Origin of the sequence: Sphingomonas longa (assembly GCF_016892685.1) — a bacterium.
GTDB classification, from domain to species: Bacteria; Pseudomonadota; Alphaproteobacteria; order Sphingomonadales; family Sphingomonadaceae; genus Sphingomonas; species Sphingomonas longa.
The window spans coordinates 618,742-730,673 of sequence record NZ_JAFEMC010000002.1; the positions used below are offsets into that span (position 1 = coordinate 618,742).

Below are 111,932 nucleotides of genomic sequence, written 5' to 3' on the forward strand. Positions count from 1 at the left end.
AGCGCGCCCGCACCGAAGGCCGCCGCGGACGGTCCGCTGAGGGGACAGCGGGTGGCGATCCTCGGCGCACCCCGCAACGGACCGCTGGCCCAGTGGCTGGCGCAGGCCGGCGCGCGCGTCGTCGCATCGGTCGGCACGACATCGACGATGCTCGTCGTCAGCCGCGACCAGCCGTTCGGTCGCTTCGCGCATGTCAGTGCCCCCTATCGCAAGGCGGAGGAACTGCGCACCGCCGGGATTGCGGTGGACATCGTGGCCGAGGACGAGCTTCGCCACCGCCTGCAAGACGGAACCGTCCCATGACCCGACCCGCAATCCTGATGCCCCGTCCGATGCTGCCCGGCGTGATCGCTGCGCTAGAGGATCGTTTCGAACTGCACCGCCTCTGGGAGCGGCCCGACGAGGACGCGTATCTGGCCGAGATCGGTCGCCGCATTCGCGGCATGGCGGTCAGCACGTTGGCCGGGCGCATCGACGAAAGCTGGTTCGACCGCCTGCCGGCGCTGGAGGTGGTCGCCAATTTCGGTGTCGGATACGACAATGTCGACGTGAAGGCCGCGGCCGCACGCGGTATCGTCGTCACCAACACGCCGGGCGTGCTCGACGAGGAGGTGGCCGACCTGACGCTGGGGCTGCTGCTGGCGACCGTCCGCCGTATCCCGCAAGCCGATCGTTATCTCCGCGCGGGGCGCTGGACGGACGCTCCGTTCCCGTTGTCCCCGACCTTGCGCGGCCGCCGCGTCGGGATCCTCGGCCTCGGCGCGATCGGCAAGGCCGTGGCGCGGCGTCTCGAAGCATTCGGCACGACGGTCGCCTATCATGGCCGCTCCCGGCAGGAGGACGTGGCCTACGACTATCATGGCAGCCCGGTCGCACTGGCGGCGGCCTGCGACGTGCTCATCATCCTCGTGCCGGGCGGCTCGAAGACGCGACATTTGGTCGACGGCGACGTGCTGCGCGCGTTGGGCCCGAACGGGATCCTCATCAACGTCGCGCGCGGCAGCGTCGTCGATCAGCAGGCGCTGATCGCCGCGCTTCGCGACGGCACGATCCTCTCCGCCGGGCTCGACGTGTTTGAAAACGAGCCGCACGTTCCCCCCGAACTGAGCGCGAACCCCGACGTCGTGCTGCTGCCGCATATCGGCTCCGCGTCGCAGGCGACACGGGCGGCGATGGGCGGACTGGTGGTCGATAACCTCGTGGCGTGGTTCGAGACGGGCAGGGCGATCACGCCCGTGGCGGAAACCGCAGGCGACGCCGGGTCGCAGGGCTGATCATACGCCGGTCAGCGTTGCGAAAGCCCGGCTCCGGCATCATTTCCCGATGGTGATCGGACGAACACCTCTGCGGGAACGGATCGGGGCGGCCGCGTTGACCGCGACCGTCGTCGCCGCGCTCGGCTATGCGCTGATCGTCGGCCTGGCATTCGGCGGCAGCACCGGTGCCGTGCAGAACCCCCTGGCGACGTTCGATCTGACGCAGGAGCCACCGCCGCCGGAGCGCATCGTCCCACCGCCGCGCAAGATCGCCCGAGCCAGCGGCAAGGCATCGCCGCCCAATGTGCGCTCGAAGGCGACCGAGGTGACGGCACCCGAACCCCTCATCCAGCTCGCGCCACCCCCGCCGATCGCGGTCGCGCCGCTGCCGAACGTCGGCGTGCAGGCGACGTCGGGCGCCTCCGATCGCGCGGGGCCGGGGACCGGAGCGGGCGGTATCGGCCATGGCAATGGCGCCGGTGGCGACGGGGATGGTGACGGCAGCGGCTGGGAACGCGTACCGCGCCTGATCAATGGCCGGATCAAGGGATCGGACATCCCCGATCCGATCCTCGACACCGGCTTTCGCGGAGTGGTCGGCGTCCGCTACCAGGTCGAAAAGGACGGCCGCGTCACCGGCTGCACGATCGCCCGGTCGAGCGGCAACGCCCTGATGGATCAGGCGACCTGTCGCGCGATCGAGAAGCGCTTCCGCTACGACCCGTGGCGGGATGTCGCCGGTCGCCCCGTCCGTTCGACGGTGGTCCGCGATCAGGAATGGGACATCGACGCGCCGGCGACGGACGACTGACCGCTAGCGGCTAGCGCCGCAGACGCGCCGCCGCCCACGCCACATGGTCCGCCATGAAGGTGGAAATGAAATTGTAGCTATGGTCGTACCCCTTCTGCATCCGCAGCGTCAGCGGGATGCCCGCCGCGTCGCACGCCGCACGCAGCAGGTCCGGGCGCAACTGCTCGGCCAGGAAGCTGTCGGCATCGCCCTGATCGACCAGTAAATCCGGTAATCGCGCGCCGTCCTCGATCAGCGCCACCGCGTCGTGCCCGCGCCACGCCGTCCGGTCGTCGCCCAGATACCCGCCCAGCGCCTTTTCGCCCCACGGCACCTGCGACGGCGCGACGATCGGGGCGAAAGCGCTGACGCTGCGGAAACGATCGGGGTTGCGAAGGGCGATCGTCAGCGCGCCGTGACCGCCCATCGAATGGCCGGTGATCCCCTGCGCCGCCATGTCGACCGGAAACCCGGCGGCGATCAGCGCCGGCAGTTCGTCCTCGATATAGGACCGCATCCGGAAATGCGGCGACCAGGGTGCCTGCGTCGCATCGACGTAGAAGCCAGCACCTTGCCCCATATCCCATGCCGGATCGTCGGCCACACCGTCGCCGCGCGGCGACGTATCGGGGGCGACGAAGACGATGCGGTGCTCGGCGCAGGCGGCGCGATACTCGCCCTTGTCGGTGACGTTGGCGTGCGTGCAGGTCAGGCCGGACAGATACCAGAGCACGGGCAGCGTCTCGCCCGCTTCATGCTCCGGTACGAACACGGAGAAGGTCATGTCGGTGCCCGTCGCGGACGAGGCATGCCGGTACACGCCCTGAGTCCCGCCATGCGCCCTGGCGGTCGACAGCGTCTCCATCAGTAGATCACCACGCTGCGGATGCTCTCCCCGGCGTGCATCAGGTCGAAACCCGTGTTGATCTCGTCCAGCGTCAGGCGATGAGTAATCATCGGGTCGATCTGGATCATGCCGTCCATGTACCAGTCGACGATCTTCGGCGTGTCCGTCCGCCCGCGTGCGCCGCCGAACGCGGTGCCGCGCCAGTTGCGGCCGGTGACGAGCTGGAACGGCCGCGTGCTGATCTCCTTGCCCGCCTCCGCCACGCCGATGATGATGCTGGTGCCCCAGCCGCGGTGGCAGCATTCCAGCGCCTGCCGCATTACGTCGGTGTTGCCGGTGGCGTCGAAGCTGTAATCCGCACCACCATCGGTCAGCGCGACGATATGCTGGACGATATCGCCGACATCGCGCGGGTTGGCGAAGTGCGTCATGCCGAAGCGGCGACCCCAATCCTCGCGGTCGGGGTTGATGTCGACCCCGACGATCATCTTCGCCCCCGCCAGCTTCGCGCCCTGGATGACGTTCAGCCCGATGCCGCCCAGCCCGAACACCACGACGGTGTCGCCGACCTGCACCTTGGCGGTGTTGACCACCGCGCCGACGCCGGTCGTCACGCCGCAGCCGACATAGCAGCTGGTGTCGAACGGCGCGTCCTTGCGGATGTTCGCAACCGCGATCTCCGGCAGCACCGTGAAGTTCGAGAAGGTCGAACAGCCCATATAGTGGAAGATCGGCTGGCCCTTGTAGCTGAAGCGGGTGGTGCCGTCCGGCATCAGCCCCTTGCCCTGCGTCGCGCGGATCGCGGTGCACAGGTTGGTCTTCTGCGACAGGCACGACTTACACTGGCGACATTCGGGCGTGTAGAGCGGGATGACGTGATCGCCGACCGCGACACTGGTCACCCCCGCGCCGATCTCGCGCACGATGCCCGCGCCCTCATGGCCCAGCACGCTGGGGAACAGCCCCTCGCTGTCGAGCCCGTCGAGCGTATAGGCGTCGGTGTGGCAGATACCGGTCGCCATGATCTCGACCAGCACTTCGCCGGCCTGAGGCCCCTCCAGATCGAGCTCGACGATCTCGAGCGGCTTCTTAGCCTCGAATGCGACGGCGGCGCGGGTCTTCATGATCGGTATCCTCGGACTTGATCGTGGCGGAATAGGGCCCTCGGTCGCGGGCGGCTAGATATTTGGCGCGCTTCAGGCGGCTTAGCCCTCCAATCGTCGAGGAACCTAGGTGTCCGACGTGCCGATAACCCAAAGGGTTACGGACCCAATCGCCGGACCTGTCGTTCCCGATCCGATGCCAGCAACGGCACGGGAGAAGAGCGATGGACGACGATCGGGTATGGAGCTTCGAGGAAAGCCTGTGGACCGCCGATGCGGAGCATTACCGCGAGTCGATCGATGACGAATGCCTGATGGTCCTGCCCACGCCGCCCTTCGTCATGAGCGGTGCGCAGGCGATCGAGGCGGTCGCCTCGACGCCGCGCTGGTCTTCGGTCGAACTCACCGAGCGGCGGGTTTCCCGTCCTCAGGAAGGCCTGATCGTCGTCGCCTATCGCGCCCGCGCCGAAAAGGATGGGGAGGGGTATGAGGCGCACTGCACCTCCACCTATCGATGGCTGGCCCATGAGGTCTGGAAGGTCGTCCAGCACCAGCAGACGCCGCCGCTAACCTCGACGGTGGGCTGATCCCGGACTGGCAATGTTGGAGAAAGCGGATCATGCCATGATCCGCTGTTTCTCATCGTTGCCGATCCCCTGCCTCTCTCCCGTCACGGCGAGCGAAGCGAAGCCATCCAGGCACGGACGCGCGGTTCTGGATCGCTCGCCGCTTAACTCCTCACCGTGAGGGGGACGAATGCGCGACACGGGTCACGCGGATCAGGTTTCGGCACAGCGTCGCGAAACGCCGCATTGGACTAACCTTAGCCTAACCTTCCAGCATGGCAGTGAGTGCTGGCGTCAGCCCTTCGCCATCATCAGTCAAAATTCTGGCAGCGATCCCATGCACTTCCGCAACTGCGAGGGTGGCCGGCCCGCCCACCGTCAGCGCCGTCGCCCAGGCATCCGCGATCATCGCCGACGGATGCAGGACGCTGACCGACTTTACGCCGCGATTCGCCGGCCGCCCCGTCCGCGGATCGAGATTGTGATCGCCGCGCCGGTAATTGCCCGATGTCGCCACTGCCAGCCCGTGCAGCGCCACGCGTAGCGGCTCGACCTTCACGCCCGGCGGAATCTCCAGATCGACCCACCACGGCTCGCCGTCAGGGCGGACACCACGGCCGACCAACTCGCCGCCGATCTCGACCAGCATATGCCGCACGCCGTGCTCCGCCAGCATGTTCGCTACCGTATCGACGGCGAACCCCTTGGCGATCCCTGAAAGATCGAGCGCCAGCCCCCCCGGCTGGCACAGCCGCCGGGCGGCCGGGTCAAAGCGCAGCCTCTGCCAGCCTGACACTCGCATCGCCGCATCGATCGCCGCCTCGTTCGGAGCGCCCGGCACCGGCGCAGGACCGAAGCCCCAAATGTCGACCAACCGCCCAATCGCCGGATCGAACGCACCGTCCGTGATCTCGGCGATGCGCAACGCCGCCGCGACGACATGCGCGAAGTCGGGCGGCAGAACGGTCCAGGTTCCCCGCGCCGCCCGGTTGAACCGCGACAGATGCGAACTCGCCTCCCAGTGGCTCATCTCCGCGACGATGCCGTCCAGCCGCGCGACGATCGCCGCCCGGATCGCTATCAGGCCGCATCGCGGCGGCGGGACCAGGCGCACGCTCCACGTCGTGCCCATCGTCTCGCCGTCGAGATCGACGACCAGGGCGGTCGAGTCCAGCCCGACGAACGCTGCCGGATCGATCGCCGCCGGAACGGCGATCAGCATGAAATTGGACGCATCAGGGCGTCAGCACTTCCAGCGTCGTGACATAGCTCATCCGCCGCTGCGTCGCGCGCGGCGTCATGGTCTTGGCGTCGGTCGCCGTCGCGTTCAGCCAGTACATGCCGGCGCTCGGCCACGTCACGCTCAGCACACCATCCGCGCCGGTGGTCAGCTCCATCGCGCCCTCGGCATCCCGATAGCGCTTGCCGCCGGGAATGACGGTGACCTTCAGGTTCGCGGCGGCCTTGCCGTCGATCAGGAACCGGAACTTCGCCGCCTCGCCCGACACCAGCTCGTCCGGATGCGTGATCGGGGCCATCTCCAGCCCCGTGTTCGTCGGAGCGAAGACGGTCGTGGTCGGCTCGCCCGCCGTCACGAAGATCTCGTTGCGGGTTGAGCTTTCGGTCAGCTTCACGTCGGTCGCATCGGCGGGAATGTCGGCGACGGTCAGCGGCGCGGGCATGCCGGGACGCGGCGGCCCGCCACGACCTCCGACGCGCTTCTCCTCGCCATTGACCTTGAAGCTGCCCATCACGCCCGACATCGCCGTGCCGATCTTCCACGTCCCCGGCTTGTTGAGCTGCACGTCGAAGGTCGAGCGATAGCGACCCGTCGATCCGTTCTGAAGCTGGCCGGCGCTGCCGTCCGGCTGCCACACCTTCATCTGCTCCAGCCGCAGCGGCTGGTGGTCGAAGAAGAACAGGTCGTTCGACACCGCGGCGTCGACCGTGACCCAGCTTTCCGTTCCCGACACGACGGTCGCGGAGGGGAGCATCCACATCCGGTGCGCGGAGGCGGCGGCGGGGATCGCCAGCGCGGCGGCGGCGATCATCAGGTGCGATAGCTTCATGGGAGTATCCTCAGCGAGTGACGGCGACGGCGCCGAGTTCGGACTTGCCCGTGGCGCGGCCACCGGCTGCGGTGATGGGCACGGAGACGAGTTCGCGGCCGCCGGTTTCGCGGGCGGCCTCCACGTTCAGCACATACTGGCCGGGCTTGATATCGGCGGGCAGGGGGATGGTGTACTGGCCGGGCGTGCGCGTCGCGCCGCTGACACCGTCCGCCGGCAGTTTCAGCGAGCGGCCACCCTTGCGCCACCACGCGCGCAGGTCGGACAGCCACTTGGTGCCCGGCTCGTTGCCCTTCTTCTTCACGTCGTACCACACCGCCAGCGTCCGCGCCGCGCCGCCACCGACCGGCTCCAGCCAGATCGCCACATAGGGGCGGTGATATTCGGCGACGTTCAGGCGCGGCACGGTGACCGTGACGGTACCCGCGACCGCCGGGGCGGACACCGCGCCGGCGAGCAGGACGAGGGAGGACGGACGCATCGGATGGAGCCCCTTAATGAATAAACACGATGGCGATGACGACCGGCAGCGCCAGCCCGGCCGCGACGATCGGCCAGGTCGACGGCCGGCGATGGGCGTGAAGCTGGAGCAGCAGCAGCCCGGTCAGCGTGAACAGGATGCACGCCCCCGCGAACACGTCGATGAACCAGAACCACGCCGTGCCGGAATTGCGGCCCTTGTGCAGGTCGTTGAGGTACGACACCCAGCCGCGATCCGTGACCTCCGCGGTGATCTTGCCGCTGCCGCGATCGATGCTCACCCACGCGTCGCCGCCGGGGCGCGGCAGCGCCACATACACGTCGGCGTCGGACCACTCGCCCGGCTTGCCGGCGGGATCGAGATCGACCGAGCGTGCAACCGCGGCAGCGACGGCGGGCGGCAGTATCGTGTCGACGCTGGGCTTCGCCAACTGCTTCAGCAGCGGTGCGGGCAGGGTGCCGGACTTCTCCGTTACCACCGGCGTCGCGCCGATCGATGCGGCATGGTTGAGCGTGATGCCGGTGACCGAGAACAACAGCATGGCGACGAGCGACACCGCCGCGCTGACCCAGTGCCAGGTGTGCAGTTGTTTCAGCCACCACGTCTTCCACTTGCGACGCGGCTTCCCCTTCGGTGCGGAGATGCCGGACGCGGCGTGGATGGGCGTGACCTGATTCACCACCGCCGACTACCGGTTCGTCGCGACTTGCTCAATAGCTATTGCGAGTGATTATCAAATTATTTGAGCTTTAATTCCAGCCCGGCCATCATCAGCAGCACAGTGTCGGCCGCCACTGCCACGCGCTGGTTCATGCGCCCCGCGATGTCGCGGAACCGGCGGGCGAGCGCGTTGTCGGGCACGATACCCATGCCGACCTCGTTGCTGACGAGCACGATCGAGCAGGGTGCAGCGGCCAGCGCCGCCAGCAGCCGGTCGGTCGCCGCATCGGCATCCGCGTCCGTCAGCAACAGGTTACTCGCCCATAGTGTCAGGCAGTCGACCAGCAGCACCGATGCCCCATGTGCTTCGCGCCCGATCGCCTCGGGCAGATCGACCGGGCACTCTACCGTCCGCCAACCCATGCCACGGTCGGCGCGGTGGCGGGCAATGCGCTCGCGCATTTCATCGTCGAAGGCCTGCGCCGTCGCCAGATAGGTCCGCATGGGCGACGCGGCTTCGGCAATGGCCTGTGCCCGCGCGCTCTTGCCCGACCGTGCGCCGCCGATCACCAGCGTCACGCGTCCCACTTGCCCGATCCCGCCGCTGCTCATAAGGGGCCTATGCGACAGGTTCCCAGGAATGGGAATAATAGGGAATGCGGAAGCGGGGAACGTCCCCGTCATCCGCAGCTGTCCCCGCAACTGTGACCGGACAGCGGTCGCTCCATTATGCCACTGGCCTCGGCCGGGAAGGCGGAGCGAGCGCGACGACCCGGGAGCCAGGAGACCTGCCTGTCGCGGTCGGTCCTTTGCGCGGACGGGGTGTTCAGCGCGATCGGGGAGAATTCCTCGCGAGACGGCATCGAACGGGGTGGCGCGCGTGGACTTGTCCGCGAGCGGCATCGTGCCTGTCGGTCTTCCGTCGGCGCGCGCGACCCCTTGTTGTTGACAGGGGAATATCGTGACCAAGACTTATCTATCGCTCATCGCCGCGCTTGCCGTGGCGGCACCCGCCGCCGCGCAGGAAATTCGCGACAACGCCAATGCCGTCACCACGCAGGGGAGTGCCGGCGACACGATCGTCGTCACCGCCAACCGTACCGCGACGCCGATCGGCCGGGTCGGCCAGTCGATCACCGTACTGGACGCCGACATCATCCGCGAACGTCAGGCCCAGTCGGTGTCCGACCTGCTGCGCACCGTTCCGGGCGTGACGATCGCGCGCAACGGTGGTGTCGGCACCAGCACGTCGGTGTTCATCCGCGGCGCGGAGAGCGACCAGACCGTCGCGCTGATCGACGGCGTGAAGCTGAACGATCCATCCTCGACCGGCGGCAGCTACAATTTCGGCAACCTGCTGATCGGCAATATCGAGCGGATCGAGGTGCTGCGCGGGCCGTCCTCCGTGATCTGGGGCAGTCAGGCGATCGGCGGCGTCGTCAACCTGATCACGACGCAGCCGACGGAGAAGCTGACCGTCAACGCCCGCGGCGAATACGGCTATCGCGACACCGCGCAGGGGGTGGTTAACATCGCCGGCAAGGCGGGCCCGCTGTCGGCCAGCGCGGGCGGCGGCTATTTCCGCACCGACGGCATCTCCGCCTTCAACGAGGATCGCGGCGGCACGGAGAAGGACGGGTATCGCAATTACGGCGCGAACCTGAACCTGAACCTCGCGATCACCGATGCGATCTCGGTCGACGCGCGCGGTTATTATTCGAACGGCCGCGTCGGCATCGACGGCTTCCCCGCCCCGACCTTCGCGTTCGGCGACACGCGCGAATACGGGAAGACGCGCGACCTGATCGGCTATGGCGGGCTGAACGTCGCGCTGTTCGACGGAGCATTGCGCAACCGCTTCGGCTATGCGCGCACCGACACGCGCCGCCGCAACTATGATCCGGACGGCACGCCCGTCGAGACGTTCGCCGGCGACGGGGACAACACCCGCCTCGAATATCAGGGCGTCGCGGACATCATGGACGCGGTGCAGGCGACGTTCGGTGTGGAGCGCGAGGTGTCGCGCTTCACCAGCAGCAGCTATGGCGGGCCGGAGACGGTCGGCCGGGCGCGCATCTTCAGCGTCTACGGGCAGGTGTCGGTGACGCCGGTCGTCGGTCTGACGCTGACCGGCGGTGCGCGTCAGGACGATCACAATCTGTTCGGCGGCAAGACCAGCCTGGCGGGCAGCGGCGTCTATTCGCCCAACGGCGGCGCGACGACGCTCCGCGCCAGCTACAGCGAGGGCTTCAAGGCGCCGACCCTGTACCAGTTGCAAAGCGAATACGGCAACGCGGCCCTGACGCCGGAGCGCGCCAAGGGTTGGGACGCCGGCGTCACGCAACGCGCGCTGGACGGCGCGGTCGAGGCAAGCGCGACCTACTTCCACCGCAACTCGCGCGACCTGATCAATTTCATATCGTGCCCCGCGCCACTCACCGGAATCTGCACGGGACGCCCGAACGGCACCTACGACAACGTCGCGCGGGCGACCGCGGAAGGTGTCGAGGTCGGCATCACGCTGCGTCCGGTCGAGCCGCTCCGCTTCCAGGCGAACTACAGCTGGATCGATGCCGAGAACCGCTCCGCGGGCACCGCGAACTTCGGCCGCAAGCTGGTGCGCCGCCCCAGCCAGAGCGTGAACGCCTCGATCGACTATCGCTGGCCGTTCGGGCTGGAGACGGGGGCGACCGTCACCAGCGTCGGGTCGAGCTTCGACACCGCCAACAATTCGCGCAAGGTGCAGGGTTACGTGCTCGCCGACATCCGCGCCGCGGTCCCTATCACGCAGCAGGTGCAGGTCTATGGCCGGGTCGAGAACCTGTTCGACGAGCAATCTGAGACGATCTTCCGCTACGGCACCTATGGCCGCGCCGCTTATGTCGGCGTCCGCCTGAGCTACTGACGGTGGGCGCCGCCCGCGTCCCGATCGCGCCGTTCGCCGAACATGGCGGACGGATCGATCGTGCGCGGGCGGCAATGCCGGCGGTGCGCGACTGGATCGACCTGTCGACCGGGCTTGCACCGTGGTCGTACCCCGCACAGGTGGACGCGGCGATGCTGGAGCGGCTGCCCGATCCGGCGGCGCTCGCGGCGCTGGAGCAAAGCGCTGCGGCGGCGTTCGGCAGCCATCCGGCACGGACGGTCGCGGTGCCGGGCAGCGATCTCGCGCTGCGGCTGCTGGGGCAGATGCTGCCCGGTCGCGCTGCCGTGCTGGGGCGCGGCTATTCCGGGCATGTGGCGATGTGGCCGGTGACGCCCGAGCGGATCGCTGCGCCGGAGAATTACGACGCGGGCACCCTGATCCTGGCGCGACCGAACAATCCCGACGGTGCGATGATCGCGGTCGAGCGGTTGCCACGAACCGGCACGGTGATCGTCGACGAGGCGTTCGTCGATGCAACGCCGTCCGACAGTCTGGCTGGTGAGGAGACCTCGGGGCTGATCGTGCTGCGCTCGTTCGGCAAATTTTACGGGCTGGCGGGGCTGCGGCTCGGCTTCGTGATCGCGCCTGAGGGCGTCTGCGCCGGTCTGCGTCGCCTCCTCGGCGACTGGCCGATCGGCAGCATGGCGACCACGATCGGCACTGCGGCATATCGCGACACCGCCTGGCAAAGCGCGCAGTACGAGCGGCTGCATGTCGCGATGTCCCGCCTCGATGCGCTGCTGACCGCTGCCGGTCTGACGATCGCGGGCGGCACGCCATTTTTTCGGCTGGTGGAGACGCCGGCGCGTGACGCGCTGTTCGCGCATCTGCTGGCGGCGGGCATCCTGACGCGCCCGTTCACCGACCGGCCGCACCATCTGCGGCTCGGCTTGCCGCGCGATGACGACTGGCCGACACTCACGAAGGCGCTGGCGCAATGGAGCGGATCATGACCGACGAAACCGAGGATTATTCCCGCCACAATGCCCGCATGGCGCGGGTGCAGGCGGCGCGCGCAAAGATCCAGGCACGGCACACGCTGGAGCGCGGCCTGCTGATCGTCCACACCGGCAACGGCAAGGGGAAATCGTCCAGCGCGTTCGGCATGGCGATCCGTAGCCTGGGCTGGGGCATGAAGGTCGGCATTGTCCAGTATGTGAAGGGATCGTGGGAGACGGGCGAGAAGACCTTCTTTCAGGCGAACCCCGACCTGCTGACGTTCGAGGTAATGGGCGAGGGCTTCACCTGGGACACGCAGGACCGCGCCCGAGACATCGCAGCCGCGCGCGCCGCTTGGGAACGGTCGAAGGCGCTGATCCTCGACCCGGACTATGATTTCGTGATCCTCGATGAACTGAACATCGTGCTGCGCATGGATACGCTGCCGATCGCGGAAATCGTGGAGTTCCTGAAGGAGCGCCCGCTCACCAAACATATCTGCATCACCGGACGCAGCGCGAAACCGGAACTGCTGGAGATCGCCGATCTCGTGACGGAATTTCAGGAGGTGAAGCATCCGTTCAAGGCCGGGTTCAAGGCGCAGAAGGGCGTTGAATACTGATGGGGATCTCCAGCTTCCCGAAGTCCCTCCGCTCCAGCGGAGGGGTGGGGCCTGCGTGGAGATTGGCGGCGGTCCTCCCCCTCCTCGCGATCGGCGCAACGCCAGCCCGCCCGCCGCGGATCGTGTCGATCAACCCCTGCATCGACGCCGTGCTGATGCAGGTCGCCGACCGGTCGCAGATCGCGGCGATCAGTCATTACTCGCAGGACGTCCGCGCGACATCGATCCCGGTCGCGCTCGCCAACCGTTTCAAGGCGACCTCCGGCACCGCTGAGGAAGTCGTCGCGCTCAGACCCGATCTGGTGCTGAGCGGCGCGCATGTCGCGCCGTCGACGATCGCCGCGCTGAAGCGGATGAACATCTCGCTGATCCAGTATCCCGTGCCCGAGACCGTGGCCGAAAGCGTCGCGCAGGTCCGCGACATCGCCGTGAAGACCGGCCACGCCGCACGCGGCGAGGCGCTGGCAACACGGATCGCGGCGGCCGCGACGCATTTGCACGGCGCGGCGGTGCCAGCCTTGATCTGGCAGGGCGGCGGGCTGGTTCCGGGCACCGGGACGCTGGCCGACGACCTGCTGGCGCGTGCCGCATTCCGTAACATGAGTGCGGTATACGGCCTGAAGCAGTGGGACGTGCTGCCGCTGGAATATCTGATCGCCAAACCGCCGCGCGTGCTGTTTTCCGTCGGAGCCGCGGAGGTCGGGGGCGACCGCATGACCAGCCACCGGGCGGTCCGCGATCTGACCAAGCATATCGTCGTCGCACCCTATCCGACGCGGCTGCTGAGTTGCGGCGGGCCGACGATCATCGATGCGATGCGCGTGCTGAAATCGACGCGTGCGGGGATCAGGGCATGAACCGGCTTGGGTTGTTTCTCCTGCTGATCGGCTGTCTTGCCGCCGCCGCATTATCGGTCGCGGCGGGGAAGGTCTGGGTGCCGCTCGATGCGTGGACCGCTGCCGATCCGCGTTCGATCATCATCGTCGAACTTCGCCTGCCGCGCACCGTGCTGGCGCTGACGATCGGGGCGGCGCTGGGGCTGTCGGGCGCGGTGATGCAGGGATATCTGCGGAATCCGCTGGCCGATCCGGGATTGCTCGGCGTGTCGCCGGGTGCGGCGTTCGGCGCGGTGATGTCGCTGTACTTCGGTTACGCAGCGCAGGCGTGGCTGCTGCCGATCTTCGCACTCGCGGGCGCGGCGACGGCGATGGCGCTGTTGGCGCTGATCGCCGGCCGATCCGCCAGTCTGGTGCTGTTCACGCTGGCGGGTCTCGTCATCACCAATATCGCCGGATCACTGACGGCGCTGGCGATCAGCCTCGCGCCGACGCCGTTCGTCGCGTCGGAAATCATCACCTGGCTGAACGGAGCGCTGACCGACCGCAGTTGGGACGATGTGAAGCTCGCGCTGCCACTGGCGCTGGCCGGCGCGGCGATCCTGGCGACGACGGCGCGATCGCTCGATGCGCTGACGCTGGGCGAGGGTGCGGCCCGCAGCATGGGCGTCGACCCGCGCCGCTTGCAGGCGGCGGTGATCGCCGGCACCGCGCTGACGGTCGGCGCGTCGGTGGCCGCGGCCGGAGTGATCGGCTTCATCGGGCTGATGGTGCCGCATCTGGTGCGGCCGTTCGCCGGTAATCGACCGGGGGCGATCCTGTTGCCGTCCGCGCTCGGCGGAGCGTTGCTGCTCACGTTGGCCGATGCGATGGTGCGGATCGCGCCGACCGTCAGCGAGTTGCGGCTGGGCATCGTCATGTCGATGCTCGGCGGGCCGTTCTTCCTCGCGCTGCTGCTGCGCATGCGGAAGGGATTGGCATGAGCCTGTCGGTCGAAACGCTGGCGGTCACGATCGGCGACAAGCGCCTGCTGAACGAGGTGTCGGTTGCCTTCGCGAGTGGCCACGTCACCGCCATCCTCGGGCCGAACGGCGCAGGCAAGTCGACGCTGATGGCGTGCCTTGCGGGTTTGATGCAGCCGACCGGCGGGCGCGTGCTGCTCGACGATCGGCCACGGGGCGATTTCGAGCGGCGCGATCTCGCACGGCGTGTCGGCTATCTCCCGCAGGAGGCGGACGTTCACTGGAACGTCGATGTCGCCACCTTAGTCGGGCTGGGCCGCTTTCCGCATCGCGGTCGCTGGGGTGAGACGCCCGAGGATCGTGATGCGGTGACGCGCGCGATGGCGGCAACCGACGTGGGTGGTTTTGCCAAGCGGGGCGTGTCGACGCTGTCGGGTGGCGAGCGGGCGCGCGTGCTGTTGGCGCGCGTGCTGGCGGGGGAGCCGGACTGGCTGCTCGCGGACGAGCCGCTCGCGAACCTCGACCCGGCGCATCAGCTGGATGGCCTCGATGCGCTGCGACGCGTGGCCGCGGCGGGCGCGGGGGTGATCGTCGTGCTGCACGATCTGAACCACGCCGCGCGCGTGGCCGACGACGTGCTACTGCTACGCGACGGCAGGGTGGTGGCGTTCGGGCCGCCCGATCAGGTGCTGACCCGCGATCTGGTCGCGGCGACATACGGCGTCGATACGCATGTCGGCGTCGCGCCCGGCGGTCGCCGCTTCCTGATCCCGACCGAGCGTTTGGCGTGATCGTGCTGCTGCCCGAGGCGTTGCTGGCCGCGCTGATGATCGAGGCGGCGGTGGGCTATCCGGGCTGGCTGTTCGCGCGAATCGGGCATCCGGTGACGTGGTGCGGCGCGCTGATCGCGGTGTTGGAGACGACGTGGAATGGCGGTCGGGCGCGGCGCGGCAAGGGCGTATTGCTGCTGGTCATGCTGGTCGGCGTGACCGGTGGCAGCGCCTATGTGGTGCAGGCGTTCGCGCCGGTGTGGCTGGTGGTGGGCCTCGCCACGACCGGTTTGGCGCAGCGCAGCCTGTACGATCACGCTCGCCGGGTCGAACGGCCGCTCGCGGCCGGTGACTTGCCCGCTGCGCGAGCCGCGGTCGCGATGATCGTCGGGCGCGACGTGGACACGCTAGACGAGGCGGGCGTCGCCACCGCCGCGATCGAGAGCGTGGCGGAGAGTTTCTGCGACGGCGTCGTCGCGCCCGCTTTCTGGTTTTTGATCGCGGGACTGCCGGGGCTCGCGATCTGCAAGGCGATCAACACGGCGGACTCGATGATCGGGCACAAGGACGATCGTTATCGCGCATTCGGTTGGGCAGCCGCGCGGGCCGACGATATCGTGAACGTCGTCCCGGCGCGGATCGCGGGCGCGCTGATCTGCCTTGTCGGCGCTGGTGGTGTCGGGACGATGCTGCGCGACGCTGCAAAGCACGCATCGCCGAATGGTGGCTGGCCGGAGGCGGCGATGGCGGGCGTGCTGCGGCGACGGCTCGGCGGTACCGTGAGCTATGACGGGGAGCCTGCGGATCGCGCCGTGCTGGGGGTGGGGCCTGCACCCGATGCGGACGACCTGACGCGGGCGTTGCGGCTATATTGTGCGGCCTGCCTGGCCCTGTGGATCGGTGCGGGAGCCATCGCATGGGCGCGGTGATGTTGCAGGGCACTGGGTCGGATGTCGGCAAGTCGGTGCTGGTCGCCGGCCTTTGCCGCCTGTTCGCGAATCGCGGTTTGCGGGTGCGTCCGTTCAAGCCACAGAATATGTCCAACAACGCCGCGGTCACGGCGGACGGTGGCGAGATCGGGCGCGCACAGGCGTTGCAAGCGATCGCGTGCCGTACCCCGCTGACGGTGGACATGAACCCCGTCCTCATCAAGCCATCGTCGGACACGGGCGCGCAGGTCGTCGTCCACGGCCGCGTGCTCGGCAATCTGCGCGCGGGCGAATTTCAGCAGCGCAAGGCGGCTTTGCTGGATGCGGTGCTGCAATCCTACGCCCGGCTGCGAAGCGACGCCGATCTCGTCATCGTCGAGGGAGCCGGCAGCCCCGCGGAGATCAACCTGCGCCGTGGCGATATCGCCAACATGGGCTTCGCGCGCGCCGCCGACGTTCCCGTGCTGCTGGTCGGCGATATCGATCGCGGCGGCGTCATCGCCTCGATCGTCGGTACGCGTGCGGTGCTCGACATGGAGGACGCGGCGATGATTCGGGGCTTCCTCATTAACAAGTTCCGGGGCGATCCGGCGCTGTTCGCGGACGGTTACGCGGAGATCGAACGGCGTAGCGGCTGGCGGGGTCTGGGTGTGGTACCGTGGCTGGCGGCGGCACGGCGCCTGCCGGCGGAGGACGCCGTGGTGCTCGACCGGACGCATCATGCCGATGGCGATACGGTCGTGGCGGTGCCGATGCTGTCGCGGATCGCCAATTTCGACGATTTCGATCCGGTGCTGCACGAACCGGGCGTGCGGCTCGCGATGGTACCGCCGGGCGAACCCTTGCCTGCCAATGCGGACCTGATCGTGATCCCCGGCACCAAGGCGACGATCGCGGATCTGGCGTTCCTTCGCGCGCAGGGGTGGGACATCGACATCGCCGCGCACATCCGCCGCGGCGGACGCGTGCTGGGTATCTGCGGCGGCTACCAGATGCTCGGCGAGACGATCGCCGATCCGGACGGCGTGGAGGGCGCGGCGGAGACGGTGCGCGGGCTTGGCCATTTGCCCGTCGCTACGACGCTGACCGGCGATAAGCGGCTGACGGAGGTGAGCGGCGTCGCCGTCGCGGGCGGCGCGCCGTTCCGCGGATACGAGATCCATGTCGGACGCAGCGTGGCGCGGGCCGGCACCACGCCGCTGCTGCGTCTTGCGGACGGCGGCACGGACGGCGCGATGTCGGCGGACGGCCGCGTTGCCGGCTGCTACGTCCACGGCCTTTTCGACCACCCCGCCCAGCGCGCCGCGTGGCTTGGCCGATCGGACGGCATCGATCAGGCGCAACGCGTCGATGCCGCCCTGGACGAACTCGCCGCCGGCCTTGCCGAGCATATCGACGTAAACGCCCTGATGACGATCGCCGGAGTTGCAGCATGATCGACGTGGAAGCCGTCCGAAAGCACCTCGATGCCTTGGCAAAACCGCCACGCAGCATGGGCCGGCTGGAAGATCTGGCGTGTCAACTTGCGGTCGTGCAGCAACGGCTTGATCCGGTGACCCGCCCGCGCCGCGTGGTGCTGTTCGCGGGCGATCACGGGGTGGTCGCGAGCGGCGTCTCAGCTTGGCCGTCCGCTGTCACCGGCATGATGGTCGCGACGATCGCGGGCGGTCGCGCGACGAGCAGCGCGCTGGCGAAGGCACAGGATTGCGACCTGCGGCTGATCGATGTCGGCGTCATCGATCCACCTTCCCTGGTAGCCGATTTCGCGCGCATCGCCGCCATCGCCCCCGGTACCTCCGATCTGGCGGACGGGCCGGCGATGACGGTGCAGCAGTTCGACGCGGCGTGGGCGATCGGCGCGGAGGAGGCGGAAGCGGCTTTGGCCGGGGGCCACCGCGTGCTGATCGCCGGAGAAATGGGCATCGGTAACACCACGCCCGCCGCGTGTCTGACCGTGCTGCTCGCCGATGCGCCGGTCGATGGGGCGGTGGGTCGCGGCGCGGGAGCGGACGACGCCATGATGACGAGGAAGGTACGGATCGTTACGGCCGCGACCGCTCGCGCGCGGGCCATGCTGGACGCCGATCCGCGCGCCGCAATCGCGGCGGTGGCGGGGTTCGAGATCGCCGCGATGGCGGGCTTCTTCGCGGCCGCTGCAGGGGGCGGCGCGACTCTGCTGCTCGACGGCTATGTCGCGACCGCGGGGGCGTTGATCGCCGAGCGGCTGGCACCCGGCACGGCCCGCACGATGATCGCGGCCCATCGCTCCGCGGAACCCGGCCATGCCGCCGCGCTCGCGCATCTCGGGCTGGAGCCGCTGCTCGAATGGGATATGCGCCTGGGGGAGGGGAGCGGCGCATTGGTTGCCTTGCCCCTGCTCGACAGCGCGGCGGCCCTGCTGTCGGGCGTCGCGACGCTCGCGGAGATCGGGGCCTGAGATGCGGTGGTGGGCGCCGCCGCTGCTCGCGCTGCAATTCCTGACGCGCATTCCCGTGCCGATCACCGCGCGCCTGTCGGCGGCGGAGGCGCGGGAGGGGCTCATCCGCGCGGTCGGCTGGTTCCCGCTGGTCGGGGCGCTGGTCGGCTGCGTCACCGCCGTCGTCGCCGTGGCTGCTGGCTCGATGTGGCCGGCGATCGTCGCGGTGCCGATCGCGCTGATCGTCGAGGCGCGGATGACGGGCGCGTTTCACGAGGACGCGGTCGCCGATTTCTACGACGCGTTCGGCGGCGGATACACGACCGATGACGTGCTGCGGATCATGAAGGACAGCCGCGTCGGCAGCTACGGAGCGCTCGGCCTGCTGCTGGCGGTCGGGCTGCGAATGGGGCTTACCGTCGTCCTGCTGGGCGGCGAGGCTTGGTACGCAACGGCGGCGATCGTGGCGGCGGCGTGCTTCGGACGACTGATCGCGGTCGCGCTGATGGCGATCGTACGGCCGGTCGGCAGCGGGCTGGGCAAGGATGTGACCGGCCGCGTCGGGGGGGCAACGCTAATGCTGGCGATCGCGACCGCGGCGCCGGGGGTGGCCGCATTCCTGCTGCTGGAGCCCCTACGACTGATCGTCGTTGTCGCCGTCGCGCTGATGTTTCTCGGCTGGTTCCGTGCGCTGCTCCTCCGCCGCATTGGCGGCAGCACCGGCGACTGTCTGGGCTTCGCCGCCTATGCGGGGCAGCTGATCCTCCTGCTCGCCGCGACTGCCGGGCGATGATTCTGCTCGTCCGCCACACGGCGGTGGCGCTGGCGTGGCGGGGGCGCTGCTATGGTCGCAGCGATATCGGGCTCAGCCGCGCGGGTGCCGCCGAGGCGCGACGGCTGATGCGAGAACTGGCGGCGTGGCGACCCGATCACATCGTTCACTCCGGCCTGAGGCGCGCCGGCATTCTCGCCGAAGGGATCGGGAAGGCGGCCGGTGTGGCAACGATCGCCGACCCACACTGGGCCGAGCGCGACTTTGGGTCGTGGGAGGGGCGGGGGTGGACGGCAATTTATCGCGACACTGGCGATGCTATGGACGGGATGATCGATGCGCCGGACAGCTTCAGGCCGGGCGGCGGCGAGACGACCAGCGAACTCGCCGACCGTGCTTGCGCTGCGGCGGCCGCTCTGCCCGCAGGTCGAACGATCGTGGTGACGCACGGCGGGCCGATCGCGGCGTTGCGGGGGACCGCTGCCGGCCTACCCCCGCGGGAGTGGCTGGCGTTGGTCCCCCAACCCGGTCAGGTGGTGGCGTTCGACGTCAACACGCTGTGCCGGCGGCCATAGGCGAAATAGGCGATCAGTCCGATGGCGTTCCAGATCAGGAAGCGCACGATCGTCGATCCCGGCAAGCTGAACAACAGGTAGATGCAGCCGAGGATCGCCAGCGTACCGACCACATAGGGCGCGGGGCACCGGAACAGCCGGGCCATGTCGGGTGCCCGCTTGCGCAGGACCATCAGACACGCGCCGACCGCGATGAACGCCAGCAAAGTGCCGGCATTCGCCAGTTCCGCGATCTCGTCCAGCCGGAAGAAACCGGCGACCGCTGCGATGACGACACCGGTCAGCAGCGTGATGAGCGTCGGCGCGCCGGTGCGCGGTGATACCTTCGCCAGACCACGCGGCAACAGGCCGTCGCGCGCCATCGTGAAGAAGATGCGGCTTTGCCCGTACATCATCACCAATATGACGGAGGGCAGGGCGACGACGGCGGCGAGCGCGATCAGGTGACCCGCTCTCGGCGATCCGAGCGACCGCAGCACCAGCGCCAGCGGCTCTGGCGAATTGGCGAGCTGCGTGAAGGGCAGCGCACCGACCGCGGCGACCGCGACCGCCATATAGATCACGGTGCACACCAGCATCGATCCGACGATCCCGATCGTCAGGTCGCGGCCGGGGTTCTTGGCTTCCTCGGCGGATGTCGCGACCGCGTCGAACCCGTAAAAGGCGAAGAAAACGATCGCCGCCGCCGCCATCACCCCGCGCTTCTCGCCGCCGATTTCGGTCGATCCGAAGCCGTACGGCATGAACGGGTGCAGATTGTCGGCGTTGAACGCGGGCAGGGCGAAGGTGATGAAGACCGCCAGGGCGACAAGCTTGATGATCACCAGCACGATGTTGAGCGTCGCGCTTTCCCGCGTGCCGGCGATCAGCATGCCCATCACCGCGAGCGCGACCAGCACCGCGGGCAGGTTGATGATGCCGCCCGCATGAGGCCCGACCAGCAGGTCGTGCGGCAGGACGATGCCCGCGGACTGGATCCAGCCGACCAGATAGCCCGACCAGCCGACCGCGACGGTCGAGCAGGCAAGCGAATATTCGAGGATCAGGCTCCACCCCACGACCCACGCGGCGGTTTCGCCGAGCGCGGTGTAGCTGAAGGTGTAGGCGCTACCCGCCGCGGGGATCATCGTCGCGAGTTCGGCATAGGCGAGTGCGGCACAGGCGCAGACCGCGCCGGCGATCGCGAAGGCGAGGATCACGGCGGGACCTGCACGCTCCGCTCCGACGCCGGTGAGCGTATAGATGCCGGTGCCGACGATCGCGCCCACTCCCAGCGCGATCAGGTGCGGCCAGCTCAACGTCTTCGCAAGCGCCTCCCCGCTATCGTGGCGCATTACCGCATCGAGCGATTTGACCGGTCCCAGCATCGTCGTCCCCCCTGCGCGCCGCTCAGGTGGCGGCGCTGAATTGTTGCCTTAGATCGTCCAGCGTCGCCTGAATATGCGCCGTCAGCAGCGATTCGAAACCGCCGGCATCGCGGGCCAGCCAAGCGTCCAGCAAGGCCTGATGTTCCTGATGCGCACGCGATTCGCGACCGGCCGGTTTCAGGTGTGCGACGACGTAGCGTTCCGCCAGAATCGACAGCCGCTCGATCAGTTGCGTCGTCAGCAGCTTGCCGGCGGGGCGAACCAGCGCGGTGTGGAAATTGCGGTTGCTGACCGCCACCGCAGCCAGATCGGTGCCAGCAGCGTGGTCCAACGTCCTGAACGCCTCGACCGCTGCCGCGCGCTCGTCGTCGTTCGCGATCATCGCCGCATCGGCAGCGGCGCGAGGTTCGACCAGCAGACGTAACGCATAGATTTCATCGGCCTGCTGCGCCGTCATCGGCTGCACGAAATAACCGCGATTGGCTTGGCTGACGATCAGCCCTTCCTGCTCCAGCCGTGCCAGCGCCTCCCGCAGCGGAATCTTGCTGACCCCAAGCTCGACCGCCAGCGCATCCTGACGGATCGGCGTGTTGCCCGCCAGTTTGCCAATGACGATCCGCTCGCGCACGACCTCGAACACGCGCTCGGACAGGGTGCGGACGACGATGCTCATACGTGAAAACTCCCGGACGCGACCGGCGGTAGCGTTACCGCAGTCACGTAACCTGGAAACCTTCCCAGAACGGATCGATACGATCAATCCATATCGTGTTGAATCCGGTGGTAACCGCCGAACCTTCGATCGACGGAACGATCGCAGGACGATCGCCGAGCGTCGTGTCCGCTTCGACCCGGCCGATGAAGCGGCTGCCGATGTAGCTCTCGTGCACGAAGCGGTCGCCGACTTTGAGCCGGCCCTGCGCCACCAGATGCGCCAGACGCGCGGAGGTGCCGGTACCGCACGGACTGCGGTCGATCGCCTTGTCGCCGTAGAAGACCGCATTGCGCCCATCCGCATCGTTTGCGCGGGGGGCGTCGGCCCACAGGACATGGCTGACGCCGCGGATCGTCGGATCGAGCGGATGCACAGGTTCGAACTTGGCGCGCACCGCCGCGCGTACCTTGGCGCTGTAGTCGATAAGGCGGCTCGCCCCGAGATCGTCGAGGCCCGTGTAACCACCCTGTGGCTCGACGATCGCATAATAATTGCCGCCGTACGACACATCGACGACGAGCGGCCCGAGCCCCTCCACGTCGATCGCGATACCGCGTTCGGCGACATAGGCCGGTACGTTGGTAATGCGGACCGACGTGACTTTGTCGCCGTCACGCTCATACGCGATGTCGATGATCCCGGCTGGCACCTCGACCCGGAGACGACCGGGCTCGGCTGGCTGGATCAGCCCGTGTTCCAATCCGAACGTGACCAGGCCGATCGTACCGTGACCGCACATCGGCAGGCAGCCGCTCGTCTCGATGAACAGGATGCCGATATCGGTATCGGCGCGCGTCGGCGGATAGAGGAAACCGCCCGACATCATGTCGTGGCCCCGTGGTTCGAAGCACAGGCCGGTCCGGATCCAGTCGAAACGGGTCAGGAAATCCTGACGCCGCTCCGACATGGATACACCCTTCAGCAGCGGCGCACCGCCCGCCACCAGCCGCACCGGGTTGCCCGCGGTGTGGCCGTCGATGCAGAAGAAGGTATGGCGCATCGGTGGGTTACGCCGCCTTCGCCACGTCCGCCGCGGTGCCCAGATCGGGACGCGTCGCCGCCGCCTGTTCGACCATCGCGATCACTTCGGCGCGGCGGGCGCCTTCGAGAATGTAGCGCGGTGGCAGCACGCGCTCCGACCCGCGACCCATGACCTGCTCGGCCAGCTTGATCGACTGGACAAGGTCGTGCTCCGCATCGAGATGGAGCAGCGGCATGAACCAGCGATAGATTTCCATCGCCTTGGCATGATCGCCGCGCTCGAACGCGCGGACCAGCTCGACCGATTCCTTGGGGAAGGCGTTGGTCAGGCCCGAGACCCAGCCCTGCGCGCCGAGATACAGCCCCTCCAGTGCCACGTCGTCCAGACCCGCGAACAGAACGTAGCGATCGCCGAAGGCATTGCGGAAATCGGTGAAGCGGCGCGTGTCCGGGGCCGATTCCTTGACCGCCACGATGTTGGCGACATCGACGAGCGCGGTCAGGACGTCCTGATCGATGACCGTCCGATAGGCCGGCGGGTTGTTGTAGAGCATGATCGGCAGCGCCGTCTTTTCCGCCACGCCCTTGAAGTGCGCGACCAGTTCGTGCGCCTTGGGAACGTAGACCATCGGCGGCAGCAGCATCAGCCCGTCCGCGCCCGCTTTTTCGGCGGCCTGTGCATAGCGGACAGCGCGGCGCGTGTCGTATTCGGACACGCCGGTGATAACGGGCACGCGACCTGCCACGACCTCCACGATCGCCGACAGTACGGTGACCTTTTCGTCATATTCCAAAGAGTTGTTCTCACCAACCGTCCCGAGCGCGATGACGCCGGTGACACCGTCGCGGATCAGGTCGTCCACGACCCGCTGCGTGTCGGCGAGGTCGATCGAAAGATCTTCGCGCAACTGCGTGGTCACCGCCGGGAACACGCCCCTCCAACCGATCGTCATTCTGAATTCATCCCGAAAGCTGCTGTTGAAAATCGTATACGAAAATGGCAGAGGGTCGGCAAGGGGGTATCTCGTTGCAGCGCATCATCGTTATCGGCGGCGGCGTCGTCGGCCTCAGCAGCGCCGTCGCGCTGGCCCGTGGCGGGCACCGCGTCACCGTGCTCGACGCCGGAACCGGGCGGGAGGCGTCGTCGTGGAACAATGCCGGCCACATCGCCGTGGAGCAGGTCGCACCGCTCGCTTCGATCGCGGCGATCCGCTCCGCGCCCGGCCGGTTGTTCGCGCGCGGCGGGGCGCTCGACCTGCCGTTTGGCATGGCGAGTGCCTGGCTGCCGTTCGCCGCCCGTATGCTGGTGGCCGCCAGACCCGCCGGGTTCCAGTCCGGACGTACCGCTTTGGGTGCGTTGCTGGCGGAGGCGATGCCGGCATGGCGGCGATCTGCCGCCGCCGATCTGGTGCGTGAGGAGGGGCATCTGGTCGGCTGGGAGAGCGCAGCGACTGCGGCAGACGGGCGCGCGGCGTGGCACAGTACGGATACGGGCGTCGCCACGGTCGCGGATTCGGACGTGTCGGCGTTTGCCGGGATCACCAACCGCGTCGTCGGGGCAATTCGATTCGCCGGCAGCGGCCAGATCGCCGATCTGTCCAAGCTGGCCGATCGGCTGGAAGCGGCGCTGTACGATGCCGGCGGCACGATCGTGCGCGGTTGCGCAAACCTGTCGATCAAGGACGGTGCGGCACGCGTCGAAGGACACGACGCGGACCTCGTCCTCGTCGCGGCGGGCGTGCGCAGTCGCGTGTTGATGGAGGCGACGGGCCACCGCGCGCCGATGATCGCGGAGCGCGGCTATCACATTCGTGCCGCTGCCGATCGCTGGCCCCGGGACCTGCCGCCGGTCGTGTTCGAGGACCGGTCGCTGATCGTCACGCGCTACGGCGACGTCGTTCAGGCGTCCAGCTTCGTGGAGCTGGGCAACCCCGACGCGCCCGCCGATCCCCGCAAATGGCAGCGGCTGGAGGAGCATGTCGCGGCGCTCGGCCTGCCGATGGCCGCTCCGTTCACGCGCTGGATGGGATCGCGGCCGACACTGCCGGATTATCTGCCCGCGATCGGTCGCTCGCGACACGCATCCAACTTGCTATACGCTTTCGGTCACCAGCATCTGGGTCTGACGCTGGCACCGATCACCGCCGACATCGTGACCGCTCTGGTCGCCGGGAAGGAACCGTTCATGCCGATCGCCCCATTCGACATCGCCCGTTTCGGAAACCGCCGATGAGCGTGGGTGGATCGACGATCGCCGCCGAACTGGATGCATTGTCGCCGTGGCCGGATCAGGCGCCGCGAATCGGTGTCGGTGAGCGGCGGGAGCGGATCGCGCGGGCGGAGGCGGCGCTGGCGACGATCGGGGCCGACGCGCTGCTGGTGACTGCCGGGCCGAGCCTGCGTTATTTCACGGGCGTGTCGTGGTCGCCGACCGAGCGGCTGGTCGCACTGCTGATCCGGGCGGGGCGGAACCCGGCGATGATCTGCCCGGCGTTCGAAAAGGGCTCGCTCGACGCCGAACTGGTCATCGATGCGGACGTGTTGCTGTGGGAGGAGCATGAGGACCCGGTGGCGCTGGTCGCCGACGCCGCCGGGCCGACCGCGACGATCGCGCTCGATCCCCTCCTGCCGTTCCTGATCACCGAACGCGTCCGCGCCCTGCGGGCGGTGACGAACGGTGCGCCGGTGATCGACGGACTACGGCGGATCAAGTCGTCTGCCGAACTGGCGCTGATGCGGCAGGCGATGGCGATGACGCTGGAGGTGCACCGCCGTGCGTCACGCATCCTGACGCCGGGTATCCGCGCCAGCACCGTCAAGCGCTTCATCGACGATGCGCACCGTGCGGTCGGCGCAGCGGGATCGACGTTCTGCGCGGTGCAGTTCGGCGTCGCCACCGCCTTCCCGCACGGGCTGCCAGGCGATCAGGTGCTGGAGGAGGGGCAGGTCGTGCTGGTCGATACCGGCTGCCTCGTCGACGGCTACCACAGCGACCTGACGCGCACCTACGCGTTCGGTGAGGTCGGTGCGGACGTTCGTGCGACGTGGGAACTGGAGCACCGCGCGCAGGCCGCGGCGTTCGCGGCGGTGCGACCCGGCGCGACATGCGAGAGCATCGACGCGGCCGCGCGGGCGGTGCTGGACGGGGGCGGGCTGGGGCCGGGCTATCGCCTGCCCGGGCTGCCCCACCGGACCGGGCACGGTATCGGCCTCGCGATCCACGAGCCCGCCTATCTCGTGCGCGGCGATACGACCGTGCTGGCGCCGGGCATGTGTTTTTCGAACGAGCCGATGATCGTGGTGCCGGACCGCTACGGCATCCGGCTGGAGGATCATTTCCACGTCACTGCCACGGGGGCCGAGTGGTTCACGCAGCCGCAGCCGTCGATCGACGCGCCGTTCGGCTGAAGCGTGCGCGCTTGCCTGCTCCTGCCCCGACGGGGTGGGAGCAGGGTCCTCTATTTCTCCTCGTCCGGGTATGGTCCCTTGCCGCCCTCCGCGATCAGGCGGTCGATGCGGCGGTCGATTTCCGGGAGCGGCACCGATCCCAGCTCCAGCACCGCGTCGTGGAAGGCGCGGATGTTGAATTTCGGGCCGAGCGCTTTTTCCGCTTTCGCGCGGGCCGCCTGGATGGCGAGTTCGCCGGTGTAGTAGCTCACCGCCTGACCCGGCCACGCGATGTAGCGGTCGACTTCGGTACCGATCTCGTGGTCCGACAGCGCGGTATTGTCGTGGAAGAACGCGCGGGCCTGTTCGCGCGTCCACCCCTTGGCGTGGATGCCGGTGTCGACCACCAGCCGCGCTGCTCGCCACATCTGATAGCTGAGCATGCCGAAGCGGTCGTAGGGGGTTTCGTACATCCCCATCTCCTCGCCCAAGGCCTCGCAATACAACGCCCACCCTTCGCCGTACGCGGAAATGTAGGTATCGCGCCGAAACGCCGGCAGGTCCTTGTTCTCCATCGACAGCGGCATCTGGAAGGCGTGGCCCGGCGCGCTTTCGTGCAGCGTCAGCGCCGGCATCGCGTAGAGCGCGCGGGCGGGCAGATTGTACGTGTTGACCAGATACACGCCCGGCCCGCCGCGCCCGGCGGTGTAGAAGGGGGCGATCGCCTCCGGCACCGGCTTGATCGCGAACCGCATGCGCGGCAGCCGGCCGAAATATTGCGACGCCTTGCCGTCGAAGGTCTTGGCGATCCACGCCGCCCGGTCGAGCAGGTCCTGCGCGGTCTTCGGATAGAAGCGCGGATCGGTGCGCAGGAACGTCAGGAAGGCGGGCAGGTCGCCCTCGAACTTCACCTCCCGCATCACGTCGAGCATCCGCGCGCGGATCTTCGCGACCTCCGCCAACCCGATCGCGTGCACCTGTTCGGGCGTTTGGTTCAGCGTCGTGTATTCGGCGATCTTCGACTGGTAATAGGCACGCCCGTCCGGCAGCCCGTACGCGTCGAGCGCGGTGCGCGAACCGGGGATGTACTCGGTGCGCAGGAACGCGAGCAGCTTCGCATGCGCGGGCACGACCGCCTCGCGGATCGCCGCGATTCCCTGCGCGCGGAGTTGCGCCTGCGTCGCGGCGGGGATGATCGCCGGCATCGTCTTGAATGGTTCGTAGAAGGGCGACGCCTCCGGGCTGCCGGCCTCCGCCACCTTCGCGACATCGGCGTCGCGTCCCTCCAGCGTGATCCGCGCCTGGGTGAACCCGCGCTTCACGCCGGCGCGCATGTTGCCGATCTGCTGGTCGTAGTAGCGCGGGATGTCGCGCAGCATCGCGATGTAGTCGCGGTATGCCTTTTCGGTCTTCAGCGTGTCGCGGGTGGAGGACTGGACCTCTCCCCAGAAGCTGCTGTCGGCGTTCAGCGGCTTTTCGTATTCGTGGAAGCGCTGTTCGGCGAGCAACCCGTCGATCTGCGCCTTGTAGACAGCGTAGTTGACGCGTTCTTTCGGCGACAGCGCCTTGGGATCGATCGCGCGCAGCGCCGCCGCAGTCTTCGCCCAGCGGTCTAGCTTGGCCGCCTGCGCGGTGGGGCCGACATCGGGCAGGCGCATGGCGGGAGCATTCGGGTTCTCCTCGCCCGCCGGCTCCTGCTGCTGACGCCAAGCATATTCGGCGGTGTAGAGTGTCTTGAGTCGGGCGTCTGCGCTGGTCGCGGCGGGCTCCGCGGCATGGCCGGCGGAGGCGAGCAGGAGCGCCAGAAGGATGCCGTGTCTCACGCTGCGTCTCCCAAATTCATGATGTCGTCGTACAGCGCACGTGGAACGATGACGCCGTCCGCCTCGCTGACCGCACGCGCGGCGTAGCGGCGAGCGGACGGGAGGCGGGCGCCCTGGTCCTCGATCGAGGAAAACATCGCTTCGGCGCGGGCCATATGCTCAGCGACGGCATCGCCGAGAAACCCGGCGGGATCGATCGCGAGGATCAGTTCGCCGCCCATCGGCGAGCCGCCGCGGGCGCCGTCGGCGGCGATCGAGTCGGCGCTGGTCATTTCCCCGATCAGCGGCCCGGCGAGCAGTTCGACCATCGCCGCCAGCGCCGATCCCTTGTGTCCGCCGAACGTCCGCATCGCACCGTCTAGAACTGCCGCGGCATCGGTCGTCGGCTGACCGGCGGCGTCATAGCCCCAATCGTCCGGCACCGGCTTGCCAGCGCGGCGGTGAAGCTCGATCTCACCGCGGGCCACTGCGCTGGTCGCGAAGTCGAACGCGAACGGATGCCCCCCCGGCCGCGGCCAGCCGAACGCGATGGGGTTGGTGCCGAACACCGGTTTCGTACCACCAGCGGGCGCGACCCAGGCGTGGCTCGGCGTGAAGGCGAGCGCGGCCAGCCCCTGCGTGGCGATCGCCTCGACCTCCGGCCACAGCGCCGCGAAGTGCACCACGTTCGTCAACGCCAGCGCGGCGATGCCGTGCGTATGCGCCGCCTCGACCAGCGCCGGCAGGCCGCGAGCGAACGCCAGTTGTGCGAAGCCGCCGCCGCCATCGACGCGGACCAGTGCGGAACGCGGGCGATCGACGACCGGCACCGCGTCGGGCACCACGACCCCCGCCTTCAGACTCTTCACCGCAACCAGCAGGCGGTAGATCCCGTGGCTGGCGCATCCGTCACGCTCGCCCGCGACCATCGTCTCCGCGACGGCGTCGGCGTGATCGCCGGCAAGGCCGGCGGCACGCAGCTTCCTTCGGGCGAGTGCGCGCACCTCCGCCAGCGTCATCCGTATGCCGTCGCTCATACGGTCACGCCGGGTTTGACGGTGTAGAGGCGTACGCCGAAGACCGGCCCGGCACTGCTGCGGTCGTGTGGCAGGAACCTGACCTTCACCTGCGCCTTGCCGCGGGTCAGCCCCTCGGGCAGCGGATAATCGACGTCGAAGAATTGTCCCGGCTTGTCCGCATTCAAGGTCTGCGTCGCGACCTTCACGTTATCGACCAGGATGTCGAAGGTCCGCGACCGCTCGTCGCCCCAGTAGGTCGCTTGCAGCACCAGCGGGCCGGGCTTCGTCTTCATCGCGAACTCGAAATAGCCACCCGACCGCGCATCGCGGCCGTTCCGCCCGCGATACGCCACGGGGTAGGAAATTTCGGAAGTCAGTCCGTGGTCGCGCTCCGGCTGCATCTCGCCGAGGAACATCGTGTCGACCGAGCGCGCGGCGATGTCCTTCAGCCGCGCCTGTTCGGCGGTGAACGCCGCCTCCTGTCGCACCCAGGCGGCATCGCTGAACCGCTTGAAGTACACCGCGCTCTGACGCTGATATTGTTTGTAGAAGGGCACGAACTCCAGATCGGCCGGTCGCCCGATCCCCCGCGTCGCATAGCGGCCCGGCGTGGCGGCGGGCGTGAAGGCGGCCAGGAGGTCGCTGCCGACCAGCGCCGGATCGGCCTTGTCCCACTTCACGCTGGCGGGGCCCAGATCGGCGGCCATCACCATCGGTCCCCGGAGGATCGCGATCGTGTCCGCGTCACCGGAGGCTTCCTCGATCCGCAGCTCCAGCGGCAGCGTGATCGCGACGGTGTCGCCCGCGATCCAACGCCGGTCGATGATCGCATAGCCGCGCTGGAACACCGGTGTCACCGCGCTGCCATTGACCGTCACGGCCGCCTTGCCCGCTGCCCAGCCGGGCACCCGCAAAGCGACCGGAAAGCGGCCGGCCTTCACGCGGGTGAACGTCAGCCGCGACTCCGGCTCGAACGGATACCGGGTGTCGAGCGTCAGCTTCGCCTTGCGCCGCGCCCAGTCGGCATCGGCGGGGATGTAGAGGTTGACGATCAGTCCGCCCGCATCGTCCTCCCAGAAGATCGACTCGCCGTGCTTGGCGTGGCTTTCCATGCCGGACCCGACGCAGCACCAGAAGGCGTCGTCCTTGACCGTGGAATATTCGCGCGGCGCGCCGGTCATCAGCGGCGTCATATAGGTGAAGCCGCCGGTCGACGGGTCCTGCGCGGACATCACGTGGTTGAGATGCGCGCGCTCGTAATAGTCGAAAAGGGCCCCGTCCGGCTGCCAGCCATAAAGATGCCGCGTCAGCTTCAGCATGTTGTAGGTGTTGCAATGCTCGCACGTCTGTTCGGTGATGTGCTGCGCGATCGTGTCCGGCGCGGTAAAATACTCGCGGTCGGCATTGCCGCCGATCACGTAGCTGTGATGCCCGGTCACCCGCTCCCAGAAGAACGTCGCGGCGGTGCGATCCTTCTCCGCGCCCGTCAGTTCGTACAGGCGGGCGAGGCCGATCAGTTTGGGCACCTGCGTATTGGCGTGGAAGTTCGCCAGCTTGTCCTCGCGCGCAGCGAGCGGGTCGAGCACGCGACGGTCGTACAGTTTGCGCGCCATCGCCAGCCAGCGTCGGTCACCGGTGCGCGCGTAAAGCTCGGCGTAGCTCTCGTTCAGCCCGCCATATTCGCAGCCCAGCACCTCCTGAGTCTGCGCGTCGTCGAGCGCGGCGAACACCCGCTCGAAATACCCGGCGAGGCCGACCAGCAGCGTCATTGCCTGTGCGTTGCCCCAGCCGGCATGCACGTCGAGCAGACCCGCGAACAGCTTGTGCACGGTATAGAGCGGCGACCACGCGCCGTTCAGGTCGAAGCCGCCCGATTTGATCTGGCCCTTCATGATCTCCGGGAAGATCTCTTCCCCGTCGACGATCGTGCCATCCTTTCGCTTGCGGCCGAGCGCGCCGACATAGCCGGTTCCGCGCTTCGCCTGAGCCTCCGCCAGTTCCGTGACGATGTAGTCGGCGCGTTGGCGCATCTCGCCGTCGCCGGTCTGCTCCCAGGTCTGGACCAGCGCGGTCAGGTAATGGCCCAGCGTATGGCCGGCGATCGTGTCGCTCTCCCAGCCGCCATAGAGCTCCGCTTTCGGCTCGAGCCCGGCGTATTTGCGGAAGTTGTGCAACAGGCGATCTGGGCTGAGCCGGTGCAGGTACAGCCGGTTGACCTCGACCGCCGTGGCATAGTCGGACGGACGCAACCGGATTGCGGCCAGCGGAAAGGGTTTGGCCGAATGGCCGGTCGTTGCGGCCAGCACCGTCTGAGGCATGATCCATGCCGACGCGGCCGCCCCCAGCATCAACTCCCGGCGATCGATCGGCATCTTGTTCTCCTGACACGATCTTATATCGTATAAGATCGTCGGGCGGGTCAACCGTCTCGTTCAGCCGATCCTGCTGACGATCGGTCAGGGCGTGCCACTCTCCGCCAGACGCGCGGCGATGAGCTTCTTCAACTGGATCTTGATCGACTGGCCAGCGGTTTCGGGCTCGACCGAGTCATAGCCCTCGTTCCGAAGCTGCGTCCGGATTTCCGCGACCGATCGGGCGGTGCCGGTGCGCGCAATCGAGAGCGCCCGTTCCACGGTCGAGCGGCCATTGCCGGTATCGCTCATGCTGTGCAGCCTTGTCGTTTACCCGGCGATCGACGGGTGTCGACGGGCCGGAAATGGGATATGCCGACGGTCTAACCGCGTTCCGCCGATCCGACCAGACGGGACGCGCCCTGAACCCGATCGGACCGGCTGCGTTGACGAGCCATGACAAGGGTTACGGATCGGGACGCGGGCGGAGCCTCGACGCGTCAGCGCGCACGACTGACCATCAAGGCCGGACGGCGGGCGCGATTGACACTCGACGTGACGATGACGCGCGGCGGCATAGTGGCCGTAGGTGGTCTCGTCGCCGCGATCCTGTTGTCGACGGCCGTCCTCGTCGGTGTCGCCGGTCGCGCGGGGCACGATCAGCGTCGGATGCCCGGCGTCTAGCGTGACAGCACGGCGAAGCCGATGAACATCGCGCGGAGCCACATATCGGTGACGCCGGCGACGTTGAGCGCCATCTGCGCCTTGTAGTCACCCTTGGAAACGAGGCCGGGATCGCGATAGTCCATCGACCAGGAGCCGAACTGGCGATGTTCGATGGGCTCATCGGCGACGGTGACGACGTCGCAGTGGCGATCGTCCAGTGCGATCCGGGCGTAGCAGGCCCGGACGGCGTCCGCCTCACCTTCGAGCGCTTGCAGAAAACGCGTGCCATCCGCCAGCAGCAGGCCGGTGATGCCGTCGGAGCCGTTGCGGACGCGGGATACGGTCAGGATGCCGTCGAGATCGACGTCCCCCGATAGCGCCGCACGGCTCATGTAGCAGATCCGGTGCATCAATCCCCCGCGGCCAACGGCGCGCGGCATGGACGGATCGGTGCGACATCCGCAAGAACATCGCTCAATCGAGCTCGCGGGCAAGGAAGGCGCTCCGCCCGTCCCGTAGTGACTCAAGCAAGGCGGAGCGCCGAGCGACACCGCAGGATACTGGCGGGCTGCTCTGCGATCCCCTCTAGCGGCAAAACCTTAACGGAGCGGTCATCGTCGTCGCCGACGACATCGTACAGGAATGGCGCGCCCGGCAGGACTCGAACCTGCAACTCCAAGCTTAGAAGGCTCGTGCTCTATCCAGTTGAACTACGGGCGCCCGGCGGCACCGGTAGCGCGGATTGCGCGGGGACGGAACCGGCTTCATACCGGCCGACATGGATCAGGGTGCCGAAGACCGCACCGGAACGCGCGCGTTCCGCTATTTCGATTTCGTGATGGCGGCGTTCGTCGCGATCCTGTTGCTGTCAAACGTCATCGGGGCGGGCAAGGTCGCGGTGGTGACGTTGCCGTTGGTCGGCGAGTGGCCGTTCGGGGCCGGCATCCTGTTCTTTCCGCTCAGCTACGTCATCGGCGACGTGCTGACGGAGGTGTACGGCTATGCCCGGGCGCGGCGGGTGATCTGGGCGGGCACGGTCGCGGTGCTGTTCATGGCGTTCATGAGCTGGGTCGTCGTCGCGCTGCCGCCCGCGCCAAGCTGGGGCAACCAGGCGGCCTATGCGGTGATCTTCGGGCAGGTGCCGCGGATCGTGCTGGCCAGCGTGTGTGCGTTCTGGGCGGGCGAGTTCGTCAACGCCTATGTCATGGCACGCATGAAGGTGCTGACCGAGGGACGCCATCTTTGGATGCGGACGATCGGCTCCACCGTCGTGGGGCAGGGGGTCGACAGCCTGATCTTCTATCCGCTCGCGTTCTGGGGGGCGACGGGATGGACGCCGCAACTGGTCGTGACCGTGCTGTTCACGCAATGGGCGCTGAAAGTCGGTTGGGAGGTGTTGCTGACGCCGGTCACCTACGCCGTCGTCGGCTGGCTGAAGCGGGTGGAGGGCGTGGACGTGTTCGACCGCTCGACGGATTTCACGCCGTTTCGGACGCGGGTGTAATCGGACGATTAGGCTAAGGTTGGTCCCATGCGGCGTCCGATCCCCGTGTCCATCCACGGGGACCGGAATACCGGCTTCAGGCCCCCACCGTCTCCAACAATCCCTCGAACAGGCGGCGGCCGTCGGTGCCGCCGTGCGCGGTTTCGACGCGGCGTTCGGGATGCGGCATCATGCCGAGCACGTTGCCGCGATCGTTGATGATGCCCGCAATGGCGCGCGCGGAACCGTTGAGGTCGTCGGCGTAGCGGAACGCGACGCGGCCTTCGCCCTCCAGCCGGTCGAGCGTCGCGTCGTCGGCGAAATAATTGCCGTCGTGGTGCGCGACGGGGACGGTGATCGTCTCGCCCGCGTCGTACAGGCGGGTGAAGGCGCTGTCCGCATCGCCGACCGTCAACCGCGCGTCGCGACACACGAAGTTCAGACCGGCGTTCCGCATCAACGCCCCCGGCAACAACCCCGCCTCCGTCAGCACCTGAAAGCCGTTGCAGACGCCGAACACCGGTACGCCCCTGTTCGCGGCGTCCACCACCGCGCGCATGATCGGCGACCGCGCGGCGATCGCGCCGCAGCGGAGGTAATCGCCGTACGAGAACCCGCCGGGCACCGCGATCAGGCCGACATTGTCGGGCAGTTCGCTGTCGCCGTGCCAGACCATCGCCGGCGCCGTGCCGGTCACGTCCCGCAGCGCGACGGCAATGTCGCGATCGCAGTTCGAGCCGGGGAAGACGAGGACGGCGGTCTTCATCAGGCGCGCTCCACCCGGTAATTCTCGATCACGGTGTTGGCGAGCAACTGGCGGCACATGCCGTCGATCGCATCGTCCGTGGTGCCGTCCGCGACTTCCATTTCGATGAGCTTGCCGGTGCGGACATCTTCCACGCCCTGAAAGCCGAGGCTGCCGAGCGCGTGATGGATGGCGCGACCCTGAGGATCGAGGACGCCGGGTTTGAGCGTGACGAAGATACGGAGTTTCATGCGAGCTAGCCCTTACTTGCCGCGACGCTTGCGATGGCTGTCGAGGTCGAGGACCGCGCCCTCTTCACCCTCGGGGAGCAGGCCGAGCCGACGTGCGACTTCCTGATACGCTTCCGCCTCGCCGCCAAGGTCCTGTCGGAAGCGGTCCTTGTCCATCTTGTCGTTGGTTTCCATGTCCCAGAGGCGACAGCCATCGGGGCTGATCTCGTCCGCGAGGATGATGCGACCGTAATCGTCATCCCAGACGCGGCCGAACTCCAGCTTGAAGTCGACCAGCCGGATGCCGACGCCGGCGAACAGCCCGCACAGGAAGTCGTTCACGCGGATCGCGAGGTCGGCGATGTCGTGCATCTCCTCCTGGCTGGCCCAGCCGAAGCAGGCGATATGCTCCTCGGACACCATCGGGTCGCCGAGCGCATCGTCCTTGTAGTAATATTCGATGATCGTGCGGGGGAGCTTGGTGCCCTCCTCGATCCCCAGCCGCTTCGACAGCGATCCGGCGGCGACGTTGCGGACGACGACCTCGATTGGAACGATCTCGACCTGACGCACCAGCTGCTCGCGCATGTTGAGGCGGCGGATGAAGTGCGTGGGCACACCGATATGGTCGAGCAGCGTGAAGACGTGCTCCGAAATCCGGTTGTTCAGCACGCCCTTGCCGTTGATCGTGCCCTTTTTCTGGGCATTGAACGCGGTGGCGTCGTCCTTGAAATACTGGATGATCGTGCCGGGTTCGGGACCCTCGTACAGGATCTTGGCCTTGCCCTCGTAGATTTGGCGGCGGCGAGGCATGCGGTTCCCCTGAAATTAGCAGCCCCGGACCCCGCGAGTGCGGTCGCGGGCCGGGGCAGGTAAGGATGGCGCGCCTATACGGGACGGGCGGGCAGGGCGCAATCAAATCGGGCGATCCCGGTTGAGAAGGCGATCGTCGAGCAGGGCCTGCATATCGCGGCGGCCGTCGGCGAGCAGAACGATCGTCACAGTCGCATCGGCTACGCGGTACAGGATGCGATAGGGTGGGAAGACGATCTGGCGGTATTGCCGGCGACCGACGACCTCCAGTTCCCGTGGAACAGATCCCCGAAAGGGGAAGGTCGCCAAAGCTTCTACCCGGGCGATCACTTCGGTGACGAAGGCGCCGGCCGCTTCGGCCGAACGATGATGGGCGAGGTAATCGGCGATCGCGTTCAGGTCCGTGGCTGCATCGAAATCGAACTCGACCTCGAAGTCGATCGGCTCGGTCACTCCGCAACGTATTTCTGGCGCAGTTCCTCCAGCACTTCGCGGGCAGGGCGGGTCCGGCCCTCCTCGATGTTGCGCTCTGCCAACGCAATGATCTTCAGCATGGCCAGTGTCTCTTGGGTCCGCTCGTACTCGCGAACGTCCTGCAGTACCGCTTTTGCCTCACCGTTCTGGGTAATGACGATGGGTGCGCCCCCGTCATTGAGTTCGGCGATAATCTCGGCGGCGTTCGCCTTGACGTAGCTGATAGGCTTGATCTGGGTCGAGAAGCGCATGATCGACTCCACTGACTGAATATGGTCGATATATAGTCTAGCGCGTCACGGGAGCAAGCGCGCTGAGGATCAGTCTGCGCGTTTGCGCCCATGCCGCCGTTTCGGGCGCGATCAGTTCGACGTGACCTGTCTTCGCCACGGTGTGGAGCGCGGCCATATCGCCCTTGGCCTTTGCAGCCGCGATGTAATCGGTGGCCATGCGGAAGGGGATGATGCGGTCCTCGCGGCCGTTGACGAGGTCCTGCGGGATGCCGAGCGGCAGGAGGCGGGGGACGGAGGTGTCGGCGTACGGGTCAGTGCGGGTGCCGACGAGCTTCGCGACGACCTCCGTACCGCAGCCGTTATCGGGGCTGTTAGCGGTGGCTTCGAGATCGGGGAGGCCACCGAGGCTGATGACGTGCGGGATCGGCAGCGGCTTGGCGGTGTAGAGCGGACTGGTCTTCGGCAGGCGGGCGCGGGCGGCGAGCCACAGCGCCAGATGCCCGCCGGCGGAGTGGCCGACAGCGACGAGGCGGCGCGGGTCGAGGTGGAAGCGGCGGGCGTTGGCGGTCATCGCGTCGGCGGCGGCGGCGACGTCCGCGAAGGTGCCGGGATAGCCGCCGCCGGCGCGATCGACGCCGCGATAGTCGATGTTCCAGACGGCGACGCCGTGCCTGCGCAGGTCGTCGGCGATCCAGTTCATCAGGCTGCGATCGGCGATCTCCGTCTGCCAGCAGCCGCCGTGGACCATCAGCACGACGGGATGCGGACCGCGACCGGCGGGCAGCCAGACATCGACCTTCTGCATATGGTCGGGGCCGTAATCGACGGTGGCGTCGGGCCGAGGCTTCGTGCGCTTGGTCAGGTCGGGCCAGGTCAGGAGGCGGTCTGCGGACATGGCCGGAGTCATGCCGAGCGGTGCGACAAGAGCAAGCGCCAGCAGCGTCAGCACGGTTCGAAGTGGAGGAAGTGGAGGCGTTCCAGCGTGTCCTCCACTTCGTCGAAATGCGTGCCGAAGTGGAGGAAGTGGAGGCGCTGATAACCTCGCGGTCGGCGAAGGACCGGACGCGATGTTACCGAAGGGATTCGTGGGAGGGGGAGTTGCCGTCATAGGTTGCATCCTGCCATCTTAACGTGGCGTAGGACAGCCGGGATGACAAAACGGGAACGCGGGTGCTATCCCGTCGGGCGATGGCTGAATTGACCGACAAGGATGCGCCGATCGGCGTGCTGGATGCGCCGTTCGACAGTGCGTTGTCGGAGCGGTATCTGGTCTATGCGATGTCGACGATCACGGCGCGGTCGCTGCCGGATGTGCGCGACGGGCTGAAGCCGGTACATCGTCGGTTGCTGTGGGCGATGCGGCTGCTGAAGCTGGATCCCAGCCAGGGTTACAAGAAGTGCGCACGCGTCGTCGGCGACGTGATCGGCAAATATCATCCGCATGGCGACCAGTCGGTGTACGACGCGATGGTCCGCCTCGCGCAGACATTCTCGCTGCGGTATCCGCTGGTCGACGGGCAGGGGAATTTCGGCAATATCGACGGCGATAACGCTGCGGCGTACCGGTACACCGAGGCGCGGCTGACGCAGGTCGCGATCGACCTGATGGACGGGCTAGACGAGGACGGTGCGAACCTGCGCCCCACCTACAACGGTGAGGAGCAGGAGCCGGAGCTGTTCCCCGGCCTGTTCCCGAACCTGCTGGCGAACGGCGCGGCAGGTATCGCCGTCGGCATGGCGACCAGCATTCCGCCGCACAACGCCGCCGAATTGCTGGACGCGGCGATTGCGCTCGTCGACGATCGCGCCGCCGACGTTCTGCAATTTGTGAAGGGGCCCGATTTTCCGACCGGCGGGCTGGTCGTCGATCCGGCGGCGGTGATCGCCGAGAGCTATCGCACCGGCCGCGGCAGTTTCCGCGTGCGGGCACGCTGGACGGTCGAGCGCGAAAAGGGCGGCGGCTGGCAGGCGGTGGTCAGCGAGATTCCGTTTGGGGTGCAGAAGGGCAAGTTGATCGAGCAGATCGCGAGCCTGATCAACGACAAGAAGCTCCCGATCCTGGCGGATGTCCGCGACGAGTCGGATGCCGAGGTTCGGATCGTGCTGGAGCCGCGCAGTCGTACGGTCGATGCCGGCGTGCTGATGGACGGGCTGTTCCGGCTGACCGACCTGGAAGTGCGGGTGCCGCTGAACCTGAACGTCCTCGACAAGGACCGGACACCGCGGGTGATGAGTCTGGCGGAGGCGCTGGGCGCGTGGGTCGATCACCAGTTCGTGGTGCTGGAGCGGCGGACGCGGCATCGGCTGGACAAGATCGCCGACCGGATCGAGCTGCTCGACGGGTATCTGATCGCGTATCTGAACCTGGACCGCGTGATCGAGATCATCCGCACCGAGGACGAGCCCAAGCAGGTGATGATCGCCGAGTTCGGCCTGACCGACCGTCAGGCGGAGGCGATCCTGAACATGCGGCTGCGCAGTCTGCGGCGGCTGGAGGAGTTCGAGATCCGGAAGGAGCGGGACTCGCTCGACAAGGAACGTGCGGGACTGGCGGCGCTGCTCGAGTCGCCCACGAAGCAGAAGACGCGTATGAAGCGCGACCTGACCAAGGTGCGCGACCGGTACGGGGCGGAGACGCTGCTGGGGGCGCGGCGGACGACGATCGAGGAAGCGGCTCCGGCGCGGGAGATTCCGCTGGAGGCGATGATCGAACGCGAGCCGATCACCGTCATCCTGTCCCGGCGCGGCTGGATACGCGCGCTGCGCGGGCACAACGACCTGTCCGCGCCGGATACGATGAAGTTCAAGGAGGGCGACGGTCCTGCCTTCGCCTTTCATGCGCAGACCACCGACAAGCTGTTGATGGCGGCGGAGAACGGGCGGTTCTACACGCTGGCGGCGGACAAGCTGCCGGGCGGTCGCGGATTCGGCGAGCCGGTACGGGCGATGGTCGATCTGGACGGGAGCGTCGGCGTCATCGCACTCGTCAAAGCGAGCGGGCAGGACCGGCTGCTGCTCGCGGCGAGCGACGGACGCGGCTTCATCGTGCAGGTGGCGGACACGATCGCCGAGACGCGCAAGGGCAAGACGGTGATGACGCCGCGCACGGGTGCGCTGCTGAAGGTGGTGCGGCCGGTCGGCAAGGACGATGATTACGTCGCTGCGATCGGCGACAACCGCAAGATGCTGGTCTTCCCGATCGCCGAGCTGGTGGAGATGAGCCGCGGGCAGGGTCTGCAACTGCAGCGGTTCCGCGACGGTGGCCTGTCCGATGCCAAGACGTTCGTGTTCGCACAGGGGCTGAGCTGGCCGATGGGCGGCGGTACGGGTCGGATGCGGTCGGAGCCGGACCTGTCCGCATGGCGGGCGGCACGCGGTGCGGCGGGACGGATGCCGCCGACCGGTTTCCCCCGCGACAACCGTTTCGGCTGACCTGTCCGATGTTCGTTCGATGTAACGTATGTTACGCGGATGAAAGCGACTTTCGGTAAGGCTTCAGTGGGTCTTAACCAGTCGGGGCTAGAGCCGGGGCATGGCCATAGCCCAGACCGAGCCCCCGCTGCCGCCACCGTTTACGGTGCAGGGTGTCGCGCGTGCGCTCGACCTGATGCCGATCCCGGCAGCGCATGTGATCCGCGAAGGCAGCGGGTTCCAGTTCGTCGCGGTCAATCGCGCCTATCGTGCGGCAGGGCTGGGGATCGTCGCCGAACGGTCGCCGCTGCTGGTGAGCATCGCGTCGCGGATGGAGACGTTTCTCGGTTCCGACGATCTTCACATGGCATTCGACTGGACGATCGGCAGCGCCGTCGACTGCCGCTATTTTCGGGTGACGCTCGCGCGGTCCGATGTGCGGCTGACGGGTCGGTGCACGATCACGCTGATCGACCAGACGTCGCAGCATCATACCGAACGCAGCCTACGGCGGGAGATGACGACCGACAGCCTGACCGGCCTGCCGAATCGCGAAGGCTTTGCCGACCTGATCGAGGCGGCCGAGAGCGATCGCGGCCACCGCGCGGTGATGGTCATCGACGTGGCGCGCTTCGGGCGGGTCAATGCGTGTCTGGGCAGCCTGTCGGGCGACGAATTGCTCATCACCGTGGCGCGGCGGGTCAAGGGTGCGCTGAGGGCGCGCGACACGCTCGCGCGGATCGGCGGTGACGAGTTCGGCGTGCTGATGACGATCGACGAGCGGCACGACGAGGCGCACGAACTGGCGAATCGCATCCGGGGCGCGCTGGCGACGCCGTTCCGGCTGACCGATTTCGAGATCAGCGTCGATTGCTCGATCGGCATCGCGTATGGCTCCGAGCCGGGCAGCATCGACGATCTCGTCCGCCATGCGCAATTCGCGACGAAGCGCGCCAAGGCGACGGGCCGCGTTGAGACGTACCAGACGCAGGCCTTTACGATCGCGCGCGAGCAGTTCGGGATGGAAACGGCGTTGCGCCGGGCGATCGAACAGCGCCGGCTTCGCCTGACCTACCAGCCGATCTGCGACCTGGCGACGGGCGAGACGATCGCGTTCGAGGCGCTGGCGCGGTGGCGCGAGGGTGATGAGGAACTGGCGCCGGCCGAGTTCATCCCGGTGGCGGAAGAGTCAGGGCTGATCGTGCCGCTCGGCCGATGGGCGATCGACGAGGCGGCGCGGACGCTGGCGTCATGGGACGGCGCGATGGGCGGCGATTGTGGCGTGAAGCTGGCGGTGAACCTGTCGGCGATCCAGTTGCAACGCGATGCCATCGCTCCCGTCGTGCGGCGCGCACTCGACCGGTCCGGGCTGAGCGGCGATCGCTTCACGCTGGAGCTGACGGAAAGCGCGATCGTCACCGATCCCGACCGGATCGCGGGCACGATGCATGCGCTGAAGGCGCTGGGCACGACGCTGGCAATGGACGACTTCGGGACGGGGTATTCGAACCTCGCCTACCTCCAGAAGCTGCCGATCGACGTGCTGAAGATCGACCGCAGCTTCGTGACGGGCATGCTGGCCGATCGCGACAAGATCGCGATCGTGCGCGCGATCCTGAGCCTGGCGCAGGCGCTGGGGATGAAGACGACGGCGGAGGGGATCGAGACGAGCGAATTGTCTCAGACGCTGGCGGCGCTGGGCTGCACCTACGGGCAGGGCTATTTCTATGCCCGTCCGCTGGAGGCGGATGTCGCGCTGGCGATGCTGATGGAGCGGCCGCAGGCGCAGGCGGCGGAGTAGGGCTGCCGGTCCGTCATCCCGGCGAATGCTGGGATGACGGGTGGGGTGGATTGGGTTGGCGTGGCCCGTATTTCGGAGCCGGATCAGCCCCTACCTGCCAGCGTTTCCGCCACGACGGCGTCGGCGATCGTCTCTACGCGGGAGGCGTCGGGGAATCCTTCTTCGATCCATTGCGACTCGATCGTGCGCAGCGCGGTCGCGACCTGGGGGCCTTTGGCGAGGCCGCGGGTGACGAGGGCGCCGCCGGTGATCGGCAGGCGCGGGACGGGCCAGCCCTCGATCGCGCGGATGTCGTTGCCGGCCAGCAGCAGGCGATCGATCGCGACCGTCATGCCGCAGCGATAGGCAAGCGCGTTCGGTCCCTCGCTACCCGGCCCCGCCGTTGCGGCGTTGAGGCGTTTGCGGTCGGTGTTGGACAGTTTCAGTCGCGCGCCCACCGCATCCGCATGCTCGGCCGGGATCAGCGCGGCGAGGCGGCGGATCGCGTCGGGGGCGGTGCCGCTCCGGGCTTCCAGCGCGGCCAGCGCGGTCAGGCGCGCGATCCCTGCCGCGTCGATCTCCGGCAGCACCGCGCGCAGGATGCCGTGTTCGACCATCAGCGCCACGACACGCACTGCGTCGCGGGCGACGAGCAGCTTCAGCAACTCGGCCGCGATGCGTTCGCGCGACAGGGCCATCAGGTCGTTGGCGCGGGCGGCGCAGGCGGCAAGGCCGGCATCGTCGATCGCGTCGCCGAACCGCGCGTGGAAGCGGAAGAAGCGGAGGATGCGCAGGTGATCCTCGGCGATGCGGCGCAGCGGGTCGCCGATGAAGCGAACGCGGCCGGCGGCGAGATCGGTCAGCCCGTCATGATAGTCGTACACCGCGCCGGTCGCCGGATCGGCGTAGAGCGCGTTCATCGTGAAATCGCGGCGGTCCGCATCCTCCCGCCAGTCGTCGGTGAAGGCGACCAGCGCGTGGCGGCCGTCGGTGGCGACGTCGCGGCGCAACGTGGTGACTTCGATCGGCTGACCGGCCAGGATGGCGGTGACGGTACCGTGGGCGAGGCCGGTCGGGACTGCCTTGATTCCCGCCTCCTTCAGGCGGCGCAGCACCTCCGCCGGCGGGTGGGCGGTGGCGATGTCGATGTCGGCCGCGTCGATGCCGAGCAGCGTGTCACGGACGACCCCGCCGACGAAGCGCGCCTCCCCAACGCTGCCGCCGAGGATCGCGGCGAGCCGGTCCAGCCCCTCGCGGCGACGCCAAGGCGCATCGGGCAGGATAGTGCTCACAGGCCGGCCAGACGACGCGAGAGGTTGACGATCATGCCCGCGGTGGCGCCCCAGATGCGGCGATCGTTCCACAGGATCTCGACATAATGGCGCTCCGCCCCCTGCCACATCGCCGTGCGCGCGGCGTGGTTGGCGATGTCGAGCAGGAAGCTCAACGGCACCTCGAACACGCTGGCGACCTCCGCCTCGGCGGCCACGAGCGGCAGGTCGGGCGGGACGACGGCGATCACCGGCACGATCTCGAACGCGGTGCCGGTGCGATACGGCTCCAGTGTGGCGATGACGTGGGGCACGGTGCGGGGGAGGGCGACTTCCTCCTCCGCCTCGCGCAGGGCGGCGGTGATGGCGTCCTCGCCGGGGTCGAGGCGGCCGCCGGGAAACGCGACCTGGCCGGGATGCTTGCGCAGCGTCTCCGTGCGCTGGGTCAGGATCACCCCGGGTTCTGGGCGGTCGGTGACCGCGATCAGCACCGCCGCCGCAGTCATGTCGCCGCGGGTCAGCAGCTCGTCATCGTCGCCGGCCAGCATCGTGCCGCCCGCGGACGCATCCAGGGCGGCGCGCAGCCGGTGCGCCAGCGTCATGCCGCGGCGGGCGCGAAGGGGAAGAACGCGCCGTCGCTCCAGATGCCGGGTGCCGCGTCGCCGCTGGCGATCGCCCGCTCCGCGAGATCGTAATAGACGGAGCGGGCGACCAGCGCCTCCAGCCCCGCACCGATCGTGCCGCGAACATGGAGATAAGGGTGAGGGGCGTCGTGACCGTCGGGACCGCCGGCGGGAGCGAATCGCAGCGGATGATCGCGCCCAGCGGTCACGAGGTCGCCGGTATTGAGCCGGAAGGCGAGCCGCGACTCGGGGCCGTCGCCCTCCGCTTTCATCTCCACGGCGACGAACGGCGCATCATCGACCGCGATCGTCAGCTTTTCGACGGGGGTGACGAGGACGTAACCGCCGTCCGGCTCCCGCCGGAGGATCGTGGAGAACAGGCGTACCATAGTGGGACGGCCGATCGGCGACCCCTGATGAAACCACGTCCCGTCGGCGGCGATCCGCATCTCGCTGTCCCCGCAATGCTGCGGGTTCCACTGATCGACGGGGGGCAGGCGCTGCTCCTCGACCAGCCGGGCGATTTCCGGCAGGCTGAGTGTGGCGAGGTCGGGAAGCGGCTCCATCGGCATGGCGGGCGAGGTAGGGCGGGACGGCGGACGCGTAAAGGCTCAGGCGGCGAGACGAAGCGCCGGGCCGAGTACGCCGGCCGCATCGGGCACCGCCGGTCCGCGCGCGAGCAGGCGGCGACGCTCGACCGGACCGGGCAGTCGCCATCCTGCGGTGCGATCGGCGGTGAAATCGAAGAAGCGTCCGTAATATTCGGGGTCGCCGATCAGCATCAGCGCGGCATCCAGCCCGTGCGCGGCGGCGGCATCGAGCGCGGCCGTGGTCAGGCGGCGGCCGATGCCGTCCTGCTGACGTTCCGGGGCGACGGCGATCGGGCCGACCATGACCAGCGGATGCGCGGTGCCGTGATCGTCGACCAGCGCGACCGGCCAGCACTGGATCGAGCCCACCAGTACGCCGCCATCTACGGCCCCCTCGTCCACCGCCATGAAGCTCAGCCCAGCGACCGGCGCGACATCGCCGCGCACCTTATAGGCGGTGCGCGTGCGGCGGTCGGGACCGAATGCGCGGTCGAGCAGATGCTCGACCTCCGCAGTGCGGTCCGGGGTCAGGGGCAGGATGGCAGGCGTGGTGGTGATCGGGTCTCTCCCGGCAGGCGCCGCGCGCTGTAGCCGCACCGTGGGGGAAGGCAAGCCGCGGCGTTGATCAACGACACAGTCGGGGGCATTGCCGCTGTCCGGCCTGACGCCTAAGGCGCGGGCGCATGGAAGACCGGCTGCAACTGCATATTGACGATCTGGAAGTGATGGTCCTGACGGGCATCTATTCGGAGGAGACGCACCTGCCGCAGCCACTGCGCATCTCCATGACCGTCGACCTCGATGTCGGGGGGCGGTTCGCGCCGGACACGCCGCTGAACGCGTCGAAGAACTACATGGACCTGAAGCATGCGGCGACCACCGCGCTGCCGGAGGGGGTGCATTTCACGCTGGTCGAGGCGGTGGCGGAGCATATCTGCGAGACGCTGTTCCTGCAGGATGCGCGTGTCGCGCGCGTTCAGGTCCGGATCGTGAAGCTGGCGATCGCCGAGGCAGGCGAGTCGATCGGCATCACGCTGGTGCGGCACCGGCGCTGAGGTCGTTGGAACCGGGCGTGCTGCGAGTCCGGCCGCAGGGGCCCAGCGCTGCGATCACGACGGCGTAGTCCTCCTTCGCGGCGGTCGCGCCGGTCTGGTCGAGGTCGCCGACGCTGGCATCGGGCAGCACCGGCGGCAGTGCGCAGGCGAGGCGATACCAAAGCAACGTGTCGCGCACGGGCGGGCCGGCGGCGTCATCGACGATCTCTCCCAATGCGACCGACCACCGCGGCTGCTCGCCGGGGCGGCGCAGGATGGATAGCGACACCGGGCGCGCGTCGGCCGTTTTGAGGAACACCTGCGTCTCGCTTTCGCCGGGCAGCGCGCCGGGCACGTGGAAGGCGTTGCCGACGCCGACGATGGCGGGCGGCGCGTCGGCCGCAACGACGGCGGTTGCGATCGACCGGACGCTGGCGTCCAGACCCGGCGTCCAGGCGAGTTGCGCGTCGGGCGCAACGAGCTGGAGCTGGTCCCCGGCGGCCGCCACGGGGCGTGCGAACAGCAGGACACGGGACTTTTTCAGGCGAGGCTGGCGGCCCCGCGCATCGGGCGCGACATCCAGCAGATAGCCGATGCGTTGTGGCACGCCGGCGGCGCCGCGGACCAGGGCGCCGACATCCGCCTCGACATAGTAGCGCGTCATGCCGGGCGCGACGCCCGCCGCCTCCGCACCCTTGATGCGGGTGGTCGAGGCGATGGTCGCATCGACGATCACCGGCGCCGCGAGCACGAGGTCGGTCAGGTCGGCAAAAGCCGGCCCGACGCCGGCGGGTGCGGTGCCCGCCGGAGCGGCGCTCGTGGCCCCCTGGGGCATCTGGACCGCCGCGGCGAGCGGTAGCGGTACCGCAGCGATAAGCGCGGCGGCGAGCGGGAGAGGCGTACGGAATCGGGACATCATGGCGCTTGCCTTAACGCATTCGACATGAACCGCACATATTCCGCGCACTCCCACTCTCCCAAACGACAATATGTTGCGCTTTTATTGCGTGCGACAAAGCGTTTGCGTGCTCCGTTCAGCGACGTTAGGGTTCGTTAACTGCCCGACAGGCGGAAGGAGAGGAGGCACGCCTCCGATTCTTTGTCAGCCGTTCGAGGACCAAGGGAGCGCAGTTGCTGAATGGCCTATACCGACCAGAAGATGAGCGGGGGCAAGGTAGTCGCGATCGTGATCGTCGCGCTGATCCATGCCGCTCTCGGCTACGCCTTCGTAACCGGCCTGGCGTACCAGTACGTCAAGAAGGTTTCGAGCGATTTGAATACGTTCGACGTGGAACCGCCGCCGCCGCCGCCGCCGCCGGACGAGCCGCCGCCGCCGCCGCCAGACCAGCCGAATCTGCCGCCGCCGCCGACCACGGTCGTCGTGCCGCCGCCGATTGTCACCACGCCGGTGCCGGCCCCCGCGATCAACACGTCGATCATCATCCCGCCGTCGCAGCCGACAGCGCCACCCGCGCCGCCGGCCCCGCCGGCACCGCCTGCTCCCCCGGCCGCGCCGGTGATCAGCAAGGCGGCGGGTGCGAAGGGCAATCCTGCGGAGTGGGTGTCTACCGACGACTATCCGGCCAGCTCGCTGCGTTTGCAGGAAGAAGGCACGTCGGCGATCAAGTGGGACATCAACGCCCAGGGTCGCGTCGAGAATTGCGTCGTCACCCAGTCGAGCGGCTCGGCCGCACTCGATCGGGCGGCCTGCTCGGCGATCACCCGTCGCGGTCGCTATTCACCGGCGGTCGATCAGGCGGGCAATCCGATCCGGTCGAGCTCGTCGCGGCGCGTCGTGTGGCGGATGCCGCCGCAGTAATGCGGACCGTTTCTAAACCAAACTCATCATCGAATTAGTCAGAGGATCCAGCCACCATGATCACCACCATTCTTGCGGCCGGGGGAGCCGCAGCGGCCAAGGACGCGAACCCGTACGGTCTCGAAGCAGCTCTCCGCGAAGGCGGCCTGATTTCGCAGTCCGTGTTCTCGATCCTCGTCCTGATGTCGATCGTGTCGTTCTACATCCTGTTCTCGAAGCTGTTCGAGCAGCAGAAGATCATCAACCAGGCGAAGCGCGTCCGTCAGACTTTCTGGCAGTCGAACTCGCTGCGCGAGGGTGCGGCCAAGCTCGAGAAGAACTCGGCTTACAAGCAGCTCGTGGACGACGGTCTGGAGGCGCAAGACCAGCACGCCAAGCTGACCGATCCGGTCGAGGCGCACGACTGGCTGCACGGTTCGCTGGCCCGCTCGGAAGCGGCCGTGAACTCGAAGCTGGCCAGCGGCCTCGCCTTCCTGGCGACCGTGGGTTCGACCGCACCGTTCATCGGCCTGTTCGGTACCGTTATCGGCATCTATCGCGCGCTCATCAAGATCGGCTCGTCGGGTCAGGCATCGATCGACGCGGTCGCCGGTCCGGTCGGTGAGGCGCTCATCATGACCGCGCTCGGCCTGGTCGTCGCGGTTCCCGCGGTGCTCGCGTACAACTGGCTCCAGAGCCGCAACAAGTCGATCGCGAAGGACCTGTCGGCCTTCTCGAACGACGTGCTGGGCTTCTTGGCATCGAACGGTGCCGTGCGCCCGGTCGTCGGCACCGCGCCGAAGACCGCGCCGCTGAAGACCAACACTGCCACGACGACGGCCGGTCAGGCCGGTGGCGTCCAGTCGCGCCCGTAACCAACTGGGTCGGGGCCGCCGCTGTGGCGACCCCGACCATCACGCCGGCCCGCCCCGTGCGGGGTTCGCGGCCGGTGTACTTCAAGGATAGGATTGCCAAGACATGGCGATGAGTACCGGAGGAGGCGAAGACGACGCCCCGCTGTCGGACATCAACACGACGCCCCTCGTGGACGTCATGCTGGTGCTCCTCATCATCTTCCTGATCGCGGTGCCCGTGGTGCTGCAGACGGTGAAGCTGAAGCTGCCCGACGTTCGCTTCGACCCGACCACGACCAAACCGGAGAACGTCAACCTCTCCGTCACGTCGAACGGCGGCGAGTGCGAAGTCTACTGGAACATGTCCAAGGTCGGCCACCAGGAACTGCTGGATCTGGCGGTGGCCAAGCTGAAGACCGAGATCGACCGTCAGGGCGGTGTCAACGCGGCGGGCCTGGAACTGCCGGAAGCGCATATCCGGGGCGACGTGAATACGCCGTACCGGTGCATCGGCGGCACCATCTACACGATGCAGCAGGCCGGCTTTGCCCGCGTCGGCTTCATCTCCGAGCCGCCCCCCGGCGGCGGTTCGTCGATCTGATCCGCGCGAGCGAGGGATAAACCTATGGCAATGAGTGCAGGCCGCGAAGACGGCGAGCCGATGATGGAAATGAACACGACGCCGTTGATCGACGTCATGCTCGTGCTGCTGATCATGTTCATCATCACCATTCCGATCCAGACGCATGCGGTGAAGGTCGATCTGCCGCAGAACTCGAAGAACCAGCCGAACCCGGTCGATGCGCAGAAGAACAAGATCACGATTGACGCCGCCGGCACGGTGGCGTGGAACGGTGCTCCGGTGGACGACGTGACGCTGCGCCAGTATCTGGACCAGACCGCGGGCATGAACCCGGAGCCCGAGCTCCACTTCCAGCCCGCACCGGACGCTCGCTACGAAGCGGTCGACCGGACGCTGGCGACGGTGAAGCGGTCCGCGATCACGAAGCTCGGCTTCATCGGCAACGAACAGTATCGCAACGACTTCTGATCCCTTGCCGCGCCGGTCGCGGTGACATTAGGCTCGAGCGAGCATGAATGGGCGGTCCCTCGGGGCCGCCCTTTTTATGCGCTATGTGTCGGCGGGCGCCGGCGATCACGTGACGGCCGGACTGGACTATCGTGAACTGGGCGTCCTCCGTTGCTGGTTCGGCAAAATTACTTCGTCACCTCGGACTGCCCGACAAAGGGGGGCGCTGAACGCGTTCCACTTTCACGCCATTAGGGTCAGACGTCATCGGGCTGACCCGTGGTCTGCGTCGAGCCGGGAGTTGGAGCACTCGGGGAGAGGGAAAGCGTCGAGCGGGGGTCCGATGCGCCGCTTGATCGCTTAGTGGGAGCGCTCGGCGGCCTTGCGCATACGGTGCTGGAGCTTCGCGGGAACCGTCCCGTTGGGGTGAGGTCGGGCGATCAGGGCGGCAGGAACAGCAGCCTGGCTTCGGGTGCGGCGGATTGCCCGGCGGACAACAGGTCGCCTGCGGCGGCCGGGATTATCCATAATGACGATGTCGCCGGGCGAGAGCGTCGGCACAAGACGCTGCTCGACATAATCGCAGCAGTTTTGGCCGTTGAACGGTTGATCGAGCATGCCCCCCGGGCCGATCAGGTCGCACTGCAGCGCCGCGAGCAAGGTCATCGTTCGCCATTGCCGCGAACATTGGAGTCGATCGTGCGCCGTTTGTTGCCGGGCAATTCCGACACCAGCGTGTACCACCGCAACGGGTCACGATGGATCGATAGCGATGCTCGACGCGGTGCGAACGGGCTGTCCCGTCACTGTGTTAGTGGTCCTCGGTCCGAGGTGTAGCGAGAGCGATCCCCGGACCATGCTGGTATTTAGCCCTTCGGAGAGGACCGGTCTGCTTGGCACCCCATGTGCTCCCGCGAAGGCGGGAGCACATGGGGTGCCCGCCTTCGCGGGGATACATGATTGGTAGATGTCTCGAGGGGATAAGTACTGAACATGCACCGGGCGACCGTCGTCGGGGCGCTCGTTGTACTCTCAGCTTGAACGTTGATTCGCCCCGGGACGGGTCGAGACAGTCGGCCGCGCCATTCCGAGGCTCGTCGCTCGGGACGTTTTCCAAGGTCCCTCGGATCGCCAAGCGCCTTCCGCTCTGCCGTTGCAGGTACGTCTGTCGCTGGGGCGTCACATTCGAGTGACGGTTGTGCCAGAACGACCGCCGTACCTCGCTATGAATGTCTCTCCGATCCGGGGCGGATCGATATACGCAGGCGAGGCGGCTGTATCGCGCTGCCTCATACGCCGCGTCACACCGGACGCGATCCTGGGCTACGGTTCAGCGAGCGCTGCTCCTTGAGCAATCCACCGGTACGCTTGCCTAAGGCGTCCCTCGGCCCATGGGCGCGGTGACGGCTCGTTTGAGCTTGCGCGATCCGCCACGCTGAATGGCGATTCCATCTACCGTCATAGAGGCCATTGGCGCGTTGCTCGGCCTTGGGACAGGACTGCCGTTCAAGAGCGAGGCCGTGTTGGCCCGCGTTCGCGCAATCTGATCGGCTATACTCCGGGCGGCCGCAGCGGGTGGCCAACGCCGGATTGATACGCAGGTCTCATCTGCGCCCCCTGCTCCTCCATTGCCCCGGAGGAGCCTCGAACCTGTGACTGACCATCGGTGGCAGGAACGCTGCGACCCTCGCAAAATCGTTCCGAAGAGGCGTTTCGATCCGGGACCGACAATCGCTTGCGAGCGTTTCACGAAAGTGACATACCAATGTCACAAAACTGAAACCTCAACGATGAGGCGATGAAAGGAGACGGACCATGCGGACCATTCTTGTGGCGTGCCTGATGGCAGGAATCGCGACGCCGGCGCTTGCGGCAGATCGCACCGGCTATCGGGCCATTGCGACGGGCGACCTGAAGGGCGCCGAACAGCGACTGATTGCAGAGCGCCGTATATTTCCCGAGCGGCCCGAACTGATGCTCAACCTGGCGGTCGTCTACGGACAGACCGGCCGGCTCGACGCGGCACGCGGCCTGTACGCGGCGGTGCTCGATCGCCCTGCCGTTGCGATGGCGTTGCCGACCGGCGACTCGGTGTCTTCGCACGAGATCGCGCAGCGTGGGCTCGCGCGGCTCACACCGGCGATGATGGCGACGCGCTGAGGCTATTGCGTTTGCGGGGTGGTGGGCGATCCTCGCGCCCCCGCCAGCGTGGCTTTCTCCAGCCATGCGCCGATTGGCCGAATGCGATGATCGACAACGGCGTGTGGCGGCTCACCCTGACAGTAGACTGAGAGACCGCTCACGACCGCTCACGACCGCACTGGTCTGGGCGGCGAACGCGTCGACGAGATCGTAGCAGACAATTTCTTCCGTGCTTTCGAGCGGGCGATCCGAGCGCCGACCGCAGAGTGACGGTTGCTGCGAAAGTGATCGATCGGGCATCGTCTCGAAGCCTCTGGTGCGATCACGCGTGGGCGCTTGCATGAACGAGCGGACCCGGAATACCCGCGATTGCGTCATGGCGCGAGCCACATGCGCGTGATCTTGTCCGTTATACCCGATAGATGGCGATGCCTTCGCTCGTGCGGCCAGCGGCGCCTGTCCGCTCCCGGTCGATCACGAAGTCGCCGTTTTGCATGCGCGACAGGATCGTGGCCTTCGGGTGATATCGTTCGAGCATGAACAGGTGGCGGGCGATCAGGACCGCTCGCCCCCGACAGAGTGGGCTTTACCTCCGACCCGAGATCGAACCGCTCTACATCGTCGGCTTAGAAGAATGCGAACGCATCGACGTCGCCCGGTTGAAGGCTTTGACTTGCGACTGCGCAACCGCATCGGCCGATAGTTTGGAAACTTCAGCGGTGCGCGACGCGGGTATGGCGATGAAGGATAGCGAAAGAATCGGATGGATCACTGCCCACCACGCCACCCTCTTCTTTTCGGTTGCTACCGTTCCTGCGCGCTGAGATTATGTTGAAAATGTCAGCACTGCAAACATGGGGGGTGCGGTGCTTGGGCGTTTCCTGATCGGTCGAAGGTGCGGCAGGGCTGGCGGTTGCCGTTTGCCCTTACGGTAGATCGACGGACGTAAGGACCGGCTCCCGGCATGAGCCGGGAGCCGGTGGCCTGTCAGCGGCCGAGGAAGGTGATGAGATCCTGGCTGAGACGATCCGAGTGGGTGACGTTCAGCCCGTGCGGAGCGTCCTCATATTCCACGAGCTGGCTGCCGGGGATGCCCACCGCGGCGGCGCGGGCGGAGGTGTCGATCGGCACGGTGGCATCGCCGGTTCCGTGGACGATCAGCGTCGGCACGCGGAACGCGGCAAGATCGGGACGGAAATCGGTGTAGGCGAACGCGTCGAGGCAGGCGAGCGTCGGCTTCAGGCCTGCGAGAAGGGCCATGCCGATCGACCATTCGACGACATCGTCGCTGACGGGATGCGAGAAGGTGCCGACGCCGTAGAAGCCCGGCATGAAGGTGTGTCGCAGGAACTTCGGGCGGTCCTCCGTCAGGCCCTGACGCATCTGGGCGAAGGTGTCGTCCGGGACGCCGTGGGCATTGTCGTCGGTCTTCAGCATGTACGGCACGACCGAAGCGATCAGGCCGGCGGCGATCACGCCCTTGCCGCCATGACGGCTCATGTAGCGGGCGACCTCGCCGCCGCCCATCGAGAAGCCGACGATCGTCGCGTCCGTATCCGCGCCGGCCGCCTCCATCACGTCGGCGAGATCGTCGGCGAGCGTGTCGTAGTCGTAGCCGCTCCACGGTTGGCCCGACCGACCGAAGCCGCGACGGTCATAGGCGATCGCGCGGAAGCCGGCGTTTGCAAGTGCCATCGCCTGCGCGTCCCAGCTGTCGGCGTTGAGCGGCCAGCCGTGCGTGAGGATCACGGGCCGACCGGCGCCCCAATCCTTGACGTAGAGATCGGTGCCATCGCGCGTCTTGATATAAGGCATACTCAACTCCTGATAGGCTGTGCCCCGTAACGTGCGTTAAGGATCGGCGTTCCGCATCGCGTTTGTCCCCCGCGGCGCGCCGTGCCAGCATCGGTCCCGACGCGAATCGAGGGGGTTGCATGACGAAACGATGGACGCTGGCCGGGACGACGGCGGCGATGCTGATCGCGCTGGGTGGCGCCGCTCCTGATCCCGTTCCGCAGATCCGACGGGGCGCGCCGCCTGTGAGGATCGGCGCGGCGCAGAGCCAGTGGGCGACCTTTCGCGATGGTTACATCGAAGGGCTGTTCCGCCTCGACCCGGCGGCGGCGGTATATCAGGGGCGGCACGACTTCGACGGGCAACTGCCCGACTGGAGCGAGGCGGGGTTGCAGCGGCAGGCCGATTTCTTCCGGGCTGCGATCACCAAGGCGCGCGCGGTGCCGACGCCGGGGATGAGCGCGCAGGACCGGTTCGAGCGCGATTACCTGATCCAGACGGCGGAGGGGCGGCTGTTCTGGCTGGCCAATGCGGATTTCCCGCACAGCAACCCGGCCTGGTATGTCGGCAACGGATTGGACCCGAACGTCTATATCGCGCGCAACTATGCCGAGCCAGCGGTGCGGATGAAGGCGGCGACCCGCTTCCTGCGGGCGGTGCCGGCGGCGGCGGCGCAGATCCGGGCGAACCTGAAGACGCCGATGCCGGCCAGCTTCGTCGCTTACGGGCAGGCGGGCTTCGACGGGTTTGCAGACTATTATAGCGGCGACCTGATCGCGGCGTTTGCGGGCGTGAAGGATGCGGGTGCGCAAAGCGACCTGAAGGATGCGGCGCGAGCGGCGAGCGGAGCGATGCGCGATCTGGGTCGTTGGATGAAGGAGCTGAAGGCGCGCGCGCCGGCGGACGGTTATGCGCTGGGAGCGGCGCGGTTCACGCGCATGGTCAACGCGACGGAGGGCGTCGACACCTCGCTCGATGCGCTGGAGGCGGCCGGGCGTGCGGACCTCGCGCGCAACCGGGCGGCGCTGGAAGCGGCGTGCAAGCTGTATGCGGCGGGCGCGACGATCCCGGCCTGTGTCGCGAAGATGAATGCCGTGAAGCCTGTGGACGGGCCGGTCGCGGAGGCGCGACGGCAGATTCCGACGCTGCGCGCGTTCGTGGTCGCCAAGGACCTCGTCAGCATTCCGGGCACGGAGCAGGCGCTGGTCGAGGAGAGTCCGCCGTATAACCGGCAGAACCTCGCCTATATCGATCCGCCGGGGCCGTTCGATACCGGCCTGCCATCGGTCTATTACATCTCGCCGCCCGATCCGGCGTGGGATCAGGCGACGCGTGACGCGTTCGTGCCGGGCAAGGATAGCTTGCTGTTCACGTCGATCCACGAGGTGATGCCGGGGCATTTCGTGCAGTTCCTGCATGCGAACCGGTCGCCCTCGCTCTTCGGGCGGCTGTTCGTCGGCTATGCGTTCGCGGAGGGCTGGGCGCATTATGCGGAGGAGATGATGTGGGAGGCGGGCTATGGCGCGGGTGATCCCGCCGTGCACATCGGCCAGCTTTCCAACGCGTTGCTGCGCGACTGCCGGTATCTGTCGGCGATCGGGCTGCATGCGCGGGGGATGACGCAGGACCAGTCGCGACGGATGTTCGTCGAACAATGCTATCAGGACGAGGGCATGGCGCGGCAGCAATCGGCGCGAGGCACCTATGATCCTGCCTATCTGAACTACACGATGGGCAAGCTGCTGATCCGGCGGCTGCGCACCGACTGGACCGCGAAGCATGGCGGGCGGAAAGCCTGGAAGACGTTCCACGACCGGCTGTTGAGCTATGGTGGGCCGCCGATCCCGCTGCTGCGACGCGAGATGATGGGGGAGGCGACGGCCCGGGCGGTGTTCTGAGGGGGCGGCGGCGCGGCTTAGCTGACCTGCGCGCCGGGTTGGGCGTCGGCGGCTTCATCGCGCGGCGGGTTGCGGATGGCCGGGTTGAGGCGGGCGAGACTGCACACGCCCGCCACCGCGGCGAGGCCGGCGGCGATGAGTGCGGGACCGCCGCCCGAGCCGAGGCCGATCGCGAGCAGCGCCGCGACCAGCGTCGCGCCGGTCGTCTGCCCGACCATGCGCGTGGTGGAGATCAGGCCGCCCGCCGCCGCCGCGCGATCACGCGGGGCGCTGCCGATGATCAGGCGGGCGTTGGGCGAGAGGAACATGCCGAACCCCGCGCCGGTCAGCGACATGCGCCACGCGATCGCCCAGTAGCTCGGGTCGGCGGGAAGGTAGGACAGGGTCAACAGGCCGACGATCGCCAGCGCCATGCCGATGCCACCGAGCAGGCCAGCGGGATAGCGATCCGACAGCCATCCGGCCAGCGGTGCGACGATCATCGTCGTCAGCGGCCACGGTGCGATCACCGCCCCGACCTCCGACGGCGCGAAGCCATAGCCATGTTGCAGGCGGAACGGCAGCGACAGCAGCAGCGTCATCGTCGCGACGAAGGCGGTGAAAGCGCCCATCGTCGAAAGCGCCAGCACCGGCCGGCGGAGCAGGTCGACGGGCAGGATCGGGGCGACCTCACGGCGCTGGCGACGGATGAACAGGATCCCGACGATCACCCCGACGATCACGATCGCGGCCGAGACCACCGGGCTGTCACCGTGAACCGCGGTCTCCAGACCGCCGATGACAAGCCCGAACATCGCCGCGCACATGACGGCGCCGAGGACATCGAACGGTTCGTCGCGCGGAACCGGATCCGGCAGCGCGCGACCGAGGATCAGGCTGATGATCGCGAAGGGTACGGCGCTGGCGAACACCCACGGCCACGGCGCGACCGCGAGGACGAGGCCGCCCAGCGTCGGTGCGAAGGCGGCGGAACTGGAGACGACGACGGAGTTGATGCCGAGCCCGCGGCCGAGTTGCTTCGTGGGGTAGATCGATCGCAGCAGCGCCGACGACACGCTGAGCGCCGCCGCCGCTCCGAGTGCCTGCGCGGCGCGGACGATGAGCAGGAAGGGCAGGCTTTTGGCGAAGAAGCACAGGATGGTGGCGACGGTGAAGACCGCCTGACCGGCCTGATACAGCTTCTTGAGCCCGATCCGGTCGCCGAGGCCGGAAAAGGGCAGCAGCGTCATGACGAGGACGAGCTGGTAGACGGTAACGACAGCTACCGCAGCGGAGGCGTCGACGCCCAGATCGCGGGCGATCGTCGGCAGCGCGACAGTGGCGATCGCGCCGTCGACGACGACGAGCGCGGTGCCTGCCGAGACGGCGGCTATGGCGAGGAAGCGGCGGGGTTTGGGCAGGCCATCGGTCATGGCGGGGGTAACGTTTCGGAGGTGGGTTGTTGCCGCGGAGTTTGAGGTGGATGCGCGCGGTTGCCGGCCCATCTTACACGATCAGGTTGAAGCACGGCTGCATCGCGTGGCCTCCGACTTGCTCAGGCCGAACGGAGGAGAGTGGGAGATGCGAGCATATTGCCCCACCCCGGCCTTCGCGGGGGAGGGGCGTAATGGGGCGGCCTGTACGGCTCTAGACGGGGGCTGTCGCTGCCCTCCTCCGCCACCCATGTCGCGGCGCGTCAGTTCGCCGCCGCCGGCACTCCGTACAGGTCGTGGTCGTCGGCATCCTCGATCATGACGGGCACGATGTCGCCCACGGTCAGATGGCCGGCATCGCGCAGGAAGACTTCGCCGTCGATCTCGGGCGCGTCGGCGGTGGAGCGGCCGGTCGCGCCGCCTTCATCGTCGACCGCATCGACGATCACCGCCAGCGTGCGGCCGACCTTGGCGGCGAGCTTGGCAGCGGAGATCGCGGCGGTCTTTTCCATGATGCGGGCGTAGCGTTCCTCCTTCAGCTCCTCCGGCACATGGTCGGGGAGCGCATTGGCGGTCGCGCCTTCCACGGGTTCGAAGCGGAATGCGCCGACGCGGTCGAGCTGCGCCTCGTCCAGCCAGTCGAGCAGATACTGGAAGTCCGCTTCCGTCTCGCCGGGGAAACCGACGACGAAGGTCGAGCGGATCGCGAGATCGGGGCAGATGTCGCGCCACTGGTGGATGCGTTGCAGCACCTTCGCGTCGTTGCCAGGGCGCTTCATGCGCTTGAGCACCGAGGGTGCGGCGTGTTGAAACGGGATGTCGAGATAGGGAAGGACCAGCCCCTCGGCCATCAGCGGGATGACCTGATCGACGTGCGGATAGGGGTAGACGTAGTGGAGGCGCACCCACGGCGCGATCTTGCCCAGTTCGCGGGCGAGGTCGGTCATGTGGGGGACGACCTCGCGGCCCTTCCACGCGCGCGGTTCCTTGCGGATGTCGATGCCGTAGGCGGAGGTGTCCTGACTGATGACCAGCAGCTCGCGCGTGCCCGCCGCGACCAGCTTCTCCGCCTCGCGCAGGATCGCGTCGGGGCGGCGGCTGACGAGATCGCCGCGCAAACTGGGGATGATGCAGAAGGAGCAGCGGTGGTTACAGCCCTCCGAAATCTTCAGATAGCTGTAATGGCGCGGCGTCAGCTTCAGGCCGGCGTCCGGGATGAGGTCGATGTACGGCGACAGGTTGGCCGGGGCAGCCTCGTGCACCGCCTCGACAACCTGTTCGTACTGGTGAGCGCCGGTGACGGCGAGGACCTGCGGGAAGCGGGCACGGATGACCTCCGCCTCTTTTCCCATGCAGCCGGTGACGATGACGCGACCGTTCTCGGCGATGGCCTCGCCGATCGCCTCCAGGCTTTCCTCCTTGGCGGAGTCGAGAAAGCCGCAGGTGTTGACGAGCACGACATCGGCGCCGGCATAGTCGGCGGACATCTGATAGCCGTCGGCGCGCAGCTGCGTCAGAATGCGTTCGCTGTCGACCAGGTTCTTGGGACAGCCGAGCGAGACCATGCCGACACGCGGCGGGGAGGGGAGTTTGGTTGCCATGAGGTGCGGGCGCACATAGGCGATCGGGCGCGATTTTGCCAGTGTCGGGCGGAGCGGCGTGCTGCTGGTGCTGGACGACGCGGATCGCGAGGATAGAAGGGCGGCCATGTTAGCCATCGGCCTCATGTCCGGAACCTCGCTCGACGGTATCGATGCGGCGTTGATCGAAACCGACGGCGAGGGCGTAGCCCGGCCCATCGCGTTCCGGGGCGAGGCCTATTCGGATGTCGCTCGCGCCGAACTGGCGGAGGCGACGCGGATCGCGCTGACCTATGACAAGCCGCGCCTGAGTCCGCCGATGATCGCGGCGACGGAGTTGGTGACGCGCACGCATACACTGGCGGTGGCGAAGCTGCTGCGCGATGCCGGCGTGGCGGCGGCCGATGTCGACGTGATCGGACTGCACGGGCAGACGGTGGCGCATCGGCCGGATCGCGGCTGGACGTGGCAATTGGGCGACGGCGCGGCGCTGGCGGCGGCAACGGGAATCACGACGGTGGCGGACTTCCGCAGTGCCGATGTCGCGGCGGGCGGGCAGGGGGCGCCGTTGCTGCCGGTCTATCATGCGGCGCTCGTCGCCGGGCTGGAGCGGCCGGTCGCGGTGCTGAATTTGGGCGGGGTGGGGAACATCACGTTCGTCGGCGCGGATGGCACGCTGGTGGCGTTCGACACGGGGCCGGCGAACGGACTGATCGATAGCTGGGTCGAGGAACTGACCGGCGCGCGTTACGACGCCGGCGGTGCGCTGGCGGCTGGCGGGCGCGTCGACGAGAGCGTGTTGACGGCGATGCTCGACAACCCGTTCTTCGATGCGCCTCCGCCCAAGTCGCTGGACCGCAGCGACTTCACGATCCAGCCGGCGCGCGGGCTGGGTGCGGCGGACGGGGCGGCGACGCTGACGGCATTTACGGCGGAGACGGTGGCGCTGGCGCTGCGGCAGTTGCCGGAACGACCGCGGCGCCTGCTGGTGGTCGGCGGCGGTCGGCACAATGCGACGATGCTGGCGATGATCGCGGAACGGTGCGGCATCGCGGCGGAGGCGGGCGACTCGTTGGGATGGAACGGGGATGGCGTCGAGGCGGAGGGATTCGCTTATATGGCTGTCAGAACGTTGAAAAACCTGCCGATCAGCTTCCCCGGCACGACTGGCGTACCCGCCGCGATGGCCGGTGGCGTGATCCACCGCGCATGACCACCGGATGATCGCTTGATGCATGTTGGCGCGGTAGACTCGTAACGGCTCAGGAGTAGGACGAGGACATGAGTGAATCCGGGGAAGGGACAGACCCGATGGAATCCGACCTCCGTTATTATTTGCGTCGCCTGACGATCGAACGTGCCGCTGCCGAACGTGCGCTGACCGCCGAAGCGCGGGAACGCCGCCTGCGGCTGGTGGAGAGTTATACGCGCAAGATCGAGGCGCTGAGCGCCTAGTCCGCGGTGAGCGCGGAGTAGCAGGTTCGACCGAATTGCCGATGCCGCTGCGCGGGGCGATCAGGATGGGGCAGCCGTCAACCTCGCGATAGACAGTCGGCCTACCGTTTCCGCGTCAGTTCGCGCATGGCGTCGTCGAGGCCGGCGAGCGTCAGCGGGTACATGCGGTCGGTCATGATTTCCCGGACGATGCGGATCGACTGGGTATATCCCCAATGCTCCTGCGGGAGCGGGTTGAGCCAGACCGCCGCGGGATAGGTGGTGGTCAGGCGGTGGAGCCAGACCGCGCCCGCCTCCTCGTTCATGTGTTCCACCGAGCCGCCGGGATGGGTGATCTCGTACGGGCTCATCGAGGCATCGCCGACGAACACGCATTTGTAGTCATGGCCGTATTTGTGGAGCACGTCCCACATCGGCGTCCGTTCCGCGAACCGGCGGCGATTGTCCTTCCACACGCCCTCATACGGGCAGTTGTGGAAGTAGAAGAACTCCAGGTTCTTGAACTCGGACGTGGCGGCGGAGAACAGCTCCTCGCACAGCGTTACGAAGGGGTCCATCGAGCCGCCGACATCGAGGAACAGCAGCAACTTGACGGCATTGCGCCGTTCGGGACGCATGCGTACGTCGAGCCAGCCCTGCCGTGCGGTGCCGTCGATCGTGCCGTCGATGTCGAGCTCTTCCGCGGCCCCTTCCCGCGCGAAACGGCGGAGGCGGCGAAGGGCGACCTTGATGTTGCGGGTGCCGAGTTCGCGCGTCGCATCGAGGTTGCGGAATTCGCGCTGGTCCCAGACCTTCAGCGCGCGACCGTGGTGGGACTCGCCGCCGATGCGGACCCCCTCGGGATTGTAGCCGCCGTTGCCGAACGGGCTGGTGCCGCCGGTGCCGACCCATTTGCTGCCGCCCTGATGCCGGCCGTGCTGCTCCTCCAGCCGCTTCTTGAGGGTGTTCATGATCTCGTCCCAGGAGCCGAGCGAGCGGACACGCTCCATCTCCTCCGAGGTCAGGAACTGTTCGGCCACCGCCTTCAGCCAGTCGGCGGGGATGTCGGCGGGTTGCTGGCCGTAGCTGGTCGTCAGTCCGCGGAAGACCTTGGCGAAGACCTGATCGAAGCGGTCCAGCAGCCCCTCGTCCTTCACGTAGGTGGCGCGGGCGAGATAGTAGAAATCCTCTGGCGTGCGGTCGATCACGTCGGCGTCGAGCGCCTCCAGCAGGAGCAGATGCTCCTTCAGGCTGGCCGGGATGCCGGCGCTGCGCAGCTCGTCGAGGAAGTTGAGGAACATCGCCGCGCAGCATGCCCGCGCGCGGTCAGCCGGGCAAGCTAGCGGCCGGCGTCCGGGACATAGGCATCGATCAGCGCGCCGACATAATCGGGGTCGCGGCTGGTGAGTTCGGCGGCGCTGCGGCCCTTGCCGTAGATGAACCCCTCGACCGGATAGATGCTGCCGCCGAGGCCGTCCGAGTCGCGGAACCACACTTTCACGACCGACCAGTCATTGTGCGGCGAGACGTCGTACAGCGTGACATCCTGTTCGGCATGGCCCCGCTCGCCGTTCTGGCGGGACCAATTGGCGTGGGTGAGCATCAGCACGCGTTTCTCGACCACGCGGCTGACGACCGCGACATGGCCGAGACGGAGACGATCGGTCTTGGTGAAGACGATGACCGCGCCGACCTTCGGACGATGCCCGCGGTCGTATTTGCCGTCGGCCTGATCCCACCACGTCCAGGCGTCGCCGTAGATCTGGATGCCCGACGCGGCACGAGCGAAGGGCACGCACTGGCCGACGTAATCGAGCAGCGATCTGGCATGGGCGGGCAACGCTGCGCCGAGCGAGGCGGCGACCAGCAGCGCCGCCGCCGTGAGGCGGAGGAGGCGACGGCTGGAAGGGCGGGCGCGGCGCATGCGCGAAGGGCTAGCCCGAAATGGTAAACGAAACCTTAACAATCGTACGCGACGACAATGATCCTGTTTACTTAACGCGATGGCAACCGATCGCCGTGTCTAACGTCCCGCGATGGCCATGCGCTCGCTCCAATTCGATCCGTCTTCGGACACCGGTGATCATATCGCCAGCGTCGCGACAGCGTGCGGCGACCTTGCGGTCGGATGCATGGAAGCCGTCGACGCCATCGCCGGCACGTCGGCGGGGGTCGCGCGGCAGCTGAGCAGCCTTGGTTCGATCGAGGCAATCATTCGCGGACTGGAAGCGCGACAGGACGAGGCAGCGCGGGCGAGCGGGCTGGCGCGGACGCTGTCGGCCAGCGCGCGCAAGAAGCTTGATGCGGGATCGACGCTGATCGACGGCGCGATCGGTGAATTCGAGGCGCTGACCGATCTCGTATCACGGATGGGGTTGCAGGTGACTGCCTTCGCCGCCGCGATGGAGCAGGTCCGCGCGGTCGCCGCGTCGATCGAGACGATCACGCGGACGACGCGGATGCTGGCGCTGAACGCGGCGATCGAGGCGCAGCGGGCGGGCGAAACCGGCGCGACGTTCGCGGTGGTGGCGGACGAGGTCAACAAGCTGGCGCAGGATACGCGCGTCGCGGTGAACGAGATCGGCCGGACGGTCGCGTCGCTGGATCAGGAGGCGACGTCGTTGGCAGGCGACATCGTCGCGGGCGTGGCGCAGGCCACGGCGGCGCGCACGACGTTCGTGACGGTGCAGGAGACGTGCCGTGAAGTGCTGGAGATCGTGTGCGAAGTGGACACGCATAGCGAGGGCATCGCGGTCGCTGCGCGCAGCATCCATGCGGATGCCGGCGGCGTCCGGTCGCAGCTCGCGACCTTCGCGGACGAGGCGCATGCCGCCGACGAACTGCTGGAGGAAGCGCGCGCGAAGGTCGAGGAGATCGAACTGGTCGCGAACGGCATGTTCGACCGCATCGTGCATTCCGGACTGGCGGCGGACGACCGGCGTTTCGTCGACATGGCACTGGCGGGCGCGGCGGAGGCGAGCGCGATCATCGAACGCGCGCTGGCGCGGCACGACCTGACACCGGAGGCTGCATTCGACACGCAGTACCGGCCGATCGCCGGGTCCGATCCGGTGCGGTACGATACGCGGCTCTCCGACTTCGCCGATGCGGCGCTGCGGCCGCTGCTCGACAGGCTGGCGGGGGAACAGCCGCGGATCATCAGCGCAGTGTGTTCGGACGTGAACGGCTATCTGCCGACGCATATCAGCCGCTTCTCCCAAACGCCACGACAGGGCGATGCCCGCTGGAACGTCGCGAACTGCCGCAACCGCATGATCATTCTGGACGCCGCCACCGCGCGCGCGATCGGGAGCGACGCCCCGTTCATGATGGGCGTCTATCGCTTCAACGGCGGTGGCACCGCCGCCGTGTTGCGCAATGTGTGGGTGCCGATCCGGGTGAACGGGCGCCGCTGGGGCAATTTCGAGATCGCGTATCGCGATGCGGCGTAGCGCGGACGCCTTCTGATCCAACCCTGTCGCGGCAGTCAGGCGGGGCGGAGGGTTCCACGATAGGCGACGATCAGGCCGATCACAGGCATCGCGATTTCAACGTCGAAACAGAACTCGCCGTTGCGCTGCGTCTCGAAACTCGATCCCCTTGGCAGCAAGGTGGTCGGCATCGGAATGCCCAGCAGGCTCCATCGTCGCGGGATCAGCAGCAGGCGATCCCCCTCGACCACAAGCGCGAGCGCGAACGAGGCGATCCCGAAGCGTTCGACAAGGAGATGCGCGTTCCGCCCGCGCCCGACAGACTGGACCGACGAGAAGGCTTTGTCTCCGAACCAACGGATCCAGAGTTCGGCGTCCCCTTCGGGCTTGAAGCTCACCGAAACCGGGATTTGCGTCGCCGCTTCGGGGAAGCCGACGAGCTTCGCGGTCAGCGCAGCCAGGAGTCCGCGGCCGCGGCGGACGTCGGCGAACCCCGTCCACTGCCTTGCCGTGGCGCTATCGTGCAAGTCTTGCAGACGGGGCGGCAGCGACGTGAACGCCGGGCCCAAGACGCGGCGATAGAGCGGACCATCGTCGGTTTCGTCCCAGCGGAAGCCACTCTGGATGTTCCTGCCGCGGAACAACGCGTCGTAGTCGGCGAGTTCGAGCGCCCGAACCGCCGAACGCGCGCCGCTGTGCGGACGGTCTCCGGCAAGCAGCTTGCGAACGATCGCCTCGACCGCCATCGATGGGATGTACGGTCCGTCGTCCCCTTCGGCGAGCAGATGCCAGCTCCGCTCCACAGGCCGGCCATTCGCCGTTCCGCGTGCCCGCACGAACATGCCGCCGCGATGTTCGCCGAAGCGCATGCGGTTGAGGACCGCGTAGAAGAGGCGGGCGAAGGGGGCGAGGGAGGGGAGGCGGAAGCTGGATCGCACCTTTGCCAGCATGTTCAGGATGCGGTGCAGGATTTCCGGGACCGGGCCGGCGCCCATCCAGATATCCGTCATCGTCGGGTGTTCGGGCGGAATCACCTGAAGGTCCGGCACGTCGACGAGCGAGAAGCGGATGTTGTGCAGCGGCAGTCGGCCGGGTGGTGCGATCGTGAAGCGCCGGCTTTCGGCGAGGCCGACACCGTGCGCAGGGCGGCCGTCGCGCCACAGCTTCACCGGCGAGCCGGCGTAGCCGACCACCGCCCGCATGACGTTGAGGCCGATGCCGGCATAGGGCGAGGGTGCGATGCCGCCTTCGACGGAGGCGATGTCCATCCCCTTCGCGAGTTCGCGCAGGACGGCGGCGGTGAGGACCGGAAAGCTGCTGACGCCGGACAACACGAACACACCTGCGGCCTTCGCCTCGGCGTCGAACTGCGCGACGCCAGCGACGAAGTCGGCGGCATCGGCGAAATCCAGATAGTCGACGCGCGCGGCGATGCAGGCGGCGATCACGTGATAGCGATCGGCTCCGTAATCCTGGAACGGACCGGAGGCATCGACGACGAGATCGGGCCGATGGGCGGCAAGACCCGCGACGATGTCGGCGCGGTCGACCACGACCGGGCGGACGCGTGCAGGGCCGGCATAGCGCGTACAGAACGCGTCCGCCCGACCGAGGTCGCGACCGGCGATGAGGAGTTCGACCTCGGTCAAATCGGACAGGAGGTGGGCCAGCCGACCTCCGAATACGCCATAGCCGCCGAGAATCAGGACCCGCATCGGCGCCGTCGCTTCATCACTCACATCAATCGGTCCCTGTACTCGGGTGGCGCGACCCAGCAGGTCGCCCGCTTGCCGAACAGGCGATAGCGGTTGCGTGCGACCCAAAGGTAAACGGGATCGCGGATGATCGCGGGTACGATGCGAAACAGCCCCAGCAATCGCCAAGGCAACCCAAGCCCCTCGTAGATGCTCAGGACCGCATCGCTGTCCCGGCGGACGCGATCACCCTCGACGACGAGGATGCTGCTCGGGTCGAGCGGGTCCATGCCATGCTGGCGGTAGAGTGCCGCGCCGACACCACCCTGCATGGAGGCGAGACGGAAGCGGGCGGCCTTGTCGTGCTTGAGGATGAACTGTGCGTTGGCGGAGCAGAGGACGCATTCGGCATCGAACAGGATGATCGGGCCCCCGACATCGGATGCTGGCCCCTCATGCGGGTGCATGTCGTCATCTCCTCCGGAGGATCGTGCGGTGAAAGACGCCGCCGTAACGGAGCGGACTGCCGGTGCGGTTAACAGGCATCGATTGCCCGTCGTTCACCGTTCGGGCGTTTCAGGGCCGGTTTTGCTGCCGCTTGGCCATGAAGGCGAGCCGTTCGAACAGCATCACGTCCTGCTCGTTCTTGAGGAGCGCGCCGTGCAGGGGCGGGATGGCCTTGGTCGGGTCGCGGTTCTGGAGGATGTCGAGCGGCATATCCTCGTGCAGCAGCAGCTTGAGCCAGTCGAGCAGTTCGCTGGTCGACGGCTTCTTCTTCAGGCCGGGCACGTCGCGGACGTCGTAGAAGATGTCCATCGCCTTCGACACCAGCATCCGCTGGATGCCGGGGAAGTGGACGTCGACGATCGCCTGCATCGTCCCGCGGTCGGGAAACTTGATGTAGTGGAAGAAGCAGCGGCGCAGAAAGGCGTCGGGCAGCTCCTTTTCGTTGTTGCTGGTGATGACGACGATGGGGCGTTCGACCGCGCGAATCGTTTCCTTCGTCTCGTAGACGTGGAACTCCATGCGATCGAGTTCCTGGAGCAGGTCGTTCGGGAATTCGATATCGGCCTTGTCGATCTCGTCGATCAGCAGGATGGGCGGGGAGGGGCGGGTGAACGCCTCCCACAACTTGCCCTTGCGAATGTAGTTCTTGATGTCGTGGACGCGTTCGTCGCCGAGCTGGCCGTCGCGCAGGCGGGCGACGGCGTCGTATTCGTACAGGCCCTGCTGCGCCTTCGTGGTGGATTTGACGTTCCACTCGATCAGCTCGGCGTTGGCGGCTTTGGCGATTTCGTACGCGAGGACGGTCTTGCCGGTGCCGGGTTCTCCCTTGACGAGCAGCGGGCGGCGCAGCCGGACGGCGGCATTGACCGCGACCTTCAGGTCGTCGGTGGCGACATAGGCGGCGGTGCCTTCGAAACGGTCCATGCGCGAGGGAGTGGCGGATCGGGCTCCGTCGCGCAAGGTCGGGGGTGCGGCCCCTTAGCCCCGTTTAGCCCCGTGCGCTGGAGCGGGCCTCCAGCAGGTCCCACAGGCCGCGATGCTGGGCGAGCAACTGGCGCCCGCCGAAGTTCATCGCCCGCTCGATCGCGGCGGAGGCGCCGAGATCGACGATCGCGGTCGCTGTCTCCGCCTGCGACGGCAGCGCCGTGACCGGCAGCGCCACGCCGAAGCGGTCGGCGGCGCGCGCCAGCACGCTGCGGATCGTCAGCCAGTCGATCGCGAGCATCGCGGCGGCCCCCGTCGCGCAGCCGGTGCGGTCGGACCCGGCGAGCATCTCGATCGCGTGACGAACGCCGACCAGCGCAGCCTCGGTTTCGGCCTGACCGGGCGTGGAGGGCAGCGGACCGGCGGCGGCGGCGATCTGCGCGAGCAACGCGCGTTCCTCCGCGAAGCCGGCGGCGACGCCGTCGAGCCACGCATAGGCGTCCGGCTGTGCCCCGTGGAACAGCGCTGCATCGATCAGGCCGGGGTGGCGACCGTGAACCGCGCACAAGGCGTGGACCGCATCGGCGAGATCGCGGTGCGACGATCGCGGATCGGCGAGGCGCAGGACGTGCGGGTGGGTGGCGCTGCCATCGGCGTCGCTCAGGCGGACGAGCATCTCCCAGGCGCTGCCGTGCCAGCCGTGCGAGGCGATATTCAAGAGCGCGTCCTTTCATCGATGGCGAGGGAGAGCGGCGGGTAACACCGCTGTCCGTCATCGGTGATGTGATGCCCCGGACTATACCGAATGACGTAAAGATGAGGTGTACGAGGCGTTTACCCAATCGGATCAGCGCAAAGGCCGCCATCGGGCAGCCCTTTACGCCGGTGCCGTGCGCCGCGATAACGCGCTTCGTGCCGGCCGTGCCGGGCGATCATCGATTTTGGAGCGGGACAGGATGCGCGCATGGCTGCTGGGTATGATGCTGGCTTCGGCGGGAAGTTCGGCGATGGCTGCTGAACAGGTGCAAACCGGCGCGCCGACGCCGGCGCTGACGACCGATGCCACCGCGCAGGCCGCGACGCCGCCGGTCGAGGCCGCCGGTACGCTGACGCTGGCGAAGGTGTTCGGCAGTCCCGATCTGTCGGGGACCCAGCCGCGCGCGCTGAAGCTATCGCCCGACGGGACGTTGCTGACGTACCTGCGCAACCGGGCGGACGAAAAGGAACGGTTCGACCTGTGGGCGACCGATACGCGGACGGGTGCGGAGCGGATGCTGGTCGACAGCAAGGCGGTCGGCAGCGGCGCGGAACTGTCCGAGGCGGAGAAGATGCAGCGCGAGCGGACGCGCATCGGCGGATCGAAGGGCATCGTCGCCTATGACTGGGCACCCGACGGCAAGGCGATCCTCGTGCCGCTGGACGGCGACCTGTATCTGGCCGGGCTGGACGGCAATGTCCGGCGGCTGACGAACACGCCCGGCGGGCAGTTGAACCCGGTGGTGAGCCCCGCGGGCGGCTATGTCAGCTTCGTGCGCGACCAGAATTTGTGGGCACAGCCGCTGAACGGCGGGGAGGCGAAGGCGCTGACGACAGGGGGCGGCGGCACCGTCCACTGGGGCGAGGCGGAGTTCGTCGCGCAGGAGGAAATGGACCGGCGGACCGGCTATTGGTGGTCGCCGAACGACAGGCTGGTCGCGGTCGAGAAGTTCGACGAGGAACCGGTCCACGTCGCGACGCGCGCGGCGATCGGTGCGACCGGCACGCGCGTCTACGAGCAGCGCTATCCGGCGGCGGGGACGCCGAACGTGCTGGTCGAACTGTACATCATGAAGCCGGACGGGACGGGCCAGGTGAAGGTGAACCTGGGCGCGGAGCCCGACATCTATCTGGCGCGGGTCGACTGGATGCCCGACGGATCGGGCCTGCTGGTGCAGCGCCAGACGCGCGATCAGAAGCGGATCGACATCTTGCGCGTCGATCCGGCGACGGGGCGTTCGACGATCCTGTTCTCCGAGAAGTCGGGCGTGAAAAGCTGGACGAACCTGACCGACGCGTATCGCGTGATGAAGGACGGCAGCCTGATCTGGCGGTCGGAGCGGAGCGGGTATGGGCACCTGTATCGCTTCGCGGCGGGCAAGTGGACGCCGCTGACGAAGGGGGAATGGGTCGTTACCGATCTAATCGGGGTGGACGAGACGAAGGGGCGCGTCTTCTTCGCGGGCACGAAGGACGACGTACTGGAGCAGCAGCTGTATGCGGTCGACATCGCCAAGCCGAACCAGATCACGCGCCTGACGGAGCGGGGCTTCACCAACTCCGGCTCGATGGACGGGACGGCGAGCCGGCTGATCGTGCAGCGGTCGAGCCCGACGCAGCCGCCGCAGGTGTATCTGGCCGATGCCGCCGGACAGCGCGTATCGTGGATCGCGGAGAATGCGGTCAACGAGGCCCATCCCTGGTTCCCCTATGCCGCGGGCCAAGCCGCGACGACGTTCGGGACGATCGAGGCGGCGGACGGCACCGACCTGCACTGGACGATGGTCGCGCCGAAGATGGAGCCGGGCAAGCGCTATCCGGTGTTCTTCCAGCATTATGGCGGCCCCGGGAGCCAGACGGTGACGCGCGGGTGGAAGGGGCCGCTGCCGCAGTATCTGGCGCAGCAGGGCTGGATCTTCTTCATGCTCGACAATCGCGGCTCGCCCAATCGCGGCAAGGCGTTCGAGGATCATCTCTATCATGCGATGGGCAGCGTGGAGGTCGCGGACCAGTTGAAGGGCGCGGAGTATCTGAAGACGCTGCCGTTCGTGGAGCCGACCAAGATCGCCACCTACGGTTGGTCGTACGGGGGCTATATGTCGCTGAAGATGCTGGAGAAGACGCCGGGCGTCTATGCCGCGGCAGTGGCGGGTGCGCCGGTGACGAACTGGGAGCTGTACGACAGCCACTACACCGAGCGGTATATGGGCGATCCGCGCATCGACGGCGCAGCCTATGCGGCGTCGGCGGCGATCGCGGACGCATCGAAGATCCGCGACCCCTTGCTGTTGATCCACGGGATGGCGGACGACAACGTCTTCCTCGACAACTCCACGGCGTTCGCGGCCGAGATGCAGCGGACGGCGACCCCGTTCGAGATGATGTTCTATCCCGGCAACACGCACCGCGTCGGCGGGCCGGGCGTGTCGCAGCATCTGTGGGGCACGATCATGGCGTTCCTGAACCGCACCGTGCGCGACCGGCCGGAGGCGCTGCCCGTGCCGGCGGTGTCGTCGATGCCGACGCCCGCGCCAACGGCGGCCGATAGCGAGGGCAAGTAAAGCTTGGCTGGCGTGCTGCGTCGCCGCGGACTAGGGCGGCGCGACGTCCGCTCCTCCGTTCGTTTCGAGCAGGGATCGAGCATGTCGAGAGCCCGTGTCGAGACCAGCCGCCGCCGGGTTGCTCTCTCGATATGCCGTCTCGACTTCGCTCGACGGCTACTCGAGACGAACGGATGAGCGTGAGCGGTCCGCGAGCGGCGCGGCGTATCTGGAGGGCATAATGGGTTATCGGGTGGTGGTCGCGGGCGCGTCGGGCAATGTCGGGCGCGAGATGGTCAACATCCTCGCCGAGCGGGAATTTCCGCTCGACGAGATTGCGGTGCTGGCGTCGTCGCGCAGCCAGGGCGACCAGATCGAGTATGGCGACACCGGCAAGATGCTCAAGATCCAGAACATCGAGCATTTCGATCCCGAGGGCTGGGACATCGCGCTGTTCGCGATCGGCAGCGAGGCGACGGCGATCTATGCGCCAAAGTTCGCCGCCGCAGGCTGCACGGTGATCGACAATTCGTCGCTGTACCGGATGGACCCGGATGTGCCGCTGATCGTACCGGAGGTGAACCCGGACGCGATCGACGGGTACCGGGCGAAGAACATCATCGCCAACCCCAATTGCTCGACCGCGCAGATGGTCGTCGCGCTGAAGCCGCTGCACGATGCCGCGACGATCAAGCGCGTCGTCGTCGCGACGTACCAGTCGGTGTCCGGCGCGGGGAAGATCGGCATGGACGAGCTGTTCGAGCAGAGCCGCAACATCTTCGTCGGCGACCCGGCAGAGGCAAAGAAGTTCACCAAGCAGATCGCGTTCAACGTGATCCCCCACATCGACAGCTTTCTGGACGACGGTTCGACCAAGGAAGAGTGGAAGATGGTGGTCGAGACGAAGAAGATCATGGGTGCGAAGATCAAGGTCGTCGCGACCTGCGTCCGCGTGCCGGTGTTCGTCGGCCATTCCGAGGCGCTGAACGTCGAGTTCGAGAACGAGATCTCCGCCGAGGAAGCGCAGACGATCCTGCGCGAGGCGCCGGGCATCATGCTGATCGATAAGCGCGAGGATGGCGGCTACATCACCCCGGTCGAGGCGGCGGGCGACGATGCGACCTATGTCAGCCGCGTGCGCGAGGACCCGACGGTGGAGAACGGGCTTTCGCTGTGGTGCGTGTCCGACAATTTGCGCAAGGGCGCGGCGCTGAACGCTGTGCAGATCGCGGAACTGCTCGGGCGGCGGCATCTCCAGAAGGGTGCCTAGGCGGCAGAAGGGTGCTTGAGGTGATTGCGGGCGGCTGTCGCTGCGGCGCGGTGCGCTACACCGTCGACCGCGCCACGCTGCCCGCCGCCTATGCCTGTCACTGTACCGATTGCCAGACATGGTCGGGCAGCTCGTTCACCACGCAGTTCTTCATGCCGGCCGATGCGCTCCACGTGACCGGCGCGGCGACGGACTATGCGTTCGTAAATCCGACGGGGCGCGTGTCGACGCAGCGGTTCTGCCCGACCTGTCATACGCGGCTCTACAACAGCAATGCAGCGCGACCGCATCTGGTGAATATTCGTGCCGGCACGCTGGACGACAGTGCGCGCATCCGCGTCCCGCTGCACATCTGGGTACGGAGCAAGCAACCTTGGGTGATCCTGCCGGACGATGCGGAGCTTTGGCAGGAAGCGGCCTCCGTCGAGGCGCTGGAGCGATTGTCCGGAATGGACTCCGTCTAGGGGTTAGTGCCCGATGTACCGCCCGGGCCGGTGCCACGCGAACAGGATCAGGCTGATCGCGACGGTGCTGAGGGCGGACCATGCGAGGGCAGGGCCGCTGATTACCAGCGCGGCGACGGCGAGGACCAGCACATCGAGCGCGACCTGCGTCACGCCGGCGTTCCAGCCGCGCGTGCGGTAGAGCCACAGGACGATCACGCCGGTGCCGCCGACGCCCGCCTGATGGCGCGCCAGACAGAGCACGCCCATGCCGATGACCGTGCCGCCGACCAGCGCCGCGAACGCCGGATGCACGTCGGCGATGTGAACCGACAGCCGCGCCCAGCCGGAAAAGGCGGCGATGCCGACATTCACGAGCACGGTCTTCAGCGCGAACTTCGATCCCATCGTCCGGTGCGCGACGACGAAGAAGGGCAGGTTCACGGTCGTGAACAGCACGCCGGCGGGTAGCGGTACGACATACGACAGCAGTAGCGCGATCCCTGCGATACCGCCGGTGACGAGCCCCGCGGATTTCAGGAACATCAGGCCGACGACCAGCAGCACGCACCCGATCGCGAGCGCATAGCCGTCCTCCGCCACACTGTGAGGGCGGCCGAGCGGCAGGCTGTCGTCGTAGGTCAATCCCGGTGTCCCGTCGCAGGTGAACCAGGCATCCTCTCCCGCCGCTTCCATGATGGCGGGAAGGAGGTGGCGTCAACCACCGTGTGGATCGCTCCCGACGAACGCGGGGGTCGGGCGATACACTGAATCGCCGCGCCATGCGTTGGGCCGCGAGGAGGTGGGTATGGCGAAGGAGATGACCGGGGGGTGCCAGTGCGGGCGTATCCGCTATGTCGTGACGATCCACGACGACGACGCCTATCTGTGTCACTGCCGGATGTGCCAGCGGGCCACCGGCGGGGTTTCGATCGCGTTCAAGGGTGTGACGCGCGGCGACCTGCGATGGAGCCCGTACGAGCCGGAGCGGTACCGGTCGTCGCCGATCGCGCAGCGGGGTTTCTGCCGGGAGTGCGGGACGCCGCTGACCTATGAGGGAGACGGTGCGGATCATCTGGACCTGACGGTCGGCAGCTTCGACGATCCGTCCGCGTTTCGGCCGCTCGAGCATTCGGGTGCCGAAAGCTGGCATCCGGAGTGGCTGGACACGCGCGGGTTGCCGGCGAGCCGGACAGAGGACAATGAGCGGATCGCGACAATGTGGAGGACGGCGGTTGGCAAGCTCCCCGACTGAATATTTCGAGAGTTTCGACGGCGTGCGGATCGCCTGGCGCGAGATGGGCGAGGGACGGCCGGTGGTGCTGATCCACGGCTATTTCTCCGACGCGGCGACCAATTGGATCCGCTATGGGCACGCGGCGAAGATCGCCGCGAACGGGTTCCGGGTCATCATGCCGGACCTGCGCGCGCACGGCGAAAGCGACCGACCGCACGATCCGGCGGCCTATGCTCCCGATACGCTGACCCGCGACGGCCATGCGCTGATCGCGCATCTGCGGCTGACGGATTACGATCTGGGCGGATACTCGCTGGGCGCGCGGACGACGTCGCGGATGCTGGCGACGGGCGCGACGCCCGGCCGGATCGTGTTCGCGGGCATGGGTCTGGAGGGGCTGCTGCATACCCACCGGCGTGTCGATCACTTCCGGAACATCCTGACCCGGCTCGGCGAGCATGAGCGGGGATCGCCGGAGTGGCTGGCGGAGGCGTTCCTCAAGACGACGAAGGGTGATCCGGTCGCGCTGCTCGGCATCCTGAACACGTTCGTCGACACGGGGGCGGAGGACGTTGCGGGCTTCGTCCAGCCGGCGTTGGTGGTGGCGGGCGAGGAGGATCAGGACAATGGCTCCGCGCCCGACCTCGCCGCCGCGTTGCCGAACGGGCGCTATGCCGAGGTGCCGGGCGGGCATATGAGCTCGGTGGTGAAGCCCGAACTGGGGCAGGCGATGGCGGACTTTCTGGCCGCTTGACGGCTGACGGGGCGGCGGCGCATTTCACGGGGATAGAAGAGGAATCCCCGAATGCTTCGTACATCCGTATCGCTCGCGGTGCTCGCGAGCCTGTCGACCGCGTCCGTCGTCGCCCAGACGCCCGCGGCTCCTGTGGGCAAGCCGACCGCGGCGCAGGCCGATGCCTTCGTCGCCAAGGCCGAAGAGCAGCTCGCGGCGCTGTCGCTTCCCGTCAACCGCATCAACTGGGTGCAGGCGACCTACATCAACGACGATACCGATGCGCTAGCGTCGAAGGCGAACGGCGACCAGACCGCAATCCAGGTGAAGCTGGCCAATGACGCGGCGCGCTATGCAACGGCGGCGGGGCTGTCGGCGGATACGCGGCGCAAGCTCGACCTGTTGCGGAACGGCATCACGCTGCCGGCCGCCGATACGCCAGGCGCGGCAGAGGCGTTGGCGACGCTGACCACGCGCATGTCCTCCGCGTACGGCAAGGGCAAGGGAACGCTCGACGGCAAGCCGATCAACGGGTCCGACATCGAAGCGGCGATGGGCGAGATGCGCGATCCGGCCAAGCTGAAGGAGATGTGGGTCAGCTGGCACGACAACGTCGGAGCGCCGATGCGGGCCGATTATGCGAAGATGACCGTCGCGGCGAATGCGGGTGCGAAGGGGCTGGGCTATGCCGATGTCGGCGCGATGTGGCGGGCCGGGTACGATATGTCGCCGGACGCGTTCGCGGCGGAGACGGACCGCATCTGGAAGGAGGTGGAGCCGCTGTATCTGGCGTTGCACACCTATGTCCGCTGGAAGCTGAACGCAAAGTACGGCGACGCGGTGCAGCCGAAGACGGGACCGATCCGCAGCGACCTATTGGGCAATATGTGGGCGCAGGAATGGGGCAATATCTATGACATCGTCGCGCCGGCAGGGGCGGGCGACCTGGGCTTCGACACCGGCGATCTGTTGAAGGCGAAGAACTACGACGCGGTGCGGATGGTGAAGCAGGGCGAGGCGTTCTACTCGTCGCTGGGGTTCCAGCCCTTGCCCGAGACGTTCTGGCAGCGGTCGCAGATCGTGAAGCCCGCCGACCGCGATGTGATCTGTCACGCATCGGCGTGGGACGTGGACAATGCGGACGACATCCGCATCAAGATGTGCACGAAGGTGAATGGCGACGACTTCGTGACGATCCACCACGAACTCGGCCACAATTACTACCAGCGCGCGTACAAGCAGCAGCCCTTCCTCTACAAGAACGGCGCGAACGACGGATTCCACGAGGCGATCGGTGACACCGTCGCGCTGTCGATCACGCCGGATTACCTCGTCAAGATCGGGCTGCTGGATCAGGCGAAGGTGCCGGGCGCGGACAAGGACATCGGCCTGTTGCTGCGGCAGGCGATGGACAAGGTGGCGTTCCTGCCGTTCGGGCTGCTGATCGACAAATGGCGGTGGCAGGTGTTTTCCGGTCAAATTCCCGCAGGGCAATATCAGGCGGGCTGGGACAAGTTGCGGCTGCAATATCAGGGCGTCGCGCCGCCCGTGGCGCGCGACGAGACCCAGTTCGATCCGGGCGCGAAATACCACGTGCCGGCGGGCGTGCCGTACACGCGTTATTTCCTGGCGCGGGTGCTGCAATTCCAGTTCTATCAGGCGGCGTGCAAGCAGTCGGGCTGGACCGGGCCGCTGCATCGTTGCTCGTTCTACGGCAACAAGGAGGTCGGGCAGCGGCTGAATGCGATGCTGGCGATGGGGCAGTCGAAGCCGTGGCCGGATGCGTTGCAGGCGTTCACCGGCACGCGCGAGATGAGCGGCAAGGCGCTGATCGCGTATTTCGCACCGCTGAAGACGTGGCTGGATCAGCAGAACAAGGGCAAGCCGACCGGGTGGTGAGACGCGTGTAGCCGGGCGACGTCTCGATCGATCGGCGTGCGTCGTCTTTGGCCATCCGGTGAAGTCCGGTGGTCAGGGTGCGCGCGTCGGTTTCGCAGGGTTGGGAGGTCGAAGCTCCCTGAGCTGCAAGTGTCGTTCTCCCGAGAAGGCGGGAGTCCAGCCCCTAGAGCCGTAGCCGGACGCTTCGACGCTACCGGACTCCCGCTTTCGCGGGAGCACGAAATGGCACGGCGGTCGCGGATAACCGAGACGGCGGGCGGAGCTATGCGATCCAGTGTCTCGCGTGACGCTCTGGATTGCTTCGCTACGCTCGCAATGACGGGCTTTGACAGGGCGCCGGTTCGGAACGGGAGCGCGATCGCAACCCCGCCTTCTTCGCCGGGGTGATCTGCCGGAGTGGTGGCAGTCCCAATTCTCAACTGCTGTTCTCCCGCGAAGGCGGGAGTCCGGTGGCTAGAGCCGAAGCCGGGCGTTGGAACACCACTGGGCTCCCGCTTACGCGGGAGCACGGTAGGGCACGGCGGCCGCGGGCATGACCGAGACCACGAGCGGAGCGATGCCATCCAGTGTCTCGCGTGACGCTCTGGATTGCTTCGCTACGCTCGCAATGACGGCTTCCTTGGACGATCAGTTCGGGACGGTGTTTTCGTCCGGGATGCCTGCTTCGAACGACTTGGACGAATCCGTGCCGTCGGGCTGATGGGCGCCCTTGGTCGGCGTCTTTGGCCCGGAGCCCTTGGCGGGGTCTGCCGGCTTGGCGCTGCTGCCCTTGAGCGTGAAGAGCGCCGCGCCGGCAGCGGCGGCGGCGATGCCGGTAGCGATCGCGGCGGCACCCCATTTGCCGCCGATCTTGTCGGTCGCGGTCTTCGCAGCGGCGCGGGTGCGGGTCGCGGCGGCTCGGGCCTTGGTCGCCGGGGTGGCGGGCGCGGCGCGCTTGCTGGAGCGGGGCTTCGGGGGAGCTTTCGCCTTCGGGGTCTTGGGCGCGGCGGGCGCCGCGGTGTCGGCCGAGGCCGCCTTGGTACGGGTCGCGCGCGGCTTGGCGGCGGCGGCCTTGGCGGGGGTGGTCGTACGGCGACGGCGCGCGGGCTTGGCGGGCGTGTCGGTGGTCGCGGTCGTGTCGTCGTCGGCCATGTCTGTTCCCCGATTTGGTTCCGGGTGCGTAACGCGACCGACGACGTTTTGGTTGCGAGCGGAGCGCGCCCGGAAGCTCCTATGACTTAGCGGAAGGGTGGTTCGTTGAAGGCGCGCAGCTTGCGGCTGTGCAGGCGTTCGCCTTCGACGCGCAGTTGCTCGCACGCTTCGATGCCGATCCGCATATGCTCGCTGATCGCGCGTTCGTAGAAGCGGTTGGCCTGTCCGGGGAGTTTGAGCTCGCCGTGCAGCGGCTTGTCCGAGACGCAGAGCAAGGTGCCGTAGGGGACGCGGAAGCGATAGCCCTGCGCGGCGATCGTGGCGGATTCCATATCGATGCCCACCGCCCGGCTGAGCGAGAAGCGCAGCGCCGATTTGGAGTAGCGCAGCTCCCAATTACGGTCGTCGGTGGTGACGATCGTGCCGGTGCGCAGGCGGCGCTTCAGCTCCTCGCCCGACTGGCCCGAGACGATCTCCGCCGCTTTCGCCAACGCGACCTGCACCTCCGCGATGGCGGGGACGGGAATTTCCGGCGGCAGCACGTCGTCGAGCACGTGATCGTCGCGAAGATAGGCGTGGGCGAGGACATAGTCGCCGATCCGCTGCGACGGACGCAGCCCGCCGCAATGGCCGATCATCAGCCACGCCTCGGGCCGCATCACGGCGAGGTGGTCGCAGATCGTCTTGGCGTTGGACGGCCCAACGCCGATATTGACGAGCGTGATGCCGGTGCGGTCATCGGCCATCAGGTGATAGGCGGGCATCTGGTGCCGCCGCCACGCGCTGTCGGAGACGATCGTGTCGACATCGTCTGGCGAGTGGATGACGACGTTGCCCGCACCGGACAGCGCGGTGAACCGGCTTCCGGCTCCCAGTTGCGACGCGCCCCAGCGGACGAATTCGTCGACGTAGCGGTGATAGTTGGTGAACAGCACGAAGCGCTGCACGTGCTCCGCCGGCGTACCCATGTAATGACGCAGGCGGGCGAGACTGAAGTCCGTGCGCAGGCCGTCGAACAGCGCGAGCGGACGCGTGCCGTCGACCGTCATCCACAGGCCGTCGGCGATCTCGTCGCCGATATGCGCGAGTTCAGTGGCGGGGAAGAAGCGGGCGAGCTCGGACGCGGACACCTGATCGAGGCTGAGCGCGTGACCGGGATCGAGCACGTAGGGGAAGGGGATCTCCTGACGGCCGGGCACCGCTTCGACCGTGACGTCGTAATCCTCGATCAGCAGCGTCAGTTGCTCGGTCAGGTAGTCGGCGAAGATCGCGGGCTTGGTGACGCTGATGCGGTAGTCGCCCGGCGATACGAGGCGACCGAACGAGCGTAGCGGCGTGGGGCGGGACGCTTCGCCGGAGAAGCTGAGGCGGATTTCCGGATAGGCGAAGCTGCCGTCGCTGCGGGCCGTCGCGTCGGGCGGCGTGCCGTCCGAGAGGTAGCGGGTGAGGGCGGCCTGAAGGCGGTCGACCGAGGCGGTGTAGAGCCGGTCCAGCTCTGCGACGATGTCGGAAGCGGTTGTCATCGCGAAGGGTTACGCGCGGCGGATGACGGAGGCAAGACGGGGCGCTGCGAGGAAACCCGAGGGTGTTTACGCCGGCGGTGTCACCCCTCCGTCAGCCCTGTGGGCTGCCACCTCCCCTCGCCGGGGAGGAATGAGGCTCGCAATCAAAGTCCTCCCCTGCAAGGGGAGGTGCGCGGAGCGCCGGAGGGGTGACGCCGTTGGCGTGGATACCCCTCCGACAGTCCAGAATTTCCGATTCAGATTTCGCCGAGCAGGTGTTCGGCGGAGCTGACCTTGAACTCGCCGGGCTGTTCGACGTGGAGCTGCGTGACTATACCGTCCTCGACCAGCATCGAGTAGCGCTGGCTGCGCGTGCCGAGGCCGAACTTCGACCCGTCCATCTCCAGCCCGAGCGCGCGGGCGAAGTCGCCGTTGCCGTCCGCCAGCATCGTCACGCCGGCGGCGTCGTTCTGCTTCGACCACGCATCCAGCACGAAGGCATCGTTGACCGAGGTGCAGGCGACCTCGTCGACGCCCTTTTCGGCGAAGGCCTCCTTCTGCGTGACGAAGCCGGGCAGGTGCTTGGCGGAACAGGTCGGCGTGAACGCGCCGGGCACCGCGAACAGCGCGACCTTGCGGCCGGCGAAATAGGTTTCGGTATCGACCTGATCGGGACCGTCGGCGGTCACCTTGACGAGCGTGGCCTTGGGCAGTCGGTCTCCGACGCTGATGGTCATCCTGCATTCTCCGTGGATCGCCGGCTGAATTCGCCGGGCCCGGCGCATTTCGGGCCGAGGCGGGCTGATTTCAAGCGTGGCGGCGGCTTTCCGCAGCGGCTATGCCCAGAAGCGTGACCGAACCTGCGTATCTCACCGGCCAATTCCTCCTCGCGGTGCCGGGGATGAGCGATCCCCGCTTCGAACATGCGGTGATCGCGATGTGCGGGCACGACGCGGACGGCGCGCTGGGCATCGGGCTGGGTGCGGTGGTGCCGGGCGTCGGGTTCCATGCACTCTTGGAACAGTTGGAGATCGAGCCGGGGGTGGCGCCGAACGCGCCGGTGCATCTGGGCGGGCCGGTGGAGCCGCGGCGCGGATTCGTGCTGCATTCGACGGAATGGTCCGGGCAGGATTCGGTGCAGGTCGCGGGACGCTGGACGCTGACCGGGACGCTCGACGTGCTGCGCGCGATCGCGGAGGGTGCCGGGCCGGCGAACTGGGTCGTCGCGCTGGGCTATGCCGGCTGGGGCGCGGGGCAGCTGGAGGGTGAATTGTCGCGGCCGGGCTGGCTGACGGCGCCCGCGGAGGACGCGGTGCTGTTCGATGCGCCGGCACAGGAGCGCTGGTCGCGGGCGATGGCGGGGGCGGGTATCGATCCGCGGCTACTGGTCGCGGGGGTGGGTACCGCCTGATCGTACTCGGTCGCGATGCGCGGGACTTGAACATATAAAGATATCTTTATATTTGCTCGTGAGGCTGCAAACCCGTATGGGCGCACCCATTCATTCGTATCAGGAGCACTATTCGTGGCCACCGCACTTGCGCCCGAGGGCGCCGCCAAGACGGCGCAAGACTATGTCATCAAGGACATCGCCCTCGCCGAATTCGGCCGGGCCGAGATCAAGATCGCCGAGACCGAAATGCCGGGCCTGATGGCGCTGCGCAGCGAGTTCGGCGCGTCGCAGCCGCTGAAGGGCGCACGCATCACCGGTTCGCTGCACATGACCATCCAGACCGCGGTGCTGATCGAGACGCTGACCGCGCTCGGTGCCGATGTGCGCTGGGCGACGTGCAACATCTTCTCGACGCAGGACCATGCCGCCGCCGCGATCGCCGCGACCGGCGTGCCGGTGTTCGCGGTGAAGGGCGAGAGCCTGGCCGAGTATTGGGATTATGTCGGCGACATCTTCTCGTGGGATGCCGAGGTCGAGGGCCAGACCGCCAACATAATCCTGGATGACGGCGGCGACGCGACGATGTTCGCCCTTTGGGGTGCGAAGCTCGAAGCCGGCCACACGCTGGGCGAGCCGGAGAACGAGGAAGAGGTCGAGTTCCAGCGCGCGCTGAAGGCGTTCATCGCCAAGAAGCCGGGCTATTTGACCGAGACGGTCAAGAACCTGAAGGGCGTATCGGAAGAGACGACGACCGGCGTGCACCGCCTGTACGAGATCGCGAAGAAGGGCGAACTGCCGTTCCCTGCGATCAACGTCAACGACAGCGTCACGAAGTCGAAGTTCGACAACCTGTACGGCTGCAAGGAATCGCTGGTCGACGCGATCCGTCGCGCCACCGACGTGATGCTCGCCGGCAAGGTCGCGGTCGTCGCCGGCTTCGGTGACGTCGGCAAGGGCTCGGCCCAGTCGCTCCGCAACGGCGGCGCGCGCGTGATGGTGACCGAGGTCGATCCGATCTGCGCATTGCAGGCTGCGATGGAAGGCTTCGAAGTCGTGACGATGGACGAGGCGGTGACCCGCGCCGACATCTTCGTGACCGCGACCGGCAACGCCGACGTCATCACCGCCGATCACATGAAGGCGATGAAGCCGATGTCGATCGTCTGCAACATCGGCCACTTCGACAGCGAGATCCAGATCGCCGCGATGTCGAACTACAAGTGGACCGAAGTGAAGCCCGGCACCGACCTGGTCGAGTTCCCGGACGGCAAGCAGATCATCGTGCTGGCGAAGGGCCGCCTCGTGAATCTCGGCTGCGCGACCGGTCACCCGTCGTTCGTGATGTCGGCGTCGTTCACCAACCAGACGCTCGCGCAGATCGAGCTCTGGACCAAGGGCGAGAACTACAAGAACGACGTGTACGTCCTGCCCAAGCACCTCGACGAGAAGGTCGCGGCGCTGCATCTGGAAAAGCTGGGCGTGAAGCTGTCGCAGCTGACCCCGAAGCAGGCCGGCTATATCGGCGTGCCGGTCGAAGGGCCGTTCAAGCCGGATCACTACCGCTACTGATCTCGCCGCTCTTCTGAGCAGCGAAACGGGGCCGCGTCACCGGAAGGTGGCGCGGCCTTTTGCTTACGCGGGATGCGGGCGGTGCCGCACAGGAGACCGCGCTCGATCGAAGGGTTGAGGCGTACAAAAAAGGGCGGGACAGATGACCTGTCCCGCCCTCCAGAAGCGCCGGGCCGAAGAGCCCTAGAAGCGGACCTGCGCACCTGCGTAGAAGCGGCGGCCGATTGGATCGTAGATGTCCGCGGCGGTCGTCGTGCCGGTAATGCTGCCGTAGAAGACGGTGTCTTCCAGCTTCGGCGGCTTGCGGTCGAACAGATTGTTGACGCCGACGAACAGCTCCATTTCACGCGTATCTCCGACGCGGGCGCGGAACTGGACGTCGTGGTAGATGCGCGATTTGATCTCGTTGTGAGCGATGATCTCCGGATCAAGACCCTCCGAAGACTCCGCGAACTCGTCACGCACCGTGTCGACCATCGGGCTGAGATAGGTGGCGGTCCAGTTGACGCTGAACGGACCGGCCCCGTAGGTCGCGGTCGCGTTGACCTTGTCGCGGAACACCGAGCCGAATTCGATGTTGCCGACGCCGCTGTAGACCGGCGCCGATGGGTCGGACTGGGTCTGATAGCGCAAGGTGTGCGTGTAGAGGACGTTCACGTCGAAGCGATCGTCCGCAACCAACCCGAGCGCGCGACCATAGCGCAGATTGACGTCAATACCGCGCGTCTTGGTGTCCGCGATGTTGACGTTCTGGGCATTGACCGTGCGGATGAAGCCGGTGCCGGTGTTGCGGATGACGTTGTTGCAGAACTGCGGCAGGTTGGTCAGCAGGCACTGCTGGATCGACGTGGCGCGCGGGATGATGTCGATCGCATTGGTGAGCTTGATGTCGAAATAGTCGACGGTCAGGCTCAGGCCGCGGACCTGGTCGGGAGCGAACACGGCGCCGAACGTCAGCGTCTTGCCCTTCTCCTCCTGCAGATTGCGATTGCCGCCGTTAAAGCCGTTGATGCTCTGGATGTCAGCGAGCGTGTATTCGAATGTACCGTTGCGAGAGATTGCGGACGCGACGCCCGGAATCGCGCGGCAGGCTACGTCATAGGTGCCCGTCGACGTCGCAGTGACGCCGTCGCACGGGTCCTGCACCGTCGGGAACGTCTCCGATGCGGACGAGAAAAGCTCGCCGATGTTCGGTGCACGGTTGGCGACCGCGTAGTTGCCGCGGAAGCGGAGGCCGCGGACCGGTGAATACTCACCACCCGCATTCCAGCTGAACACGCGCCCGATCGTCGAGTAATCGGAATAGCGCGCCGCACCCTGGATGCTCAGCGAATTGACGAAGCTGATGTCCTTCAGCAGCGGCACGTCGATTTCGCCGAACAGCTCCTTGACGTTGAACTTGCCGACCGTGTCCGGGGTTTGGTTGCCGGAATTCTGGCCGGCGTTCGTCAGTTCGTCCCAATTCTCGGCGCTCTTCTCGCGACGATACTCGGCGCCCAGCGCGACCTGTACGTCACCGTACGGAAGTGCGAACAGCGAGCCGCTGACGCTGCCGCTGGCGACGAACTGCGTATTCTTGATCGCCACCGCGCGAGGCACTGCCGCCCGCACATAGGCCGAGGCTTCCGGCGTAGCGGTGTTGTAGCCGAACAGGTTGATCGGCACGCAGCCCGCCGCACGCGCAGTGGCGTCGCGGCAGATGATGTTGCCCTGCGCATCTGTGGTGGCATCCAGCGCATTGGCGTAGCGCGTGATGTCGATGTCCTGGCTGCTCGTGCGATCCTTCAACTGGCCGTACACGACCGATGTTTCGTACTGCCACTTGGAGCCGAGATCGCCGCGCAGGCCGCCGGCGAAACGCATGGTGTCCCGATCGTTACGGTTGCTGCGGCTGAACACTTCGTTCTGGCGGCGACGAAAATCGATCGACGTCACGTCGTTGGATGCGATCGCATCGCTGTTGCGGGCTGCGATCTGCTGACGGATCGAGAGCGGAATGAATGGATTGTCGATGCCGTAGCCGACGCCGACATCGGTCTGAGAATCCAGCGCCAGAGCTTCGATCTGCGAGCTGGACTTGGTCTTGGCGTATGTCGCCTCGACGAACGCAGTGGCCGCGTCGCTGAAGCGATATTGGGCGGAGCCGGCTGCCAAGTACCGCTCAATCGGAGTCGAGATACGGCGCACCGAGTTTCGATTGAAGCCGTAGCCGGTCGGGAAGCCCGTCACAACGGAGTTATCGGGATTGAACGTGAACAGGTTGCTCGCATAGCCACCCTCGTTCGACGCTACGCCGTTCTCGTTGTTCGAGTTCTGAAACTCGAAACGCCCTTGCGCGGGGTAGGACGAATAGGACTGCGGCCCGCAACCCGCGGCGGAGCAATCCTCCGCCGAAATCGCGCGCTTGCGCGATAGCAGGCCGAGATCCTTGGAATAGGTGACGTTGGCGATGATCGATCCGCGATCGTCAGCGCCGAACTTCGTGCCGCCGGTCAGGCTCGCCGTGTAGTTCTGGCTGTCGCCGCGGCTGGTGAGACCATATTGGGCGCGCCCGACGATGCCCTGCATGTCGGTCTTCAACACGTAGTTGACGACGCCCGCGATCGCGTCCGACCCGTAGATGGCCGATGCGCCACCGGTCACGACCTCAATACGATCGACGAAGTCGGCGGGGATGTTGTTGACGTCGACGATCGATGTGCCCGCCACACCGGGAACGAAGCGCCGACCGTTGACCAGCACCAGCGTGCGCGAGTCGCCGAGGTTGCGCAGATCGATCGTCGCGACGCCGTTGCCCGACGTCAGGAAGTTGCTGTTCGTGCGGCTGAGCCCCGGAATGCCAACCTGCGGCAGTTTCTGGAGCAGATCCTGCGTGTTGACGATGCCCTGCGACTGGATCTGCTGGGAATCGACCACGGCGATCGGCGAGGCGGATTCCAGATCGGGACGACGGATGCGAGACCCGGTCACGACGATCTCGCCGCCCTGATCGGCGACGGACTCAGCGGCATCGGCCTGAGCCTCTGGATCGGTCGGGTTCTGGGCGGGGGCGGTGCTCGCCGCACCGAGGGTTCCCGCCGGGTTAGCGGCGTCCTGCGCATAGACCGCCGTCATCGGCGTCGCCGCGACCAGCAGGGTCGTGGCAAGAAGGTGGCGTCGGAGTACGGACATTTCTGGTGAATTCCCTGAACGATGTAACACCGGAACGACGATCGCCCCGCCTGCCGATGTGTCGGTCAGGTACCGCCAAAAACGCCCGCGTTCCCGCCCGTGTCCGCTCAACTCATCGATATCTTGGAAAGTGTCACACCTTTGCAACAACTTAGGTCCGTACCGGTCTTTCCAATGCGGGTTAGCCCGGTTGCACCTCTACATCATCACGCCCGTTGCCCGTGGCTCGCGCTGACCCTAGACACGGTGGCATGCCTGCGCGACCGACCATGACATGATGCAGCTCGGCACCGGAGCGACGATCGGGCTCGGCCTGATGCTGCTGGTGGTGATCGGCGGCGGCGTGGCGGCATTGTTCGTGGGGCTGCGAACGCGCGCGGCGGCGGCGATGGCGCGGGACGAGAATGCGCGGCTGCATGCGACGCTGCGCAGTGCGCCGGCGCTGGCGATGCTGGTGCGGCCGGACGGACGGGTCGAGATGCCGACGCGACTGGCGGACTGGCTGGGGCTTTCGGTCGCGCCGCGGACGCTGGCTGATTTGACCGACGGGGATGATGCGGGGCTCCAGCCGGAGGACGTGGCGGTTCTGACGGCCGATGTCACCGCAGCGCAGCGGGCCGGGCGCGAGTTCGAGCGGGCGATACGACCGCGCGGGTCTGACCGGGCGTTGACGTTGCGCGGCGGGCGGGCGCCCGCGGAACTCGGCGCGGCGGGCGGTGCGATCGTGTGGGTTTTCGATGCGAGCGACACGCAGGGTGAGATCGAGCGGCTGGGCGGCGAGGTCGAGCGACTGGCGGATGCCTATCGCGCGCTGACCGGGCTGATCGAGGCGGCGCCGATGCCGATGTGGTATCGCGGCGGCGACCTGAAGCTGGCGATGGTCAATTCCGCCTATGTCGAGGCGGTCGAGGGGCGGGATGCTTCGGAAACCTTGTCTCGGGGGCTGGAACTGGTCGAGGGCACCGGGCAGGGCGGGCCGCTGGCGGGAGCGGCGGCGGCGAAGGCGCAGGGTCGGCCCGCGGAACAGGTGCTGCCGGCGACGATCAACGGCGCGCGGCGGCGTTTGCGGGTGATCGACGTGCCGCTGCCGACCGGCGGAGTCGCTGGTTTCGCGGTCGATATCGAGGAACTGGAGCAGGCCCGGAGTGGCGCCAAGCGGTTCGCCGAGGCACAGCGCGGCATGCTCGACCGGCTGTCGGCGGGCGTGGCGCAGTTCGGGCCGGACCGGGCGCTGGTGTTCTGCAACCAGCCGTTCCACCGCATGTTCGCGATGCGCGCGGAGTGGCTGGCGGATCGTCCCGAATTCGACCGCGTGCTGGAGCGGATGCGCGAGGCCAACCGCCTGCCGGAAGTGCGCGACTTTCCGGGCTGGAAGGCGGAGCGGCGGAACTGGTTCGTGGCAGCGGATGTCGCGTCGGAAGAAAACTGGCATCTGCCGGGTGGCACGCACCTGCACGTGGTGGCGCAGCCGTTGCCGGACGGCGGCCTGCTGCTGATCTTCGAGGACCGGACGGAGCAGGTGCAACTGGCCAGCGCGCGCGACACGCTGCTGCGCGTCCGCACCGCAACGTTCGACAATCTGTTCGAAGCGCTGGGTGTGTTCGCCGCCGATGGCCGGCTGCAATTGTGGAACAACCGTTTCCGCGCGCTGTGGGGCGTCGACGAGGAATTCCTGGCGAGTCATCCGCGCGTCGACGTGTTCGCGAGCCGGATCGCGCCGCGCCTGTCGACGCCGAGCCGGTCGACGCTGATCGCCGACCTCGTCCATTCCGCCACCGCCGAACGGCAACAGCGAGGTGGGCGGGTGGCCTTCGCCGATGGGCGGCATTTCGAGTTCGCGGGCGTGCCGCTGCCGGACGGCAATGCGCTGTTCACGATGCTGGACATCACCGATAGCCGCCGTGCGGAGCAGGCGTTGCGGGAGCGGGCCGATGCGCTGGAGGCGGCGGACAAGGTGAAGACGCAATTCGTGGCGAACATGAGCTACGAATTGAAGACGCCGCTGACCTCGATCGGCGGGTTCGCGGAGATGCTGCACGGCGGCTATGCGGGCGAGCTGCCAGCGGAGGCGGGGACGTACGTGGAGGCGATCCTCGACTCGGTCGAGCGGCTGGGGCTGTTGATCGACGACGTGCTCGACCTGACGCGCGGCGGCGAGGGGGCGGCGGTCGAGCGCAAGGACGTCGACCTCGTCACCGTCGCGCGCGAAGCGGCGATGGCGATCCAGCCGGCGATCAAGCGGCACAAGATCGACTTCGCGGTCGAACTCTCGCGATCGGCCGGGCGGGTGCAAGGCGATCCCCAGAGACTGCGCGAGGTGGTCGAGCATCTGTTGCGGCATGCGCTGGCGTCGCTGGGCGAGGGTGGGCGCATCCTGCTGCACGCCGACGGCACCGCGACGCACGCGAGGATCGTGGTGTCCGACGACGGGCCGGGGCTGGACGAGGAGAGCGCGGGCCGCGTGTTCGACCGGTTCGCGGAGCCGCATCTGCAACCGGGCGGCGAGCGTGCGCTGGGGTTGGGCATGCCATTGGCGAAGCAGTTCGTGGAGGCGCATGGCGGCACGATCTCGCTGGTGTCGGAGCCGGGCGAGGGGACGCTGGTGACGGTGGAACTGCCGCGGCGATGAAGTGGGAAGTTCCGTGTCTGGGCGAAGGCGGGAACCGAGCGTCTGCCTTTGCGACCGCTTGGCGCCGAAGTGACTGGGCTTCCGCATTCGCGGGAGCACGGGACAAGGGTTTGGTCGCGTGAGATTGGCCGATGCTGTCGCGACGGAGGCTTTCGGGGCGCGACTGGCGGCGGTCGTGCGGCCGGGCGATGTCGTGGCGCTGACGGGGCCGCTGGGGGCGGGCAAGACCAGTGTCGCGCGCGGGTTGCTGGCGGCACTGGGGCTCGAAGGCGAAGCGCCCAGCCCGAGCTTCGCCATCGTGCAGCCCTATGCGCCGCCGGAGACGGTGCTGCCGGTGTGGCATGTCGATCTGTACCGGCTGGACGATCCGGAGGAGGTCGAGGAACTGGGGCTGGAGGACGAGCGGGCGGACGGTGTGCTGCTGGTCGAATGGCCGGAGCGGGCGGGCGGGCGGGCGTGGCCGGAGGCGCTGCGCCTGACGCTGTCGATCGAACCGGACGGTTCGCGTCGCTTGACAGCGGAGGTGCCGCCGGGCTGGAGGGACCGATGGCCGATATGATCCCGCCGCCGGGTGCGCCCGCGTTTCTCGACGCTCTCGGATGGGGCGCAGCGAATGTGTCGCCGCTGGCCGGGGATGCGTCGTTCCGCCGGTATTTCAGGGTGGTGGACGGCGACCGGACAGCGGTGCTGATGGACGCACCGCCGCCGCAGGAGGATACCCGCCCGTTCGTGGCGATGGCGCGCTGGCTGGAGGAGCGGGGATTTCTGGCCCCGGCGATCTTGGGACTGGACGAGACGCAGGGCTTGGTGCTGCTGAGCGATCTGGGCGACGTTCGCCTGCGCGAGACGGCGGATGCCGAGGGCGACGAACTCTGCCTGTATGGCGATGCGATCGACCTGCTGGTCGATCTGGCGAAGCATCCGGCCGGGCCGTTGCAACCCTACGACCGGGCGGTGATGCAGCGCGAGGCGGCATTGTTCGTGGAATGGTATTGTCCGGCGGTGGGGATCGCGGCCGATGCCGCGGGCTATGTCGCGGCGTGGGATGCAGTGCTGGATCACGGGCTGGCTGCGGAGCCCGTGACGGTGCTTCGCGACTATCACGCTGAAAATCTGATGCTGGTCGGGGATGCGCGGCAGCTTGGATTGCTGGACTTTCAGGACGCGCTGGCGGGGCATCCGGCCTACGATCTCGTGTCGTTGTTGCAGGACGCACGGCGTGACGTCGATCCGTCGGTCGAGCAGGCGATGCTGGTGCGGTATCAGGCGGCGACCGGTGTCGGTGACGAGTTCCTGCGTGCCTATCATGTGCTCGGGGCGCAGCGGAATGCGAAGATTTTGGGGATTTTTGCGCGGTTGTGGAAGCGGGACGGCAAGCCGCGTTACGCTGCACTCTGCCCACGCGTCTGGGCGTATCTGGAGCGCGACCTGTCGGAGCCGGTGCTGGCGCCGGTGGCGCGCTGGTTCGACGAGAACGTACCGCCGGAACTGCGCGGCGACCCGCTGGAACTGACGCGATGACGCGGCAGCTGGCGATCCGGCCCGATCCCGGCGGCGTGGTGCCGAAGACGGCGATGGTGATGGCGGCGGGGTTGGGGAAGCGCATGCGGCCCCTGACAGCAACGCGGCCCAAGCCGATGATCGAGGTCGCGGGCAAGCCGTTGATCGACCATGTGTTCGACCGGTTGCACGCGGCAGGTGTCGAGCGGGCGGTGGTGAACGTCCACTATTTGGCGGACTCGCTGGTGGCGCATCTGGGCGCGAAGTTCGACGGTGTCGACGTGGTCGTGTCCGATGAGCGCAAGCGATTGATGGAAACGGGTGGCGGGCTGGTGCAGGCGCGCGACTTGTTGGGCGATGAGCCGGTGCTGGTCGCCAACAGCGACAACCTCTGGATCGACGGGCCGGTGGACGCGATCAAGCTGCTGTCGTCGCGGTGGAACGACGATCAGATGGATGCGCTGCTGCTGATGGTGCCGCTGGCGCGTGCGCATAATTATCGCGGACAGGGCGATTTCCATCTGGCGGCGGACGGACGGATCACGCGGCGGCGGCGGTCCGCCACGGTGGCGCCCTTCGCCTATACCGGCGTGCAGATCCTGCACCCGCGACTGATCGCGAACTGGCCGGAGGGGCCGTTCTCGACGAACCTGTTCTGGGATCGCGCGATCGAATCCGGTCGTGCGTTCGGGCAGGTGCATCAGGGGCTGTGGTTCGACGTCGGCACACCCGGTGCGATCGCCAGGACCGAGGCACTGCTGCTGGATGGCTGAGCGGCCGTCCGTCTACACGATCCCGGCGCACCGCGCCTTCGCCGACGCGCTGGTCGGTGGGCTGATGCGCGGGCGCGATCAGGCGGCGCTAGCGCGGGGGCTGGTGCTGCTGCCGAACAACCGTGCGGTGCGGGCGGTGACCGAGGCGTTCGTGCGCGCGAGCGGCGGCGGGCTGCTGCTGCCACGGCTGGTGGCGCTGGGCGATCCCGAGTTGGGCGAGGCGGTCGGCGCGGCGCTGGACGTGGCGGACGACCCGCCGCCGCCCGCGGTCGCGACCTATGCGCGGCGGATGATTTTGGCGCGGCTGGTCGAGGAAGAGCGGGCGCGGACGGGGACGCCGGTGTCGGCGTCGGAGGCGGTGCGGCTGGCGGGCGATCTGGCGCGGACGCTGGACCAGTTGTTGGTCGAGGAGGTGCCACCGGCGCGGTTGGCTGAGCTCGACCTCGCGCCCGAGTTGACGGAGCATTGGGCGCGGGCGCTGGCGACGTTCCGGATCGTCATCGATCGCTGGCCGGCGGAGCTGGCGAAGCTGGGCGCGATCGACGGCGCCGAGCGGCGGGCGCGGTTGCTGGCGGCGCTGGAAGCGCGGTGGCGCGCGACGCCGCCTGCGGGGTTCGTGTGTGCGGCGGGGATCACCGACACCTCGCCCGCGGTCGCGCGGCTGTTGCGGTGCGTCGCGGACATGGCGCAGGGGCAGACGGTGCTGGCTGGCCTCGATCTGGCGATGCCGCAGGAAGAGTGGGACGCGCTTGGTCCGCACGCCGCCGACAGCGGGATGCGGGCGATCGAAACCCACCCGCAGTTCCATTTGAAGCTGATGCTGGAGCAAATGAGCATCGGCCGCGACGAGGTCGTGCGCTGGCGTGGCGGCGGGGCGATGGTCAACTGGGGCGCGGATGCCGACCCGGCGCGCGGCCGAGCGATCGCCAATGCGCTGGCCCCTGCGGATTTCACCGGCAAGTGGACCGATCTGGCGGCGGCGGACCGGCGGCTGTCGGGCGTGCGCGCGGCCGAACTCGCGACCCCGGCGGAGGAGGCGCAGACGATCGCGCTGGCGCTGCGACATGCGTTGGACACGCCGGGGAAGACCGCGGCGCTGGTGACGCCGGACCGGGCGTTGGCACGGCGGGTTGCGGTGCATTGCCGGCGGTGGGGGATCACCGTCGACGATAGCGCGGGAAGGCCGCTGGCAATCCTGCCGCCCGGGACGCTGCTGCTGGCGCTGACGGAGGCGGCGGCGCAGGCGTTCGCGCCGCTGGCGTTGCTGTCGCTGCTGAAGCATCCGCTGGCGAATGGCGGCGTGCCGCGGCTGGAATGGCTGGACGGGGTGCGCGCGATGGACCGGTCTCTGCGCGGGCCACGGCCGCCGGCGGGGCTGGACGGACTGTCGCCGGAAGGGCGCGCGGCGACGTTCTGGACGTGGATCAAGCCGCGACTGGAGCCGTTGGCGCGGCAGTTCTCGGCCGGGCCGCAGCCGCTGCCCGGACTGATCGCGTGCGTGCGTGAGGCGGCGCAGGCGCTGTGCGGCGACGTGCTGTGGTCGGGGCTGGCGGGGCGCGCGGCGGCGGAGTTCGTCGCCGATCTCGAGGCGGAGGGCGGGGCCGGACCGGCGCTGGTCGATCCGGCGGAACTGCCCGCGATGCTGCGCACGCTGCTGGACGAGGTGGCGGTGCGGCCGGAGCGGGGGAAGGGCCACCCGCGGCTCGCCATCTATGGTCAGATCGAGGCGCGATTGCAGTCCGCGGACCTGATGATCCTGAGCGGGTTGAACGAGGGGACGTGGCCGGGGAGTCCGCCGCCCGACCCGTGGCTGGCGCCGCGCATCCGCGGTGCGCTGGGGCTGATCGGGCTGGAGCAGCGGATCGGCATCGCGGCGCATGACTTCGCGCAGGGGCTCGGCGCGCCGGAGGTGCTGGTGACGCGTGCGCGGCGCGATGCCGGGTCGCCGGCGCTGGCGTCGCGGCTGTGGCTGCGGTTGCAGGCGATGGCGGGGGACCGGTTCGAGCGGGACGGCGCGCTGGAGGGCTGGTCGCGGGGGCTGGATGCGGCGGCGACGCACGAGCCGGTGGAGCGGCCGGCGCCGCTGCCGGCGAAGCGGCCGACGAGCATCTCCGTCACGGAGGTTGATCGGCTGAAGGCTGATCCGTATTCCTTCTATGCGCGGCGGGTGCTGCGGCTATCGCCGCTCGATCCGGTCGATGCCGATCCGACCGCGGCGTGGCGCGGGACGGCGGTGCACGACATTCTCGAACAATGGTGGAAGCAGGACGCGTGCGCGCCCGACGCGCTCCGCCCGCGCGCGATGCGGATGCTGAAGGAGGCGGAGGTTCATCCGCTTCTGCGCGCATTGTGGCAGCCGCGACTGCGGGAGGCGATCGACTGGATCGCGGGGCAGGTCGTCGAGATGCGTGCGAGCGACCGGCATGTGCTGGCCGCAGAGGGGCGCGGCGAAATCGAGATGGCAGGCGTGACGCTTTCGGGGCGGTACGATCGCATCGACCGGTTGCCGGGCGGGATCGGCATCGTCGACTACAAAACGGGCAAGCCGCCGTCCGCCGCAGCGGTACGAGCAGGGTTCAGCTTGCAGCTCGGGTTGCTGGGGCTGATCGCGGAGCGGGGCGGGTTTGCGGATGTGACGGGTACTGCGGCGGCGTTCGAATATTGGTCGCTGGCGAAGCGGCGCGATCAGTTCGGCTTCGTCGACAGCCCGTGCGATCCGGAGGGAAAGCGCGACAAGATCGTCACCGCCGATTTCACCCGTATCGCCGCAGCGAACTTCAGCGATGTCGCCGCCAAATGGTTGACCGGCAACGAGCCGTTCACCGCCAAGCTGGTGCCGGATTACGCCCCCTATGCCGAGTACGACCAGTTGATGCGCCGCGACGAATGGTATGGCCGTGAATGAGCTGAAGCGCCTGCCGCCGCTGAAGGGCGAACAGCGCCGCGCGTCCGATCCGTCCGCGCATGTCTGGCTGGCGGCCTCGGCGGGGACCGGCAAGACGCAGGTGCTGTCGGCGCGGGTGTTCCGCCTGCTGCTGAAAGGGACCGATCCGTCAGCGATCCTGTGCCTGACCTTTACGAAGGCGGGCGCGGCGGAGATGGCGCACCGGATCAACGCGCGCCTCGCCGCGTGGGTGCGGTTGAGCGATACCGAGCTGTTCCAGGACCTTCAGGCGTTGGGCGAGCCGGGCGGGCCGGAACAGGTGGCGCGGGCGCGGACGCTCTTCGCGAAGGTGCTGGACGCGCCGGGTGGGGGCCTGCGCATTCAGACGATCCACGGCTTCTGTCAGGGGCTGCTGGCGGCGTTTCCGGTCGAGGCGGGGCTGACGCCCGGCTTCCGGCCGCTGGAGGCGCGCGAAGAGGCCGGGCTGGCGCGAGAGGCGCTGGCGCAGATGCTGACGGCGGCGGAGCGGGACGGGCGCGATCATGTCGTGGAGACGATCGGCGCGCTGAGCCTGAGGCTGGGCGAGGGCGGGGCGGAGTCGTTCCTGAACGCTTGCGCTCGGTCGCTGCCGGCGCTGGAGGCGTTGCCGTCGGGAATACAGCCGTACATCCGCCGGGCGCTCGACCTGCCGATGGGCGACATCGCGGCGGCGGTCGCGGCGGGGTGCGCCGAGCTTGACGAGGAGTCGATCCGCGAACTCGGGGCGATGAACCGGGAATGGGGCACGAAGAACGGCCTCGCGCGGGCGGCGACGATCGAGGCGTGGCTGGAAGCGGACGAGAGCGAGCGGGTCGCGGGGCTGGCCGAGCTGCATCTGGTGTGGGCGAAGGCGGATGGCGATCTGCGATCCTTCGCGAAGGGGCAGGCGGCGCAGCAGCCGGACTACGCCGATATCGGCCGCGACCTGCACGGGGCGTGTGCGGCGTTGCTGTCGCTGGGGGTGCGCGGGGCCTATGCCGATCTGCTGGCGGCGGGGCTGGAGGTCGGCCGCGATTACGCTCGGGCCTATGATCTGGCGAAGCGGCGGGTCGGGGGCGTCGATTTCGAGGATCTGATCCAGACCGCGGTCGCGTTGCTGGAGACGCCGGGGATCGGCGAGTGGGTGCGGTTCAAGCTCGATCGCGAAACCGAGCATGTCCTGATCGACGAGGCACAGGACACGAACCTGAACCAGTGGCGGATCGTCAGCGCGATCGCCGAGGAGTTCTTCGTCGGGCGCGGCATCTATGCGCCGCGGACGCGGACGCTGTTCACGGTCGGCGACTGGAAGCAGGCGATCTTCGGGTTTCAGGGGACCAGCCCGCTCAACTTCGCTTGGGCGGAGCGACGATTCGAGGACAAGGCGCGCGCGGCGCATGGCCCGGAGGACTGGCCGGAGCAGGATCGCGGCCTACCGTTCCACCGGCTGTCGCTGACGCACTCGTTCCGGTCGGTGCGGCCGATCCTGACCTTCGTCGATGCCGCCGTCGCCGAGGTGCGGGAGCCGGGCCTCGGTGCGATCGGTGCGGTGGAGCAGCATGCCAGCGAGGTTCCCGGATCGGGCGGTGTGACGATCTGGCCGCCGGTGGTGGCGGGCGGATCGGAGGACGACGAGGAAGGCTGGATTTCCGACAGCGTCCGCAAGTTGGCCGGAGATATCGCGCGGGCGGTGAAGGGCTGGCTTGCCGAGCCGACGATGATGCTCGGTTTGACGGGGCGCGCGCTGCGGCCCGAGGATGTGATGATCCTGGTCAAGCGGCGCGGTGAACTGGCGTCGCTGATCGTGGCGCGTTTGTATGCGGAGGGGGTGCCGGTGGCGGGCGTCGACCGGCTGCGGCTGAATGCGCCGCTGGCGGTGCAGGACCTGCTCGCGGCGGTGCGGTTCGTGTTGCAACCGGAGGACGATCTGTCGCTCGCCAGCCTGCTGGTGTCGCCACTGGTCGGGTGGACGCAGGACGAACTGATGCACGCAGCGCCGCGCGAGCGGGGGAGCCTGTGGCGGCATCTGGGCGATACGCAATCCGAAGAGCGGCTCGCGCCGCTACGCGCGCTGCTCGCACGGGCGGACTTCACGACGCCGTACGAGTTTCTGGAGGAGATCCTGTCGGGGCCGCTTGACGGGCGGCGCAAGCTGATCCGGCGACTGGGCGCGGAGGCGCGCGATCCGATCGAGGAACTGCTGTCCGCCGCGCTGGCGTTCGAGAGCACGACGACGCCATCCTTGCAGCGGTTCCTCGACTGGTTCGATCGCGGGGATGTCGACATCGTCCGTGACCCGTCCGCGCCGCTGGACGCCGTGCGGGTGATGACGGCGCACGGTGCGAAGGGTTTGCAGGCACCGTTGGTCATTCTGGCGGATGCGACGATCGACCCGACGCTGTCGCCGCGCTCCGTCCTGCGCTGGTCGCCGGAGGATGGGGCCGCGCCGATCCCGGTGTTCTCGCCGCGCGCCGCCGAGCGGGGCGGGCCGCTGGACGAGGTCAAGGACGCCGCCGACGCGCGCGAGCTGGAGGAGCATTGGCGGCTGTTCTACGTCGCGGCGACACGGGCGGAGGAGCGGCTGGTGATCGCGGGTGCACTGGGGCCGAAGGCGCAGGGGGTGCCGCCGGCTCTGAGCTGGTATGCCGCCGCGGATCGCGCGCTGACCGCGCTGGGTGTGCCGGCGGGCGAGGGTGAGCGGAGTTTCGAGGCGGGGACGCCGGTGCCGGTGCAGCGGCGTGTAGATGCGACCGCGGATGTAAAGGTTGCGCTGCCGGACTGGGCGCGGCTGCCCGCACCAGTGGAGGCGCGACCGCCGAGGCCGCTCGCGCCGTCGTCATTGGGCGACGATCTGGTCGCCGATCCGCCCCCGACGGCGGTGCTGCGCGCGGCGGCCGAGCGGGGGCGGCTGATGCATGCGCTGTTCGAGCGATTGCCGACGGTGGCCGTGCCGGAGCGGCATGCGGCGGCGGATCGCTGGCTGGAGCGGGCGGGGGGCGTCGCCGACCCGGCGGCGCGGGCGGCGATCGTCGCGGCGGTGCTGTCGGTGATCGAGGACGCACGCTTCGCCGACCTGTTCGGGCCGGACGCGTTGGCGGAGGCACCGATCGCCGCGACGCTGGAGGACGGGATCGTCATAGCCGGTACGGTCGACCGGCTGCTGGTGGGCGACACGATCCGGCTGATCGATTTCAAGACCGGGCGGCAGGTGCCGGACGCGGTGCCGGAATACCATGTACGGCAGATGGCCGGCTATGCCGCTGCGCTGGCGGTGATCTTCCCCGACCGCGCGGTCGAAGCGGCGTTGCTCTACACCGCGGGACCGACGCTGGTGCCGCTGAGCCCGGCGCAACTGGCGGCGCACAAGCCGCGCTATCACGCCACGGAGCAAAGCTCCGCCCTCATGGGTTGAGCCGGTCCGACCGCCGCCCTAGATCGCGTTTCAAGGAGATATACATGGCCACCAAGCAGATCACCGACGCCAGCTTCGACGCCGACGTCCTGAAGTCCGACAAGCCCGTCCTGGTCGATTTCTGGGCGGAGTGGTGCGGGCCGTGCAAAATGATCGGACCGTCGCTTGAAGAGATTTCCGAAGAGCTGGGCGAGCAGGTGACGATCGCCAAGCTGAACATCGACGATAACCCCGATGCACCCGGTCGTTACGGCGTGCGCGGCATTCCAACGATGATCCTGTTCAAGGCCGGTGCTCCCGCCGCGACCAAAGTCGGCGCGGAGCCGAAGGGCCGGATCAAGGCCTGGCTCGAAGGATCGCTATGATCCGCCGGGCGGTGGCAGCGTTACTGACGCTCGCTGCCGCCCCGGCCGCCGTGACGGCCCAAGAGGTGGCACCGGAGTGGACGAGCCCCGAGCACGTGGCCGCCGATGTCGCCGCCGCGACGAGGCGGTCGGATCGGGAGTCCGTGCAGTGGGGATCGTCCCGTCGCTTCCGCGGGTTATGGATCGCGGGCTTCGAAGCGTCCGAGTTCATCGAGGGGGCGGCTACGTTGGCGGACGCTCGACGTCGGTCGCCCACGAGAAGCGCGATCTGGTTCGAGTACGATGATCGCACCGAGGGGGCTGACAGGCTCAGCGCGGCTGCGAAAAGCTATGCTGGCCGGGTGATGCAGGTCGAATTCGAAGGTCGAATGACGGTCGGCCCGAGGATCGTTTCACCGGGTGCTCCGCCGCTCGGCTACGGGCATTTGGGCGGGTCCGCGAGAGAAGTCCTCGTGGACCGCGTGATCCATGTCCGCGACATCGGCGCATTACGGGATGAGCAATCTCGTTAGCGTCGGCAGTGCGCTACTCCATCGTCGCACACTACGTATCGTTCATCAGGACAGAAGCGCTCGACCTTCAGGTTGGTGGACCTGGCGGCCCTAGCAAGATCAGGTCAGTGGGATCATGACGTTCGCCGCGTAGCCGGGGCGGTCGCGCAGTTCCGCGTACCACCGGGCCACGTTCGGCCGGTCGGGGCGCTCGATCGCCAGCGTGAACCAAGTGTGCGCGTAGACGCCCATCGGGATGTCGCCGATCCCGAACATTTCCCCCGACAGCCAGTGATGCTCCGCCAGATGGGCGTCGAGGATCGTCATCAGCTTCGCCGTGGCCTGCGCTGATCGCGCGACCGCGGCGGTGTCCTGATCCGCGGGCTCGCGGCGCACGAGGTTGAAGAACGCGTCGCGCTGGGCGTCGGCAAATCCGTTCTGCCATTCCACCCAACGGTCGCCGAACGCGCGGGTGGCGGCATCGGCGGGGTACCAGCGTTCGTCGCCGTGCTTTGCCGCGAGGTAGCGCAGGATCGCGTTCGACTCCCACAACACGAACCCGTCGTCTTCGATCGTCGGGATCAGCGCATTCGGGTTGAGCGTGCGGTAGGCGGCGTCCATGCCGAAGCGGCCGCCGACGTCATGCCGAACATAGGGCAGCGCCAGTTCCTCGGCGAGCCAGACGACCTTCTTGACGTTGTGCGAATTGAGGCGACCCCAGATCGTGAGCATCAGCTTCGGTAATCCGCGTTGATCGAGATGTAGCCGTGCGTCAGGTCGCAGCTCCAAACGGTAGCACGCCCCTCGCCGAGGTTCAGGTCGACGCCGATCTCGACCTCCTGCCCCTTCAGATGCGAGGCGACCGGTGCTTCGTCATAGCCCTCCACCGCCAGCCCGCCGCTGGCGACTTGCGTCGCGCCGAAGCGGATCGACAGGCTGTCGCGCTCCGCCGGCTCCCCGGCCTTGCCGACGGCCATGACGACGCGACCCCAGTTGGCGTCCTCCCCGGCAATCGCGGTCTTCACTAGCGGCGAGTTGGCGATGCTCATCGCGATGCGGTGCGCGCTGCGATCGCTCTCAGCGCCGTCGACGTCGATGCGGATGAGCTTCGTCGCACCCTCGCCGTCGCGGACGACGAGGAGCGCCAGTTGGCGGCACAGGTCGGCAAGGGCGGCGCGGAAAGCGTCCGCGCCGAGGCTGTCGTCGTCGGTGAGCGGGCGGTTGCCCGCCTTGCCCGTCGCGAAGGCGAGAACGGTGTCGCTGGTCGACGTATCCCCGTCGACGGTGATGCAGGAGAAGCTCGGCGCATTGGCGGCGGTCAGGGCGCGTTGCAGGAAGGCGGGGTCGACCGCGGCGTCGGTGAAGACGAAGCCGAGCATCGTCGCCATGTCCGGCGCGATCATCCCCGATCCCTTGATGACGCCCACGAGGGTGACCGTGCGCCCGTCGACGACGGCAGTGGTGCTGGCACCCTTGGGGAAGGTGTCGGTGGTGCCGATCGTCTCCGCCATGTCGAGCCAGCCGCAGGGAGCGGCGGTGAAGGCCGCGTCGAGGCCGGCTTCGGCCTTGTCGACGGGCAGCGGCACGCCGATGACGCCGGTCGAGGCGACGAACACGTCGGAGGGCTTGCAGGCGTGGGTGGCCGCGACGCGCGCGGCGATCGCCTCCACCGCCGCGCGGCCGCGGCTGCCCGTGAAGGCGTTGGAATTGCCGGCGTTCACCACGAGCGCGCGGGCCGTACCCAGCGTGAGCGCGGCGCGGCACCACTCCACTTCGGGCGAGGGGCACCTGCTCTGGGTCAGGACTCCGGCGACGGTCGTACCCTCCGCCAGCGTCACGAAGGTCAGGTCGCACCGATCCCACGTTTTATACCGCGCGCGCGAAACGCGGAGTTCGACGCCATCGATCGGCGGCATGTCGGGGAAGGGGGTGGCGAGCGGGGAAGTCTGCATGCGCGTGCGATAGAGCGACGGGCGTCGCGGCGCCAGCGGCCGGTTCGACTGGTGCCGACGCTATGCTGACGGTGGAATGCTGACGGTGGACGTTTCGGTGCGTCACGCTTATGTCGGGCGGCGCATGAACCTGTTGCTGCTCCTGTCTGCCCTGTTGTCCGCGCTGACCGGCGTCGGCGGCAGCGTGCGTTCGCCGGACGTGGCGCAGGCGGTGGCGGGCAGCGTGCGGGCTGTCGACGCCGTCGCGGTGCGGCAGCGGGTAGCGACGAGTCGCCCCACGCAGGCGCTGCCGGTGCTGACGATCGCCGCGGCGATGCCGCTGTCGGTCGTGCTGCCGCTCGCCGTGCGCGAGCCATTGTGGGCGGGCCGCCGGCGCGAATAGCCGCGGCGTCCGTCTTCATCCCTTGTTTCAGCGCGGACCCTAAAGAGGGCGCCCGCGCCTTCTCGATATCAGGAATCCCGCCCATGTTCGGTGGCCTCGCCAAATCCATCTTCGGGTCGTCCAACGACCGTTACGTCAAGTCGCTCAACCCCCTGATCGCCAAGATCGCCTCGTTCGAACCGACGCTACAGGTGCTCGACGATGCCGGGCTCGCCGCGCAGACGGTGAAATTCCGCGAGCAACTGGCGAACGGTGCGAACCTCGACGACCTGTTGCCGGAGGCGTTCGCGACCGTCCGCGAAGCGGCGCGGCGCGTGCTGGGCCAGCGGCATTACGACGTGCAGATGATCGGCGGCATCGTTCTCCACCGCGGCGAGATCGCGGAGATGCGGACCGGCGAGGGCAAGACGCTGGTCGCGACGCTGGCGACATACCTGAACGCGCTGCCCGGCAAGGGCGTCCACGTCGTGACGGTGAACGATTACCTCGCCAGCCGCGACGCCGCCTGGATGGCGCAGGTCTATGGCTTCCTGGGCCTGACCACCGGCACGATCATCCCCAACCTGACCGACGAGCAGCGCCGCGCCGCCTATGCCGCGGACATCACCTACGGCACGAACAACGAGTTCGGCTTCGACTATCTGCGCGACAACATGAAGTACGACCGCGGATCGATGGTGCAGCGGCCGTTCAACTTCGCGATCGTTGACGAGGTCGATTCGATCCTGATCGACGAGGCGCGCACGCCGCTGATCATCTCCGGTCCCACCGACGACAAATCCGACCTGTATCTGAAGGTCGACGCGGTCGTGAAGCAGTTCGAACCGGAGAATTACGAGAAGGACGAGAAGCAGAAGTCGATCATCCTGACCGAAGACGGCACCGAGCGCGCCGAGCGGATGCTGGAGGCGGCCGGGCTGTTGCAGGGCGAGAACCTGTACGATTTCGAGAATACGCAGGTCGTGCATCACCTGAACCAGGCGCTGCGCGCGAACATGATGTTCAAGGCGGATACCGACTATATCGTCAAGGACGGCAAGGTCATCATCATCGACGAGTTCACCGGTCGCATGATGGACGGCCGGCGCTGGTCGGACGGCTTGCACCAGGCGGTCGAGGCGAAGGAGGGCGTCGAGATCGAGCCCGAGAACCAGACGATGGCCTCGATCACGTTCCAGAACTACTTCCGCATGTACCCCAAGATCGGCGGGATGACGGGCACGGCGGCGACCGAGGCGGCCGAGTTCTACGACATCTACAAGATCAACGTCGTGTCGATTCCGACCAACGTCCCCGTCCAGCGGGTCGACGAGGAGGACGAGTTCTACAAGGATACGCAGGACAAGTTCCGGGCGATCGCCAAGAAGATCCGCGAGCATGCCGAGAAGGGCCAGCCCGTGCTGGTCGGCACCGTGTCGATCGAAAAGTCGGAGATGCTGTCCGAATTCCTGACCGAGGAAGGCGTCGATCACAAGGTGCTGAACGCGCGCTATCACGAGATGGAGGCGCACATCGTCGCTCAGGCCGGGCGCAAGTCCGCCGTGACGATCGCGACCAACATGGCGGGTCGCGGCACGGACATCCAGCTTGGCGGCAACCTCGAATTCCGGATGAACGACGAGCATCCGGAATTCGACCCCGGCACGCCCGAGTACGAGGCGATCGCCGAGCGGGTCCGCGCCGAGATCGTCGCGGAGAAGGCGGCGGTGCTGGCGAATGGCGGACTGTTCGTGCTCGGTACGGAGCGGCACGAGAGCCGGCGCATCGACAACCAGCTGCGTGGACGTTCCGGTCGCCAGGGCGACCCGGGCCTGTCACGCTTCTATCTCTCGCTGGACGACGACCTGTTGCGTATCTTCGGTCCCGACACCTTGTTCGCCCGGATGATGCGGTCGAACATGGAGGACGGCGAGGCGATCGGCAGCAAGTGGCTGACCAAGGCGATCGAAACCGCGCAGAAGAAGGTCGAGGCGCGCAACTACGACATCCGCAAGCAGGTCGTCGAATATGACGACGTGATGAACGACCAGCGCAAGGTCATCTACGAACAGCGCGCCGACATCATGGATGCCGATGCGGAGGCCGTGAACGACATGGTGTCCGACATGCGGGCGGAGACGGTGAACGTCGTCGTGAGCGACAGTTGTCCGCCCAATTCGTATCCCGAGCAGTGGGATGTCGAAGGCATGCGGACCAAGCTCTCCGAGCTGCTGGCGTTCGAGCCGCCGCTGGACGAGTGGTTGAAGGAAGAGGCGATCGATCCGGAGATCGTCGAGCACCGCGTGCAGGAAGCGGCCGACGCGGCGATCGCGGAGAAGTCGGCGCAGCTCGATCCGGAGACGTGGACGCAGGTCGAGAAGTCGATCCTGCTCCAGAATCTGGATCACCACTGGAAGGAGCATCTGGCGACGCTCGATGCGCTGCGTCAGGTCGTCCACCTGCGGGCCTATGCTCAGAAGACGCCGATCAACGAGTATAAGCAGGAGGCGTTCTCGCTGTTCCAGCGGATGCTCGACACGATCCGCGAGGATGTGACGCGGACCGTCTCGCACGCCAATTTCCAGTTCCAGGCGGCACCGTCGCTTCCCGATCTGCCGGATTTCATCACGACGCATTTCGACCCGTTCACGGGCGAGGACAATTCGGCCGATATCGACGGGGGCAGCCGTGGCTATGTCACGACGACGCTGCCGCCGCTCCAGATCGTGCGGCCCGAGGCGGCGGAGATCGGCGAGGACCCGGCGGAGTGGGAAGGCCGCGTCAGCCGCAACGCGCCGTGCCCGTGTGGGTCGGGGCAGAAGTACAAGCATTGCCACGGACAGGTCGCGGCAATGGGGTGAGGCGGTCGCTGCGCTGTTCCCCTGCCTTTGGGGCGGAGAGCAGCGACACCACCCCATACAACAGAAAAGCCCCGCCGGATCGCTCCGGCGGGGCTTTTCTGTTTCCCGGTGCGTCGGATCAGCGGCGACGCTGGTCCGGCAGGATCACCGACGGGCCGATCGAATCGACGACGCGGCGAGCGTCGAAGGCGCGGATGTTGTCGCGGGGGATCGGGCCCTTGCGCATCACGATCTCCGCGGTGGCTTCGTAGCGATCGATCGTGCGGACGTCGAAGTCGTTGCCCCACGGACCACCGCCGAAGCCGCCGCCCCACCAAGGGCTCCACCCGAAGCCGCCGCCGCCGAAGCCGCGACCACGGACGCGCCACGACGGACCCCAATAGCCGCCGAAGCCGCCATAGCCCCACGGACCGCCAACGCCCGGCGTCGAGAAGGTGCGCGACTGAAGGTTGGTGTCGCGGTCGGCCATGACGAAATAGTCGAAGCCCTGCTGCAACGTCAGTTCGGCGGAGCGGAAGAACAGATAGCGTTCGACCGTATCGCGCTCCGTCACGCTGTTGCCGGCGAAGCTGACCAGGAAGCGGTTCGGCTCGATCTGCCGATCGCTGTAACCCTGGCGGTTGAAGCCCTGACCCGTCGCCGGACGATATCGGGTTTCCGTCGCACACCCTGCGACGAGAAGGGTCGATGTGGCGAGAGCCGCCACCACGGCCTTGCGGCCGAACATTGTGGCCTTGCGGCCCGACAAAAATGCCATGTTCCACGTCTCCGTTCGCGGCCGATGCGGCGAACCGCCCGGTATTAGCCGTCGAAGGTGGAACGAGCGATGAACGGCTTGGCTCCCGTTCAGCGAACGATCATTCGCCGAGCATGTGCAGCGCCAGCGTGCGGCGGTGGGGGCGGCGCCTGTGTTCGAAAAGATAGATGCCCTGCCACGTGCCCAACGCCAACGCGCCGTCGATGACCGGGATACTCAGCTGCGTCTGCGTCAGCGCGCTCCGGAGGTGGGCGGGCATGTCGTCCGGCCCTTCGTCGTCATGCTCGTAGTCCGAGCTTTCGGGGGCGATTCGGGCGAAATAGCGCTCGACGTCGCGGCGGGCGGCGGGGGCGGCATTCTCCTGGATCAGCAGCGACGCGGAGGTGTGGCGGCAGAATATCGTCAGCAGGCCGGTGTCGTAACCCTCGCCGTCGAGCCAGCTCGCGATCTGGCGCGTGACCTCGTGCATTCCCTGCCCCGGTGTGGCGATCGTCAGCATCGTGGTGGATTGGCGCATGGGGGGCATAACCGCCGGCTTCTCCGATCGCTCCCGCACGGCTAAGGCTTCGAGTACATGGACGACCACGACCACTCGCAGCACGACCATTCTTCGCACCGGCACGGTCATGGCCATTCGCACGGTCACGGCCATTCACACGGCGGGGGTCATTCTCACGGGGCAGGCCACGTCCACGGCGGCGGCAACAAGCAGGCGGTGCTGATCGGCTTCGTGCTGACGGCGGGCTTCATGATCGCCGAGGTGATCGGCGGCTACGTCTCCGGGTCGCTGGCGCTGATCGCGGATGCCGGCCACATGCTGACCGATGCCGCGGCGCTGGGGCTGGCGTGGCTGGGGTTCCGGATGGCGACGAAGCAGCCCGACGAGCGGCGGTCGTTCGGCTATGCCCGGTTCGAGGTGCTGGCGGGATTCGTCAATGCGCTGGCGCTGTTCGGGGTGACGATCTGGATCGTCGTCGAGGCGGTGCAGCGGATCAACGATCCGCACCCGGTGCTGGCCGGGCCGATGCTGGCGATCGCGGTGCTGGGCCTGCTGGTCAATTGCCTCGTCTTTGCGATCCTGATGCGGGCCGATCGTGAGCATCTGAACATCCGCGCCGCCATCGTCCATGTCGCCGGCGACCTGCTCGGCTCCGTCGCGGCGATCGTCGCGGCGGGGGTGATCTGGGTCAGCGGCTGGACCCCGATCGACCCGATCCTGTCGGTGCTGGTGTCGCTGCTGATCCTGCGCAGCGCGTGGGCGCTGCTGACCTCGTCGTTGCACATCCTGCTGGAGGGGGTGCCGGAGGGGCTGGATGCGGCACGGCTGGAGGCGGATATCGCCGCGACCGTGCCCGGCGTTATCGGTGTCCACCACGTCCATCTGTGGTCGCTGAGTTCGGGCAAGACGCTGGCGACGCTGCATGTCGACATGGCGGAGGGCGGCGACCAGCCGGCGATCCTGCGACAGGTGAAGACGTTGCTGACGAACCGCTATGCGATCGGTCACACGACGATCCAGATCGAATCGGCCGGGGCGTGCGTCGATAAGGAATTCAAAGACTTGGCCGCGGAAGGTTAGGCTAAGGTTAGGCCAACGCGGTATGGTCGCGGTGGTCGTTCCGGCCCGTTCCAACGACCATCCTTATCGCAGATCCGGGCCGTGTAGGACAGGCCGTCAGCCCGCGACGAGCATCGCCAGCGCCATCGCGACCATCATCACATTTTCGGTCAGCGACACGAAGCCGAGCGGCACGTTGCTGCCACCGCCGACACAGGCGCATTTGAGGGAGCGACGCTCGACATAGACGGCCTTGTAGACCGACACCGCGCCGATCGTGCCGATCACCAGCGCGACCGGGATCGACAGCCAGTGGAGCGCACCGGCGAACATCAGCACGCCCGCCATGAGTTCGGCATAGGGGTAGATATAGGCGTAGGGCACCCAGCGGCGCGCGAGCAGGTCATAGCCGAGGAACATCGACGAGAAGCTGTCGATATCCTGCAACTTCAGCATCGCCAGCAGGCACATCGCCGCCGCGATGAACCGTCCGAGCGTTCCCCAGCCCAGCAGCGGCGCGGCGATCAGGTGGCTGGCGGCGAGCGCGAGCAATGCGGCGACTGCAAAAACGGCGATGACGGGCGTGTAGGTCGTCGCCTTCGGGTCGCGGACGTGCAGGCCGAAATGACGGCGAAGATCGTCGTTGCCGCCGATGCGCCGGCCGTCGACGAAGACTTGCGGTGTGGTCTTCACGCCGTGTTGGGCCTTGAACGCGTCCTGTTCGGCGCGGGTCGTCAGCCAATGGTCGTCGACTACGTAGCCCTTGCGCCTCAGCAGGTCGCGCGCCTTCAGGCCGAAGGGGCAGACATGGTCTGGCATGACCATGCGGTAGATCGTCGCATGCTTGCTCATCATCGGGACATTGGGGCAATCGACAAGCGATCAAGGGCTTGCCGCGGCGGTGAGGCGTTGTATCCGTACGAATATGATAATGACCCGTCGATCCGCGCTTGGTGGCTTTGCTCTGGCCCTTGTCGGGAGCCTTGCCGTGCCGGCCTCCGCGCAGACGCCGCCGCCGCTAACGGTGTTCGCGGCGGCGTCGCTGACCGATGCGATGCAGGCGGTGGGCCGCGCCTATCAACGGCGTACGGGGCAGGCGGTGCGCTTTTCCTTCGCGGCGAGCGGGACGATCGCGCGGCAGATCGCGGCGGGTGCGCGCGCGGACGTATTCGTGTCTGCGGACGAGCGATGGATGGACGAACTGGCGCAGGGCGGTCGGCTGATGCCGGGCATGCGGCGCGACCTGCTCGGCGGACGGCTGGCGCTGATCGCACCCCGAACGAGCCGGGTGCGACTGACGATCCGAACTGGCTTCGCGATCGGCTCGGCGCTGGGTGACGGGCGGCTGGCGATCGGGCAGCCCGATGCGGTACCGGCGGGGCGCTATGCGCAGGCGGCACTGACCCGGTTGGGCGTGTGGGGACAGGTCGCGCGGCGGCTCGCGCCGGCGGCGGACGTGCGCGCGGCGCTGTCCTATGTCGCGCGCGAAGAGGCGCCGCTGGGCGTGGTGTATGAAAGCGATGCGGCAGCGGAGCCGGGCGTGCGGGTGGTCGGGCTGTTTCCGGCGGCGAGCCATCCGGCAATCGTGTATCCGGCGGCGGTGGTGAAAGGGGCGGGGCCGGGGGCCGCTCGCTTCTACCGGTATCTGGGTGGGGGCGAGGCGCAGGCCATTTTTCGCCGGTTCCGGTTTCGGGCGGTTTGAGAGTTTGGGGCGATGCTTGGCCCTGCGGCACTCAGGCGTTCGTTATGCCGGGCCTGTTACGGCATCCACCGTTCGGCGCGATCATCTGCCGGCAGGCTTGCTGTGCCGTGGATGCCGGGGCGAGCCCGGCAGGGCGTTGGAGGCGTGATGCGGCAGGGTGGGGCGGTGAGGGTGATCGTCGGCGATCGATTGGATTGTTCTGCGTTCCTTTCAGAGGTTCGTTGCGCAGCAGGTCTGATGCCTGTCCCCGAGGCACCACCCCGGCAGAGGCCGGGGTCCAGTTGGGCCACGTTCTCGGTCGATTATGGCCGACGAGGCGACTGGACCCCGGCCTTCGCCGGGGTGGCAGAAGAGGGTTTTGCAACGATCCTCTTCAGGGGATCGCTGGATGAGGGTTCTCAACATGCGGCGGGCTTGCGGAAGCGCCCCACCCCCGGCTCCTCCCCTGAAGGGGAGGGGAGAGCGAGTTTGTCTTTGCGCCTCGACCTGTGCTCCCGCGCAGGCGGGAGCCTAGTGCTTTCCTCGGTAGCGACATCCTGTTTGTCCACTGGACTCCCGCTTTCGCGGGAGCACGGGAGGGGAGCCGATGAACTCTCGCCTTGGGAGCACGGGCGCGGGGCCGATGAGCCTAGGCAGAAGCACCGGAGCGAGCGCGCGCCTTGTTGACGGCGGCGGAATGGGAGGCGTTGCGCCTGACGCTGCTCGTGGCCGGTGAGGCGACCGTGTTCGGGATGATCGCGGCGGTGGGGTTTGCGTGGGTGCTGGCGCGGTACCGGTTCCCCGGGCGGGTGCTGCTGGATGCGGGGCTGCATGCACCGTTGATCCTGCCGCCGGTCGTCGTCGGTTTCGTGCTGCTGGCGATCTTCGGGGTGCAGGGGCCGGTCGGGCGGTGGCTGGACGCGTGGTTCGGAGTGCGGCTGGCGTTCACCAGCGCGGGTGCGGCACTGGCGGCGGGAGTCTGTGCGTTTCCGCTGATGTTGCGCAGCGTGCGGCTCGCCATCGAGGGGGTCGATCCGAAGCTGGAGGAGGCGGCGCAGAGCCTGGGCGCGGGGGCATGGGACCGGGCGGTCACGATCGTGCTGCCGCTGGCGTGGCCGGGGCTGGTCGCGGGCGCGGTGGTCGGATTTGCGGCGGCGTTGGGCGAGTTCGGCGCGGTCATCACCTTCGCCGCGAGTATTCCGGGAGAGACGCAGACGCTGCCGCTGGCGATCTATGCGGCGTTGCAGGTGCCCGGCGGCGAGGCGACGGCGGCGCGGCTGTCGGCGATTGCCTTCGCGCTGGCGATCGCCGGGCTGGTCGCGTCGGAGGCGTTGTTGCGGTTCGGGCGTCGGGGGGCGGGCGCATGAGGGTCGCCGTGCGGCAGCGGCTGGGCGCGTTCCGGCTCGACGTGGCGTTCGAGGGGCCGGAGGATGGGGTGACGGTGCTGTTCGGCCCGTCCGGCGCCGGCAAGTCGGCGACGCTGGCGGTGGTGGCGGGGCTGACGCGGCCGGACGAGGGCGTCGTCGCGGTGGGCGAGCGGATGCTGACCGATACCGCGGCGGGCGTGTTCGTGCCGGCGGAGCGACGGCGGATCGGCGTGGTGCATCAGGATGCGCGGCTGTTCCCGCATCTCTCGGTCGAGCGGAACCTGGCCTATGGGTGGAGCCGGGCCAAAGGCGAGCGGCGGATCGGGTGGGATGCGGTGGTCGACGTGCTGGCGATCCGGCCGCTGCTGGGGCGGTCGCCGCGCGATCTGTCGGGCGGCGAGCGTCAGCGGGTGGCGCTGGGCCGCGCGATGCTGAGCCAGCCGACGCTGTTGTTGCTGGACGAGCCGGTGTCCGCGCTGGACGCGGCGCGGCGCGGCGAGGTGCTGGGCTTCGTTGCGGAACTGAAGCGGCGGTTTGCGATGCCGATGCTGTACGTGACGCACAGCGCCGACGAGGCGCGGACGGTGGGCGATCACCTCGTGCGGATCGAGGCGGGGCGGGTCGTCGGTGAGGGTGCGCCGGGGGTGATGTTGCCGGTGGACGATGTGGTGGGGGAGGTGGTCGCGCCGGGGCTGGTGCGGGTTGCGGAGGACTGGGCGGTGGGGCGGTCGGTGTGGGTTCGGTTGGAAGGGTAGCGGGTTGCGGTGGGGCGTGTCGCTGTGTGGCGAGGCTTTCCCCATCCCCCTGAGGAGAGCGGGTGTCTCGATGGATCGACTGCGCCGATCGGCCGGTTCGCCGATTTGGCAGGCTGAATTGACGGCGGGCATTGTTCACGTGGCCCGATTCGTCATCCCAGCGAACGCTGGGATATCCGTCGATGGCACTGGTCCATTCCACGAGGAGATCCCAGCTTTCGCTGGGATGACAATCGTATGTCGGGGGGCGCTCTCCGCCTTGAGACGGAGGCGCTGCCGATCGCCAGTGGACCTCACCCCTCCCTTGCTTTGCTCCTCCCTCCCTCTCCGGAAGGGAGAGATTAAGCCGCCCGCGCGAGCATCCAGTCTTCGGCTTTCGCGAGCGCCGCCGCGTCGTCGACGTCGATCCAGTCGAGATCGCTGCAATCCACGGTGAAGGCGCGGGCGTCGGCAGCGAGCAGGCGCATGCCGTCGGTCAGCGACGGTGCGGGGAGGCTGGCGAGCGCGTCGAACAGCGCCGGGCCGATCGCGAAGACGCCGGTGTCGTACGCGTCAGCATCGGCCATGCCGCCCGCCGCGAGTTTGCCGATCTCGACGATCGCATCGCCCTGGGTGCGGACCCAGGTGACGTCGTCGGGATCGACCCAGGGATGGCCGAGGCGGCGGTCGATGCCCAGCGTCGTGCCACCGCGCGCGCCGGTCGCGGCGAGGCGGGCATAGAGGCTGGGCGAGACCAGATGGTCGCACATCGCCAGTACCGCTTCCTCGCCGCGCAAGGCCGGGGCTGCCGCGAGGACGGAGACACCGTTGGGCTCGCGGTGGTCGCGGGTCATGACGGTGTCGACCGTCAGCGGCCAGTCGCGCGAAGCGAGGTGATCGGCGATCGCCTCCGCGCCGTAGCCGAGCACGACGACCGCGCGAGTCAGCCCGGCCTCCGCCATGCCGCACAGCGCGTGGTCGATCAGGGGGCGACCGCCGACCGGGCATAGCGGCTTGTAGGGCGCGCTGCCCCGCAAGCGGCTGCCGTGGCCGGCGGCGAGCAGGACGCCCGTCCGGATCGCCCCCGTGTCGTTCATCTCACGCAGCCGCGATGAACTTCTCGACCTCGATCTGGGCGATGTCGTCGGTCATCTGCGTGCGCGGATGCTTGCAGAAATAGGCCGAGGCGGGGTCGATGACGCCGCCGATGCCGCGGTCGACCGCGATCTTGGCGCAACGGATCATGTCGATCGCGACGCCCGCGGAGTTCGGCGAATCCTCGACCGACAGGCGCAGCTCCAGGTTCATCGGCACGCCACCGAACAGCTGGCCTTCCATGCGCAGGAAGCAGACCTTGTTGTCGTTCTGCCAAGGCACGTAATCGCTGGGGCCGATGTGCACGTTGTCGTCGTCCAGACGCTCGGCGGCGACGGACTGCACCGCCTCCGTCTTGCTGATCTTCTTCGACGCCAGACGGCGATGGTTCGACATGTTCAGAAAGTCGGTGTTGCCGCCGGTGTTGAGCTGGTAGGTGCGGTCCAGCTTCACGCCGCGCTTGGCGAACAAATCGGTCAGCACGCGGTGGACGATCGTCGCGCCCAGCTGGGCCTTGATGTCGTCACCGACGATCGGCACGCCGGCATCCTCGAACCGCTTCGCCCAGACCGGGTTCGACGCGATGAAGACGGGGATGTTGTTGACGAAGGCGACGCCCGCCTCGATCGCGCATTCGGCGTAGAACTCCGTCGCCTCCTGGCTGCCGACGGGCAGATAGTTCATCAGCACGTCCGCGCCCGACGCCTTCAGCTCGGCCACGACCTGTTCCTTGGTCGGCTGCGTGTCGTTGGCGACGATGAAGGTGCGATCCTCCTTGAAGTCGGCCATGTGCTCGGCGACGCCGTCCAGCACCGCCCCCATCTTCACGATGGTGCCGGTGGCGGGCAGGTTCGCGGCGAACACGGCGGTGCAGTTGGGCTTGGCGAAGACCGCTTCGGCCACGTCCTTGCCGACCTTGCGCTGGTCGACGTCCCACGCAGCGACGACCTTGATGTCGCTCGGCTTATAGCCGCCGACTTCCCAGTGCATCAGCCCCACGGCGTCGTTGGTGCCTTCGCGGTAATATTCCAGGCCCTGCACGAGCGAGCTGGCGCAGTTGCCGATCCCGACGATCGCGATACGGATAGTGCCCATTATTGTCCCTGTTCCTTGACAAGATACTGTGCCGCCGACGCCTCGGTCGCGGCTGGAGAGATGTGGTTCCGGAACGTCCGCTCCACCCGGCGATGCCAGGCGAGGCCGGCGATCGCGACGAATGTGAGCGGCACGATCTCGAACCACCAGAAAAGACGCGGGTCGCCCATAAGGCATGCCACGAAAATCGCCAGCACCCGCATGTTCGCGGTTTCGAGCGACAGGAGCCGCATCGGCGGTACGGCGGCGTCGCCGTAGCGGCGGCCGAGCGCGACGGGATCCGCGCTGCCCGCCAAGTCGCGCTCGAACGCGCCGGCCATGCGGTCGGGCACGCCGGCGAACCAGTCGTAGAAGCGGACGAGTGCGTTGCCGGCCGCGGTCGGCACCGCCATGCGCGCCACGCCCTTGATGCGGCGATGGAAACGGGTGCGCTCCCCCTCGTACAGGCTGGATTGCACCGCGTGGGCGATACCGGCGGCGGTGGCGAGAACCCAGCCCTCGACCGTGCCGACCGTGAAGGCGAGCGAGACGTAGATCAGCGCGAAGACGCCGTGGTCGCACAGCCCGTCGAGCATGCGGCCCAGAGCGCTCGACGTGCCGGTCGCCCGCGCGACCATCCCGTCGAGGCCGTCCGCGATCAGCCAGCCGATCGACAGCACCAGCCCCAGCAGTTCGAAGAACGGCCGGTCGAACTGCGCATAGCTGAGCGCCGCCGCGGCCCCGAGCGCGAGGCCGGCCACCGAGACCGCATTGGCGGACACGCCGCGCCGAATCGCCCAGGGCAGCAAGAGGCGCCCGGTGGGATGGATCAGCCAGAGATTGGATGGGTCCTCGATCCGGCGATCGCGCGACCCGTCCGGTGGAGGCACTGTCATGGGATTTTCACATGCTCCAGCCAGGAACATTTGGCAACGTGGCGAATTGGTAACAATCGGCTAATCGTTAACGGTTCGTCGCTTCCCAAAATCCCGAATTTACGGGCAGTTGGCCGCGAGTTCGTCGAGCCAGACGCGCGCGGTGCCGTCCGACGGCGCTCGCCAATCGCCGCGTGGGCTGACCGCGCCGCCCGACGACACCTTCGGCCCGTTGGGAAGTGCCGAGCGCTTGAACTGGCTGGTGCGGAAGAAGCGATCGAGGAATTTTTCCAGCCAGAACCGGATCGTGGGCAGGTCGTAGGCGACGCGCGCATCCTCCGGGAAGTCCGCGGGCCAGCGCCCCGCGTCCGCGTCGCGCCACGCATGCCACGCCAGGAAGGCGATCTTCGACGGGGCGAGGCCGTGGCGCAGCACGTAATGCGCGAAGAAGTCGTTGAGTGCATAGGGTCCGATCTTCGACTCGGTCGATTGCAGCGCGCCGTCCGCCCCGGCGGGTACCAGTTCGGGGCTGATCTCCTGCGCCAGAATGCCGGCGAGCACCTGATTGGTGGCCTCGTCATACTGGCTGGTGCGGATGCACCAGCGGATCAGGAACTGGATCAGCGTCTTCGGCACGCCGGCGTTGACCGCATAATGGCTCATGTGGTCGCCGACGCCATAGGTACACCAGCCGAGCGCCAGTTCGCTGAGATCGCCGGTGCCGAGCACCAACCCGCCACGCTGATTGGCGAGACGGAACAGATAATCCGTGCGCAGGCCCGCCTGAACATTCTCGAAGGTCACGTCGTAGACCGGCTCGCCGCGTCCGAACGGGTGATCCATGTCCTTGAGCATCTGGGTCGCGGCGGGGCGGATGTCGATCTCGTCCGCGACGATGCCGAGCGCGCGCATCAGCGCCCAGGCATAGGCCTTGGTGCCCTCGCCGGTGGCGAAACCGGGCATGGTGAAGCCGAGGATATCGGAGCGCGGCCGGTCGAGCCGGTCCATCGCCTTCGCCGCGACGATCAGCGCGTGCGTCGAATCGAGCCCACCCGACACGCCGATCACCAGCGTCTTCGATCCGGTCGCGGACAGGCGCTTCGCCAATCCCTCGACCTGGATGTTGAAGGCCTCGTAACAGTCGGCGTCGCGCTTGTCCGGGTCGTTGGGAACGAACGGAAAGCGGCGGACATCGCGTTCCAGTCCGGTGTCGCCAGCATCTTCACCATGTTGGAAGCCGATGCGGCGGAAGCGGGTTTCGGGATGGCCGGCGAACATCGCCGCATCGTTGAAGGTGCCGAAGCGGGTCCGCTCCTGCAACAGCCGCTCGGCATCGATGTCGGCGACGGCGAGTTCGGGCGCGTAGCCGAAACGGCTCGATCCGGCGAGCAACTCGCCGAGTTCGTAGATCAGCCCCTGACCGTCCCATGACAGGTCGGTGGTGCTCTCGCCCGGTCCGGCGGCGGAATAGACATAGGCGCAGATGGCACGCGCCGATTGCGCGGCGGCGAGCAACTGCCGCTCGCGCGCCTTGCCGATGACGATGTTGCTGGCGGACAGGTTGCAGCAGATCAGCGCCCCCGCCAGCGCACCGGCGGTGGAGGGCGGGGTGGGTGCCCAGTAATCCTCGCAGATCTCCGCGTGAAAGGTGAAGAAGGGCAGGTCGCTGGCGGCGAAGAACAGGTCGACGCCGAACGGCACGTCCTCCCCGTCGATCGCTATCGTCAGCCCGTGGAGCCCCGCACCGCTGACGAACCAGCGCTTCTCGTAATATTCGCGGTAGTTGGGCAGGAACGTCTTGGGCACCACGCCGAGGATACGGCCACGCGCGATGACAACCGCGCAATTGTACAGGCGACCCGCCCGCTCGATCGCCGCGCCGACGATCAGCACGGGCTTCAGGTCGCGGCTGGCATCGCGTACCGCGACGATCGCCGCCAGCGACGCGCTCTGTTGCGCCGATTGCAGATGCAGATCGTCGATCGCGTAGCTGGTCAGGTTTAGTTCCGGGAACACGACGAGGTCGACGCCGCGATCATGCGCGGCCCGGGCGAGCGCGATCGCCGCCGCCGCATTGGCGGGCGCGTCGCCGACACTGGCCGGCGGCGTCGCCGCGGCGACACGGACCATGCGCTGGCGGTGAAGAGCGTAGAACGGGTGCGTGGTCATGGCCGGCGGAATAGCGCGGGTGAGAGCGGGGCGCTATGATTCAGGATGGTCGGGTTAGGCGGGTGGAAGTTACCGAGCGGAAGATTGCCCACCCCGCCTGTCGGTCAGTCTGGATTAGCAGAGCCATTCGGCGGGAGCCGCTCCTTCGTCAATGTTGCAAAGTTTTCCAGCTCTGGTTGCAACCACGGCGCCCCCTGAACGACCTGTTGGGTCGAAAAATCGATCAGGCGTTCGACCGTCGATTTCGCGATGCTACCGGAATCGATCGATATGCTGATCCAATCCAGCAGCAGGCGGTTGGTGAAAAGGAGCAGCGCCTGCTCGTCTTTTGCGAGTGACATACACGATTCCTAGCTCGTAATTTGATCCAGTCGAGCGCCGGCTCCTTGCCCGCGAGCGGCATCTGCTACGATGCAGCCAGTACCGCTGACTTGCCGCAATGTGCTGGTCATCCGCGACTGCCAACCTGGTCCGCTGGCCCGCCACCTGGCCAGCACATCCTTTTCGATACGAAGGGCGACCTGCTGTCGGTTCGAGCCGATCGGCCGACCAGGCTTTCCGCGTCGCGCAGCGCGCGCCGCTAATGCCTCTGTCACGCCCGCCTCCGACACGTCGAAGTCCTCCGGATCGCCGGGGTCGGCGCTAAGCGCGATAGTATCGCTCTTCGCCATCATTGCTTCTCCTTACCGAGATGAACCGCGTAACCGTGTTCCGTACGACTTAAACGCCGTCCACATCCT

The 111,932-nt window shown here is 67.6% G+C and carries 108 protein-coding genes, 1 tRNA gene and 1 riboswitch (2 of these 110 only partly in view); of the genes, 54 read left to right on the forward strand and 55 right to left on the reverse strand.

Annotated features, from left to right (window positions below; genetic code table 11):
- The 3 genes from ILT43_RS09085 to ILT43_RS09095 all read left to right on the forward strand — a co-directional run.
- Window positions 1-303, forward strand: the 3' portion of a protein-coding gene (locus ILT43_RS09085) for a 3'-5' exonuclease (RefSeq protein ID WP_204198635.1). It extends 561 nt beyond the left edge of the window; only the last 303 of its 864 coding nucleotides appear in the window; its start codon lies beyond the left edge, outside the window; its stop codon occupies window positions 301-303.
- Window positions 300-1,274: a 2-hydroxyacid dehydrogenase gene (locus tag ILT43_RS09090; protein ID WP_204198636.1), complete on the forward strand. Its 975-nt coding sequence runs from the start codon at window positions 300-302 to the stop codon at window positions 1,272-1,274. Before ILT43_RS09085 ends, ILT43_RS09090 begins: the two co-directional genes overlap by 4 nt.
- A 97-nt stretch (window positions 1,275-1,371) precedes the next feature.
- Window positions 1,372-2,067 carry an energy transducer TonB gene (locus ILT43_RS09095; protein WP_204198637.1) on the forward strand — a complete coding sequence of 232 codons (696 nt, stop codon included), beginning with the start codon at window positions 1,372-1,374 and terminating at the stop codon, window positions 2,065-2,067.
- A 10-nt stretch (window positions 2,068-2,077) separates the two neighbouring features.
- Here ILT43_RS09095 and fghA read toward each other — a convergent pair whose 3' ends face one another.
- Window positions 2,078-2,911 (reverse strand): S-formylglutathione hydrolase, encoded by an 834-nt coding sequence (gene fghA / locus ILT43_RS09100; protein ID WP_204198638.1) that lies wholly within the window; start codon window positions 2,909-2,911, stop codon window positions 2,078-2,080.
- A complete protein-coding gene (locus ILT43_RS09105) occupies window positions 2,911-4,017 on the reverse strand; it encodes an S-(hydroxymethyl)glutathione dehydrogenase/class III alcohol dehydrogenase (RefSeq protein ID WP_204198639.1) in 1,107 nt (368 codons plus the stop codon). The genes fghA and ILT43_RS09105 overlap by 1 nt, the downstream gene beginning before the upstream one ends.
- Window positions 4,018-4,220: 203 nt before the next feature.
- Between ILT43_RS09105 and ILT43_RS09110 the strand changes: the two genes are divergently transcribed.
- Window positions 4,221-4,583, forward strand: coding sequence for a DUF4440 domain-containing protein (locus ILT43_RS09110; protein WP_204198640.1), 363 nt, complete (start codon window positions 4,221-4,223; stop codon window positions 4,581-4,583).
- Window positions 4,584-4,824: 241 nt separating this feature from the next.
- On the opposite strand, the gene ILT43_RS09115 is transcribed toward ILT43_RS09110, so the two are convergent.
- The 5 genes from ILT43_RS09115 to cobU form a co-directional block, all read right to left on the reverse strand.
- A complete protein-coding gene (locus ILT43_RS09115; RefSeq protein WP_204198641.1) occupies window positions 4,825-5,784 on the reverse strand; it encodes an FAD:protein FMN transferase in 960 nt (319 codons plus the stop codon).
- Window positions 5,785-5,797: 13 nt separating this feature from the next.
- Window positions 5,798-6,631: a DUF4198 domain-containing protein gene (locus ILT43_RS09120; protein WP_204198642.1), complete on the reverse strand. Its 834-nt coding sequence runs from the start codon at window positions 6,629-6,631 to the stop codon at window positions 5,798-5,800.
- A gap of 10 nt (window positions 6,632-6,641) precedes the next feature.
- Complete coding sequence (locus ILT43_RS09125; RefSeq protein WP_204198643.1) at window positions 6,642-7,112, reverse strand: DUF2271 domain-containing protein; 471 nt, start codon at window positions 7,110-7,112, stop codon at window positions 6,642-6,644.
- Between the two features lie 13 nt (window positions 7,113-7,125).
- Complete coding sequence (locus tag ILT43_RS09130) at window positions 7,126-7,755, reverse strand: PepSY-associated TM helix domain-containing protein (RefSeq protein ID WP_211534446.1); 630 nt, start codon at window positions 7,753-7,755, stop codon at window positions 7,126-7,128.
- Between the two features lie 95 nt (window positions 7,756-7,850).
- Window positions 7,851-8,384, reverse strand: coding sequence for a bifunctional adenosylcobinamide kinase/adenosylcobinamide-phosphate guanylyltransferase (gene cobU / locus ILT43_RS09135; RefSeq protein WP_204198645.1), 534 nt, complete (start codon window positions 8,382-8,384; stop codon window positions 7,851-7,853).
- Window positions 8,384-8,582: riboswitch (cobalamin riboswitch) on the forward strand. It overlaps the preceding gene by 1 nt.
- 148 nt (window positions 8,583-8,730) lie before the next feature.
- Here cobU and ILT43_RS09140 point away from each other — a divergent pair.
- The 11 genes from ILT43_RS09140 to ILT43_RS09190 all read left to right on the forward strand — a co-directional run bounded on the left by ILT43_RS09140 (window position 8,731) and on the right by ILT43_RS09190 (window position 19,519).
- Entirely contained in the window at window positions 8,731-10,677 is a 1,947-nt protein-coding gene (locus ILT43_RS09140; RefSeq protein ID WP_425530295.1) for a TonB-dependent receptor plug domain-containing protein, read from the forward strand.
- Between the two features lie 2 nt (window positions 10,678-10,679).
- Window positions 10,680-11,651 carry an aminotransferase class I/II-fold pyridoxal phosphate-dependent enzyme gene (locus ILT43_RS09145; protein ID WP_204198647.1) on the forward strand — a complete coding sequence of 324 codons (972 nt, stop codon included), beginning with the start codon at window positions 10,680-10,682 and terminating at the stop codon, window positions 11,649-11,651.
- The gene (cobO, locus tag ILT43_RS09150) at window positions 11,648-12,259 is read left to right on the forward strand and encodes a cob(I)yrinic acid a,c-diamide adenosyltransferase (RefSeq protein WP_204198648.1); all 612 of its coding nucleotides are present in this window, start codon (window positions 11,648-11,650) and stop codon (window positions 12,257-12,259) included. The genes ILT43_RS09145 and cobO overlap by 4 nt, the downstream gene beginning before the upstream one ends.
- Before the next feature lie 62 nt (window positions 12,260-12,321).
- Entirely contained in the window at window positions 12,322-13,116 is a 795-nt protein-coding gene (locus tag ILT43_RS09155; protein ID WP_204198649.1) for an ABC transporter substrate-binding protein, read from the forward strand.
- Window positions 13,113-14,078 (forward strand): FecCD family ABC transporter permease, encoded by a 966-nt coding sequence (locus ILT43_RS09160; RefSeq protein ID WP_204198650.1) that lies wholly within the window; start codon window positions 13,113-13,115, stop codon window positions 14,076-14,078. The genes ILT43_RS09155 and ILT43_RS09160 overlap by 4 nt, the downstream gene beginning before the upstream one ends.
- On the forward strand, window positions 14,075-14,848 hold the full coding sequence (locus ILT43_RS09165) for an ABC transporter ATP-binding protein (protein ID WP_204198651.1): 774 nt from the start codon (window positions 14,075-14,077) through the stop codon (window positions 14,846-14,848). Before ILT43_RS09160 ends, ILT43_RS09165 begins: the two co-directional genes overlap by 4 nt.
- Window positions 14,845-15,756 carry an adenosylcobinamide-phosphate synthase CbiB gene (gene cbiB, locus ILT43_RS09170; RefSeq protein ID WP_204198652.1) on the forward strand — a complete coding sequence of 304 codons (912 nt, stop codon included), beginning with the start codon at window positions 14,845-14,847 and terminating at the stop codon, window positions 15,754-15,756. The genes ILT43_RS09165 and cbiB overlap by 4 nt, the downstream gene beginning before the upstream one ends.
- Entirely contained in the window at window positions 15,744-17,192 is a 1,449-nt protein-coding gene (locus tag ILT43_RS09175) for a cobyric acid synthase (RefSeq protein ID WP_204198653.1), read from the forward strand. The genes cbiB and ILT43_RS09175 overlap by 13 nt, the downstream gene beginning before the upstream one ends.
- Window positions 17,189-18,193 carry a nicotinate-nucleotide--dimethylbenzimidazole phosphoribosyltransferase gene (gene cobT / locus ILT43_RS09180; RefSeq protein WP_204198654.1) on the forward strand — a complete coding sequence of 335 codons (1,005 nt, stop codon included), beginning with the start codon at window positions 17,189-17,191 and terminating at the stop codon, window positions 18,191-18,193. Before ILT43_RS09175 ends, cobT begins: the two co-directional genes overlap by 4 nt.
- 1 nt (window position 18,194) lies before the next feature.
- Complete coding sequence (locus ILT43_RS09185; RefSeq protein ID WP_204198655.1) at window positions 18,195-18,965, forward strand: adenosylcobinamide-GDP ribazoletransferase; 771 nt, start codon at window positions 18,195-18,197, stop codon at window positions 18,963-18,965.
- Window positions 18,962-19,519 carry a histidine phosphatase family protein gene (locus ILT43_RS09190; protein WP_204198656.1) on the forward strand — a complete coding sequence of 186 codons (558 nt, stop codon included), beginning with the start codon at window positions 18,962-18,964 and terminating at the stop codon, window positions 19,517-19,519. The genes ILT43_RS09185 and ILT43_RS09190 overlap by 4 nt, the downstream gene beginning before the upstream one ends.
- On the opposite strand, the gene ILT43_RS09195 is transcribed toward ILT43_RS09190, so the two are convergent.
- From ILT43_RS09195 to ILT43_RS09210, 4 genes are read right to left on the reverse strand one after another with little or no spacing between them, the layout of a single operon-like run.
- A complete protein-coding gene (locus ILT43_RS09195; protein WP_204198657.1) occupies window positions 19,474-20,886 on the reverse strand; it encodes an amino acid permease in 1,413 nt (470 codons plus the stop codon). The two genes, ILT43_RS09190 and ILT43_RS09195, sit on opposite strands and share 46 nt — an antisense overlap.
- A gap of 22 nt (window positions 20,887-20,908) precedes the next feature.
- Window positions 20,909-21,559: a GntR family transcriptional regulator gene (locus tag ILT43_RS09200; protein ID WP_204198658.1), complete on the reverse strand. Its 651-nt coding sequence runs from the start codon at window positions 21,557-21,559 to the stop codon at window positions 20,909-20,911.
- 43 nt (window positions 21,560-21,602) lie between these two features.
- A complete protein-coding gene (locus ILT43_RS09205) occupies window positions 21,603-22,601 on the reverse strand; it encodes a 4-hydroxyproline epimerase (protein ID WP_204198659.1) in 999 nt (332 codons plus the stop codon).
- Window positions 22,602-22,608: 7 nt separating this feature from the next.
- Window positions 22,609-23,535, reverse strand: a complete 927-nt coding sequence (locus ILT43_RS09210) for a dihydrodipicolinate synthase family protein (RefSeq protein WP_204198660.1) — start codon at window positions 23,533-23,535, stop codon at window positions 22,609-22,611.
- 74 nt (window positions 23,536-23,609) lie between these two features.
- Here ILT43_RS09210 and ILT43_RS09215 point away from each other — a divergent pair, with 74 nt between their 5' ends.
- A complete protein-coding gene (locus ILT43_RS09215; RefSeq protein ID WP_204198661.1) occupies window positions 23,610-24,815 on the forward strand; it encodes an NAD(P)/FAD-dependent oxidoreductase in 1,206 nt (401 codons plus the stop codon).
- Window positions 24,812-25,990 (forward strand): M24 family metallopeptidase, encoded by a 1,179-nt coding sequence (locus tag ILT43_RS09220; RefSeq protein WP_204198662.1) that lies wholly within the window; start codon window positions 24,812-24,814, stop codon window positions 25,988-25,990. Before ILT43_RS09215 ends, ILT43_RS09220 begins: the two co-directional genes overlap by 4 nt.
- A gap of 50 nt (window positions 25,991-26,040) precedes the next feature.
- Here the strand turns inward: ILT43_RS09220 and ILT43_RS09225 are convergent, their stop codons facing one another.
- From ILT43_RS09225 to ILT43_RS09240, 4 genes are all read right to left on the reverse strand, one after another.
- Window positions 26,041-27,792 carry a DUF885 family protein gene (locus tag ILT43_RS09225; RefSeq protein ID WP_204198663.1) on the reverse strand — a complete coding sequence of 584 codons (1,752 nt, stop codon included), beginning with the start codon at window positions 27,790-27,792 and terminating at the stop codon, window positions 26,041-26,043.
- Window positions 27,789-28,808 (reverse strand): Ldh family oxidoreductase, encoded by a 1,020-nt coding sequence (locus ILT43_RS09230; RefSeq protein ID WP_204198664.1) that lies wholly within the window; start codon window positions 28,806-28,808, stop codon window positions 27,789-27,791. Before ILT43_RS09230 ends, ILT43_RS09225 begins: the two co-directional genes overlap by 4 nt.
- Window positions 28,805-31,162, reverse strand: a complete 2,358-nt coding sequence (locus ILT43_RS09235) for a glycoside hydrolase family 127 protein (protein ID WP_204198665.1) — start codon at window positions 31,160-31,162, stop codon at window positions 28,805-28,807. Before ILT43_RS09235 ends, ILT43_RS09230 begins: the two co-directional genes overlap by 4 nt.
- Window positions 31,163-31,246: 84 nt before the next feature.
- Window positions 31,247-31,453, reverse strand: a complete 207-nt coding sequence (locus ILT43_RS09240; protein ID WP_204198666.1) for a hypothetical protein — start codon at window positions 31,451-31,453, stop codon at window positions 31,247-31,249.
- Between the two features lie 144 nt (window positions 31,454-31,597).
- On the opposite strand from ILT43_RS09240, the gene ILT43_RS09245 reads away from it, so the two are divergent.
- A complete protein-coding gene (locus ILT43_RS09245; protein ID WP_204198667.1) occupies window positions 31,598-31,825 on the forward strand; it encodes a hypothetical protein in 228 nt (75 codons plus the stop codon).
- On the opposite strand, the gene ILT43_RS09250 is transcribed toward ILT43_RS09245, so the two are convergent.
- On the reverse strand, window positions 31,822-32,247 hold the full coding sequence (locus ILT43_RS09250; protein WP_318293485.1) for a BLUF domain-containing protein: 426 nt from the start codon (window positions 32,245-32,247) through the stop codon (window positions 31,822-31,824). The two genes, ILT43_RS09245 and ILT43_RS09250, sit on opposite strands and share 4 nt — an antisense overlap.
- Before the next feature lie 203 nt (window positions 32,248-32,450).
- Window positions 32,451-32,527 (reverse strand) — tRNA-Arg (locus ILT43_RS09255).
- Between the two features lie 58 nt (window positions 32,528-32,585).
- Here ILT43_RS09255 and ILT43_RS09260 point away from each other — a divergent pair.
- Entirely contained in the window at window positions 32,586-33,311 is a 726-nt protein-coding gene (locus ILT43_RS09260; RefSeq protein ID WP_204198669.1) for a queuosine precursor transporter, read from the forward strand.
- 76 nt (window positions 33,312-33,387) lie between these two features.
- On the opposite strand, the gene purQ is transcribed toward ILT43_RS09260, so the two are convergent.
- The 6 genes from purQ to ILT43_RS09290 all read right to left on the reverse strand — a co-directional run bounded on the left by purQ (window position 33,388) and on the right by ILT43_RS09290 (window position 36,734).
- Window positions 33,388-34,056 (reverse strand): phosphoribosylformylglycinamidine synthase subunit PurQ, encoded by a 669-nt coding sequence (gene purQ, locus ILT43_RS09265; protein ID WP_204198670.1) that lies wholly within the window; start codon window positions 34,054-34,056, stop codon window positions 33,388-33,390.
- Window positions 34,056-34,286: a phosphoribosylformylglycinamidine synthase subunit PurS gene (purS, locus tag ILT43_RS09270; protein WP_204198671.1), complete on the reverse strand. Its 231-nt coding sequence runs from the start codon at window positions 34,284-34,286 to the stop codon at window positions 34,056-34,058. The genes purQ and purS overlap by 1 nt, the downstream gene beginning before the upstream one ends.
- 12 nt (window positions 34,287-34,298) lie before the next feature.
- Complete coding sequence (gene purC, locus ILT43_RS09275) at window positions 34,299-35,078, reverse strand: phosphoribosylaminoimidazolesuccinocarboxamide synthase (RefSeq protein WP_204198672.1); 780 nt, start codon at window positions 35,076-35,078, stop codon at window positions 34,299-34,301.
- Between the two features lie 102 nt (window positions 35,079-35,180).
- Window positions 35,181-35,531, reverse strand: coding sequence for a type II toxin-antitoxin system RelE/ParE family toxin (locus ILT43_RS09280; RefSeq protein WP_204198673.1), 351 nt, complete (start codon window positions 35,529-35,531; stop codon window positions 35,181-35,183).
- A complete protein-coding gene (locus ILT43_RS09285) occupies window positions 35,528-35,803 on the reverse strand; it encodes a type II toxin-antitoxin system Phd/YefM family antitoxin (RefSeq protein WP_055842979.1) in 276 nt (91 codons plus the stop codon). The genes ILT43_RS09280 and ILT43_RS09285 overlap by 4 nt, the downstream gene beginning before the upstream one ends.
- Before the next feature lie 37 nt (window positions 35,804-35,840).
- Window positions 35,841-36,734: an alpha/beta hydrolase family protein gene (locus tag ILT43_RS09290; protein WP_204198674.1), complete on the reverse strand. Its 894-nt coding sequence runs from the start codon at window positions 36,732-36,734 to the stop codon at window positions 35,841-35,843.
- A gap of 239 nt (window positions 36,735-36,973) precedes the next feature.
- Between ILT43_RS09290 and parC the strand changes: the two genes are divergently transcribed.
- Together parC and ILT43_RS09300 are read left to right on the forward strand one after the other, a co-directional pair.
- Complete coding sequence (gene parC, locus ILT43_RS09295; protein WP_204198675.1) at window positions 36,974-39,217, forward strand: DNA topoisomerase IV subunit A; 2,244 nt, start codon at window positions 36,974-36,976, stop codon at window positions 39,215-39,217.
- 100 nt (window positions 39,218-39,317) lie between these two features.
- Entirely contained in the window at window positions 39,318-40,997 is a 1,680-nt protein-coding gene (locus ILT43_RS09300) for a putative bifunctional diguanylate cyclase/phosphodiesterase (protein WP_204198676.1), read from the forward strand.
- 83 nt (window positions 40,998-41,080) lie between these two features.
- Here ILT43_RS09300 and ILT43_RS09305 read toward each other — a convergent pair whose 3' ends face one another.
- From ILT43_RS09305 to ILT43_RS09320, 4 genes are read right to left on the reverse strand one after another with little or no spacing between them, the layout of a single operon-like run.
- Window positions 41,081-42,268 carry a tRNA nucleotidyltransferase/poly(A) polymerase-related protein gene (locus ILT43_RS09305; protein ID WP_204198677.1) on the reverse strand — a complete coding sequence of 396 codons (1,188 nt, stop codon included), beginning with the start codon at window positions 42,266-42,268 and terminating at the stop codon, window positions 41,081-41,083.
- The gene (locus ILT43_RS09310; protein WP_204198678.1) at window positions 42,265-42,849 is read right to left on the reverse strand and encodes a CoA pyrophosphatase; all 585 of its coding nucleotides are present in this window, start codon (window positions 42,847-42,849) and stop codon (window positions 42,265-42,267) included. Before ILT43_RS09310 ends, ILT43_RS09305 begins: the two co-directional genes overlap by 4 nt.
- Entirely contained in the window at window positions 42,846-43,442 is a 597-nt protein-coding gene (locus tag ILT43_RS09315; protein ID WP_211534419.1) for a DUF1285 domain-containing protein, read from the reverse strand. Before ILT43_RS09315 ends, ILT43_RS09310 begins: the two co-directional genes overlap by 4 nt.
- A gap of 39 nt (window positions 43,443-43,481) precedes the next feature.
- The gene (locus ILT43_RS09320; RefSeq protein ID WP_343283965.1) at window positions 43,482-44,018 is read right to left on the reverse strand and encodes a GNAT family N-acetyltransferase; all 537 of its coding nucleotides are present in this window, start codon (window positions 44,016-44,018) and stop codon (window positions 43,482-43,484) included.
- 125 nt (window positions 44,019-44,143) lie between these two features.
- On the opposite strand from ILT43_RS09320, the gene ILT43_RS09325 reads away from it, so the two are divergent.
- Window positions 44,144-44,515 (forward strand): dihydroneopterin aldolase, encoded by a 372-nt coding sequence (locus ILT43_RS09325; protein ID WP_204198680.1) that lies wholly within the window; start codon window positions 44,144-44,146, stop codon window positions 44,513-44,515.
- Here ILT43_RS09325 and ILT43_RS09330 read toward each other — a convergent pair.
- Entirely contained in the window at window positions 44,490-45,413 is a 924-nt protein-coding gene (locus tag ILT43_RS09330; RefSeq protein ID WP_204198681.1) for a hypothetical protein, read from the reverse strand. The two genes, ILT43_RS09325 and ILT43_RS09330, sit on opposite strands and share 26 nt — an antisense overlap.
- Before the next feature lie 219 nt (window positions 45,414-45,632).
- Between ILT43_RS09330 and ILT43_RS09335 the strand changes: the two genes are divergently transcribed.
- The 4 genes from ILT43_RS09335 to ILT43_RS09350 all read left to right on the forward strand — a co-directional run bounded on the left by ILT43_RS09335 (window position 45,633) and on the right by ILT43_RS09350 (window position 48,197).
- Window positions 45,633-46,313 carry an energy transducer TonB gene (locus tag ILT43_RS09335; protein WP_204198682.1) on the forward strand — a complete coding sequence of 227 codons (681 nt, stop codon included), beginning with the start codon at window positions 45,633-45,635 and terminating at the stop codon, window positions 46,311-46,313.
- 56 nt (window positions 46,314-46,369) lie between these two features.
- Entirely contained in the window at window positions 46,370-47,167 is a 798-nt protein-coding gene (locus ILT43_RS09340) for a MotA/TolQ/ExbB proton channel family protein (RefSeq protein ID WP_204198683.1), read from the forward strand.
- Window positions 47,168-47,270: 103 nt separating this feature from the next.
- On the forward strand, window positions 47,271-47,747 hold the full coding sequence (locus ILT43_RS09345; protein WP_239474249.1) for an ExbD/TolR family protein: 477 nt from the start codon (window positions 47,271-47,273) through the stop codon (window positions 47,745-47,747).
- 24 nt (window positions 47,748-47,771) lie between these two features.
- A complete protein-coding gene (locus ILT43_RS09350) occupies window positions 47,772-48,197 on the forward strand; it encodes an ExbD/TolR family protein (protein WP_204198684.1) in 426 nt (141 codons plus the stop codon).
- Between the two features lie 339 nt (window positions 48,198-48,536).
- Here the strand turns inward: ILT43_RS09350 and ILT43_RS09355 are convergent, their stop codons facing one another.
- Entirely contained in the window at window positions 48,537-48,842 is a 306-nt protein-coding gene (locus ILT43_RS09355; protein WP_204198685.1) for a hypothetical protein, read from the reverse strand.
- A gap of 1,149 nt (window positions 48,843-49,991) precedes the next feature.
- On the opposite strand from ILT43_RS09355, the gene ILT43_RS09360 reads away from it, so the two are divergent.
- Both ILT43_RS09360 and ILT43_RS09365 read left to right on the forward strand, forming a co-directional pair.
- On the forward strand, window positions 49,992-50,336 hold the full coding sequence (locus tag ILT43_RS09360; RefSeq protein ID WP_204198686.1) for a tetratricopeptide repeat protein: 345 nt from the start codon (window positions 49,992-49,994) through the stop codon (window positions 50,334-50,336).
- Window positions 50,337-50,854: 518 nt separating this feature from the next.
- Window positions 50,855-51,142 carry a hypothetical protein gene (locus ILT43_RS09365; RefSeq protein WP_204198687.1) on the forward strand — a complete coding sequence of 96 codons (288 nt, stop codon included), beginning with the start codon at window positions 50,855-50,857 and terminating at the stop codon, window positions 51,140-51,142.
- Between the two features lie 163 nt (window positions 51,143-51,305).
- On the opposite strand, the gene ILT43_RS09370 is transcribed toward ILT43_RS09365, so the two are convergent.
- Window positions 51,306-52,133, reverse strand: a complete 828-nt coding sequence (locus ILT43_RS09370) for an alpha/beta fold hydrolase (protein ID WP_204198688.1) — start codon at window positions 52,131-52,133, stop codon at window positions 51,306-51,308.
- A 119-nt stretch (window positions 52,134-52,252) separates the two neighbouring features.
- On the opposite strand from ILT43_RS09370, the gene ILT43_RS09375 reads away from it, so the two are divergent.
- Entirely contained in the window at window positions 52,253-54,010 is a 1,758-nt protein-coding gene (locus ILT43_RS09375) for a DUF885 domain-containing protein (RefSeq protein ID WP_204198689.1), read from the forward strand.
- Window positions 54,011-54,027: 17 nt separating this feature from the next.
- On the opposite strand, the gene ILT43_RS09380 is transcribed toward ILT43_RS09375, so the two are convergent.
- Window positions 54,028-55,422 carry an MFS transporter gene (locus tag ILT43_RS09380; RefSeq protein ID WP_204198690.1) on the reverse strand — a complete coding sequence of 465 codons (1,395 nt, stop codon included), beginning with the start codon at window positions 55,420-55,422 and terminating at the stop codon, window positions 54,028-54,030.
- A 263-nt stretch (window positions 55,423-55,685) separates the two neighbouring features.
- Window positions 55,686-57,023, reverse strand: a complete 1,338-nt coding sequence (rimO, locus tag ILT43_RS09385) for a 30S ribosomal protein S12 methylthiotransferase RimO (protein WP_204198691.1) — start codon at window positions 57,021-57,023, stop codon at window positions 55,686-55,688.
- A 106-nt stretch (window positions 57,024-57,129) separates the two neighbouring features.
- Here rimO and ILT43_RS09390 point away from each other — a divergent pair, with 106 nt between their 5' ends.
- Together ILT43_RS09390 and ILT43_RS09395 are read left to right on the forward strand one after the other, a co-directional pair.
- Window positions 57,130-58,215: an anhydro-N-acetylmuramic acid kinase gene (locus ILT43_RS09390; RefSeq protein ID WP_211534420.1), complete on the forward strand. Its 1,086-nt coding sequence runs from the start codon at window positions 57,130-57,132 to the stop codon at window positions 58,213-58,215.
- A gap of 98 nt (window positions 58,216-58,313) precedes the next feature.
- Window positions 58,314-58,457 carry a hypothetical protein gene (locus tag ILT43_RS09395; protein WP_204198693.1) on the forward strand — a complete coding sequence of 48 codons (144 nt, stop codon included), beginning with the start codon at window positions 58,314-58,316 and terminating at the stop codon, window positions 58,455-58,457.
- Window positions 58,458-58,558: 101 nt separating this feature from the next.
- Here ILT43_RS09395 and ILT43_RS09400 read toward each other — a convergent pair whose 3' ends face one another.
- Together ILT43_RS09400 and ILT43_RS09405 are read right to left on the reverse strand one after the other, a co-directional pair.
- Window positions 58,559-59,737 carry a vWA domain-containing protein gene (locus ILT43_RS09400; RefSeq protein ID WP_204198694.1) on the reverse strand — a complete coding sequence of 393 codons (1,179 nt, stop codon included), beginning with the start codon at window positions 59,735-59,737 and terminating at the stop codon, window positions 58,559-58,561.
- A gap of 38 nt (window positions 59,738-59,775) precedes the next feature.
- Window positions 59,776-60,360 carry a CHAP domain-containing protein gene (locus ILT43_RS09405; protein ID WP_204198695.1) on the reverse strand — a complete coding sequence of 195 codons (585 nt, stop codon included), beginning with the start codon at window positions 60,358-60,360 and terminating at the stop codon, window positions 59,776-59,778.
- 112 nt (window positions 60,361-60,472) lie between these two features.
- On the opposite strand from ILT43_RS09405, the gene ILT43_RS09410 reads away from it, so the two are divergent.
- Window positions 60,473-61,888, forward strand: a complete 1,416-nt coding sequence (locus tag ILT43_RS09410) for a methyl-accepting chemotaxis protein (protein WP_204198696.1) — start codon at window positions 60,473-60,475, stop codon at window positions 61,886-61,888.
- Between the two features lie 35 nt (window positions 61,889-61,923).
- Here ILT43_RS09410 and ILT43_RS09415 read toward each other — a convergent pair whose 3' ends face one another.
- The 4 genes from ILT43_RS09415 to ILT43_RS09430 form a co-directional block, all read right to left on the reverse strand.
- Window positions 61,924-63,582, reverse strand: a complete 1,659-nt coding sequence (locus tag ILT43_RS09415; RefSeq protein ID WP_204198697.1) for a saccharopine dehydrogenase family protein — start codon at window positions 63,580-63,582, stop codon at window positions 61,924-61,926.
- 20 nt (window positions 63,583-63,602) lie between these two features.
- Window positions 63,603-64,028, reverse strand: a complete 426-nt coding sequence (locus ILT43_RS09420; protein WP_204198698.1) for a thiol-disulfide oxidoreductase DCC family protein — start codon at window positions 64,026-64,028, stop codon at window positions 63,603-63,605.
- Window positions 64,029-64,137: 109 nt separating this feature from the next.
- Window positions 64,138-64,992 (reverse strand): AAA family ATPase, encoded by an 855-nt coding sequence (locus tag ILT43_RS09425; protein WP_204198699.1) that lies wholly within the window; start codon window positions 64,990-64,992, stop codon window positions 64,138-64,140.
- A gap of 64 nt (window positions 64,993-65,056) precedes the next feature.
- Window positions 65,057-65,710, reverse strand: a complete 654-nt coding sequence (locus ILT43_RS09430) for a DUF6975 family protein (protein ID WP_204198700.1) — start codon at window positions 65,708-65,710, stop codon at window positions 65,057-65,059.
- 289 nt (window positions 65,711-65,999) lie between these two features.
- Between ILT43_RS09430 and ILT43_RS09435 the strand changes: the two genes are divergently transcribed.
- The 3 genes from ILT43_RS09435 (at window position 66,000) to ILT43_RS09445 (ending at window position 70,022) form a co-directional block, all read left to right on the forward strand.
- A complete protein-coding gene (locus tag ILT43_RS09435) occupies window positions 66,000-68,309 on the forward strand; it encodes a S9 family peptidase (protein WP_425530296.1) in 2,310 nt (769 codons plus the stop codon).
- Window positions 68,310-68,529: 220 nt separating this feature from the next.
- Complete coding sequence (locus ILT43_RS09440) at window positions 68,530-69,558, forward strand: aspartate-semialdehyde dehydrogenase (RefSeq protein ID WP_204198702.1); 1,029 nt, start codon at window positions 68,530-68,532, stop codon at window positions 69,556-69,558.
- Between the two features lie 11 nt (window positions 69,559-69,569).
- Window positions 69,570-70,022 carry a GFA family protein gene (locus ILT43_RS09445; RefSeq protein WP_204198703.1) on the forward strand — a complete coding sequence of 151 codons (453 nt, stop codon included), beginning with the start codon at window positions 69,570-69,572 and terminating at the stop codon, window positions 70,020-70,022.
- Between the two features lie 3 nt (window positions 70,023-70,025).
- Here ILT43_RS09445 and ILT43_RS09450 read toward each other — a convergent pair whose 3' ends face one another.
- Window positions 70,026-70,697 (reverse strand): YitT family protein, encoded by a 672-nt coding sequence (locus ILT43_RS09450; RefSeq protein WP_204198704.1) that lies wholly within the window; start codon window positions 70,695-70,697, stop codon window positions 70,026-70,028.
- Window positions 70,698-70,809: 112 nt separating this feature from the next.
- Between ILT43_RS09450 and ILT43_RS09455 the strand changes: the two genes are divergently transcribed.
- The 3 genes from ILT43_RS09455 to ILT43_RS09465 are packed head-to-tail and all read left to right on the forward strand — an operon-like array spanning window position 70,810 to window position 73,870.
- Window positions 70,810-71,256: a GFA family protein gene (locus tag ILT43_RS09455; protein ID WP_204198705.1), complete on the forward strand. Its 447-nt coding sequence runs from the start codon at window positions 70,810-70,812 to the stop codon at window positions 71,254-71,256.
- Window positions 71,237-71,992, forward strand: a complete 756-nt coding sequence (locus ILT43_RS09460) for an alpha/beta fold hydrolase (protein ID WP_204198706.1) — start codon at window positions 71,237-71,239, stop codon at window positions 71,990-71,992. The genes ILT43_RS09455 and ILT43_RS09460 overlap by 20 nt, the downstream gene beginning before the upstream one ends.
- Window positions 71,993-72,043: 51 nt before the next feature.
- A complete protein-coding gene (locus ILT43_RS09465; RefSeq protein ID WP_204198707.1) occupies window positions 72,044-73,870 on the forward strand; it encodes a M2 family metallopeptidase in 1,827 nt (608 codons plus the stop codon).
- 627 nt (window positions 73,871-74,497) lie between these two features.
- Here the strand turns inward: ILT43_RS09465 and ILT43_RS09470 are convergent.
- From ILT43_RS09470 to ILT43_RS09480, 3 genes are all read right to left on the reverse strand, one after another.
- Window positions 74,498-75,001 (reverse strand): hypothetical protein, encoded by a 504-nt coding sequence (locus ILT43_RS09470; RefSeq protein ID WP_204198708.1) that lies wholly within the window; start codon window positions 74,999-75,001, stop codon window positions 74,498-74,500.
- A gap of 86 nt (window positions 75,002-75,087) precedes the next feature.
- The gene (locus ILT43_RS09475; protein WP_204198709.1) at window positions 75,088-76,524 is read right to left on the reverse strand and encodes an AMP nucleosidase; all 1,437 of its coding nucleotides are present in this window, start codon (window positions 76,522-76,524) and stop codon (window positions 75,088-75,090) included.
- 236 nt (window positions 76,525-76,760) lie between these two features.
- Window positions 76,761-77,240, reverse strand: a complete 480-nt coding sequence (locus ILT43_RS09480) for a peroxiredoxin (RefSeq protein ID WP_204198710.1) — start codon at window positions 77,238-77,240, stop codon at window positions 76,761-76,763.
- Between the two features lie 113 nt (window positions 77,241-77,353).
- Here ILT43_RS09480 and ILT43_RS09485 point away from each other — a divergent pair, with 113 nt between their 5' ends.
- Together ILT43_RS09485 and ahcY are read left to right on the forward strand one after the other, a co-directional pair.
- Window positions 77,354-77,914 (forward strand): YqgE/AlgH family protein, encoded by a 561-nt coding sequence (locus ILT43_RS09485; RefSeq protein WP_204198711.1) that lies wholly within the window; start codon window positions 77,354-77,356, stop codon window positions 77,912-77,914.
- A gap of 114 nt (window positions 77,915-78,028) precedes the next feature.
- On the forward strand, window positions 78,029-79,465 hold the full coding sequence (gene ahcY, locus ILT43_RS09490) for an adenosylhomocysteinase (RefSeq protein ID WP_204198712.1): 1,437 nt from the start codon (window positions 78,029-78,031) through the stop codon (window positions 79,463-79,465).
- Window positions 79,466-79,648: 183 nt separating this feature from the next.
- Here ahcY and ILT43_RS09495 read toward each other — a convergent pair whose 3' ends face one another.
- Entirely contained in the window at window positions 79,649-82,636 is a 2,988-nt protein-coding gene (locus ILT43_RS09495; protein ID WP_204198713.1) for a TonB-dependent receptor domain-containing protein, read from the reverse strand.
- A 274-nt stretch (window positions 82,637-82,910) separates the two neighbouring features.
- On the opposite strand from ILT43_RS09495, the gene ILT43_RS09500 reads away from it, so the two are divergent.
- From ILT43_RS09500 to ILT43_RS09535, 8 genes are all read left to right on the forward strand, one after another.
- Window positions 82,911-85,265: a sensor histidine kinase gene (locus tag ILT43_RS09500; RefSeq protein WP_204198714.1), complete on the forward strand. Its 2,355-nt coding sequence runs from the start codon at window positions 82,911-82,913 to the stop codon at window positions 85,263-85,265.
- Window positions 85,266-85,383: 118 nt separating this feature from the next.
- The gene (tsaE, locus tag ILT43_RS09505; RefSeq protein WP_204198715.1) at window positions 85,384-85,824 is read left to right on the forward strand and encodes a tRNA (adenosine(37)-N6)-threonylcarbamoyltransferase complex ATPase subunit type 1 TsaE; all 441 of its coding nucleotides are present in this window, start codon (window positions 85,384-85,386) and stop codon (window positions 85,822-85,824) included.
- On the forward strand, window positions 85,821-86,786 hold the full coding sequence (locus ILT43_RS09510) for an aminoglycoside phosphotransferase family protein (protein ID WP_239474493.1): 966 nt from the start codon (window positions 85,821-85,823) through the stop codon (window positions 86,784-86,786). The genes tsaE and ILT43_RS09510 overlap by 4 nt, the downstream gene beginning before the upstream one ends.
- Window positions 86,783-87,538, forward strand: a complete 756-nt coding sequence (locus tag ILT43_RS09515; RefSeq protein ID WP_204198717.1) for a nucleotidyltransferase family protein — start codon at window positions 86,783-86,785, stop codon at window positions 87,536-87,538. The genes ILT43_RS09510 and ILT43_RS09515 overlap by 4 nt, the downstream gene beginning before the upstream one ends.
- Window positions 87,531-90,443 carry a PD-(D/E)XK nuclease family protein gene (locus ILT43_RS09520; RefSeq protein WP_204198718.1) on the forward strand — a complete coding sequence of 971 codons (2,913 nt, stop codon included), beginning with the start codon at window positions 87,531-87,533 and terminating at the stop codon, window positions 90,441-90,443. The genes ILT43_RS09515 and ILT43_RS09520 overlap by 8 nt, the downstream gene beginning before the upstream one ends.
- Complete coding sequence (addA, locus tag ILT43_RS09525; protein ID WP_211534422.1) at window positions 90,430-93,852, forward strand: double-strand break repair helicase AddA; 3,423 nt, start codon at window positions 90,430-90,432, stop codon at window positions 93,850-93,852. The genes ILT43_RS09520 and addA overlap by 14 nt, the downstream gene beginning before the upstream one ends.
- 44 nt (window positions 93,853-93,896) lie before the next feature.
- The gene (gene trxA / locus ILT43_RS09530) at window positions 93,897-94,217 is read left to right on the forward strand and encodes a thioredoxin TrxA (RefSeq protein WP_204198720.1); all 321 of its coding nucleotides are present in this window, start codon (window positions 93,897-93,899) and stop codon (window positions 94,215-94,217) included.
- Window positions 94,214-94,729 (forward strand): hypothetical protein, encoded by a 516-nt coding sequence (locus ILT43_RS09535; protein WP_204198721.1) that lies wholly within the window; start codon window positions 94,214-94,216, stop codon window positions 94,727-94,729. Before trxA ends, ILT43_RS09535 begins: the two co-directional genes overlap by 4 nt.
- Window positions 94,730-94,828: 99 nt before the next feature.
- Here ILT43_RS09535 and ILT43_RS09540 read toward each other — a convergent pair whose 3' ends face one another.
- Both ILT43_RS09540 and argJ read right to left on the reverse strand, forming a co-directional pair.
- Window positions 94,829-95,440, reverse strand: a complete 612-nt coding sequence (locus ILT43_RS09540; protein WP_204198722.1) for a glutathione S-transferase family protein — start codon at window positions 95,438-95,440, stop codon at window positions 94,829-94,831.
- On the reverse strand, window positions 95,440-96,660 hold the full coding sequence (argJ, locus tag ILT43_RS09545; RefSeq protein WP_204198723.1) for a bifunctional glutamate N-acetyltransferase/amino-acid acetyltransferase ArgJ: 1,221 nt from the start codon (window positions 96,658-96,660) through the stop codon (window positions 95,440-95,442). Before argJ ends, ILT43_RS09540 begins: the two co-directional genes overlap by 1 nt.
- Window positions 96,661-96,736: 76 nt before the next feature.
- On the opposite strand from argJ, the gene ILT43_RS09550 reads away from it, so the two are divergent.
- A complete protein-coding gene (locus ILT43_RS09550; RefSeq protein WP_204198724.1) occupies window positions 96,737-97,042 on the forward strand; it encodes a hypothetical protein in 306 nt (101 codons plus the stop codon).
- Between the two features lie 83 nt (window positions 97,043-97,125).
- Window positions 97,126-99,882 (forward strand): preprotein translocase subunit SecA, encoded by a 2,757-nt coding sequence (gene secA, locus ILT43_RS09555; protein WP_204198725.1) that lies wholly within the window; start codon window positions 97,126-97,128, stop codon window positions 99,880-99,882.
- A gap of 118 nt (window positions 99,883-100,000) precedes the next feature.
- Here the strand turns inward: secA and ILT43_RS09560 are convergent, their stop codons facing one another.
- Both ILT43_RS09560 and ILT43_RS09565 read right to left on the reverse strand, forming a co-directional pair.
- Window positions 100,001-100,639 (reverse strand): CC0125/CC1285 family lipoprotein, encoded by a 639-nt coding sequence (locus ILT43_RS09560; RefSeq protein ID WP_204198726.1) that lies wholly within the window; start codon window positions 100,637-100,639, stop codon window positions 100,001-100,003.
- A 100-nt stretch (window positions 100,640-100,739) separates the two neighbouring features.
- Window positions 100,740-101,156 carry a secondary thiamine-phosphate synthase enzyme YjbQ gene (locus tag ILT43_RS09565; RefSeq protein WP_204198727.1) on the reverse strand — a complete coding sequence of 139 codons (417 nt, stop codon included), beginning with the start codon at window positions 101,154-101,156 and terminating at the stop codon, window positions 100,740-100,742.
- Window positions 101,157-101,213: 57 nt separating this feature from the next.
- Between ILT43_RS09565 and ILT43_RS09570 the strand changes: the two genes are divergently transcribed.
- Window positions 101,214-102,218, forward strand: a complete 1,005-nt coding sequence (locus tag ILT43_RS09570; RefSeq protein ID WP_204198728.1) for a cation diffusion facilitator family transporter — start codon at window positions 101,214-101,216, stop codon at window positions 102,216-102,218.
- Between the two features lie 96 nt (window positions 102,219-102,314).
- Here ILT43_RS09570 and ILT43_RS09575 read toward each other — a convergent pair whose 3' ends face one another.
- Window positions 102,315-103,049: a MauE/DoxX family redox-associated membrane protein gene (locus ILT43_RS09575; protein WP_204198784.1), complete on the reverse strand. Its 735-nt coding sequence runs from the start codon at window positions 103,047-103,049 to the stop codon at window positions 102,315-102,317.
- 136 nt (window positions 103,050-103,185) lie between these two features.
- Here ILT43_RS09575 and modA point away from each other — a divergent pair, with 136 nt between their 5' ends.
- The 3 genes from modA to ILT43_RS09590 all read left to right on the forward strand — a co-directional run bounded on the left by modA (window position 103,186) and on the right by ILT43_RS09590 (window position 106,000).
- Complete coding sequence (gene modA, locus ILT43_RS09580; RefSeq protein WP_204198729.1) at window positions 103,186-103,899, forward strand: molybdate ABC transporter substrate-binding protein; 714 nt, start codon at window positions 103,186-103,188, stop codon at window positions 103,897-103,899.
- A 659-nt stretch (window positions 103,900-104,558) separates the two neighbouring features.
- Window positions 104,559-105,245 (forward strand): molybdate ABC transporter permease subunit, encoded by a 687-nt coding sequence (modB, locus tag ILT43_RS09585; RefSeq protein WP_204198730.1) that lies wholly within the window; start codon window positions 104,559-104,561, stop codon window positions 105,243-105,245.
- The gene (locus ILT43_RS09590; RefSeq protein WP_204198731.1) at window positions 105,242-106,000 is read left to right on the forward strand and encodes an ATP-binding cassette domain-containing protein; all 759 of its coding nucleotides are present in this window, start codon (window positions 105,242-105,244) and stop codon (window positions 105,998-106,000) included. The genes modB and ILT43_RS09590 overlap by 4 nt, the downstream gene beginning before the upstream one ends.
- A 341-nt stretch (window positions 106,001-106,341) precedes the next feature.
- On the opposite strand, the gene ILT43_RS09595 is transcribed toward ILT43_RS09590, so the two are convergent.
- From ILT43_RS09595 to ILT43_RS19780, 7 genes are all read right to left on the reverse strand, one after another.
- Complete coding sequence (locus ILT43_RS09595) at window positions 106,342-107,076, reverse strand: phosphocholine cytidylyltransferase family protein (protein WP_204198732.1); 735 nt, start codon at window positions 107,074-107,076, stop codon at window positions 106,342-106,344.
- A gap of 1 nt (window position 107,077) precedes the next feature.
- A complete protein-coding gene (locus tag ILT43_RS09600; protein ID WP_204198733.1) occupies window positions 107,078-108,169 on the reverse strand; it encodes an inositol-3-phosphate synthase in 1,092 nt (363 codons plus the stop codon).
- A complete protein-coding gene (locus ILT43_RS09605) occupies window positions 108,169-109,044 on the reverse strand; it encodes a CDP-alcohol phosphatidyltransferase family protein (RefSeq protein WP_204198734.1) in 876 nt (291 codons plus the stop codon). Before ILT43_RS09605 ends, ILT43_RS09600 begins: the two co-directional genes overlap by 1 nt.
- Window positions 109,045-109,143: 99 nt before the next feature.
- Window positions 109,144-111,192 carry an NAD(+) synthase gene (locus tag ILT43_RS09610; RefSeq protein ID WP_204198735.1) on the reverse strand — a complete coding sequence of 683 codons (2,049 nt, stop codon included), beginning with the start codon at window positions 111,190-111,192 and terminating at the stop codon, window positions 109,144-109,146.
- A gap of 104 nt (window positions 111,193-111,296) precedes the next feature.
- Window positions 111,297-111,533, reverse strand: a complete 237-nt coding sequence (locus ILT43_RS09615) for a hypothetical protein (RefSeq protein WP_204198736.1) — start codon at window positions 111,531-111,533, stop codon at window positions 111,297-111,299.
- A 9-nt stretch (window positions 111,534-111,542) separates the two neighbouring features.
- Complete coding sequence (locus tag ILT43_RS09620) at window positions 111,543-111,866, reverse strand: BrnA antitoxin family protein (RefSeq protein ID WP_204198737.1); 324 nt, start codon at window positions 111,864-111,866, stop codon at window positions 111,543-111,545.
- A 9-nt stretch (window positions 111,867-111,875) separates the two neighbouring features.
- Window positions 111,876-111,932, reverse strand: partial view of a BrnT family toxin gene (locus tag ILT43_RS19780; protein ID WP_343283966.1) — the final stretch only. It continues 108 nt past the right edge of the window; the window shows 57 of its 165 coding nt (coding positions 109-165); its start codon lies off the right edge, out of view; it ends in the stop codon at window positions 111,876-111,878.

Excerpts from the sequence above, each read along its gene's own strand:
- ILT43_RS09615 (WP_204198736.1), bottom strand. The coding sequence starts at position 111,533 with ATGTCACTCGCAAAAGACGAGCAGGCGCTGCTCCTTTTCACCAACCGC.
- ILT43_RS09300 (WP_204198676.1), top strand. The coding sequence starts at position 39,318 with ATGGCCATAGCCCAGACCGAGCCCCCGCTGCCGCCACCGTTTACGGTG.
- ILT43_RS09415 (WP_204198697.1), bottom strand. The coding sequence starts at position 63,582 with ATGCGGGTCCTGATTCTCGGCGGCTATGGCGTATTCGGAGGTCGGCTG.
- ILT43_RS09395 (WP_204198693.1), top strand. The coding sequence starts at position 58,314 with ATGGAATCCGACCTCCGTTATTATTTGCGTCGCCTGACGATCGAACGT.
- ILT43_RS09420 (WP_204198698.1), bottom strand. The coding sequence starts at position 64,028 with ATGCACCCGCATGAGGGGCCAGCATCCGATGTCGGGGGCCCGATCATC.
- ILT43_RS09220 (WP_204198662.1), top strand. The coding sequence starts at position 24,812 with ATGAGCGTGGGTGGATCGACGATCGCCGCCGAACTGGATGCATTGTCG.
- ILT43_RS09440 (WP_204198702.1), top strand. The coding sequence starts at position 68,530 with ATGGGTTATCGGGTGGTGGTCGCGGGCGCGTCGGGCAATGTCGGGCGC.
- ILT43_RS09165 (WP_204198651.1), top strand. The coding sequence starts at position 14,075 with ATGAGCCTGTCGGTCGAAACGCTGGCGGTCACGATCGGCGACAAGCGC.
- ILT43_RS09365 (WP_204198687.1), top strand. The coding sequence starts at position 50,855 with ATGAACAGGTGGCGGGCGATCAGGACCGCTCGCCCCCGACAGAGTGGG.
- ILT43_RS09335 (WP_204198682.1), top strand. The coding sequence starts at position 45,633 with ATGGCCTATACCGACCAGAAGATGAGCGGGGGCAAGGTAGTCGCGATC.
- parC (WP_204198675.1), top strand. The coding sequence starts at position 36,974 with ATGGCTGAATTGACCGACAAGGATGCGCCGATCGGCGTGCTGGATGCG.
- ILT43_RS09520 (WP_204198718.1), top strand. The coding sequence starts at position 87,531 with ATGGCTGAGCGGCCGTCCGTCTACACGATCCCGGCGCACCGCGCCTTC.
- ILT43_RS09105 (WP_204198639.1), bottom strand. The coding sequence starts at position 4,017 with ATGAAGACCCGCGCCGCCGTCGCATTCGAGGCTAAGAAGCCGCTCGAG.
- ILT43_RS09620 (WP_204198737.1), bottom strand. The coding sequence starts at position 111,866 with ATGATGGCGAAGAGCGATACTATCGCGCTTAGCGCCGACCCCGGCGAT.
- ILT43_RS09285 (WP_055842979.1), bottom strand. The coding sequence starts at position 35,803 with ATGCGCTTCTCGACCCAGATCAAGCCTATCAGCTACGTCAAGGCGAAC.
- rimO (WP_204198691.1), bottom strand. The coding sequence starts at position 57,023 with ATGGCAACCAAACTCCCCTCCCCGCCGCGTGTCGGCATGGTCTCGCTC.
- ILT43_RS09610 (WP_204198735.1), bottom strand. The coding sequence starts at position 111,192 with ATGACCACGCACCCGTTCTACGCTCTTCACCGCCAGCGCATGGTCCGT.
- ILT43_RS09250 (WP_318293485.1), bottom strand. The coding sequence starts at position 32,247 with ATGCCGCGCGCCGTTGGCCGCGGGGGATTGATGCACCGGATCTGCTAC.
- ILT43_RS09600 (WP_204198733.1), bottom strand. The coding sequence starts at position 108,169 with ATGGGCACTATCCGTATCGCGATCGTCGGGATCGGCAACTGCGCCAGC.
- ILT43_RS09125 (WP_204198643.1), bottom strand. The coding sequence starts at position 7,112 with ATGCGTCCGTCCTCCCTCGTCCTGCTCGCCGGCGCGGTGTCCGCCCCG.
- ILT43_RS09185 (WP_204198655.1), top strand. The coding sequence starts at position 18,195 with ATGCGGTGGTGGGCGCCGCCGCTGCTCGCGCTGCAATTCCTGACGCGC.
- ILT43_RS09410 (WP_204198696.1), top strand. The coding sequence starts at position 60,473 with ATGGCCATGCGCTCGCTCCAATTCGATCCGTCTTCGGACACCGGTGAT.
- ILT43_RS09450 (WP_204198704.1), bottom strand. The coding sequence starts at position 70,697 with ATGGAAGCGGCGGGAGAGGATGCCTGGTTCACCTGCGACGGGACACCG.
- ILT43_RS09455 (WP_204198705.1), top strand. The coding sequence starts at position 70,810 with ATGGCGAAGGAGATGACCGGGGGGTGCCAGTGCGGGCGTATCCGCTAT.
- ILT43_RS09435 (WP_425530296.1), top strand. The coding sequence starts at position 66,000 with ATGGCTGCTGAACAGGTGCAAACCGGCGCGCCGACGCCGGCGCTGACG.
- ILT43_RS09540 (WP_204198722.1), bottom strand. The coding sequence starts at position 95,440 with ATGCTCACGATCTGGGGTCGCCTCAATTCGCACAACGTCAAGAAGGTC.
- ILT43_RS09090 (WP_204198636.1), top strand. The coding sequence starts at position 300 with ATGACCCGACCCGCAATCCTGATGCCCCGTCCGATGCTGCCCGGCGTG.
- ILT43_RS09345 (WP_239474249.1), top strand. The coding sequence starts at position 47,271 with ATGGCGATGAGTACCGGAGGAGGCGAAGACGACGCCCCGCTGTCGGAC.
- ILT43_RS09465 (WP_204198707.1), top strand. The coding sequence starts at position 72,044 with ATGCTTCGTACATCCGTATCGCTCGCGGTGCTCGCGAGCCTGTCGACC.
- ILT43_RS09175 (WP_204198653.1), top strand. The coding sequence starts at position 15,744 with ATGGGCGCGGTGATGTTGCAGGGCACTGGGTCGGATGTCGGCAAGTCG.
- ILT43_RS09190 (WP_204198656.1), top strand. The coding sequence starts at position 18,962 with ATGATTCTGCTCGTCCGCCACACGGCGGTGGCGCTGGCGTGGCGGGGG.
- ILT43_RS09195 (WP_204198657.1), bottom strand. The coding sequence starts at position 20,886 with ATGCTGGGACCGGTCAAATCGCTCGATGCGGTAATGCGCCACGATAGC.
- ILT43_RS09405 (WP_204198695.1), bottom strand. The coding sequence starts at position 60,360 with ATGCGCCGCGCCCGCCCTTCCAGCCGTCGCCTCCTCCGCCTCACGGCG.
- ILT43_RS09595 (WP_204198732.1), bottom strand. The coding sequence starts at position 107,076 with ATGAACGACACGGGGGCGATCCGGACGGGCGTCCTGCTCGCCGCCGGC.
- ILT43_RS09260 (WP_204198669.1), top strand. The coding sequence starts at position 32,586 with ATGGATCAGGGTGCCGAAGACCGCACCGGAACGCGCGCGTTCCGCTAT.
- cobT (WP_204198654.1), top strand. The coding sequence starts at position 17,189 with ATGATCGACGTGGAAGCCGTCCGAAAGCACCTCGATGCCTTGGCAAAA.
- ILT43_RS09500 (WP_204198714.1), top strand. The coding sequence starts at position 82,911 with ATGATGCAGCTCGGCACCGGAGCGACGATCGGGCTCGGCCTGATGCTG.
- ILT43_RS09390 (WP_211534420.1), top strand. The coding sequence starts at position 57,130 with ATGTTAGCCATCGGCCTCATGTCCGGAACCTCGCTCGACGGTATCGAT.
- ILT43_RS09240 (WP_204198666.1), bottom strand. The coding sequence starts at position 31,453 with ATGAGCGATACCGGCAATGGCCGCTCGACCGTGGAACGGGCGCTCTCG.
- fghA (WP_204198638.1), bottom strand. The coding sequence starts at position 2,911 with ATGGAGACGCTGTCGACCGCCAGGGCGCATGGCGGGACTCAGGGCGTG.
- ILT43_RS09495 (WP_204198713.1), bottom strand. The coding sequence starts at position 82,636 with ATGTCCGTACTCCGACGCCACCTTCTTGCCACGACCCTGCTGGTCGCG.
- ILT43_RS09550 (WP_204198724.1), top strand. The coding sequence starts at position 96,737 with ATGCTGACGGTGGACGTTTCGGTGCGTCACGCTTATGTCGGGCGGCGC.
- ILT43_RS09400 (WP_204198694.1), bottom strand. The coding sequence starts at position 59,737 with ATGTTCCTCAACTTCCTCGACGAGCTGCGCAGCGCCGGCATCCCGGCC.
- ILT43_RS09535 (WP_204198721.1), top strand. The coding sequence starts at position 94,214 with ATGATCCGCCGGGCGGTGGCAGCGTTACTGACGCTCGCTGCCGCCCCG.
- ILT43_RS09380 (WP_204198690.1), bottom strand. The coding sequence starts at position 55,422 with ATGACCGATGGCCTGCCCAAACCCCGCCGCTTCCTCGCCATAGCCGCC.
- secA (WP_204198725.1), top strand. The coding sequence starts at position 97,126 with ATGTTCGGTGGCCTCGCCAAATCCATCTTCGGGTCGTCCAACGACCGT.
- ILT43_RS09590 (WP_204198731.1), top strand. The coding sequence starts at position 105,242 with ATGAGGGTCGCCGTGCGGCAGCGGCTGGGCGCGTTCCGGCTCGACGTG.
- ILT43_RS09575 (WP_204198784.1), bottom strand. The coding sequence starts at position 103,049 with ATGAGCAAGCATGCGACGATCTACCGCATGGTCATGCCAGACCATGTC.
- ILT43_RS09110 (WP_204198640.1), top strand. The coding sequence starts at position 4,221 with ATGGACGACGATCGGGTATGGAGCTTCGAGGAAAGCCTGTGGACCGCC.
- ILT43_RS09480 (WP_204198710.1), bottom strand. The coding sequence starts at position 77,240 with ATGACCATCAGCGTCGGAGACCGACTGCCCAAGGCCACGCTCGTCAAG.
- ILT43_RS09470 (WP_204198708.1), bottom strand. The coding sequence starts at position 75,001 with ATGGCCGACGACGACACGACCGCGACCACCGACACGCCCGCCAAGCCC.
- ILT43_RS09310 (WP_204198678.1), bottom strand. The coding sequence starts at position 42,849 with ATGACGCTGGCGCACCGGCTGCGCGCCGCCCTGGATGCGTCCGCGGGC.
- ILT43_RS09115 (WP_204198641.1), bottom strand. The coding sequence starts at position 5,784 with ATGCTGATCGCCGTTCCGGCGGCGATCGATCCGGCAGCGTTCGTCGGG.
- ILT43_RS09570 (WP_204198728.1), top strand. The coding sequence starts at position 101,214 with ATGGACGACCACGACCACTCGCAGCACGACCATTCTTCGCACCGGCAC.
- purC (WP_204198672.1), bottom strand. The coding sequence starts at position 35,078 with ATGCCTCGCCGCCGCCAAATCTACGAGGGCAAGGCCAAGATCCTGTAC.
- ILT43_RS09565 (WP_204198727.1), bottom strand. The coding sequence starts at position 101,156 with ATGCGCCAATCCACCACGATGCTGACGATCGCCACACCGGGGCAGGGA.
- ILT43_RS09475 (WP_204198709.1), bottom strand. The coding sequence starts at position 76,524 with ATGACAACCGCTTCCGACATCGTCGCAGAGCTGGACCGGCTCTACACC.
- ILT43_RS09605 (WP_204198734.1), bottom strand. The coding sequence starts at position 109,044 with ATGACAGTGCCTCCACCGGACGGGTCGCGCGATCGCCGGATCGAGGAC.
- ILT43_RS09515 (WP_204198717.1), top strand. The coding sequence starts at position 86,783 with ATGACGCGGCAGCTGGCGATCCGGCCCGATCCCGGCGGCGTGGTGCCG.
- ILT43_RS09235 (WP_204198665.1), bottom strand. The coding sequence starts at position 31,162 with ATGCCGATCGATCGCCGGGAGTTGATGCTGGGGGCGGCCGCGTCGGCA.
- ILT43_RS09560 (WP_204198726.1), bottom strand. The coding sequence starts at position 100,639 with ATGGCATTTTTGTCGGGCCGCAAGGCCACAATGTTCGGCCGCAAGGCC.
- ILT43_RS09360 (WP_204198686.1), top strand. The coding sequence starts at position 49,992 with ATGCGGACCATTCTTGTGGCGTGCCTGATGGCAGGAATCGCGACGCCG.
- argJ (WP_204198723.1), bottom strand. The coding sequence starts at position 96,660 with ATGCAGACTTCCCCGCTCGCCACCCCCTTCCCCGACATGCCGCCGATC.
- purQ (WP_204198670.1), bottom strand. The coding sequence starts at position 34,056 with ATGAAGACCGCCGTCCTCGTCTTCCCCGGCTCGAACTGCGATCGCGAC.
- ILT43_RS09230 (WP_204198664.1), bottom strand. The coding sequence starts at position 28,808 with ATGAGCGACGGCATACGGATGACGCTGGCGGAGGTGCGCGCACTCGCC.
- ILT43_RS09350 (WP_204198684.1), top strand. The coding sequence starts at position 47,772 with ATGGCAATGAGTGCAGGCCGCGAAGACGGCGAGCCGATGATGGAAATG.
- ILT43_RS09200 (WP_204198658.1), bottom strand. The coding sequence starts at position 21,559 with ATGAGCATCGTCGTCCGCACCCTGTCCGAGCGCGTGTTCGAGGTCGTG.
- ILT43_RS09205 (WP_204198659.1), bottom strand. The coding sequence starts at position 22,601 with ATGCGCCATACCTTCTTCTGCATCGACGGCCACACCGCGGGCAACCCG.
- ILT43_RS09355 (WP_204198685.1), bottom strand. The coding sequence starts at position 48,842 with ATGACCTTGCTCGCGGCGCTGCAGTGCGACCTGATCGGCCCGGGGGGC.
- ILT43_RS09120 (WP_204198642.1), bottom strand. The coding sequence starts at position 6,631 with ATGAAGCTATCGCACCTGATGATCGCCGCCGCCGCGCTGGCGATCCCC.
- ILT43_RS09325 (WP_204198680.1), top strand. The coding sequence starts at position 44,144 with ATGGAAGACCGGCTGCAACTGCATATTGACGATCTGGAAGTGATGGTC.
- trxA (WP_204198720.1), top strand. The coding sequence starts at position 93,897 with ATGGCCACCAAGCAGATCACCGACGCCAGCTTCGACGCCGACGTCCTG.
- ILT43_RS09245 (WP_204198667.1), top strand. The coding sequence starts at position 31,598 with ATGACAAGGGTTACGGATCGGGACGCGGGCGGAGCCTCGACGCGTCAG.
- cobO (WP_204198648.1), top strand. The coding sequence starts at position 11,648 with ATGACCGACGAAACCGAGGATTATTCCCGCCACAATGCCCGCATGGCG.
- ILT43_RS09340 (WP_204198683.1), top strand. The coding sequence starts at position 46,370 with ATGATCACCACCATTCTTGCGGCCGGGGGAGCCGCAGCGGCCAAGGAC.
- addA (WP_211534422.1), top strand. The coding sequence starts at position 90,430 with ATGGCCGTGAATGAGCTGAAGCGCCTGCCGCCGCTGAAGGGCGAACAG.
- ILT43_RS09315 (WP_211534419.1), bottom strand. The coding sequence starts at position 43,442 with ATGCCGATGGAGCCGCTTCCCGACCTCGCCACACTCAGCCTGCCGGAA.
- ILT43_RS09425 (WP_204198699.1), bottom strand. The coding sequence starts at position 64,992 with ATGGACCGTTTCGAAGGCACCGCCGCCTATGTCGCCACCGACGACCTG.
- purS (WP_204198671.1), bottom strand. The coding sequence starts at position 34,286 with ATGAAACTCCGTATCTTCGTCACGCTCAAACCCGGCGTCCTCGATCCT.
- ILT43_RS09510 (WP_239474493.1), top strand. The coding sequence starts at position 85,821 with ATGATCCCGCCGCCGGGTGCGCCCGCGTTTCTCGACGCTCTCGGATGG.
- ILT43_RS09210 (WP_204198660.1), bottom strand. The coding sequence starts at position 23,535 with ATGACGATCGGTTGGAGGGGCGTGTTCCCGGCGGTGACCACGCAGTTG.
- ILT43_RS09330 (WP_204198681.1), bottom strand. The coding sequence starts at position 45,413 with ATGATGTCCCGATTCCGTACGCCTCTCCCGCTCGCCGCCGCGCTTATC.
- ILT43_RS09370 (WP_204198688.1), bottom strand. The coding sequence starts at position 52,133 with ATGCCTTATATCAAGACGCGCGATGGCACCGATCTCTACGTCAAGGAT.
- ILT43_RS09160 (WP_204198650.1), top strand. The coding sequence starts at position 13,113 with ATGAACCGGCTTGGGTTGTTTCTCCTGCTGATCGGCTGTCTTGCCGCC.
- ILT43_RS09375 (WP_204198689.1), top strand. The coding sequence starts at position 52,253 with ATGACGAAACGATGGACGCTGGCCGGGACGACGGCGGCGATGCTGATC.
- cobU (WP_204198645.1), bottom strand. The coding sequence starts at position 8,384 with ATGAGCAGCGGCGGGATCGGGCAAGTGGGACGCGTGACGCTGGTGATC.